Annotated in this window: 118 protein-coding genes and 4 tRNA genes (2 of these 122 only partly in view); 24 read left to right on the forward strand and 98 right to left on the reverse strand. The window is 70.2% G+C overall.

What is annotated here, in order from left to right; all coding sequences use genetic code 11:
- Window positions 1–976, forward strand: partial view of a sensor histidine kinase gene (locus ABTY04_RS16030; protein ID WP_352213991.1) — the 3' portion only. The gene continues 494 nt to the left of window position 1, outside the view; 976 of the gene's 1,470 nt are visible here — the last part of the coding sequence; its start codon lies beyond the left edge, outside the window; it ends in the stop codon at window positions 974–976.
- Window positions 977–1,097: 121 nt separating this feature from the next.
- On the forward strand, window positions 1,098–2,504 hold the full coding sequence (locus ABTY04_RS16035; protein ID WP_352213992.1) for an FtsW/RodA/SpoVE family cell cycle protein: 1,407 nt from the start codon (window positions 1,098–1,100) through the stop codon (window positions 2,502–2,504).
- A 416-nt stretch (window positions 2,505–2,920) separates the two neighbouring features.
- On the opposite strand, the gene ABTY04_RS16040 is transcribed toward ABTY04_RS16035, so the two are convergent.
- Both ABTY04_RS16040 and ABTY04_RS16045 read right to left on the reverse strand, forming a co-directional pair.
- Window positions 2,921–3,787, reverse strand: coding sequence for a polysaccharide deacetylase family protein (locus ABTY04_RS16040; protein WP_352213993.1), 867 nt, complete (start codon window positions 3,785–3,787; stop codon window positions 2,921–2,923).
- A gap of 14 nt (window positions 3,788–3,801) precedes the next feature.
- Entirely contained in the window at window positions 3,802–4,758 is a 957-nt protein-coding gene (locus ABTY04_RS16045; RefSeq protein ID WP_502996650.1) for a polysaccharide deacetylase family protein, read from the reverse strand.
- Window positions 4,759–4,858: 100 nt separating this feature from the next.
- Here ABTY04_RS16045 and ABTY04_RS16050 point away from each other — a divergent pair, with 100 nt between their 5' ends.
- Window positions 4,859–6,037, forward strand: coding sequence for a class I SAM-dependent methyltransferase (locus ABTY04_RS16050; protein WP_352213995.1), 1,179 nt, complete (start codon window positions 4,859–4,861; stop codon window positions 6,035–6,037).
- On the opposite strand, the gene ABTY04_RS16055 is transcribed toward ABTY04_RS16050, so the two are convergent.
- The 5 genes from ABTY04_RS16055 to tsaB all read right to left on the reverse strand — a co-directional run bounded on the left by ABTY04_RS16055 (window position 6,024) and on the right by tsaB (window position 9,286).
- Entirely contained in the window at window positions 6,024–6,653 is a 630-nt protein-coding gene (locus tag ABTY04_RS16055; protein ID WP_352213996.1) for a hypothetical protein, read from the reverse strand. The genes ABTY04_RS16050 and ABTY04_RS16055 overlap by 14 nt on opposite strands.
- A gap of 66 nt (window positions 6,654–6,719) precedes the next feature.
- The gene (locus ABTY04_RS16060; protein WP_352213997.1) at window positions 6,720–6,992 is read right to left on the reverse strand and encodes a hypothetical protein; all 273 of its coding nucleotides are present in this window, start codon (window positions 6,990–6,992) and stop codon (window positions 6,720–6,722) included.
- Window positions 6,989–8,104, reverse strand: coding sequence for a tRNA (adenosine(37)-N6)-threonylcarbamoyltransferase complex transferase subunit TsaD (gene tsaD, locus ABTY04_RS16065; RefSeq protein ID WP_352213998.1), 1,116 nt, complete (start codon window positions 8,102–8,104; stop codon window positions 6,989–6,991). The genes ABTY04_RS16060 and tsaD overlap by 4 nt, the downstream gene beginning before the upstream one ends.
- Window positions 8,097–8,591: a ribosomal protein S18-alanine N-acetyltransferase gene (gene rimI / locus ABTY04_RS16070; RefSeq protein WP_352214068.1), complete on the reverse strand. Its 495-nt coding sequence runs from the start codon at window positions 8,589–8,591 to the stop codon at window positions 8,097–8,099. Before rimI ends, tsaD begins: the two co-directional genes overlap by 8 nt.
- 17 nt (window positions 8,592–8,608) lie before the next feature.
- The gene (gene tsaB / locus ABTY04_RS16075) at window positions 8,609–9,286 is read right to left on the reverse strand and encodes a tRNA (adenosine(37)-N6)-threonylcarbamoyltransferase complex dimerization subunit type 1 TsaB (protein WP_352213999.1); all 678 of its coding nucleotides are present in this window, start codon (window positions 9,284–9,286) and stop codon (window positions 8,609–8,611) included.
- 159 nt (window positions 9,287–9,445) lie between these two features.
- Here tsaB and ABTY04_RS16080 point away from each other — a divergent pair, with 159 nt between their 5' ends.
- Window positions 9,446–10,003, forward strand: coding sequence for a hypothetical protein (locus tag ABTY04_RS16080; protein ID WP_352214000.1), 558 nt, complete (start codon window positions 9,446–9,448; stop codon window positions 10,001–10,003).
- Window positions 10,004–10,094: 91 nt separating this feature from the next.
- Here the strand turns inward: ABTY04_RS16080 and ABTY04_RS16085 are convergent, their stop codons facing one another.
- From ABTY04_RS16085 to ABTY04_RS16120, 8 genes are all read right to left on the reverse strand, one after another.
- A complete protein-coding gene (locus ABTY04_RS16085; RefSeq protein ID WP_352214001.1) occupies window positions 10,095–10,286 on the reverse strand; it encodes a hypothetical protein in 192 nt (63 codons plus the stop codon).
- Between the two features lie 203 nt (window positions 10,287–10,489).
- Window positions 10,490–11,071 carry a tRNA (adenosine(37)-N6)-threonylcarbamoyltransferase complex ATPase subunit type 1 TsaE gene (gene tsaE / locus ABTY04_RS16090; RefSeq protein WP_352214002.1) on the reverse strand — a complete coding sequence of 194 codons (582 nt, stop codon included), beginning with the start codon at window positions 11,069–11,071 and terminating at the stop codon, window positions 10,490–10,492.
- Window positions 11,007–12,206, reverse strand: a complete 1,200-nt coding sequence (locus ABTY04_RS16095) for an alpha/beta hydrolase (protein WP_352214003.1) — start codon at window positions 12,204–12,206, stop codon at window positions 11,007–11,009. The genes tsaE and ABTY04_RS16095 overlap by 65 nt, the downstream gene beginning before the upstream one ends.
- Before the next feature lie 18 nt (window positions 12,207–12,224).
- The gene (alr, locus tag ABTY04_RS16100) at window positions 12,225–13,361 is read right to left on the reverse strand and encodes an alanine racemase (RefSeq protein WP_352214004.1); all 1,137 of its coding nucleotides are present in this window, start codon (window positions 13,359–13,361) and stop codon (window positions 12,225–12,227) included.
- 130 nt (window positions 13,362–13,491) lie between these two features.
- Window positions 13,492–14,835, reverse strand: coding sequence for an NAD(P)H-hydrate dehydratase (locus ABTY04_RS16105; RefSeq protein WP_352214069.1), 1,344 nt, complete (start codon window positions 14,833–14,835; stop codon window positions 13,492–13,494).
- 156 nt (window positions 14,836–14,991) lie between these two features.
- Window positions 14,992–15,360 carry a holo-ACP synthase gene (locus ABTY04_RS16110; protein ID WP_352214005.1) on the reverse strand — a complete coding sequence of 123 codons (369 nt, stop codon included), beginning with the start codon at window positions 15,358–15,360 and terminating at the stop codon, window positions 14,992–14,994.
- Window positions 15,361–15,378: 18 nt separating this feature from the next.
- Window positions 15,379–17,226 carry a glutamine--fructose-6-phosphate transaminase (isomerizing) gene (gene glmS / locus ABTY04_RS16115; protein ID WP_352214006.1) on the reverse strand — a complete coding sequence of 616 codons (1,848 nt, stop codon included), beginning with the start codon at window positions 17,224–17,226 and terminating at the stop codon, window positions 15,379–15,381.
- A gap of 122 nt (window positions 17,227–17,348) precedes the next feature.
- Entirely contained in the window at window positions 17,349–18,116 is a 768-nt protein-coding gene (locus ABTY04_RS16120) for a hypothetical protein (protein WP_352214007.1), read from the reverse strand.
- Window positions 18,117–18,420: 304 nt separating this feature from the next.
- Here ABTY04_RS16120 and coaA point away from each other — a divergent pair, with 304 nt between their 5' ends.
- Window positions 18,421–19,413, forward strand: a complete 993-nt coding sequence (gene coaA / locus ABTY04_RS16125; protein ID WP_352214070.1) for a type I pantothenate kinase — start codon at window positions 18,421–18,423, stop codon at window positions 19,411–19,413.
- A gap of 16 nt (window positions 19,414–19,429) precedes the next feature.
- On the forward strand, window positions 19,430–19,639 hold the full coding sequence (locus tag ABTY04_RS16130) for a hypothetical protein (protein WP_352214008.1): 210 nt from the start codon (window positions 19,430–19,432) through the stop codon (window positions 19,637–19,639).
- A 33-nt stretch (window positions 19,640–19,672) separates the two neighbouring features.
- Here ABTY04_RS16130 and glmM read toward each other — a convergent pair whose 3' ends face one another.
- The 43 genes from glmM to rfbB form a co-directional block, all read right to left on the reverse strand.
- Window positions 19,673–21,031 (reverse strand): phosphoglucosamine mutase, encoded by a 1,359-nt coding sequence (gene glmM, locus ABTY04_RS16135; RefSeq protein WP_352214009.1) that lies wholly within the window; start codon window positions 21,029–21,031, stop codon window positions 19,673–19,675.
- A 133-nt stretch (window positions 21,032–21,164) separates the two neighbouring features.
- Entirely contained in the window at window positions 21,165–21,680 is a 516-nt protein-coding gene (gene rpsI, locus ABTY04_RS16140) for a 30S ribosomal protein S9 (RefSeq protein ID WP_030154718.1), read from the reverse strand.
- Between the two features lie 42 nt (window positions 21,681–21,722).
- The gene (gene rplM, locus ABTY04_RS16145; RefSeq protein WP_136213237.1) at window positions 21,723–22,166 is read right to left on the reverse strand and encodes a 50S ribosomal protein L13; all 444 of its coding nucleotides are present in this window, start codon (window positions 22,164–22,166) and stop codon (window positions 21,723–21,725) included.
- A 233-nt stretch (window positions 22,167–22,399) separates the two neighbouring features.
- Entirely contained in the window at window positions 22,400–23,656 is a 1,257-nt protein-coding gene (locus ABTY04_RS16150; RefSeq protein WP_352214010.1) for a glycosyltransferase family 87 protein, read from the reverse strand.
- Window positions 23,657–23,724: 68 nt separating this feature from the next.
- Window positions 23,725–25,344: an ABC-F family ATP-binding cassette domain-containing protein gene (locus tag ABTY04_RS16155; protein ID WP_502996651.1), complete on the reverse strand. Its 1,620-nt coding sequence runs from the start codon at window positions 25,342–25,344 to the stop codon at window positions 23,725–23,727.
- Window positions 25,345–25,410: 66 nt separating this feature from the next.
- Window positions 25,411–26,262: a tRNA pseudouridine(38-40) synthase TruA gene (gene truA, locus ABTY04_RS16160; RefSeq protein ID WP_352214012.1), complete on the reverse strand. Its 852-nt coding sequence runs from the start codon at window positions 26,260–26,262 to the stop codon at window positions 25,411–25,413.
- A gap of 112 nt (window positions 26,263–26,374) precedes the next feature.
- Complete coding sequence (rplQ, locus tag ABTY04_RS16165) at window positions 26,375–26,842, reverse strand: 50S ribosomal protein L17 (RefSeq protein WP_030298228.1); 468 nt, start codon at window positions 26,840–26,842, stop codon at window positions 26,375–26,377.
- Window positions 26,843–26,926: 84 nt separating this feature from the next.
- The gene (locus ABTY04_RS16170) at window positions 26,927–27,949 is read right to left on the reverse strand and encodes a DNA-directed RNA polymerase subunit alpha (RefSeq protein ID WP_007265920.1); all 1,023 of its coding nucleotides are present in this window, start codon (window positions 27,947–27,949) and stop codon (window positions 26,927–26,929) included.
- A 137-nt stretch (window positions 27,950–28,086) separates the two neighbouring features.
- Window positions 28,087–28,491: a 30S ribosomal protein S11 gene (gene rpsK, locus ABTY04_RS16175; protein ID WP_003956432.1), complete on the reverse strand. Its 405-nt coding sequence runs from the start codon at window positions 28,489–28,491 to the stop codon at window positions 28,087–28,089.
- Between the two features lie 54 nt (window positions 28,492–28,545).
- Window positions 28,546–28,926, reverse strand: a complete 381-nt coding sequence (gene rpsM, locus ABTY04_RS16180; protein WP_007265919.1) for a 30S ribosomal protein S13 — start codon at window positions 28,924–28,926, stop codon at window positions 28,546–28,548.
- A gap of 199 nt (window positions 28,927–29,125) precedes the next feature.
- Window positions 29,126–29,239, reverse strand: a complete 114-nt coding sequence (gene rpmJ, locus ABTY04_RS16185; RefSeq protein WP_003956441.1) for a 50S ribosomal protein L36 — start codon at window positions 29,237–29,239, stop codon at window positions 29,126–29,128.
- 73 nt (window positions 29,240–29,312) lie between these two features.
- Window positions 29,313–29,534 (reverse strand): translation initiation factor IF-1, encoded by a 222-nt coding sequence (infA, locus tag ABTY04_RS16190; RefSeq protein WP_003956442.1) that lies wholly within the window; start codon window positions 29,532–29,534, stop codon window positions 29,313–29,315.
- 140 nt (window positions 29,535–29,674) lie between these two features.
- Window positions 29,675–30,526 (reverse strand): type I methionyl aminopeptidase, encoded by an 852-nt coding sequence (gene map, locus ABTY04_RS16195; RefSeq protein ID WP_352214013.1) that lies wholly within the window; start codon window positions 30,524–30,526, stop codon window positions 29,675–29,677.
- 165 nt (window positions 30,527–30,691) lie between these two features.
- Entirely contained in the window at window positions 30,692–31,339 is a 648-nt protein-coding gene (locus tag ABTY04_RS16200) for an adenylate kinase (protein WP_030298220.1), read from the reverse strand.
- The gene (gene secY, locus ABTY04_RS16205) at window positions 31,339–32,652 is read right to left on the reverse strand and encodes a preprotein translocase subunit SecY (protein WP_030298219.1); all 1,314 of its coding nucleotides are present in this window, start codon (window positions 32,650–32,652) and stop codon (window positions 31,339–31,341) included. Before secY ends, ABTY04_RS16200 begins: the two co-directional genes overlap by 1 nt.
- Before the next feature lie 186 nt (window positions 32,653–32,838).
- Complete coding sequence (rplO, locus tag ABTY04_RS16210) at window positions 32,839–33,294, reverse strand: 50S ribosomal protein L15 (protein WP_030154704.1); 456 nt, start codon at window positions 33,292–33,294, stop codon at window positions 32,839–32,841.
- A 2-nt stretch (window positions 33,295–33,296) separates the two neighbouring features.
- On the reverse strand, window positions 33,297–33,479 hold the full coding sequence (gene rpmD / locus ABTY04_RS16215) for a 50S ribosomal protein L30 (RefSeq protein WP_005313525.1): 183 nt from the start codon (window positions 33,477–33,479) through the stop codon (window positions 33,297–33,299).
- Complete coding sequence (rpsE, locus tag ABTY04_RS16220) at window positions 33,479–34,081, reverse strand: 30S ribosomal protein S5 (RefSeq protein WP_030008472.1); 603 nt, start codon at window positions 34,079–34,081, stop codon at window positions 33,479–33,481. Before rpsE ends, rpmD begins: the two co-directional genes overlap by 1 nt.
- Window positions 34,082–34,126: 45 nt before the next feature.
- Window positions 34,127–34,510: a 50S ribosomal protein L18 gene (gene rplR, locus ABTY04_RS16225; protein WP_030008471.1), complete on the reverse strand. Its 384-nt coding sequence runs from the start codon at window positions 34,508–34,510 to the stop codon at window positions 34,127–34,129.
- A 2-nt stretch (window positions 34,511–34,512) separates the two neighbouring features.
- Window positions 34,513–35,052, reverse strand: a complete 540-nt coding sequence (rplF, locus tag ABTY04_RS16230; RefSeq protein WP_030154703.1) for a 50S ribosomal protein L6 — start codon at window positions 35,050–35,052, stop codon at window positions 34,513–34,515.
- Between the two features lie 20 nt (window positions 35,053–35,072).
- Window positions 35,073–35,471: a 30S ribosomal protein S8 gene (gene rpsH, locus ABTY04_RS16235; RefSeq protein WP_007265911.1), complete on the reverse strand. Its 399-nt coding sequence runs from the start codon at window positions 35,469–35,471 to the stop codon at window positions 35,073–35,075.
- 223 nt (window positions 35,472–35,694) lie between these two features.
- On the reverse strand, window positions 35,695–35,880 hold the full coding sequence (locus ABTY04_RS16240) for a type Z 30S ribosomal protein S14 (RefSeq protein WP_003956452.1): 186 nt from the start codon (window positions 35,878–35,880) through the stop codon (window positions 35,695–35,697).
- A 5-nt stretch (window positions 35,881–35,885) separates the two neighbouring features.
- Window positions 35,886–36,437, reverse strand: a complete 552-nt coding sequence (gene rplE, locus ABTY04_RS16245; protein WP_030298216.1) for a 50S ribosomal protein L5 — start codon at window positions 36,435–36,437, stop codon at window positions 35,886–35,888.
- Window positions 36,437–36,760 carry a 50S ribosomal protein L24 gene (rplX, locus tag ABTY04_RS16250; protein WP_054222530.1) on the reverse strand — a complete coding sequence of 108 codons (324 nt, stop codon included), beginning with the start codon at window positions 36,758–36,760 and terminating at the stop codon, window positions 36,437–36,439. The genes rplE and rplX overlap by 1 nt, the downstream gene beginning before the upstream one ends.
- A gap of 2 nt (window positions 36,761–36,762) precedes the next feature.
- On the reverse strand, window positions 36,763–37,131 hold the full coding sequence (rplN, locus tag ABTY04_RS16255; protein WP_003956455.1) for a 50S ribosomal protein L14: 369 nt from the start codon (window positions 37,129–37,131) through the stop codon (window positions 36,763–36,765).
- Between the two features lie 104 nt (window positions 37,132–37,235).
- A complete protein-coding gene (gene rpsQ, locus ABTY04_RS16260; RefSeq protein WP_352214014.1) occupies window positions 37,236–37,517 on the reverse strand; it encodes a 30S ribosomal protein S17 in 282 nt (93 codons plus the stop codon).
- On the reverse strand, window positions 37,517–37,741 hold the full coding sequence (gene rpmC / locus ABTY04_RS16265; RefSeq protein WP_008739703.1) for a 50S ribosomal protein L29: 225 nt from the start codon (window positions 37,739–37,741) through the stop codon (window positions 37,517–37,519). Before rpmC ends, rpsQ begins: the two co-directional genes overlap by 1 nt.
- Window positions 37,741–38,160 (reverse strand): 50S ribosomal protein L16, encoded by a 420-nt coding sequence (gene rplP, locus ABTY04_RS16270; protein ID WP_030026326.1) that lies wholly within the window; start codon window positions 38,158–38,160, stop codon window positions 37,741–37,743. The genes rpmC and rplP overlap by 1 nt, the downstream gene beginning before the upstream one ends.
- Window positions 38,161–38,165: 5 nt before the next feature.
- A complete protein-coding gene (gene rpsC / locus ABTY04_RS16275) occupies window positions 38,166–39,005 on the reverse strand; it encodes a 30S ribosomal protein S3 (RefSeq protein WP_007265905.1) in 840 nt (279 codons plus the stop codon).
- Window positions 39,005–39,352 (reverse strand): 50S ribosomal protein L22, encoded by a 348-nt coding sequence (gene rplV, locus ABTY04_RS16280; RefSeq protein ID WP_007265904.1) that lies wholly within the window; start codon window positions 39,350–39,352, stop codon window positions 39,005–39,007. The genes rpsC and rplV overlap by 1 nt, the downstream gene beginning before the upstream one ends.
- Before the next feature lie 43 nt (window positions 39,353–39,395).
- Window positions 39,396–39,677 carry a 30S ribosomal protein S19 gene (gene rpsS / locus ABTY04_RS16285; protein ID WP_043230274.1) on the reverse strand — a complete coding sequence of 94 codons (282 nt, stop codon included), beginning with the start codon at window positions 39,675–39,677 and terminating at the stop codon, window positions 39,396–39,398.
- Between the two features lie 12 nt (window positions 39,678–39,689).
- Window positions 39,690–40,526 (reverse strand): 50S ribosomal protein L2, encoded by an 837-nt coding sequence (rplB, locus tag ABTY04_RS16290; RefSeq protein ID WP_030154695.1) that lies wholly within the window; start codon window positions 40,524–40,526, stop codon window positions 39,690–39,692.
- A gap of 40 nt (window positions 40,527–40,566) precedes the next feature.
- Complete coding sequence (rplW, locus tag ABTY04_RS16295) at window positions 40,567–40,890, reverse strand: 50S ribosomal protein L23 (RefSeq protein ID WP_030298212.1); 324 nt, start codon at window positions 40,888–40,890, stop codon at window positions 40,567–40,569.
- On the reverse strand, window positions 40,890–41,540 hold the full coding sequence (gene rplD / locus ABTY04_RS16300; protein ID WP_030026322.1) for a 50S ribosomal protein L4: 651 nt from the start codon (window positions 41,538–41,540) through the stop codon (window positions 40,890–40,892). Before rplD ends, rplW begins: the two co-directional genes overlap by 1 nt.
- Before the next feature lie 5 nt (window positions 41,541–41,545).
- Entirely contained in the window at window positions 41,546–42,190 is a 645-nt protein-coding gene (gene rplC, locus ABTY04_RS16305) for a 50S ribosomal protein L3 (protein ID WP_007265899.1), read from the reverse strand.
- Window positions 42,191–42,204: 14 nt separating this feature from the next.
- On the reverse strand, window positions 42,205–42,513 hold the full coding sequence (gene rpsJ / locus ABTY04_RS16310; RefSeq protein WP_003948644.1) for a 30S ribosomal protein S10: 309 nt from the start codon (window positions 42,511–42,513) through the stop codon (window positions 42,205–42,207).
- A 506-nt stretch (window positions 42,514–43,019) separates the two neighbouring features.
- Window positions 43,020–44,903, reverse strand: coding sequence for a hypothetical protein (locus ABTY04_RS16315; RefSeq protein ID WP_352214015.1), 1,884 nt, complete (start codon window positions 44,901–44,903; stop codon window positions 43,020–43,022).
- Window positions 44,904–44,972: 69 nt separating this feature from the next.
- Window positions 44,973–45,875, reverse strand: coding sequence for a glycosyltransferase family 2 protein (locus ABTY04_RS16320; protein ID WP_352214016.1), 903 nt, complete (start codon window positions 45,873–45,875; stop codon window positions 44,973–44,975).
- Between the two features lie 9 nt (window positions 45,876–45,884).
- The gene (locus ABTY04_RS16325; protein WP_352214017.1) at window positions 45,885–46,319 is read right to left on the reverse strand and encodes a DUF2304 domain-containing protein; all 435 of its coding nucleotides are present in this window, start codon (window positions 46,317–46,319) and stop codon (window positions 45,885–45,887) included.
- Window positions 46,319–47,005, reverse strand: a complete 687-nt coding sequence (locus tag ABTY04_RS16330) for a glycosyltransferase family 2 protein (protein ID WP_352214018.1) — start codon at window positions 47,003–47,005, stop codon at window positions 46,319–46,321. The genes ABTY04_RS16325 and ABTY04_RS16330 overlap by 1 nt, the downstream gene beginning before the upstream one ends.
- 68 nt (window positions 47,006–47,073) lie before the next feature.
- Window positions 47,074–48,405 (reverse strand): polysaccharide biosynthesis protein, encoded by a 1,332-nt coding sequence (locus ABTY04_RS16335; RefSeq protein ID WP_352214019.1) that lies wholly within the window; start codon window positions 48,403–48,405, stop codon window positions 47,074–47,076.
- A complete protein-coding gene (gene rfbD / locus ABTY04_RS16340) occupies window positions 48,402–49,325 on the reverse strand; it encodes a dTDP-4-dehydrorhamnose reductase (protein WP_352214020.1) in 924 nt (307 codons plus the stop codon). The genes ABTY04_RS16335 and rfbD overlap by 4 nt, the downstream gene beginning before the upstream one ends.
- Window positions 49,322–50,299, reverse strand: a complete 978-nt coding sequence (rfbB, locus tag ABTY04_RS16345; RefSeq protein WP_352214021.1) for a dTDP-glucose 4,6-dehydratase — start codon at window positions 50,297–50,299, stop codon at window positions 49,322–49,324. The genes rfbD and rfbB overlap by 4 nt, the downstream gene beginning before the upstream one ends.
- An 82-nt stretch (window positions 50,300–50,381) precedes the next feature.
- Between rfbB and rfbA the strand changes: the two genes are divergently transcribed.
- Together rfbA and rfbC are read left to right on the forward strand one after the other, a co-directional pair.
- The gene (gene rfbA / locus ABTY04_RS16350; protein WP_352214022.1) at window positions 50,382–51,257 is read left to right on the forward strand and encodes a glucose-1-phosphate thymidylyltransferase RfbA; all 876 of its coding nucleotides are present in this window, start codon (window positions 50,382–50,384) and stop codon (window positions 51,255–51,257) included.
- Entirely contained in the window at window positions 51,254–51,856 is a 603-nt protein-coding gene (gene rfbC / locus ABTY04_RS16355; RefSeq protein ID WP_352214023.1) for a dTDP-4-dehydrorhamnose 3,5-epimerase, read from the forward strand. Before rfbA ends, rfbC begins: the two co-directional genes overlap by 4 nt.
- A gap of 192 nt (window positions 51,857–52,048) precedes the next feature.
- Here the strand turns inward: rfbC and tuf are convergent, their stop codons facing one another.
- From tuf to rpsL, 4 genes are all read right to left on the reverse strand, one after another.
- Window positions 52,049–53,242 carry an elongation factor Tu gene (gene tuf, locus ABTY04_RS16360; protein WP_352214024.1) on the reverse strand — a complete coding sequence of 398 codons (1,194 nt, stop codon included), beginning with the start codon at window positions 53,240–53,242 and terminating at the stop codon, window positions 52,049–52,051.
- A gap of 149 nt (window positions 53,243–53,391) precedes the next feature.
- A complete protein-coding gene (fusA, locus tag ABTY04_RS16365) occupies window positions 53,392–55,524 on the reverse strand; it encodes an elongation factor G (protein ID WP_352214025.1) in 2,133 nt (710 codons plus the stop codon).
- A gap of 39 nt (window positions 55,525–55,563) precedes the next feature.
- Window positions 55,564–56,034, reverse strand: a complete 471-nt coding sequence (gene rpsG / locus ABTY04_RS16370; RefSeq protein WP_007265894.1) for a 30S ribosomal protein S7 — start codon at window positions 56,032–56,034, stop codon at window positions 55,564–55,566.
- 2 nt (window positions 56,035–56,036) lie between these two features.
- Window positions 56,037–56,408, reverse strand: a complete 372-nt coding sequence (gene rpsL, locus ABTY04_RS16375; RefSeq protein ID WP_007265893.1) for a 30S ribosomal protein S12 — start codon at window positions 56,406–56,408, stop codon at window positions 56,037–56,039.
- A gap of 414 nt (window positions 56,409–56,822) precedes the next feature.
- Between rpsL and ABTY04_RS16380 the strand changes: the two genes are divergently transcribed.
- The 7 genes from ABTY04_RS16380 to ABTY04_RS16410 all read left to right on the forward strand — a co-directional run bounded on the left by ABTY04_RS16380 (window position 56,823) and on the right by ABTY04_RS16410 (window position 66,399).
- Entirely contained in the window at window positions 56,823–59,291 is a 2,469-nt protein-coding gene (locus tag ABTY04_RS16380; RefSeq protein ID WP_352214026.1) for a YfhO family protein, read from the forward strand.
- Between the two features lie 115 nt (window positions 59,292–59,406).
- Window positions 59,407–60,144, forward strand: a complete 738-nt coding sequence (locus ABTY04_RS16385; RefSeq protein WP_352214027.1) for a Crp/Fnr family transcriptional regulator — start codon at window positions 59,407–59,409, stop codon at window positions 60,142–60,144.
- 126 nt (window positions 60,145–60,270) lie between these two features.
- Window positions 60,271–61,068 carry a hypothetical protein gene (locus ABTY04_RS16390; RefSeq protein WP_352214028.1) on the forward strand — a complete coding sequence of 266 codons (798 nt, stop codon included), beginning with the start codon at window positions 60,271–60,273 and terminating at the stop codon, window positions 61,066–61,068.
- Entirely contained in the window at window positions 61,065–63,221 is a 2,157-nt protein-coding gene (locus ABTY04_RS16395; RefSeq protein WP_352214029.1) for a hypothetical protein, read from the forward strand. Before ABTY04_RS16390 ends, ABTY04_RS16395 begins: the two co-directional genes overlap by 4 nt.
- A 51-nt stretch (window positions 63,222–63,272) precedes the next feature.
- Complete coding sequence (locus ABTY04_RS16400) at window positions 63,273–64,652, forward strand: hypothetical protein (protein WP_352214030.1); 1,380 nt, start codon at window positions 63,273–63,275, stop codon at window positions 64,650–64,652.
- Window positions 64,649–65,155 carry a Pycsar system effector family protein gene (locus tag ABTY04_RS16405; protein WP_352214031.1) on the forward strand — a complete coding sequence of 169 codons (507 nt, stop codon included), beginning with the start codon at window positions 64,649–64,651 and terminating at the stop codon, window positions 65,153–65,155. Before ABTY04_RS16400 ends, ABTY04_RS16405 begins: the two co-directional genes overlap by 4 nt.
- Window positions 65,156–65,178: 23 nt before the next feature.
- Window positions 65,179–66,399 carry a M48 family metalloprotease gene (locus tag ABTY04_RS16410; protein ID WP_352214032.1) on the forward strand — a complete coding sequence of 407 codons (1,221 nt, stop codon included), beginning with the start codon at window positions 65,179–65,181 and terminating at the stop codon, window positions 66,397–66,399.
- A 63-nt stretch (window positions 66,400–66,462) separates the two neighbouring features.
- Here ABTY04_RS16410 and ABTY04_RS16415 read toward each other — a convergent pair whose 3' ends face one another.
- From ABTY04_RS16415 to ABTY04_RS16460, 10 genes are all read right to left on the reverse strand, one after another.
- Window positions 66,463–70,362 carry a DNA-directed RNA polymerase subunit beta' gene (locus tag ABTY04_RS16415; RefSeq protein WP_352214033.1) on the reverse strand — a complete coding sequence of 1,300 codons (3,900 nt, stop codon included), beginning with the start codon at window positions 70,360–70,362 and terminating at the stop codon, window positions 66,463–66,465.
- Window positions 70,363–70,459: 97 nt separating this feature from the next.
- Window positions 70,460–73,942 (reverse strand): DNA-directed RNA polymerase subunit beta, encoded by a 3,483-nt coding sequence (gene rpoB / locus ABTY04_RS16420; RefSeq protein ID WP_352214034.1) that lies wholly within the window; start codon window positions 73,940–73,942, stop codon window positions 70,460–70,462.
- Window positions 73,943–74,540: 598 nt separating this feature from the next.
- Window positions 74,541–74,924 (reverse strand): 50S ribosomal protein L7/L12, encoded by a 384-nt coding sequence (gene rplL / locus ABTY04_RS16425; protein WP_031152699.1) that lies wholly within the window; start codon window positions 74,922–74,924, stop codon window positions 74,541–74,543.
- A 110-nt stretch (window positions 74,925–75,034) separates the two neighbouring features.
- Window positions 75,035–75,565, reverse strand: coding sequence for a 50S ribosomal protein L10 (gene rplJ / locus ABTY04_RS16430; RefSeq protein WP_030008449.1), 531 nt, complete (start codon window positions 75,563–75,565; stop codon window positions 75,035–75,037).
- A gap of 350 nt (window positions 75,566–75,915) precedes the next feature.
- Window positions 75,916–76,785 carry an SCO4651 family lipoprotein gene (locus tag ABTY04_RS16435; RefSeq protein ID WP_352214035.1) on the reverse strand — a complete coding sequence of 290 codons (870 nt, stop codon included), beginning with the start codon at window positions 76,783–76,785 and terminating at the stop codon, window positions 75,916–75,918.
- Window positions 76,786–76,984: 199 nt separating this feature from the next.
- Complete coding sequence (rplA, locus tag ABTY04_RS16440) at window positions 76,985–77,713, reverse strand: 50S ribosomal protein L1 (protein WP_030154662.1); 729 nt, start codon at window positions 77,711–77,713, stop codon at window positions 76,985–76,987.
- Between the two features lie 88 nt (window positions 77,714–77,801).
- The gene (gene rplK / locus ABTY04_RS16445; RefSeq protein ID WP_327284902.1) at window positions 77,802–78,236 is read right to left on the reverse strand and encodes a 50S ribosomal protein L11; all 435 of its coding nucleotides are present in this window, start codon (window positions 78,234–78,236) and stop codon (window positions 77,802–77,804) included.
- A gap of 164 nt (window positions 78,237–78,400) precedes the next feature.
- Complete coding sequence (gene nusG, locus ABTY04_RS16450; protein WP_352214036.1) at window positions 78,401–79,330, reverse strand: transcription termination/antitermination protein NusG; 930 nt, start codon at window positions 79,328–79,330, stop codon at window positions 78,401–78,403.
- An 84-nt stretch (window positions 79,331–79,414) separates the two neighbouring features.
- Window positions 79,415–79,696, reverse strand: a complete 282-nt coding sequence (secE, locus tag ABTY04_RS16455) for a preprotein translocase subunit SecE (protein WP_030154653.1) — start codon at window positions 79,694–79,696, stop codon at window positions 79,415–79,417.
- 105 nt (window positions 79,697–79,801) lie between these two features.
- A tRNA-Trp gene (locus ABTY04_RS16460) sits at window positions 79,802–79,874 on the reverse strand.
- Between the two features lie 195 nt (window positions 79,875–80,069).
- On the opposite strand from ABTY04_RS16460, the gene ABTY04_RS16465 reads away from it, so the two are divergent.
- Together ABTY04_RS16465 and ABTY04_RS16470 are read left to right on the forward strand one after the other, a co-directional pair.
- Window positions 80,070–81,296, forward strand: coding sequence for a pyridoxal phosphate-dependent aminotransferase (locus ABTY04_RS16465; protein ID WP_352214037.1), 1,227 nt, complete (start codon window positions 80,070–80,072; stop codon window positions 81,294–81,296).
- 179 nt (window positions 81,297–81,475) lie between these two features.
- On the forward strand, window positions 81,476–82,495 hold the full coding sequence (locus tag ABTY04_RS16470; protein WP_352214038.1) for an adenosine deaminase: 1,020 nt from the start codon (window positions 81,476–81,478) through the stop codon (window positions 82,493–82,495).
- 15 nt (window positions 82,496–82,510) lie between these two features.
- Here the strand turns inward: ABTY04_RS16470 and ABTY04_RS16475 are convergent, their stop codons facing one another.
- The 10 genes from ABTY04_RS16475 to ABTY04_RS16520 form a co-directional block, all read right to left on the reverse strand.
- Window positions 82,511–82,927, reverse strand: a complete 417-nt coding sequence (locus tag ABTY04_RS16475) for a hypothetical protein (RefSeq protein WP_352214039.1) — start codon at window positions 82,925–82,927, stop codon at window positions 82,511–82,513.
- Window positions 82,928–82,942: 15 nt separating this feature from the next.
- A complete protein-coding gene (locus ABTY04_RS16480) occupies window positions 82,943–84,076 on the reverse strand; it encodes a UDP-N-acetylmuramate dehydrogenase (RefSeq protein WP_352214040.1) in 1,134 nt (377 codons plus the stop codon).
- Entirely contained in the window at window positions 84,073–84,471 is a 399-nt protein-coding gene (locus ABTY04_RS16485; protein WP_352214041.1) for a DUF3291 domain-containing protein, read from the reverse strand. The genes ABTY04_RS16480 and ABTY04_RS16485 overlap by 4 nt, the downstream gene beginning before the upstream one ends.
- A 93-nt stretch (window positions 84,472–84,564) precedes the next feature.
- Window positions 84,565–86,019 carry a DHA2 family efflux MFS transporter permease subunit gene (locus ABTY04_RS16490; protein ID WP_352214042.1) on the reverse strand — a complete coding sequence of 485 codons (1,455 nt, stop codon included), beginning with the start codon at window positions 86,017–86,019 and terminating at the stop codon, window positions 84,565–84,567.
- Window positions 86,020–86,183: 164 nt separating this feature from the next.
- Window positions 86,184–86,762: a TetR/AcrR family transcriptional regulator gene (locus ABTY04_RS16495; protein ID WP_352214043.1), complete on the reverse strand. Its 579-nt coding sequence runs from the start codon at window positions 86,760–86,762 to the stop codon at window positions 86,184–86,186.
- 663 nt (window positions 86,763–87,425) lie between these two features.
- Window positions 87,426–87,854 carry a MaoC family dehydratase gene (locus tag ABTY04_RS16500; protein WP_352214044.1) on the reverse strand — a complete coding sequence of 143 codons (429 nt, stop codon included), beginning with the start codon at window positions 87,852–87,854 and terminating at the stop codon, window positions 87,426–87,428.
- 1 nt (window position 87,855) lies between these two features.
- Window positions 87,856–88,308, reverse strand: a complete 453-nt coding sequence (locus ABTY04_RS16505) for a MaoC family dehydratase N-terminal domain-containing protein (RefSeq protein ID WP_266626489.1) — start codon at window positions 88,306–88,308, stop codon at window positions 87,856–87,858.
- A 121-nt stretch (window positions 88,309–88,429) separates the two neighbouring features.
- Complete coding sequence (rpmG, locus tag ABTY04_RS16510; RefSeq protein ID WP_003956487.1) at window positions 88,430–88,594, reverse strand: 50S ribosomal protein L33; 165 nt, start codon at window positions 88,592–88,594, stop codon at window positions 88,430–88,432.
- 88 nt (window positions 88,595–88,682) lie between these two features.
- Window positions 88,683–88,755 (reverse strand) — tRNA-Met (locus ABTY04_RS16515).
- A gap of 48 nt (window positions 88,756–88,803) precedes the next feature.
- A tRNA-Thr gene (locus tag ABTY04_RS16520) sits at window positions 88,804–88,876 on the reverse strand.
- A gap of 480 nt (window positions 88,877–89,356) precedes the next feature.
- Here ABTY04_RS16520 and ABTY04_RS16525 point away from each other — a divergent pair.
- Together ABTY04_RS16525 and ABTY04_RS16530 are read left to right on the forward strand one after the other, a co-directional pair.
- Window positions 89,357–90,667 (forward strand): amidohydrolase family protein, encoded by a 1,311-nt coding sequence (locus ABTY04_RS16525; RefSeq protein WP_352214045.1) that lies wholly within the window; start codon window positions 89,357–89,359, stop codon window positions 90,665–90,667.
- A gap of 54 nt (window positions 90,668–90,721) precedes the next feature.
- Window positions 90,722–91,378 carry an SDR family oxidoreductase gene (locus tag ABTY04_RS16530; protein WP_352214046.1) on the forward strand — a complete coding sequence of 219 codons (657 nt, stop codon included), beginning with the start codon at window positions 90,722–90,724 and terminating at the stop codon, window positions 91,376–91,378.
- A 7-nt stretch (window positions 91,379–91,385) separates the two neighbouring features.
- On the opposite strand, the gene ABTY04_RS16535 is transcribed toward ABTY04_RS16530, so the two are convergent.
- Both ABTY04_RS16535 and ABTY04_RS16540 read right to left on the reverse strand, forming a co-directional pair.
- A complete protein-coding gene (locus tag ABTY04_RS16535; protein ID WP_352214047.1) occupies window positions 91,386–91,823 on the reverse strand; it encodes a DUF3574 domain-containing protein in 438 nt (145 codons plus the stop codon).
- 274 nt (window positions 91,824–92,097) lie between these two features.
- A tRNA-Tyr gene (locus ABTY04_RS16540) sits at window positions 92,098–92,179 on the reverse strand.
- Window positions 92,180–92,378: 199 nt separating this feature from the next.
- Between ABTY04_RS16540 and ABTY04_RS16545 the strand changes: the two genes are divergently transcribed.
- From ABTY04_RS16545 to ABTY04_RS16555, 3 genes are all read left to right on the forward strand, one after another.
- Window positions 92,379–92,867, forward strand: a complete 489-nt coding sequence (locus ABTY04_RS16545; protein ID WP_150209206.1) for a YajQ family cyclic di-GMP-binding protein — start codon at window positions 92,379–92,381, stop codon at window positions 92,865–92,867.
- A 202-nt stretch (window positions 92,868–93,069) separates the two neighbouring features.
- A complete protein-coding gene (locus tag ABTY04_RS16550; RefSeq protein WP_352214048.1) occupies window positions 93,070–94,497 on the forward strand; it encodes a SulP family inorganic anion transporter in 1,428 nt (475 codons plus the stop codon).
- A gap of 18 nt (window positions 94,498–94,515) precedes the next feature.
- The gene (locus ABTY04_RS16555) at window positions 94,516–95,775 is read left to right on the forward strand and encodes an APC family permease (RefSeq protein ID WP_352214049.1); all 1,260 of its coding nucleotides are present in this window, start codon (window positions 94,516–94,518) and stop codon (window positions 95,773–95,775) included.
- On the opposite strand, the gene ABTY04_RS16560 is transcribed toward ABTY04_RS16555, so the two are convergent.
- The 14 genes from ABTY04_RS16560 to ABTY04_RS16625 all read right to left on the reverse strand — a co-directional run bounded on the left by ABTY04_RS16560 (window position 95,747) and on the right by ABTY04_RS16625 (window position 108,377).
- Window positions 95,747–95,893 carry a hypothetical protein gene (locus ABTY04_RS16560; RefSeq protein ID WP_352214050.1) on the reverse strand — a complete coding sequence of 49 codons (147 nt, stop codon included), beginning with the start codon at window positions 95,891–95,893 and terminating at the stop codon, window positions 95,747–95,749. The genes ABTY04_RS16555 and ABTY04_RS16560 overlap by 29 nt on opposite strands.
- Window positions 95,894–95,958: 65 nt before the next feature.
- Window positions 95,959–96,894 carry a glycosyltransferase family 2 protein gene (locus ABTY04_RS16565; protein WP_502996653.1) on the reverse strand — a complete coding sequence of 312 codons (936 nt, stop codon included), beginning with the start codon at window positions 96,892–96,894 and terminating at the stop codon, window positions 95,959–95,961.
- Window positions 96,895–96,979: 85 nt separating this feature from the next.
- Window positions 96,980–97,372 (reverse strand): YccF domain-containing protein, encoded by a 393-nt coding sequence (locus ABTY04_RS16570; protein WP_352214052.1) that lies wholly within the window; start codon window positions 97,370–97,372, stop codon window positions 96,980–96,982.
- Complete coding sequence (gene htpX / locus ABTY04_RS16575) at window positions 97,369–98,232, reverse strand: zinc metalloprotease HtpX (protein WP_352214053.1); 864 nt, start codon at window positions 98,230–98,232, stop codon at window positions 97,369–97,371. The genes ABTY04_RS16570 and htpX overlap by 4 nt, the downstream gene beginning before the upstream one ends.
- A gap of 251 nt (window positions 98,233–98,483) precedes the next feature.
- Window positions 98,484–100,055, reverse strand: coding sequence for an NADH-quinone oxidoreductase subunit N (locus tag ABTY04_RS16580; protein WP_352214054.1), 1,572 nt, complete (start codon window positions 100,053–100,055; stop codon window positions 98,484–98,486).
- Complete coding sequence (locus ABTY04_RS16585; RefSeq protein ID WP_352214071.1) at window positions 100,052–101,611, reverse strand: complex I subunit 4 family protein; 1,560 nt, start codon at window positions 101,609–101,611, stop codon at window positions 100,052–100,054. Before ABTY04_RS16585 ends, ABTY04_RS16580 begins: the two co-directional genes overlap by 4 nt.
- Before the next feature lie 38 nt (window positions 101,612–101,649).
- Window positions 101,650–103,650, reverse strand: a complete 2,001-nt coding sequence (locus ABTY04_RS16590) for an NADH-quinone oxidoreductase subunit 5 family protein (RefSeq protein ID WP_352214055.1) — start codon at window positions 103,648–103,650, stop codon at window positions 101,650–101,652.
- Window positions 103,647–103,994 (reverse strand): NADH-quinone oxidoreductase subunit NuoK, encoded by a 348-nt coding sequence (gene nuoK, locus ABTY04_RS16595; protein WP_352214056.1) that lies wholly within the window; start codon window positions 103,992–103,994, stop codon window positions 103,647–103,649. The genes ABTY04_RS16590 and nuoK overlap by 4 nt, the downstream gene beginning before the upstream one ends.
- Entirely contained in the window at window positions 103,994–104,590 is a 597-nt protein-coding gene (locus ABTY04_RS16600) for an NADH-quinone oxidoreductase subunit J family protein (RefSeq protein ID WP_352214057.1), read from the reverse strand. The genes nuoK and ABTY04_RS16600 overlap by 1 nt, the downstream gene beginning before the upstream one ends.
- Window positions 104,587–105,213 carry a NuoI/complex I 23 kDa subunit family protein gene (locus ABTY04_RS16605; RefSeq protein WP_352214058.1) on the reverse strand — a complete coding sequence of 209 codons (627 nt, stop codon included), beginning with the start codon at window positions 105,211–105,213 and terminating at the stop codon, window positions 104,587–104,589. The genes ABTY04_RS16600 and ABTY04_RS16605 overlap by 4 nt, the downstream gene beginning before the upstream one ends.
- Complete coding sequence (locus ABTY04_RS16610) at window positions 105,213–106,172, reverse strand: complex I subunit 1/NuoH family protein (protein ID WP_352214059.1); 960 nt, start codon at window positions 106,170–106,172, stop codon at window positions 105,213–105,215. Before ABTY04_RS16610 ends, ABTY04_RS16605 begins: the two co-directional genes overlap by 1 nt.
- A complete protein-coding gene (locus tag ABTY04_RS16615; protein WP_352214060.1) occupies window positions 106,169–107,374 on the reverse strand; it encodes an NADH-quinone oxidoreductase subunit C in 1,206 nt (401 codons plus the stop codon). Before ABTY04_RS16615 ends, ABTY04_RS16610 begins: the two co-directional genes overlap by 4 nt.
- The gene (locus ABTY04_RS16620; protein ID WP_352214061.1) at window positions 107,371–107,979 is read right to left on the reverse strand and encodes an NADH-quinone oxidoreductase subunit B; all 609 of its coding nucleotides are present in this window, start codon (window positions 107,977–107,979) and stop codon (window positions 107,371–107,373) included. Before ABTY04_RS16620 ends, ABTY04_RS16615 begins: the two co-directional genes overlap by 4 nt.
- Window positions 107,970–108,377 carry an NADH-quinone oxidoreductase subunit A gene (locus ABTY04_RS16625; RefSeq protein WP_030163040.1) on the reverse strand — a complete coding sequence of 136 codons (408 nt, stop codon included), beginning with the start codon at window positions 108,375–108,377 and terminating at the stop codon, window positions 107,970–107,972. Before ABTY04_RS16625 ends, ABTY04_RS16620 begins: the two co-directional genes overlap by 10 nt.
- Before the next feature lie 147 nt (window positions 108,378–108,524).
- Here ABTY04_RS16625 and ABTY04_RS16630 point away from each other — a divergent pair, with 147 nt between their 5' ends.
- Both ABTY04_RS16630 and ABTY04_RS16635 read left to right on the forward strand, forming a co-directional pair.
- Window positions 108,525–109,736, forward strand: a complete 1,212-nt coding sequence (locus ABTY04_RS16630) for a sensor histidine kinase (protein ID WP_352214062.1) — start codon at window positions 108,525–108,527, stop codon at window positions 109,734–109,736.
- A gap of 415 nt (window positions 109,737–110,151) precedes the next feature.
- Window positions 110,152–111,106: the 5' portion of a sensor histidine kinase gene (locus ABTY04_RS16635; protein WP_352214063.1), read on the forward strand. Its footprint extends 338 nt past the window's final position; only the first 955 of its 1,293 coding nucleotides appear in the window; it begins with the start codon at window positions 110,152–110,154; the stop codon falls past the right edge of the window.

Raw genomic sequence — 111,106 nt, forward strand, 5'->3', positions numbered from 1 at the left:
CGGCCTGCTGGCCGGCGCACCCCCGCTGATCGGCTTCGCGGCGGCGCTGGCCTGGTGGGTGACGGGGCACGCACTGCGTCCGGTGACCGCGATCCGGACCGAACTGGCGGCGGTCACCGCCAGCGAGCTGAACCGGCGCGTTCCGGATCCGGGCGGGGCGGACGAGATCGCCCAGCTGGCCCGGACCGTCAACGACACCCTCGACCGGCTGGAGCGGTCCGACGCCCGGCAGCGGCAGTTCACCGCGGACGCCTCGCACGAGCTGCGCAATCCGCTGGCAGCGGTCCGGTCCCGGCTGGAGGTGGCCCTGGACCGCCCCGACCGGGAGTCGGTCGCGGCCGCACTGGCCGATACCGAGCGGCTCCAGCGCATCGCGGCGGACCTGCTGCTGCTGGCCCGCCTCGACGGCGGCCCGGCCCCGCGGGCCGAGCCGGTGGACCTGGCGCTGCTGGCCGCCGAGGACCTTGCCCGGCGCCCGGCGCCCCGGGTCGCGCTCCGGCTGGACGCGCCGGCGCCCGTACCGGCGGCCGGGGACCCGGCGCGGCTGGAGCGGGCACTGGCCAACCTGGTGGACAACGCGCTGCGGCACGCCCGGACGGAGGTCGTCGTACGGGCGGCCACCGAGCCGTCCGCGGAGCGCGACGGCTGGGCGGTGCTGGAGGTCGGGGACGACGGTCCGGGCATCCCGGAGGCCGACCGGGACCGGGTCTTCGAGCGGTTCGTCCGGCTGGACCCGGACCGCGGCCGCGCCAGCGGCGGTACGGGCCTCGGCCTGTCCATCGCCCGCGAGATCGCCCGCGCGCACGGCGGCGACGCCCGTGCCCTGCCGTCGGCCGCGGGCGGCGCCCGCCTGGTCCTGCGCCTGCCCGCCGGGGACCGCGCGGGGACCCGGCCCCGAGTCGACCCCGAGCGGGGCGTGGAGCCTTCACGACACCGCCCGTGGAGCGGTTCGGAAGGAACCACGGGGAGGACATAAACGTCATAGACGATATGAAGCTAAAGCGCCTCATTGCCGAGCAGATCGGACCAGAGCCCTCCGCATCCGCGGCCGCTCCGAGCCCGAGCAGCGGCTCCGCCATCGACGGTGTCGGCATCCCGTGCGTGGACTGAGGCCGCTCACGGCGGCGGGCGCGCGCCGCCGCACCGAGGCGCTGCTCCTTCTTTTCGTCGTCGCCCTCACCGTCTTCGGGCACGCGAACGCCGGCCTGGCGATGAACGGCGCGCTGCCCGCCAACCTCAGCGGCTTCACGATCAGCATGACGCTGCTGGCGCTGGTGGGGCACCTGGGCGTGCGCCGGTTCGCGGCGTACGCGGATCCGCTGATCCTTCCGCTCGCCATGCTGCTGACGGGGCTCGGGCTGGTACTGATCCACCGGCTCGACCAGAGCTACATCGAGCGGTACGGGGGCGATCCGAACGCCCCCGACCAGCTGATGTGGACGGTGGTCGGGGTCGCCGCCTGCCTGCTGGCGCTGGCACTGCTGCCCGACCACCGCATGCTGCAGCGGTTCATCTACATCACGATGGCCGTGTCGCTGGTGCTGCTGATAGCGCCGGTGTTCTTCGGCGCGGACAGGTACGGCGCGAAGCGCTGGATCATCCTGTTCGGCTTCTCGATCCAGCCCGGCGAGTTCGTGAAGATCATGATCTCGGTCTTCTTCGCGGGCTACCTGGTCATCCACCGGGACTCGCTGTCCCTGACCGGCCGCAGGTTCCTGGGCATGCGCCTGCCCCCGATGCGCCAGCTCGGGCCCATCATCACGGTGTGGATCGTGTCGCTGCTGGTGCTGGTCTTCGAACGCGACCTGGGTACGTCGCTGATCTTCTTCGGCGTGTTCGTGGTGATGCTGTACGTGGCCACCGAGCGCACGAGCTGGATCGTGACCGGCCTGCTCATGGCGGGGGTCGGCGCCTTCGTGGTGGGCTCGACGGAACCGCACGTCAAGGGGCGCGTGGCCGCCTGGCTGGAGCCTCTGTCGTACTACTGGAAGGACCGGCCGCCGGGGGTCGTCTCGGACCAGTCCGCGCAGGCGCTGTTCAGCTTCGGCACGGGCGGCATGTCGGGCACTGGCCTCGGGATGGGCCACCCGGAGCTGATCGCGTTCGCGGGCCGCAGTGACTTCATCCTGACCACGGTGGGCGAGGAGCTCGGGCTGGCCGGGGTCATGGCGGTACTGATCCTGTACGCGCTGCTGGTCCAGCGGGGGCTTCGGATGGCCCTGGGCGCCCGCGACCCGTTCGGGAAGCTGCTGGCGGTGGGCCTGTCGGCGGCGCTGGCGCTCCAGGTCTTCGTGGTGGCGGGCGGGGTGACGGGCCTGATCCCGCTGACCGGCAAGGCGCTGCCGTTCCTGGCGAAGGGCGGCTCGTCCCTCCTGGCCAACTGGATCATGATCGCCCTGCTGCTGCGCATCAGCGACAGCGCGGAACGCCAACGCGAGGCGGACGCCCGCGGCCCGGCGGAAACGACGATCACGCCGTTGGTGGGGTCCGGGGCCCGGGGGTGAGGGTCGTCGAGCGGCCTGCAGCCGCCCGACAGGCGCACGCGGTGTGGCCGTAGGCGGCCCATGTCCAGCCCCGGACGGCCGCCGGACGCCAAGCAAGAGAAGCGCGTAGCGATCTGACGCGTCCACGGCCCGCCCGGCACCCGATGGGCATCTCGCCGCTGCCTGGTGCAGGTTGACTGGCCCGGACTCGGAATGGGGCGGATATGGGCCCTTGAGGGGCCCGCGGCCCCGTCACTGACCCGGCTCGGTGGGCCCGAGGAGCCGGGGTGCGGATAACCGGGACTGCTGGGCGGCATCTCTGATCGGCAACGGCCTGGACATGCCCCCCCCGGACACTCCACCGACACCGCCCCTCCGACTCGCACCCCTAGCGCCCCCGGGATCCTGCGGCCCCCCGGGATCCTGCGGCCCGCCCGTCAGAGGTAGTCCTCCAGGCGGCCTATGCGGTAGCCCTGCTCCTGGATGCGCTGGAGCATGCGGGTCGTCATCTGGATCTCCGTCGCGCCCTTGAGCTCCGACGGGCCGCGGAAGTGGGCCAGGATGATGTCGCCCGGTTTGAGGGCGGAGCCCTCGGCGTACTGGAAGTTGTTGATCTGCATCGACACGCGCCACAGGACCACCTGCGAGATGCCGCATTCGGCGGCGGCCTTGAGGGTGTCGTCGTTGTAGTTGCCGTACGGCGGGCGGAAGCGGGTCGGCTTGGTGCCGAAGCGCTTCTCCAGGTGTTCCTGCTGGCCGCATATCTCCTTCTTCTGCGCCGCGAAGGGCAGGGTCCGGAGGTTCGGGTGCGTCAGGGTGTGGTTGTTGATCGTGCTGTTGGAGCCGTTGTCGCGGAGCTTCTCGAAGTGGCCGTAATCCGACGAGGCTATGTTGTCCGTCAGGAACATGCTGATCGGCAGCTTGAGGTCGGCCGCCATCTTCAGGAACTCGGGATCCTTCTCCGCGCCGTCGTCGAAGGTCAGGAAGACGACCTTGTCGGTGGGCGGGACGGGTATTCGGTCCACCACCTGGACCTTCCCCGGGGTCGCCGGCGGGAGGGCGGGCTTCTGGGCCGGCTTCGGGGCGAACTGGAGGGGGGCCGACAGACCCCACTTCTTGTACGCCTCGTCGCCCGCGGCCGCCGAGGCGGCCGGCTGCGACGAGGGCGGCTGCGACGCGGACGACGACGGAGTCGGATGCTGCTCCGCCGTCTTGCGCCCCAGTCGCTCGATCGGGTCCACGCTGTTCCCGCATCCCGTCAGGGACAGCGCGAGCGCGCCGGCCGCCAGCGTTCCGGCTGTCAACCGGCGCGTGTGCCTCACAAGTAGTCCTCCAGGCGAGCCACGGCATACCCCTTGTCCGTGACGGTCTTCATGACATGACGGATCATGTCAGGCATGGTGCCCTTCCAGTCCTCCCGGCCTCGGAAATGAGTCAGGATGATGTCCCCGGGGTGGAGGTCGCGGTCCCATTCCCGCCAGTCCATGCGGTTCGGGAAGGCCTCCTCGTTCCAGAGCGGGACGGCCTTGATGCCGCAGGACTTCGCCGCGCGCAGCGTGTCCTCGTTGTAGTTGCCGTACGGCGGGCGGAAGAGCGCCGGCCGCTTGCCGAACTGCTTCTGGATCATGTCCTGCTGGCCGCAGATCTCCTCGTGCTGCTGCTCGTACGAGAGCGCCGGGAGGTACCGGTGGTTGAGCGTGTGGTTGTTCAGGGTGACGCCGGCGGCCTGCATCTGCTTGAAGTACGGGTAGTTGTCGCGGATGAGGTAGTCGCTGAGGAACGCCGTGTACGGGATCTTCAGCTCCTGCATCATCTTCAGGAACTCGGGGTCCTTCTCCGCGCCGTCGTCGATCGTCAGGAAGACGACCTTGTCCTCCGTGGGGACGGTGGTGAAGACCGGCGGGAGGTCCTCGCCGCCCTCGACCTCGAAGCCTTCGCGGGTACTGATCTCCGGCTTCGTCTTCGGGGCCGCCGGTGCGACCAGCGGCGGCCTGGCCAGCCCCCACTTCTTGGCCACGGCGATCCGGGCCTGCTGGGCGGCCTTCAGCTGCTCGGCCGAGCCGGCCGCGCCCGCCGCACCCGCCGCCTCGGTGCCCTGGCCCGCCTTGGCGCCCTTGGTCTTGGCGGGCGCGCCGGAGTCCGCGGAGGAGCCGCATGCCGTTCCGAGGGCGGTGACCAGCAGTGCGGCCAGTGCCACCCCGACCCGCCCGCGCGGACCCGCCGCGGACCGGTGACCATGGAGCGTCTTATGTTCCTTTTGTCTTACTAGCTGCATAGCAGCGCATCCTGGCACCCGCCCCACACACCGGCCCGCCGACACCGCCGACGGAAGACGACCTTCCACCGGGTGGCCCACACTGACCGACAATGAACCGGTGACCCCCGAAGACTTCGCCGCGCTCCTCACCCCCGAGGGCCGCGCCCTCCTCGACTCGCTCCGCGCGTACGACCCGTCCCAGGAACTCGCCGTCGCCACCCGGCTGCGCCGCGAGCACCCCGCCGAACTGGTCTCCGCCGCGCTCGGGCAGGCGCGGCTGCGGCAGCGCGCGGTGGCGAAGTTCGGGGCCGAGGACGCGTTCCGGATGTACTTCACGCCCGGCGGCGGTGAGATGGCCACCCGTGCGTCGGTGGCCGCGTACCGCGCCGAGCGGCTCGCGGAACTCGGCGTGCGCAGCGTCGCCGACCTGTGCTGCGGCATCGGCGGGGACGCCCTCGCCCTGGCCCGGCTCGGCATCCGCGTGCTGGCGGTGGACCGGGACCCGCTGACCGTCGCCGTCGCCCGCGCCAACGCCGAGGCGCTGGGGCTGGCGGACCTCGTCGAGGTCCGCGAGGCGGACGTGACCGACGTGGACACCTCCGGGTACGACGCCGTCTTCCTCGACCCCGCCCGGCGCGGCGGCCGCGGGAGGATCTTCGACCCCGAGAGCTACTCGCCGCCGCTGTCGTGGGCCGTCGAGGCCGCCCGTACGGCCGAGTACGCCGCCATCAAGATCGCCCCCGGGATCCCGCACGAGGCCGTGCCCGAGGAGGCGGAGGCCGAGTGGATCTCGGACCAGGGGGACGTGAAGGAGGCCGTGCTGTGGTTCGGGACCGCGCCCGGTACCGTACGCGCCACCCTGCTGCCCGGCCCGCGCACCCTGCACACCGCCGATCCGCTGCCCGATCCCGCGGCCGGGCCGGTCGGCCGCTACCTCTACGAGCCCGACGGCGCCGTGATCCGCGCCCACCTCGTGGCCGAGGTCGCCGAGCAGCTGGACGGCCGGCTCATCGACCCGACCATCGCGTACGTCACCGCCGACGAGCTGCGCGCGACGCCGTACGCCACCGCGTACGAGATCACCGACGTGCTGCCCTTCGGCCTCAAGAAGCTGAAGGCGCTGCTGCGCGAGCGCGAGGTGGGCATCCTGACCGTGAAGAAGCGCGGTTCGGCCATCGAGCCCGAGGAGCTGCGCAAGAAGGTCAAACCGCAGGGGCCGCACTCCGCGACCGTCTTCCTGACCCGGGTCGCGGGCGCCCCGTCGATGCTGATCGGCTCGCCGGTCAGCGCACCGTAGGCCCGCCGCGGAAGACGCGCACGGCCCACCGGTAGTGCGCGCCGGCCTTGCCGAGGCCCAGCAGGCCCGTGATCCACAGGATCATGCCGAGGCCCATGAAGTAGGTGACCTCGCCGTACGTCGTGGCGCCCGGGCGGGCGGACGCCGCGGACCCGAAGGTCACGTACAGCCCGAACGCGCCCAGCGCGAAGGAGGCCAGCAGCCAGGTCAGACTCAGCCCCGGGGCGCGGACACCGGCGTCAGCGGCCGGATCCCGGTCCGACTCGGCCCAGGCGCACATCAGTTGGCGTACCCGCCGGTCGCGCTTGGCGCCCCGGGCGAACCAGAATCCGGCCGGGATCAGCACGCCCGCGCCGAGCAGGGCGAAGATGAGGCCGAAGACGTACGCGAGCGGCTCGCCCGGCGTCTCGAAGGACATCAGGGCCATGCCGACGAAGGACCAGCCGAGCGCGAAGACCGCGGCGACCGCCCAGAGCAGCAGCAGCCGCCCCGGGCCCAGGCTGCGCCGGCCCAGCTCCTTCAGGAACCGTGCACGGTCGGCCCGTACGGCGCTTTCGTCCAGCCAGGCGCGCATGTGGGCGGGAGGCGGCGGAGGCGGCAGGTCGCGGCGAGGCATGCACATGACCATATCGGCACCGCGCCACAGACCCGGTCCGGGGACGCTCGAAAGCGCCCCGGAGTGTCAACTGCCGCTGGTTTCAACCGACTCGAACCGCCAGCGGTGCACCGGCCGGGTGATCAGATCGGCGGCCGGCTCCGGCAGTTCGGGCAGTTCGGCCGCCACGCCTTCGGCCGCCTCCCACCAGGTGACGACCAGTACCCGGTCCTGCGGGGCCCGCAGCAGCTCGCGACGCACCGGCTCGCGCGCGAGCACCTGCGAGCGGGCCCACTCCAGCAGCTCGTTGCCCCGGCCGGCGGCGGCCCGGGCCTCCCACATCAGCGCGACGGTGCTCATGAGTAGAGGTTGTCCTTGCTCAACTCGTGCACGTGGTCGTGGTCCTGGGTGTGCGCGTGCCCGTGCGCGGCGCCCGGCACGTGCGGGTCCGTCACCGGCAGCGAGGAGTCCGCCGACAGGTCCCAGTCCGAGGCCGGCCGGTTCCGCTTGACCATCTCGGCACCCAGCGCCGCGACCATCGCGCCGTTGTCCGTGCACAGCTTCGGCCGCGGCACGCGCAGGATGATCCCCGCGTCGTCGCAGCGCTCCTGCGCGAGCGAGCGCAACCGGGAATTGGCCGCCACGCCGCCGCCGATCATCAGGTGGCCCACGCCCTCGTCCTTGCACGCGCGGATCGCCTTGCGCGTCAGCACGTCCACCACGGCCTCCTGGAAGGACGCCGCCACATCGCGCACCGGCACCTCCTCGCCCGCGTTCCGCTTCGCCTCGATCCAGCGGGCGACCGCCGTCTTGAGCCCGGAGAACGAGAAGTCGTACGCCGCGTCGCGCGGCCCCGTCAGCCCGCGCGGGAAGTTGATCGCCTTCGGGTCGCCCTCCCGTGCGAGCCGGTCGATGACCGGGCCGCCGGGGAAGCCCAGCTGCAGCACGCGCGCGATCTTGTCGAAGGCCTCGCCCGCCGCGTCGTCGATGGTCGCGCCCAGCGGCCGTACGTCGGAGGTGATGTCCGGGGCGAGCAGCAGCGAGGAGTGCCCGCCGGACACCAGCAGCGCCATGGTCGGCTCCGGCAGCGGCCCGTGTTCCAGCTGGTCCACGCAGATGTGCGAGGCCAGGTGGTTCACCCCGTACAGCGGCTTGCCGAGCGCGTACGCGTACGCCTTGGCCGCCGAGACGCCCACCAGCAGGGCTCCGGCGAGGCCGGGACCGGCCGTGACGGCGATGCCGTCGAGGTCGCGGGCGCTGACCCCGGCTTCCTTGAGGGCGCGGTCGATGGTCGGGACCATCGCCTCCAGGTGCGCCCGGGAGGCGACCTCGGGTACGACGCCGCCGAAGCGCGCGTGCTCGTCGACGCTGGAGGCGATCGCGTCCGCCAGCAGCGTGGTGCCGCGGACCACGCCGACGCCGGTCTCGTCGCAGGAGGTCTCGATACCGAGGACGAGCGGTTCGTCAGCCATGGGTCTCACCTTGTACGGGTCCGTCTACGGTTACGGAGCTAGCGGGATCGGAATGACGCATCACGAGCGCATCGACGTTGCCGGGCTGGTAGTAGCCCCGCCGGAAGCCGATCGGCTCGAAGCCGAAGCGCTCGTAGAGCTTCTGGGCCCGGGCGTTGTCCACCCGCACCTCCAGCAGCACCTCGGCGCACTCGAATGCGGTGGCCGCGCGCAGCAGGTCGGTGAGGAGCCGGGCGCCGAGCCCGGTCCCCCACTGGTCGCGCGCGGCCGCGATGGTCTGTACGTCGGCCAGGCCACCGGCGGCGGCCAGCCCGGCGTAGCCGGCGAGACGGCCGGTCCGAGGGTCCTCGGCGACCACGTAGCGGCGCGTGGCGTGCGGGCCGCGGGCGTGGGCGAGCTCGGACCAGAACATGCCCGCGGACCAGGCGTCCTCGGGGAACAGCTCGTGCTCCAGTTCCAGCACGGGCTCGATGTCCCACCAGCGCATCTCGCGCAGTACTGCTGTCACTGCGGGGTGACCACCTTGTAGTTCTTCGGGACCTGCGCGTCGGGCCGGCGCAGGTACAGCGGCGCCGGGGGCAGGCCCTCGGCGTTCTCGAAGGGCGCACCGGCCGCGAGCCGTTCCGCGGCCAGGGACGCGAGGGCGGCGGCGCTCTGGTGCTCGGGGGCCCGCGCGTCCGTGAAGACGTCCGGGTACAGGAACGCGCCCTGGCCCACTGCGGGCAGGCCGGCGACCTGCTCGGCGATGTCGGCCGGGCGGTCCACGGCGGGCTCGCCGACGCGGGTGCGCGGGTCCTCGTACCGGGCCCAGTAGACCTCCTTGCGCCGTGCGTCGGTGGCGACGGTGAAGGGGCCCTCGATCCCGGCGGCGCCCGCGGCGTACGCGAGGCCGTCGAGGGTGCACAGGCCGTGCACGGGGATGCCGAGCACGGTGGCGAAGGTGGAGGCGGTGACGAGGCCGACGCGCAGCCCGGTGTAGGGGCCGGGGCCGACACCGACGACGATGCCGGTGAGGGCGTCGAGCTTCAGCCCGGCCTCGGCGAGGACCTTGTCGACGGAGGGCAGCAGGAGCTCCCCGTGGCGGCGGGCGTCGACCTGGTTCGACTCGGCGAGGACGGACTCGCCGTCGTGCAGGGCGACGGTGACGGCGGGCGTGGCGGTATCTACAGCGAGCAAGAGCACGCGAACAGCCTACGACTCCGGGGGGCCGGGCCCTCGCGGCCGGTCGCAGGGCACCCCGGCTGCTACCTTCGACCCAGGTATCGGCCGAGGTCCGGGCCCGGGCATGCCGTGCCCGGCCGGCGCCCCGGCACAGGGGAAGCACGGGAGAGGTGGAGCAAGGTGGCACGCAGCAGCTCGGGAATCGTGGCCGGGCTCACCGTAGCGGCAATCGCCGCCGTCGGCTTCCTCGGCTACCAGGCCTCCGCGACCGCGCCCGCGCACCCCGCGAAGGCGGCCCCGCAGGCCGCGACGCCCGCCCCCGTCCCGTCCGCCCACGCGGCCGACCCGGCGAAGCCGGTGGCCGTGCCGGCCGAATCCGGCACGGGCTCGCGCGTCGTGTACTCGGTGGGCCTGAAGCGGGTGTGGCTGGTCGGCGAGAGCGGGCAGGCGCTGAAGTCGTTCCCGGTCAAGCCCAGCACGGCGCACCCGAAGCCGGGCACGTACCTGGTCAACTCGCGCGCCGGCACGGCCACCGGCTCGGACGGGGTGCCGATCGAGCACATCGTGCGGTTCGCCACGGCGGACGGTGTCGTGGTCGGGTTCAGCTCCCGGGTGGACGGCCAGATGCCGGAGCCCGACCCGAACAAAAAAACCGGCGGCATCCGCATGACGCGGCTCGACGGCGATGCGATGTGGGCCTTCGCAACGACCAACTCGAAGGTCGTCGTCGTCCCCTGACCGGAGCCCGCCGCGGTTCACCCGAACGGGCTACCCGGTATACGGGCCGACGGGACCGGCGGACCCGCACAGCACTGCGCGGACGGACTTCTCAGGCCGCCTCGGACTCCGGGGCGGCCTGCTCGCGTACGTCCGTCGCGGCCGCCTCGCAGGTCCCGGGCGCGTCCGGGGCGTCCTGCCGTACGGGCGGTGTCGAGACGGCGGTGGCGGCCGCGCCCGCTGCGAGCAGCGCCCCCACGGACACGACGGGGCGCGGGTGTCGCTGCACTCCTGCTGCGGACATGGGTGCCTCCTGGCCCGGGGCCGGCCCGTACTTAGGTACGCCTAACCGGCCCTCCGTACCATGTCACCATGCCCGGCTCCGTCGGCGCAATATCTTGCCGACGAGTTGTCGGTACGTTTTCCCGGGGCTCCCCCGGGCTCTCCGGTTCCTCCGGTCCCCTGTTCCGCCGGTTCCCGGTTCCCCTGGTCCCCTGTTCCGCCGGCCTACCGCGCCGGGGCCACCGCGGACAGGGCCGCCAGTGCGTCCGGCCCGGACCAGCGCGCACCGATCCCGCGCACCGAGACCTCCCGTACGTCGTCCAGGACCTCCTCGTGGCCGACCGCCCGCGCGATCACCACGTGCAGCCGGTCGTCGGAGAGCTCCTCGACCTTGCCGTCGCCCCACTCCACGACGACCACGGACTCGGGCAGCGAGACGTCGAGGTCCAGGTCCTCCATCTCGTCCAGCCCGCCGCCGAGCCGGTACGCGTCCACGTGCACCAGCGCCGGGCCGCCGCTCAGCGAGGGGTGCACCCGGGCGATCACGAAGGTCGGCGAGGTGACGGCACCCCGTACGCCCAGTCCCTCGCCCAGGCCCCGGGTCAGCGTGGTCTTGCCCGCGCCGAGCTCCCCGGTCAGCAGGACGAGGTCGCCGGGGCGGAGCAGGCCGGCGAGGGTGCGGCCCAGCTCCTGCATGGCCTCGGGCGAGTCGACGGTGATGCGGGCCTCGGCGTCGGGGACCTCAGGTCCCTGCTGCGGTGCCTGACTGCGCGGTGCCCGCGGCGCTTCCAGCGGTACTTCTTCCATGCCCGCCAACGTTAGTCGCTGCGGGGACCGCGCCCGTGCGCGCCAGCAGGTCGGTCAGCATCCCGGTCACCTGGTCGGGGTACTCCAGCATCGAAAGGTGCCCGGCGGACTCCAGGACCACGAGCTCGGCGGCGGGCAGTGCGTCCTTGATGGCCTGGCTGTGCGCGGCGGGGGTGACCATGTCGCGGTCGCCGGCGATCACGGTGACGGGGATGTCGGCGAAGCGCTGGAGGGCGGCGCTCTTGTCGTGGATCTGGAAGGCCGGGTAGAACTCGGCGACCACGTCGATCGGGGTGGCCTCGATGAGCCGTTCGGCGAAGCGTGCGACCCCGGGGTCCACCTCGCGGGGCGCGCCGAACGAGTACATCTTGATCATGCCGGCGAAGAGGTCGGCCGTGGCCCGGCGGCCCTTCTCCACCAGCTCCGCCTGCGAGCCGAGCACCTTGAGCACGGGCGGCAGGATGCGGCGTACGGCCCCCATGCCGACCGAGGGCAGCCCGTACGTCACCTGGTCGAGGTGCCCGCTGGACGTGTTGACCAGGGCGACGGCGATCACCCGGTCGCGGATGAGCTCGGGGAACTGCTCGGCGAGCGCCATGACGGTCATTCCGCCCATCGAGTGGCCGACCAGGACCAGCGGGCCCTCGGGCGCGGCGGCGTCGATGACGGTCTTCAGGTCGCGGCCGAGCTGATCGATGGTCACGCGCTCGCCGTCGGCCTGGGCGAACCCGCGTGCGCTGCGGCCGTGGCTGCGCTGGTCCCAGTACACGGAGCGGACCAGTCCGCGCAGGGCGGCGCGCTGGAAGTGCCAGGAGTCCTGGGCGAGGCAGTAGCCGTGGCAGAAGACGACGGTCGCGGCGGCCTGGCCCTTGCGGCGCAGCCGGGGCCGCTTCTTCGGGCCCTCGGGCAGCTCGTCGACCTCGTGGTAGAGCTCGGTGCCGTCCTCGGCGTAGCAGGAACCCGCGGTCCCGCGCAGGGATCCGTAGTCCCCGGCGGCGTCGAGCGCGAGGCGGGCCTTTCGGCGCATGCCGCGGCCGACCGTGATCCGTTCGACCGCGACCCCGGCCGCCGCGCCTGCGGCTATCACGCCGATCGCGGCGCCGGCCCAGCCGGCTTTGCGCCAGTTCTCGCTCACGCCGTCCTCACTCCGCCCTCAGCCGTTGCGATAGACCCGGGGAACGCGCACCCCGACACGGGTGACGATCTCATAGGCGATCGTGTGTGCCGCTTGAGCCCAGTCCTCGGCGGTGGGCTCGCCGTGCTCGCCGGGGCCGAAGAGGACGGCCTCGTCCCCGGCCCGCACCAGGTCGCTGCCCAGGTCGACGACGAACTGGTCCATGGCGACGCGGCCGGCGACGCGGCGGACCTTGCCGCCGACGGAGACCGGCCCGCGGTCGGAGGCGTGCCGGGGGATGCCGTCGGCGTACCCGGCGGGGATGAGGGCGAGGTTCGTCTCGCCTTCGGTGACGTAGTGGTGTCCGTAGCTCACCCCGTGGCCGCCGGGTACGGTCTTGACCAGCGCCACGGAGGCCTTGAGGGTCATGGCGGGCCGCAGGCCCAGCTCCTCGGCGGTGCCGAGCTCGGGGGCCGGGGACACGCCGTAGACGGCGATGCCGCAGCGCACGAGGTCGAAGTGGCTCTCGGGCAGGGTCAGGGTCGCGGGCGAGTTGGCGATGTGCCGGACCTCCGGCTCGACCCCCTCCTTCTCGGCGTACGCCAGCATGTCGCGGAAGGCCGCCAGCTGGAGCGGGACGGAGGGGTGGCCGGGCTCGTCGGCACACGCGAAGTGGGACCAGACACCGGTGATCCGGACGGTGCCCTCGGCCTGGGCGGCGACGGCCGCGCCGACGAGCTCGGCCCAGTCGGCGGGCTGGCAGCCGGCCCGGCCGAGGCCGGTGTCGGCCTTGAGCTGGATCCTGGCCGGGCGCTCGGCGGCGTGCGCGGCCTTGCGCACCTCGTCGAGGGCCCACACCGCGCTGACGGAGATGTCCAGGTCGGCCTCGACGGCCGCCTGCCAGGGCCCGTCGGGGGTCCACAGCCAGCACATGATCGGCCCGCCGATCCCGGCGGCGCGCAGGGCGAGCGCCTCCTCGGGGGTGGCGGTGCCGAGCCAGGTGGCACCGGCGTCCTGGGCCGCGCGGGCGCAGCGGACCGCGCCGTGGCCATAGGCGTCCGCCTTGACGACGGCCATCAACTCGGACCGGGGTGCCCGCGCGCGCAGTGCGCGGACGTTCGCCCGTACGGCGTCAAGATCGATCTCGGCGTACACGCGCATCGGTGTCTCGTTCATCGCCCCCAGTCTCTCAGAGCCCGGCCCTGGCCCGCGCGACCGCCGTTCCCAGCCCGTATAGCGGTATTTTTCACCCCCGTTGGGAGCACTCCGGGAGCGCGGGGTCCGGCGGCCCCGCCTCGGCGGGGCGTCAGGAGCGGCCGGTTTCGCGCCAGACCGCCGGGAGGGACTCCGCGATCTCCTGGGCGAGGACCGGGGCTCCGGAGGCGGCCCGGCGCCCCGCCAGACCGTGCAGGTAGGCCGCGACCGAAGCGGCGTCCGGCGCCGACAGGCCGCAGGCCAGCAGGGAGCCCGCCAGGCCCGACAGGACGTCGCCGCTGCCGGCCGTCGCCAGCCACGCGGTTCCCGTCGGGTTGACCCGGACCGGGCCGCCGCCGCGGGACACCAGCGTCGTCGAGCCCTTCAGCAGGGCCGTCGCCCCGTACCGCGCCGCCAGCGACCGTACGGACGACAGGCGGGCCGACTCCACCGCCTCCCGGGACACCCCGAGCAGCGCCGCCGCCTCCCCCGCGTGCGGGGTCAGCAGGGTCTCGGCCGGCCGGGCCCGCAGCACCGCCGGGTCCAGTCCGCGCAGCCCGTCCGCGTCCACCAGTACCGGCACCGGGTCCGCCAGGGCCTGCGCGACCTCGGCCGCCCGGCCCTCCCCCAGGCCCGGCCCGACCACCCATGCCTGCACCCGGCCGCGCCCGATCAGCGTCTCGGGGAAGCGCGCCAGCACCGCGTCCACCGCCGGCCCGACGTAGCGCACGGCGCCCGCGCCGCCCCGCAGCGCGCCCGCGACGGCGAGCACCGCCGCGCCCGGGTACTGCGCCGACCCGGCGACGATGCCGACCACGCCCCGCCGGTACTTGTCGCTCGACGCCGTCGGCGCCGGCAGCAGGTCCGCCACATCGGCGTGCTGCAACGCCTGCGCATCCGGCTCCGGCAGTGACAGGCCGATGTCCACCAACCGGACCGCACCCGTCCGAGAGGCCCCCGGGTCGATCAGCAGCCCCGGTTTGTACGCCCCGAAGGTCACCGTGACATCAGCCCGGACCGCCGCCCCGGCGACCTCGCCGGTGTCCGCGTCGACCCCGCTCGGCAGGTCCACCGCGACGACGACCGCACCGGCCGGGATCCGCTCCACCAACGCGGCCGCGGCCGGCCGCAGCCCGCCTTGGCCACCGATGCCGACGAGCCCGTCCAGTACGAGGTCCGCCCGGCCGGGAACGTCCTGCGCCACCCGGCCCCCGGCGGCCAGCAGCGCCCGCAGCCCGCCCGCGTGCAGCCGCTGCGGATCCATCGGGACGGCCGTCACGCCGGCGCCGCGCCGGGCCAGCCGGGCGCCCGCGTACAGCGCGTCGCCGCCGTTGTCCCCGGGTCCGACCAGCAGCACCACCCGCGCCCCGTACACCCGGGGTACAAGCTGAACGCAAACAGCGGCCAATCCGGCCGCCGCGCGCTGCATCAAACTGCCTTCAGGCAGCCGCGCCATCAGCTCTCGCTCGGCGCTCCGTACTGTCTCCACGCTGTAAGCAGTACGCGTGACTCCTCCTCCTCGCGAACGAGGTGGTTTCTCATTCGGCTCTAGGGAGCCTCATGACGGCCAAGCCCTGACCGCTGCCGAGGCAGGTGCGCAGCGTACCATACGCTACCCCTCGGCGATCACGACCGCAGAGGCGATACCGGCGTCGTGGCTCAGCGAGACGTGCCAGGACTTCACGCCCAGCGCCACCGCCCTGGCCTCGACCGTCCCCGACACCCGCACCCGCGGCTGCCCGGTCTCCTCGACGTACACCTCGGCGTCGGTCCACAGCATTCCGCCGGGCGCGCCGAGCGCCTTGGCGAGGGCTTCCTTGGCCGCGAACCGGGCGGCGAGCGAGGCGGTCCCGCGCCGCTCGCCGCTCGGCAGCGTCAACTCGGATGCGACGAACAGCCGGTCCGCCAGTTGCGGCGTGCGCGCCAGCGCCTCGCCGAACCGCTCGATCTCGGCAACATCGATCCCCACACCGATAATCACAACGTCAACCCGCTTCGCTCACTCCACCGTTACCGACTTCGCGAGATTACGCGGCTGGTCCACCTCGTTCCCCCGGGCCGTCGCCAGCTCGCACGCGAAGACCTGCAACGGCACCGTCGCCACCAGCGGCTGAAGGAGCGTCGGCGTCGCCGGAATCCGGATCAGGTGGTCGGCGTACGGGACGACCGCCTGGTCGCCCTCCTCAGCGATCACGATGGTCCGCGCCCCGCGCGCCCGGATCTCCTGGATGTTCGACACGATCTTGTCGTGCAGCACGGAGCGCCCGCGCGGCGACGGCACGACCACCACCACCGGCAGGTCCTCCTCGATCAGCGCGATCGGCCCGTGCTTGAGCTCGCCCGCCGCGAAGCCCTCGGCGTGCATGTACGCCAGCTCCTTGAGCTTGAGCGCGCCTTCCAGGGCCACCGGGTACCCGACGTGGCGCCCGAGGAACAGCACCGTGTCCTTGTCGGCGAGGGACCGCGCCAGCTTCCGTACCGGCTCCATGGTCTCCAGTACGGTCTCCACGGCCGCGGCGATGTCGGAGAGCTCGCGGATCACCGCCTCGATCTCGTCGCCCCACTTCGTGCCCCGTACCTGCCCGAGGTACAGCGCGACCAGGTAGCAGGCCACCAGCTGCGTCAGGAACGCCTTGGTCGAGGCGACGGCCACCTCGGGGCCGGCGTGCGTGTACAGCACGGCATCCGATTCGCGCGGGATCGTCGAGCCGTTCGTGTTGCAGATGGCCAGCACCCTGGCGCCCTGCTCGCGCGCGTGCCGCAGCGCCATCAGCGTGTCCATGGTCTCGCCGCTCTGCGAGATCGCGACCACCAGCGTCCGCTGGTCCAGGATCGGGTCCCGGTAGCGGAACTCGCTCGCCAGCTCCGTCTCGCACGGGATGCGGGTCCAGTGCTCGATGGCCAGCTTCGCGATCATGCCCGCGTGGTAGGCCGTCCCGCACGCCACGATCACGACCTTGTCGACCTCCCGGAGCACCGAGACGGGGATGCGCACCTCGTCCAGGCTGAGCGAGCCGCTCGCGTCGATCCTGCCCAGGAGGGTGTCGGCGACGGCCTTCGGCTGCTCGGCGATCTCCTTGAGCATGAAGTAGTCGTATCCCGCCTTCTCGGCCGCCGAGGCGTCCCAGTCCACGTGGTACGCCCGTACGGACGCGGGCGCACCGTCGAAGTCGGTCACCGTGACCCCGTCGTGGCGGAGCTCGACGACCTGGTCCTGTCCGAGCTCGATCGCGGACCGGGTGTGGGCGATGAACGCGGCCACGTCCGACGCGAGGAAGTTCTCGCCTTCCCCGACGCCCACCACCAGAGGGGAGTTGCGGCGCGCCCCGACCACCACGTCCGGCGTATCGGCGTGCACCGCGACCAGCGTGAACGCGCCTTCCAGCCGCCGGCACACCTGCCGCATGGCCTCCGCGAGGTCCCCGCCGGCCTCGAACCGCTCCGCCAGCAGGTGGGCGACGACCTCGGTGTCCGTTTCGGACTCCAGCCGGTGCCCGCGCCCGGCCAGTTCGGCGCGCAGCGCGGCGAAGTTCTCGATGATGCCGTTGTGTACGACGGCCACCCGGCCCGCGTTGTCGAGGTGCGGGTGGGCGTTGGCGTCGGTCGGCCCGCCGTGGGTCGCCCAGCGGGTGTGCCCGAGCCCCGTGGAACCGGCCGGCAGTGGATGCGCGACCAGTTCCTTCTCCAGGTTGACCAGTTTTCCGGCCTTCTTGGTGGCGGCGAGCCCTCCGTCGGCGAGCACGGCGACCCCTGCCGAGTCGTAGCCGCGGTACTCCAGCCGCTTGAGTCCGGCGATGACCACATCGAGCGCCGACTGCGCTCCCACGTAACCCACAATTCCGCACATACGGCGCAGCGTACGCGGAAGTCGGCCGCCTGCCCCGTACCTGAACAAGACGAAAACCCCGCCCCGGCGAATGCGCCGGAGCGGGGTTGACGGATGTTTCGAACAGCCCTGCGGGCCGGGGTTCAGCCGAGCTTCCCGGCCTGGGCGTCCACGACCGGCTTGGGCTGCCCGGCCGTGCCGGACAGGCTCAGGCCGTAGAAGGTCGCCAGGGTGTTGCCCTTGCGCACGGTGACGAGCTGGGAGGTGGTCTTCCGGCCTCCCCCCTCGGCCTCCACCACGTACGCAAGGGCCGAATCGCCCGCGGTGACGGCGGCGCCGGCGCCGACCCTGGAGATCTTGATCTTGTCCCCGCCGTTGTCCACGGTGTAGCCGCCGGCGCACGCTGCGCCGGACGTCTTCAGAGCGCCGAAGGCCTCCTCCGCACCCTTGCCCTCGTAGGAGGCCAGGGTGAGGTAGGTGATGGTGCCGGAGAGCGCCTCCAGGCCCGCCTTCACCTTGTCCTCGGGAGCGGCGTCGGCGGACGCGCCCTTCGGCTTGGCGGTGACCTTGGTGCGCGCCACACCGGCGGGCGTACCGAGCGCGGCGCCGGACTGCACCTTGACCAGCGGCAGGCAGTCGGCCTTGTCGGAGGTGGCGGCGACGATCTCGTCCGCGCCCCACGCCTTGAAGACGTGATCCGGCAGGTCTGCCTGGGTGACGATCTCCTTGGCCAGCTCCGCGTCCGTCTTCCCCTTCGCGGCCGGGGCCGCGGACGATGCGGCGGCGGACGGCTTGGCATCGGCCTTGGTGTCGGCCTTGCTGTCGGCGTCCGAACCGCACGCGGTGGCCAGCAGGGCCAGCGACACCGCCGAAGCGGTCAGCACGGTACGGCGGACAAGGGTGCTGCGCACGAAAGATCTCCCCCAGAAAACAGAACAACAGCGGCGAACGTCAGGACGGCCCGTACTGCGCCCGATCCGGAGGAGGGCGTGCACACGAGCCGCGATGATCGGCAAATCTACGGGGCGATCCGATCAAGGCCGGTCCCTTCCCGCCGCATGCCGCCGACTGTGACCGGGGCGAGACCGGACGCCCCGGATGCGGGCCCGTCCGCCAAGTGACCGACCCCACCACCCACAACCGCCCCGGAGCCACGACAATGGCCCTGTGATCACTTCGCCGCCACGAAGCAGCACGCCCGGCCCGGACAGCGCGATGGAGCGCCCCGAGCGACCCGAGCGACCTCACCGCCGGGCCGAGGTCTCCCCGTACGTCGACCTCACCCGCGCCGAGTGGAGCGCCCTGCGCGAGCGGACCCCGCTCCCCCTCACCGCAGACGAGGTCGAGCGGCTGCGCGGACTCGGCGACGTCATCGACCTCGACGAGGTCCGGGACGTCTACCTCCCGCTCTCGCGTCTCCTCAACCTCTACGTCGGTGCCACCAGCAACCTCCGCGGCACCCTCAACACGTTCCTCGGCGACGCCGGGAACGGCCACGGCGCCCAGCAGGGCACCCCGTTCGTCATAGGGGTCGCCGGGTCCGTCGCCGTCGGCAAGTCGACCGTGGCCCGTCTGCTCCAGGCCCTGCTCGCCCGCTGGCCCGAGCACCCCCGCGTCGAGCTGGTCACCACCGACGGCTTCCTCTACCCCATGAAGGAGCTCCAGCGGCGCGGGCTGACCTCCCGCAAGGGCTTCCCGGAGTCCTACGACCGCCGTGCGCTCACCCGTTTCGTCGCGGACATCAAGGCGGGGAAGGACGAGGTCACGGCCCCGGTCTACTCGCACCTGATCTACGACATCGTCCCGGGCGAGCAGCTCGTCGTAAGGCGCCCGGACATCCTCATCGTCGAGGGGCTCAACGTCCTCCAGCCGGCCCTGCCCGGCAAGGACGGCCGCACGCGCGTCGGCCTCGCGGACTACTTCGACTTCAGCGTGTACGTGGACGCCCGCCCCGAGGACATCGAGCGCTGGTACCTCAACCGCTTCCGGAAGCTGCGCGAGACCGCCTTCCAGAATCCTTTCTCCTACTTCCGCAGGTACACCCAGGTCTCCGAGGAGGAGGCCCTGGAGTACGCGCAGACCATGTGGCGGACGATCAACAAGCCGAACCTGCTGGAGAACGTGGCGCCCACCCGCGGCCGGGCCACCCTCGTCGTGCGGAAAGGCCCGGACCACAAGGTCCAGAAGCTGAGCCTGCGCAAACTGTGAGGGCTGCTGCGCGGGCATGCAGCACGTGCGGATCACCACCCCGCACGGCCGCGTCGCCTTCTTCTACGGCGGCTTGCCGCAGATGTGGGGCTCCGCGGTCCAGCCGGCGCTGAACCTGATCGGCATCGTGCGCGCCGGCTGCCCGACCCTCGTGGCCTGGAAACTGCTGTGGCGCACCCGGCACGACCGGATGACCCGGCGGCCGGATGCGCCACGCAGTGAGTGAGGGGCGGGCCCTGGACCCGGGCCCGCGAGCCTCTTAGCCGAGCGCCGACTTCACGGCGTCCGCGAGACGGCCGGCGACCGCGCGGGCCTGCTCGATGTCGGCGGCCTCGACCATCACTCGTACGAGCGGCTCGGTGCCCGACGGACGGAGCAGCACCCGGCCGGTGGTGCCCAGCTCGCGCTCGGCGTCGGCGACGGCCGCGGCCAGCTCGGCGGAGGTGGCGACCCGGGACTTGTCCACGTCGGGGACGTTGACCAGCACCTGCGGCAGCCTCTGCATGACGCCCACGAGGTCGGCCAGCGACCGGCCGGTGGCCGCGACGCGCGCCGCGAGCATCAGGCCGGTCAGCGTGCCGTCGCCCGTCGTGGCGTGGTCGAGGATGATCACGTGGCCGGACTGCTCGCCGCCGAGCGCATAGCCGTGCGCCTTCATCGACTCCAGCACGTACCGGTCGCCGACGCCGGTCTGCACGACCTGGATGCCCTCGCCCTCCATGGCCAGCTTGAAGCCGAGGTTGGACATCACGGTGCCGACGACGGTGTTGCCGCGCAGCCGGCCGGCCTCGCGCATGGCCAGGGCCAGCACCGCGAGGATCTGGTCGCCGTCGATCTCCGCGCCGGATGCGTCGACCGCGAGGCAGCGGTCCGCGTCGCCGTCGTGCGCGATGCCGAGGTCGGCGCCGTGCTCGACCACGGCCTGCTTCAGGAGCTCCAGGTGGGTGGAGCCGCAGCCGTCGTTGATGTTGAGGCCGTCCGGCTCGGCGCCGATGGTGACGATCTCGGCACCCGCCCGGGTGAACGCCTCCGGCGAAACGCGGGCGGCCGCGCCGTGCGCCTCGTCCAGGACGATCTTGAGCCCGTCCAGGCGGTTGGGGAGGACTCCGATGAGGTGGGCGACGTACTTGTCGAAGCCCTCGTCGTAGTCGGAGACGCGGCCGACGCCCGCACCGGTGGGCCGGTCCCAGGGGGCGCCGGTGCGGTGCTCGTCGTAGACGGCCTCGATGCGGTCTTCGAGCTCGTCGGCGAGCTTGTGGCCGCCGCGGGCGAAGAACTTGATGCCGTTGTCGGGCATCGCGTTGTGGCTGGCCGAGAGCATCACGCCGAGGTCGGCACCCAGCGCACCGGTGAGATACGCCACCGCCGGGGTGGGCAGCACACCGACGCGCAGGACGTCCACGCCCGCGCTCGCGAGGCCCGCGACGACGGCGGCCTCAAGGAATTCGCCGGAGGCGCGGGGGTCGCGGCCGACGACCGCGGTCGCCCGGTGGCCCGCAAAGGTGCCCGCCTCGGCGAGTACGTGGGCAGCTGCCACGGAGAGACCGAGCGCGAGCTCAGCCGTCAGATCCGCGTTGGCGACGCCGCGTACACCGTCCGTCCCGAAGAGTTGTCCCACTGTTGTCCTCCCGAGTTCACACTTCGTTTGTGACCGCTTGTGACATGTATTTGCCGCTTGTGGCGGTAAACGAACCGCCCCGACAGCACGGAGAGTGCTGCCGGGGCGGTTGTTGCTGAACAGCAGGCGCAGATTAACGCTTGCTGTACTGCGGAGCCTTACGGGCCTTCTTGAGACCGGCCTTCTTGCGCTCGACCGCACGGTCGTCGCGGGAAAGGAAGCCGGCCTTCTTCAGCGCCGGGCGGTTGTTGTCGACGTCCGCCTCGTTCAGGGCGCGGGCCACACCGAGGCGCAGGGCGCCGGCCTGGCCGGAGACGCCGCCACCCGCGATGCGGGCGATGATGTCGTAGCGACCGTCGAGCTCAAGCAGCTTGAACGGCTCGTTGACTTCCTGCTGGTGCACCTTGTTGGGGAAGTAGTCCTCAAGGGTGCGACCGTTGATCTTCCACTTGCCGGTGCCCGGAACGATCCGGACGCGGGCGATGGCGTTCTTGCGACGGCCCAGGCCGGCGGCCGGCTGGGGGTCGCCGAAGCGACCGGCAAGGGACTCGGAGGTGTAGTCGCCCTCGACGACAACCTCAGACTCGGTGGTGTACTCCTCGACGCCCTCGAACTCTTCGACGGGGGTCTCGGCGGTGGTCTCGGCCACGATGCTCCTCAGAATTTTCTACGTCTTAGGGGGTGGCCGGAACTACTGCGCGACCTGGGTGATCTCGAACGGCACCGGCTGCTGGGCAGCGTGCGGGTGCTGGTCGCCCGAGTAGACCTTCAGCTTCGAGAGCATCTGACGGCCCAGGGTGTTCTTGGGGAGCATGCCCTTGACGGCCTTCTCGACGGCCTTCTCCGGGTTGTTCGCCAGGAGGTCGTCGTAGCGCACGGAACGCAGACCACCCGGGAAGCCGGAGTGGCGGTACGCCATCTTCTGGGACGCCTTGTTGCCGGACAGGTGCACCTTGTCGGCGTTGACGATGATGACGAAGTCGCCCATGTCCATGTGAGGCGCATAGGTCGGCTTGTGCTTGCCCCGCAGGAGGGCAGCGGCCTGGGTCGCCAGACGGCCGAGGACAACGTCCTGGGCGTCGATGACGAGCCACTGGCGCGAGATGTCGCCGGGCTTGGGGCTGAACGTACGCACGCGTATGCCTTCGCTTCTTCAGTGGTGGCATCCCCTGGGGCACGAGCCCCGCGGGAAAGGTCCTGACAGGGTCACCACGGACGATCACGACAGCCCTCGTTCACATCGGGGACGCAACCCGTGTGAACCGCTGGTCATCGGTCCGGTGGACCGGCGTAAGGCCCTTTCACGTGAGAATGAGAAAGCCAATACGCATAACAAACCAGCAGGATACCCAAGCAGACCCGTACGGGTCAAAACGCGGTCCGCGATGCCGATTCTGCTGGCGTCGCGGCGCACTCCGGTTCGGTCCTGGGTGGGGACCCCGCAGTTGTTACGGGCTCCAGGGTAACCCGACCGGAGCGCAGCGCACGACGCGCCAGCAGGATCGCGAGCCCGCACAGGGTGGCGCAGTCCTTGAAGGCGCGCCGCTTGCGGGCCAGCTCCGAGGGCCACGGGATCAGGGCCACCTGGGGCGCCAGGGCCAGCCAGAACCAGGGCGAGCGGGGTATCGAACCCGGCCGCACCGCCGAGGCCAGCAGCAGCGGCAGCACCACCAGCAGGTAGTGGTCGAACGACGGCCGCGAGACCAGGAATGCGGCGAGCATCACCATGCAGGCCGTCTCCACGAGCCGCAGCTCTCCCCCGTCCGTCTCCTCCCCCGTGCGCCGCCACCGCGTCCAGGCGGCCCACAGCCCCGCCCCGGCCCCCGCGAAGGCCACCAGCACCGCCACCGGCTCCGGCACCCCCAGCCGGGGCAGCACCGCGATCGGCGAGGCGTCCCAGGGCAACGCGTACGCGTCCTGCCCCTGGAGCAGGAACGGCAGGGTCTTGGTGACGAACAACGACGGGTTCGGCATCAGCAGCGCCCCCGCCAGCGAGAGCCCCAGCGGCACCAGCACGGCCGCCGCCAGACCCCGCCACCGCCGCGCCATCACGAACAGCAGCCCGACCGGCACCAGCATCGGCTTGCAGGCGATCGCCAGCCCGACCACCAGTCCGGCCGCCCCCCAGCGCCGCCGGTGCGCGAGCAGCAGCGCCACCGGCAGCGCGGCCGCCGAGATCGCCGTCCAGTTGCCGATCAGCACGAGGTTGACGTACGGCTTGTAGGCCAGGGCCAGCACCGGGAACCCGACGACCGCGAAACGCGAGCGCAGCGGCACCGAGAACATCCGCAGCGCGGCCAGCCACCCGGTGCCCAGCAGCCCGGACATCGCGACCGGCAGGCTCCAGCGCAGCACCGTCGTCGGCAGCAGCGCCTCGGGAACGGCCATCAGGACCGCGCTGGGCAGGTACAGGAAGCGCTTGTCCTCGTACGGCGACCCGCCGTCCAGCAGCGTCTGCGCCGCCTTGACCACGAAGGCGTTGTCGGAGCCCCAGTTCTCCCGCAGGCTCGTGGAGACGCAGACCCCCAGGAGCACCGCGAGGGAGACGAACTGCCAGGGCCGGGACGCGGGCCGCAGCAGCCGGTCGAGCAGCCGGTCGCAGGAGCCGTGGTTCTCCCGCTTCATGAGCCAGATGCCAGGCCGCAGGCCCACAACGCCTCCCCCTCACTCCGGCCGAGGGGGAGGGTCTCCCCCTAGCGCTTCCGCTCGACCCTACGTTCGTCCCATACGGGTTCTTGAGTCTCTCGTACAACACCGTCCGAACCGAAGACCAGGAAGCGGTCAAATGTGCGCGCGAACCAGCGGTCGTGCGTAACGCACAGCACGGTCCCCTCGTACGACTCCAGGCCGTCCTGGAGCGCCTCCGCGGACTCCAGGTCCAGGTTGTCCGTCGGCTCGTCCAGCAGCAGTGCCGTCGTGCCCGCCAGCTCCAGCAGCAGGATCTGGAAACGCGCCTGCTGGCCGCCCGACAGCTTCTCGAACGGCTGGTCCCCCTGGCGCTCCAGCTCGTACCGGCGCAGGACGCCCATGGCGGCGCCGAGCGGCTTCGCGGCCTCCGTCCACAGGATGTCGACGAGGGTGCGGCCGAACAGCTCGGGGTGGGCGTGCGTCTGCGCGAAGTGGCCGGCAACCACCCGCGCGCCCAGCTTCCAGTCGCCCGTGTGCTTGACGTCCTCGCCCGCCAGCAGCCGCAGGAAGTGCGACTTCCCGGAGCCGTTCGAGCCGAGCACCGCGACCCGCTCGCCGTAGAAGACCTCCAGCGAGAACGGCTTCATCAGGCCCGTGAGCTCCAGGTTCTCCACGGTCAGCGCGCGCACGCCGGTCCGGCCGCCCTTGAGCCGCATCTTGATGTCCTGCTCCCGCGGCGGCTCCGGCGGAGGCCCGGCCTCCTCGAACTTCTGGAAGCGGGTCTGCATCGCCTTGTAGCGCGAGGCCATGTCGGGGCTGCTCGCCGCCTGGTTGCGCAGCCGCAGGACCAGCGCCTTCAGGCGGGCGTGCTCCTCGTCCCAGCGCCGCTTGAGCTCCTCGAAGCGCGCGAAGCGCTCCTTGCGGGCCTCGTGGTACGTGTCGAAGCCCGCGCCGTGCACCCACACGTCCGTACCGGTGGGGCTCGGCTCCAGGCTGATGATCTTCTCGGCGGCCCGGGACAGCAGCTCCCGGTCGTGCGACACGAAGAGCACCGTCTTGCGGGTGGCCTTGAGCTGCTCCTCCAGCCAGCGCTTGCCCGGGACGTCCAGGTAGTTGTCGGGCTCGTCGAGCAGCAGCACCTCGTCCGGCCCGCGCAGCAGCGCCTCCAGGACGAGGCGTTTCTGCTCACCGCCCGACAGCGTGCGCACCTCGCGGAACTGCGCTGCGTCGTACGGAATGGCCAGTGCGGCCATGGTGCAGACGTCCCACAGGGTTTCCGCCTCGTAGCCCTGGACGTCGGCCCAGTCGCTGAGCGCCTGCGCGTACGCCATCTGGGCGGCCTCGTCGTCCACCGTCATGATCAGGTGCTCGGCGTGGTCGACGGCCTTCGCGGCCGCCCGGAGCCGCGGCTGGGCCACCGAGACCAGCAGGTCCCGTACGGTCGTCTCGTCCCGCACCGAGCCCACGAACTGCGACATCACGCCGAGTCCGCCGCTGACGGTGGTCCCGCCGCCGTGCGGCTGGAGGTCACCGGAGATCAGCTTCAGCAGGGTCGACTTGCCGGCCCCGTTCGCCCCGACGAGGGCGACGACCGACCCCTCCCCCACGCGGAAGGAGACGTCGGGGAGCAGTACCCGCCCGTCGGGAAGGTAGTACTCCAGGTGGCTGGCTTCGAGATGTCCCATGCCGGGCATTGTCCAGGCCCGGCGCCGATCCGCCCAAACGGATTAGGCCGGTACGGGCGGAGCCGGTCAGCAGCAGCCGGCGCCCGGGAGGGTGCGCATGTTCCGCGCCTCCTTGCTGCGGGCGGCCAGCAGCTCGTCCGCCGGGTAGCCGACCTCCTCCAGGGTGAGTCCGTGCGGCTTCACGACGTGCACCGAGGAGTCCCGTACGGCCGCCCGCAGGACCTTGCCGGGCCAGTCGGTCGGCCGGTGCCCGTCCCCGACGTGCAGCAGGGCTCCGACCAGCGAGCGGACCATGTTGTGGCAGAAGGCGTCGGCGCGGACGGTCGCGGTGATGATCCCGTCCTCGGCGCGCTCCCAGCTGAGCTGCTGGAGGGTGCGGATGGTCGTGGCGCCCTCGCGCTTCCTGCAGTACGCGGCGAAGTCGTGCTCGCCCAGCAGCGGGGCGGCGGCCTCGTTCATGGCGTCCACGTCCAGCGGCCACTGGTGCCACAGCACGTGCCCGCGGCGCAGCGGGTCGACGCCGCCCTGGTGGTCGCCGACCCGGTAGGCGTAGCGGCGCCAGATGGCGGAGAACCGGGCGTTGAAGCCCTCCGGGGCCTCGGCGGCCCTCCACACCCGCACGTCGTGCGGGAGCCGGCCCGCGAGGCGGCGCAGCAGCTTGTCGTGGTGCTCGGCCCACACCTCCTCGGCCAGGTCGAACTGGGCGACCTGGCCGCGTGCGTGCACGCCCGCGTCGGTCCGCCCGGCCACGGTCAGCTCGACCGGGTCCGGCAGCCGCATCACGGTCTGCAGGGCCGACTCCAGCTCACCCTGCACCGTCCGCAGCACGCGCTGCTTCGCCCAGCCGGAGAAGTCCTTGCCGTCGTAGCTCAGGTCCAGCCGCACCCGGACGTGCCCGGGCTCCACCTCGTCACTCACGTGAGCGATCCTCTCAGAAACGCGAGAAGGTCAGAAAATGCAGAACGGGCCCGCCCCGGGAAGGGGCGGACCCGTTCAAAGCCGATCAAGCAAGCTCGATCCCGGAGCGGGATCAGGCCTCCTTGGTCTCCTCGGCGGCGGGAGCCTCGGCCACGGCCTCGGCGTCCTTCGCGGCGCGCTTGGTGGCGGCCTCGGCCTCACCGGTGGCCTGCTGGGCGACCGTGAGGGCCTCGACCAGCTCGATCACGGCCATCGGGGCGTTGTCGCCACGACGGTTGCCGATCTTGGTGATGCGCGTGTAACCACCGGGGCGGTTCTCGTAGCGCGGGGCGATCTCGGTGAACAGCGTGTGCACGATGCTCTTGTCCGTGATCGTCTGCAGCACCAGGCGACGGTTGTGGATGTCGCCCTTCTTGGCCTTGGTGACCAGACGCTCGGCGTAGGGACGCAGGCGGCGGGCCTTGGCCTCGGTGGTGGTGATGCGGCCGTGCTCGAAGAGCGCCTTCGCGAGGTTCGCGAGAAGGTGCTTCTCGTGTGCGGCGGAGCCGCCCAGACGGGCACCCTTTGCGGGACGCGGCATGGTGTTACTCCTTCATATCTGCACCGGCCGTGTCAGGTACCGGTGTCAGTTCCCCCGGGGCGGCCGCCCCGGGAAAGTCTTTTCTTAGTACTGCTCGGTCTCGACGAAACCGGCGTCCGCGTCGTCGTCGGCGCCGAAGGCGTCGGCGGCGGCGGTCGGGTCGAATCCGGGCGGGCTGTCCTTGAGGGCCAGGCCCATGCCGGCCAGCTTCGCCTTGACCTCGTCGATCGACTTCGCACCGAAGTTGCGGATGTCGAGCAGGTCGGCCTCGGAACGGGCGACGAGCTCACCCACGGAGTGGATGCCCTCGCGCTTGAGGCAGTTGTACGACCGAACGGTGAGCTCCAGCTCCTCGATCGGCAGCGCCAGGTCGGCGGCCAGGGCGGCGTCCGTCGGGGACGGGCCCATGTCGATGCCCTCGGCGTCGATGTTGAGCTCGCGGGCCAGACCGAACAGCTCGACCAGGGTCTTGCCGGCGGACGCCATGGCGTCGCGCGGGCGCATGGCCTGCTTGGTCTCGACGTCGACGATCAGCTTGTCGAAGTCGGTGCGCTGCTCGACTCGGGTCGCCTCGACCTTGTAGGTGACCTTGAGGACCGGGCTGTAGATGGAGTCGACCGGGATGCGGCCGATCTCCTGGCCCAGCTGCTTGTTCTGGACGGCGGAGACGTAGCCGCGACCGCGCTCGACGGTCAGCTCCATCTCCAGCTTGCCCTTGCCGTTGAGCGTGGCGAGGACCAGGTCCGGGTTGTGCACCTCGACACCGGCCGGGGGCGCGATGTCGGCAGCGGTGACCAGGCCGGGGCCCTGCTTGCGCAGGTACATCACGACCGGCTCGTCGTGCTCCGAGGAGACGACCAGCTGCTTGATGTTGAGGATGATGTCGGTGACGTCTTCCTTGACACCGGGCACGGTGGTGAACTCGTGCAGGACTCCGTCCACGCGGATGCTGGTGACAGCGGCACCCGGGATCGAGGACAGGAGCGTGCGGCGCAGCGAGTTGCCGAGGGTGTAGCCGAAGCCCGGCTCCAGCGGCTCGATCACGAACCGCGAGCGGTACTCGTCGACGACCTCTTCGGTCAGCGAAGGACGCTGAGCGATAAGCATGTCTGTGTTCCTTCAGTCGTGGACGCCCACTATTTGACGCCCGACATGTACTGCTGGGTACTGCAAGGGTACGGGCGGCACGGCCCCCGAAGGGGTCGTACCGCCCGGACACTCAAAGACGCACAGGCGTCGCTGCGTCAGACGCGGCGGCGCTTCGGCGGGCGGCAGCCGTTGTGCGGGGTGGGGGTGACGTCCTGGATCGAGCCGACCTCAAGGCCGGTGGCCTGGAGGGAGCGGATCGCGGTCTCGCGGCCGGAGCCCGGACCCTTGACGAAGACGTCAACCTTGCGCATGCCGTGCTCCTGCGCGCGGCGGGCGGCCGACTCGGCGGCCATCTGCGCGGCGAAGGGGGTGGACTTGCGCGAGCCCTTGAAGCCGACGTGGCCGGCGGAGGCCCAGGAGATCACGTTGCCGGACGGGTCCGTGATCGAAACGATGGTGTTGTTGAACGTGCTCTTGATGTGGGCGTGCCCGTGAGCGACGTTCTTCTTTTCCTTGCGGCGCACCTTCTTGGCAGCGCCCTGACGACCCTTGGGGGGCATCTAAATCTCCTACGGGAGGTGGTCGGTCCTACAGCGCAAGACCGCTGAACAGGACTACTTCTTGCCCGGCTTCTTCTTACCGGCGATCGCGCGACGCGGGCCCTTGCGGGTACGCGCGTTCGTGCTGGTGCGCTGACCGTGCACCGGCAGGCCACGACGGTGGCGGATGCCCTGGTAGCACTGGATCTCGATCTTGCGGCGGATGTCGCCCTGGATCTCGCGGCGGAGGTCACCCTCGGTACGGAGGTTGGCGTCCACGTACTCGCGGATCTTGACGAGGTCCTCTTCGGCCAGGTCACGAACGCGGGTGTTCGGGTTCACGCCGGTGGAGGCGAGGATCTCCTTGGACCGGGTGCGCCCGATACCGAAGACGTAGGTGAGTGCGATCTCCACACGCTTTTCGCGCGGGATGTCAACACCGGAAACGCGTGCCATTCAATGGCTCCTGTGTGTTCGGGGGTCTTCCACAGAACCGACCCCGACCGCCGACCACACCTGATGGGTGGTGGTACGTCCGGGTCCCCGGCCCCCGCCGGAGGTACCGCCGGCCCCGTACAGGGCTGGGCGGGTTCTGCGTATGTACGTTTTCTTACGTCGCGCGAAGAACTGCGTAGTGCAGGTCGGTCGGCGTGCGTCAGCCCTGGCGCTGCTTGTGGCGCAGGTTGTCGCAGATGACCATGACCCGACCGTGACGGCGGATCACCTTGCACTTGTCGCAGATCTTCTTGACGCTCGGCTTGACCTTCATGTTGGTGAGGTTCTCCGGGTCAGTGCCACCACCCGCACCGGGACGGATGCCCAGGCAGGAGTGAGGACAAGATCTACTTGTATCGGTAGACGATCCGGCCACGCGTGAGGTCGTACGGAGACAGCTCCACAACGACCCGGTCATCCGGGAGGATGCGGATGTAGTGCATACGCATCTTGCCGCTGATGTGCGCGAGGACCTTGTGACCGTTCTGCAGTTCCACCTTGAACATCGCGTTCGGGAGGGACTCGATCACGGTGCCCTCGATCTCGATGGCACCTTGCTTCTTGGCCACGCTTCGCCCTTCGAATCGGCTACCTTGGTCAGCTCCCTGCTTCGCATGCGGACATGCGGGTGCAAAGGAGCCGACGAGTCAGTCTACGTCAGGGCACCCAGAAAGACGAATCCGGAAAGTTTGCCCCACACACTAGATCATTAACCGAGCGGATCCGGCGCGGTGGTCACGCCGTACTCCGCCAGCTTCGCCTTGCCGCAGTCCGGGCTGGTCAGGACGATGGGACCGGCCTCGGTGAGGGCGATCGAGTGCTCCCAGTGCGAGGACCAGGTGCCGTCCGTGGTGATGACCGTCCAGTCGTCCGCGAGTACCTCCGTCTGGGGGGTACCGAGGGAGACCATCGGCTCGATCGCCAGGCACACGCCCGGGACCAGCTTGATCCCCTTGCCCCGCTTGCGCGAGACGTAGTTCAGCAGGTGCGGGTCCATGTGCATCTCGGACCCGATGCCGTGACCGCCGTAGTCCTCGATGATCCCGAACCGGCCGAGGCTGTGGTCGCCGGTGGCCGGCCGCGGCTGGCGCTTGATGTAGCCCTCGATCGCCTTGGAGATGTCCACGAGGCGGTTGCCGAGCTTCATGGCGGCGATGCCGGCCCACATGGACTCCTCGGTCACCCGGGAGAGCTCGACGAGCTCCGGAGCGTGACCGGAGCCCACGAAGGCCGTGTACGCGGCGTCGCCGTGCCAGCCGTCGACGATCGCGCCGGCGTCGATCGAGATGATGTCGCCGTCCTTGAGGACCGTCTTGTCATCCGGGATGCCGTGGACGACGACCTCGTTCACCGAGGTGCAGATCGTCGCGGGGAAGCCCCCGTAGCCCAGGAAGTTCGACTTGGCCCCGGCATCCGCGATGACCTTGCGGGCCACCATGTCCAGATCCCGCGTCGTGGCGCCCGGCACGGCCGCCTCACGGGTCGCCGCGTGGATCGCGGCGACGACCAGCCCTGCCTCGCGCATCTTCGCGATCTGCTCGGGGGTCTTGATCTGGACCATGGGAAGTGCCTGCCCTTCTGTGCGGCTAGACCGCCGCCGCTCTCGCGGAGGTGGTTGCTCTCCGCTGTGGTTCCTCAATTATTGGCTGAGGTCGTCACCATCCGCGTCATGCAGACGGCCGCGGGGTCCTGGGGACACCGCGGCCGTACTGCACAACAGGGGGTACTACTTCTTGAGGGCGTCCATCGCGCGCTGCGTGACGTCCGCGACCTCACCGAGGGCCGGGATGGTCACCAGCAGGCCCTGGGCCTTGTAGTAGTCGATGATCGGCTCGGTCTGCGTGTGGTAGACCTCCAGCCGGTTGCGGACCGTGGCCTCGGAGTCGTCGTCACGCTGGTACAGCTCGCCGCCGCAGGCGTCGCAGACGCCCTCGGTCTTCGGCGCGGCGTACACGACGTGGAAGACGTGCGCGGAGTCGTTGCGGCAGATCCGGCGGCCGGCGATGCGCTTGACCACCTCGTCCTCCTCGACCTCCAGGTCGAGGACGGCGTCGAGCTTCATGCTCGCCGTCTGCAGCATCTCGTCCAGCGCCTCGGCCTGCGAGACGTTGCGCGGGAAGCCGTCCAGCAGGAAGCCGTTCACGGCGTCCGGCTGCTCCATCCGGTCCTTGGCCATGCCGATGGTGATCTCGTCGGGGACGAGGTCACCGGCGTCCATGAACGCCTTCGCGCGCTGGCCCAGCTCGGTGTTCTGGCTGATGTTGGCGCGGAAGAGGTCGCCCGTGGAGATGTGCGGGATCGACAGGTTCTTCGCAAGGAACGCGGCCTGCGTTCCCTTGCCCGCACCGGGCGGTCCGACGAGGACGATTCGCATCAGCGGAGGAACCCTTCGTAGTTGCGCTGCTGGAGCTGGCTCTCGATCTGCTTCACGGTTTCCAGACCCACACCCACGATGATGAGGATGCTCGTCCCGCCGAACGGGAAGTTCTGGTTCGCTCCGAAGCCGGCCAACGCCATCGTCGGCACAAGAGCGATGAGACCCAGGTACAGCGACCCCGGCCAGGTGATCCGGTTGAGCACATAGCTCAGGTACTCGGCGGTGGGTCGACCCGCACGGATACCCGGGATGAACCCACCATACTTCTTCATGTTGTCTGCAACTTCCTCGGGGTTGAAAGAAATCGCCACGTAGAAGAACGCGAAGAAGACGATCAGGAGGAAGTAGGCGGCGATGTAGTACGGGTGGTCACCCTTGACGAAGTGCTTCTGGATCCAGGTGGCCCAGCCCGCGGTCGAACCGCTGAACTGGACGATCAGCGCCGGGATGTACAGCAGCGACGAGGCGAAGATGACCGGGATCACACCCGCCTGGTTCACCTTGAGCGGGATGTACGTCGAGGTGCCCCCGTACGCACGGCGACCGATCATGCGCTTCGCGTACTGGACCGGGATCCGCCGCTGTGCCTGCTCGACGAAGACGACCAGGGCGACCATGGCCAGGCCGACGAGGATGACCACGCCGAACTCGACCCAGCCGTCGGCGATCTTGCCCTGGAGCTTGATCTGCCACAGCGCGCCGATGAAGCCGGCGGCGATCGAGATGAACATCAGGATCGACATGCCGTTGCCGATGCCGCGGTCGGTCACGAGCTCGCCGAGCCACATGACGACACAGGTACCCGCGGTCATGGTGACGACCATGACGATGGTGGTGAAGATCGACCGGTTCGGAACGATCTGGCTGGCGACCTGGCAGCCCTGGAACAGGGCACCAGTGCGGGCGGTGGCGACGAGGCCGGTGCCCTGCAGGATCGCGAGTGCGACCGTCAGATAGCGCGTGTACTGGGTGATCTTCGCGGTGCCGGACTGGCCCTCTTTTTTGAGGTTCTCCAGCTTCGGGATGACCACGGTCAGCAGCTGCAGGATGATGCTCGCCGTGATGTACGGCATGATGCCGAGCGCGAAGATCGTGATCTGCAGCAGCGCACCGCCGCTGAACATGTTGACGAGACCGAAGAGGCTGTTGCTGCTCCCGGCCTGGTCGACACAGATCTGAACGTTCTTGTAGCTCACGCCGGGCACCGGGATGTGGGACCCGAGCCGGAACAGCACGATGATGCCGAGTGTGAAGAGCAGCTTCTTGCGCAGGTCGGGCGTCTTGAACGCCCGGGCGAACGCGGTGAGCACGGTGCCTCCTGCGACCCCCGCGCTACTGCGTCAGAGGTGACGGTCTGAGGGAAGGTGAATACGTACAAGCAAAGGTGCAGGCCACCTTACCGGCGACTGCGCCCCCCGTGGAACGACCAACCGGGGATGCCCCATATGTGAGGCATCCCCGGTCAGGTTTCTAGCTATTTGTCACAAGAGTTCGTCTTAGACGAGCTCGGTGACGGTGCCGCCGGCAGCGGCAATCTTCTCCTTGGCGGAGGCGGAAACGGCGTCAACCGAAACCGTCAGCGCCACGGAGATCTCGCCCTGGCCCAGGACCTTGACGAGGCTGTTCTTGCGCACCGCGCCCTTGGCGACCAGGTCGGCCACCGTGACCTCTCCACCCTCGGGGTAGAGAGCGCCGAGCTTGTCCAGGTTGACAACCTGGAACTCGGTGCGGAACGGGTTCTTGAAGCCCTTGAGCTTCGGCAGGCGCATGTGGAGGGGCATCTGCCCACCCTCGAAGCGCTGCGGGATCTGGTAACGGGCCTTCTGGCCCTTCGTACCACGACCGGCCGTCTTACCCTTCGACGCCTCACCGCGACCGACACGGGTCTTCGCGGTCTTGGCGCCGGGGGCGGGACGGAGGTTGTGGGCCTTCAGCGGGCTGTTCTCAGCCATGATTAGTCAACCTCCTCAACCGTCACGAGGTGGCGGACGGTGTGAACCATTCCGCGGAACTCGGGGCGGTCCTCCTTGACGACCACGTCGTTCAGGCGCTTGAGCCCGAGCGAACGCAGCGTGTCGCGGTGGTTCTGCTTGCTGCCGATGTACGACTTCGTCTGCGTGATCTTGAGGCGAGCCATTACGCACCCGCCCCAGCACGCGCACGAAGCAGAGCCGCGGGGGCGACGTCCTCAAGGGGCAGACCGCGGCGAGCCGCGATCTCCTCGGGACGCTGCAGGCCCTTGAGGGCCTCCACGGTCGCGTGCACGATGTTGATCGCGTTGTCGGAGCCGAGCGACTTCGACAGGATGTCGTGAACGCCGGCGCACTCCAGAACGGCGCGCACCGGGCCACCGGCGATAACACCGGTACCGGGGGAAGCAGGCTTCAGCAGGACAACGCCGGCCGCCTTCTCGCCCTGGATCGGGTGCGGGATGGTGCCCTGGATACGGGGAACCTTGAAGAAGTTCTTCTTGGCTTCCTCGACACCCTTGGCGATGGCCGCGGGAACTTCCTTGGCCTTGCCGTAACCGACACCTACGGTGCCGTCACCGTCGCCCACCACGACCAGCGCGGTGAAGCTGAAGCGGCGACCACCCTTGACAACCTTGGCGACGCGGTTGATCGCGACAACGCGCTCAACGTAAGCGGTCTTCTCGGCGGCAGGGCCACCGTCGCGACCCTTCCGGTCCCGCCGCTCGCCGCCACCGGCACCGCTTCCGCGGCGCTGGGGTCCAGCCATTGGATTACCTCTCTCTGTTACGTCCGTGAGTCCCGGAACCGGGGCTTAGAACTTCAGCCCGGCTTCGCGGGCGGCGTCAGCCAGAGCGGCAATGCGCCCGGCGTATCGGTTGCCACCGCGGTCGAACACGACGGTCTCGACACCCGCAGCCTTGGCACGCTCGGCGACGAGCGCGCCGACAGCCTGGGCCTGCGAGCTCTTGTCGCCTTCGCCACCGCGGATCGAAGCGTCCAGGGTCGACGCGGACGCCAGGGTGTGACCCTGGAGGTCGTCGATGACCTGAGCAACGATGTTGCGGTTGGAACGCGTCACGACGAGGCGCGGACGCTCCGCCGTACCCGAGACGTTCTTGCGGATGCGGATGTGGCGGCGAGCCTTGGCAGCGCGCTTGTACGCGTCGCCCTTGGCGATCTTCACACCGTATGCCATGGCTACTTACCAGCCTTTCCGACCTTGCGGCGGATGACCTCGCCGGCGTACTTGACACCCTTGGCCTTGTACGGGTCGGGCTTCCGCAGCTTGCGGATGTTGGCGGCGACCTCGCCGACCTTCTGCTTGTCGATGCCCTCGACCGAGAACTTGGTGGGCGACTCGACCTTGAAGGAGATGCCCTCGGGCGCCTCGATCAGGATCGGGTGGCTGTAACCAAGCTGGAACTCCAGAGCGGAGCCCTTCGCGGCGACGCGGTAACCGACACCGCTGATCTCGAGAGCCTTGACGTATCCCGTGGTCACGCCGGTGATCATGTTCGCCACCAGCGTGCGGGACAGGCCGTGCAGGGCCTTGTTCTGACGCTCGTCGTTGGGGCGGGTGACGTTCAGAACGCCGTCCTCACCCTTGACGATCTCGATCGGCGCGGCAACGGTGTGCGAGAGGAGACCCTTGGGGCCCTTCACCGCGACCGTGCGGCCATCGATGGTGACGTCCACACCGGCGGGAACCTGGATGGGGAGCTTGCCGATTCGCGACATTGCTTTTCCTCCGTTCCCGACTACCAGACGTAGGCGAGGACTTCCCCACCTACGCCCTTCTTGCCTGCCTGCTGGCCGGTGAGGAGACCGTGGGACGTGGAGATGATCGCCACGCCCAGGCCGCCGAGCACCTTCGGCAGGTTGGTGGACTTCGCGTACACGCGCAGACCGGGCTTCGAGATCCGCTTGATGCCCGCGATGGAGCGCTCACGGTTCGGCCCGAACTTCAGCTCGAGGACGAGGTTCTTGCCGACCTCGGCGTCCTCGACCTTCCAGCCGGTGATGAAACCCTCCTGCTTGAGGATCTCTGCGATGTGCGACTTGATCTTGCTGTGCGGCATCACGACGGTGTCGTGGTACGCCGAGTTAGCGTTACGCAGACGCGTGAGCATGTCTGCGATCGGGTCAGTCATGGTCATGAAGTGGCCTTCGGCCTCTCTCGCCGGGGTTTCCTGTATGCGCCATCCCTCTCCCCACTCAGTGGCGGGACGGGTGCGGTGCGGGGACCTACGGCGTAGTAAGTCGTTATGGACGGCGGACGCCCAACCCCACAAGCCTACGGCATGCGGAGCAGGGCACCCACCGACCAGATGCTTACCGAGAGTCTCTGGAGCTTCCCAAGTCCTTGCGGACGGGAGGGAATTACCAGGAGCTCTTGGTCACGCCCGGCAGCTCGCCACGGTGAGCCATCTCACGAAGGCAGACGCGGCACAGGCCGAACTTGCGGTACACGGAGTGGGGACGACCGCAGCGCTGGCAGCGGGTGTACGCACGCACACCGAACTTGGGCTTGCGGGCAGCCTTCGCGATGAGAGCCTTCTTCGCCATCTCGCTTACGCCTCCTTGAAGGGGAAGCCGAGGTGACGAAGGAGGGCACGGCCCTCGTCGTCGTTGGTCGCCGTGGTGACCACGGTGATGTCCATACCCCGGGTACGGTCGATCTTGTCCTGGTCGATCTCGTGGAACATGACCTGCTCCGTGAGACCGAAGGTGTAGTTGCCACGGCCGTCGAACTGCTTCGGCGACAGACCACGGAAGTCACGGATACGCGGCAGCGCGAGCGACAGCGTACGGTCCAGGAACTCCCACATGCGGTCACCACGGAGGGTGACGTGGCAGCCGATCGGCTGACCCTCACGCAGCTTGAACTGCGCGATGGACTTGCGGGCCTTCGTGACGGCCGGCTTCTGACCGGTGATCGTCGTCAGGTCGCGGATGGCGCCGTCGATCAGCTTGGAGTCGCGGGCGGCGTCGCCCACACCCATGTTGACCACGATCTTCACGAGACCGGGGATCTGCATGACGTTCTCGTACGAGAACTCCTCACGCAGCTTGCCCGCGATGTCCTCGCGGTACTTCGTCTTGAGACGCGGAGTGGTAGCCATCAGATGTCCTCACCCGTCCGCTTGGCAACGCGGATCTTGTTGCCCTCGTCGTCGAAGCGGAAGCCGACGCGGGTAACGACCTTCTGGCCGTCCTTCTCCACAACCAGCTGAACGTTGCTGACGTGGATCGGGGCCTCGGTGATCACAATGCCACCGGCCTGCGAACCACCAGCGGTCTGACCGGCCTTGGTGTGCTTCTTGACCCGGTTGACACCCTCGACGAGGACGCGGTTCTCAGCGGGGATGGCCTGAATGACCTTGCCCTGCTTGCCCTTGTCCTTACCGGTGATGACCTGGACCAGGTCGCCCTTCTTGATCTTCATGCTTACAGCACCTCCGGCGCGAGCGAGATGATCTTCATGAACTTCTTCTCGCGCAGCTCACGGCCCACGGGGCCGAAGATACGGGTGCCGCGAGGGTCGCCGTCGTTCTTGAGAATGACAGCGGCGTTCTCGTCGAAGCGGATGTACGAGCCGTCCTGGCGGCGGCGCTCCTTGACGGTGCGAACGATGACCGCCTTGACGACGTCACCCTTCTTCACGTTGCCACCGGGGATCGCATCCTTGACGGTGGCGACGATGACGTCACCGATGCCCGCGTAGCGGCGACCGGAACCACCGAGAACACGGATGCAAAGGATCTCCTTGGCACCAGTGTTGTCGGCGACACGCAGTCGCGACTCCTGCTGGATCACGTCTATCTCCTGATTGTCTGCCGGTTCCCGGCGGGGGTCCGCTGATGATCAGCGAGCCCCCACCGAGCCTGGCGGAACGAACCTGAGGGAAACCCCTCAGGTAATTACTTGGCCTTCTCGAGGATCTCGACGATGCGCCAGCGCTTGCTCGCCGACAGCGGACGCGTCTCCATGATGAGGACGCGGTCGCCGACGCCGGCAGCGTTCTGCTCGTCGTGAGCCTTGAGCTTGTTCGTACGGCGGATGACCTTGCCGTACAGCGCGTGCTTCACGCGGTCCTCGACAGCGACGACGACGGTCTTGTCCATCTTGTCGCTGACGACGAGACCCTCACGGGTCTTGCGGAAACCGCGCTCGGTCGTCTCAGTCACGTTCTTCTCGCTCATCAGGCGCTCTCCACCGTCTCGATACCGAGCTCACGCTCGTGCATCAGGGTGTAGATGCGAGCGATGTCCTTACGGACGGACTTGAGCCGGCCGTTGTTCTCCAGCTGACCCGTGGCCGCCTGGAAGCGGAGCTTGAACAGCTCCTCCTTGGCCTCGCGCAGCTTGCCAACGAGCTCCTCGTTGCCGAGCTCACGCAGCTCGGACGCCTTGGTTCCCGTCGCCATCACGACTCACCTGCCTCGCGCCGAACAATCCGGCACTTCATCGGAAGCTTGTGAGCAGCGCGGGTGAGCGCCTCACGAGCAATCTTCTCGTTCGGGTAGGACAGCTCGAACATGACCCGGCCCGGGTGCACGTTCGCGATCCACCACTCGGGAGAACCCTTACCGGAACCCATGCGGGTCTCGGCCGGCTTCTTCGTCAGCGGACGGTCCGGGTAGATGTTGATCCAGACCTTGCCGCCACGCTTGATGTGACGGGTCATCGCGATACGAGCCGCCTCGATCTGGCGGTTCGTCACGTAGGCGGGGGTGAGCGCCTGGATGCCGTACTCGCCGAACGAGACCTCAGTACCGCCCTTGGCCATACCGCGGCGCTTCGGGTGGTGCTGCTTGCGGTGCTTGACCCTACGAGGGATCAGCATGTCGGTCAGGCCTCCGTTCCGGTGCTCTCAGCCGGAGCGGCGGCGGGGGCGTCGGCCTTGGGGGCCTCGGCACCAGCAGCCTGCTGCGGCTTGCGGCCACCACGGCCGCCGCGCTCGCCACCACGGCCACCACGGCCGGCGGGACGGTCGCCAGCGCCGGCACCACGGGCCGGGCGGTTACCCGCACGGGCCGCAGCGTTCTCGGCGCGAACCTCGGCGATGTTCTTGACGTCGCCCTTGTAGATCCAGACCTTCACACCGATACGGCCGAAGGTGGTCTTGGCCTCGAAGAAGCCGTAGTCCACGTTCGCGCGCAGCGTGTGCAGCGGCACACGACCCTCGCGGTAGAACTCGGAGCGGGACATCTCGGCGCCGCCGAGACGGCCGCCACACTGGATCTTGATGCCCTTGGCGCCGGCCTTCATGGTGCCCTGCATGCTCTTGCGCATGGCACGACGGAAGGAGACGCGGGAGGAGAGCTGCTCGGCAACGGCCTGAGCAACCAGCTGAGCGTCGAGCTCGGGGTTCTTGACCTCGAGGATGTTCAGCTGGACCTGCTTGCCCGTGAGCTTCTCGAGGTCACCGCGGATGCGGTCGGCCTCGGCGCCACGGCGGCCGATGACGATGCCCGGACGAGCGGTGTGGATGTCCACACGCACGCGGTCACGGGTGCGCTCGATCTCAACCTTCGAGATGCCGGCGCGCTCCATGCCGGACGTCATCATCCGACGGATGGCGACGTCTTCCTTGACGTAGTCCTTGTACAGCTTGTCGGCGTACCAACGCGACTTGAAGTCGGTGGTGATGCCGAGCCGGAACCCGTGCGGGTTTACCTTCTGGCCCATTACCGGGAACCTTCCTTGCTGCTGACGACCACGGTGATGTGGCTGGTCCGCTTGCGGATCCGGTAGGCACGGCCCTGGGCACGCGGACGGAACCGCTTCAGGGTCGGGCCCTCGTCCACGTACGCCTCGCTGATGACCAGCGTGGAGGCGTCCGGGTGGTTGTAGTTGTGTGCGGCGTTGGCAATGGCGCTGTCCAGCACCTTGCCGACCGGCACGCTCGCGGCCTGCGGGGCGAAACGCAGGACCGCCTGAGCCTCCGTGGCATCCATGCCACGGATGAGGTCCACCACGCGGCGGGCCTTCATGGGCGTGACGCGGATGTACCGCGCCTGGGCCCTGGCTTCCATGGTTGTCCCTTCGGTGTTAGTCATAGTCGTAACCACCCCGCGTTTAGCGGCGCTTCGACTTCCGGTCGTCCTTGACGTGGCCGCGGAAGGTGCGAGTCGGCGAGAACTCGCCGAGCTTGTGGCCGACCATCGACTCGGTGACGAACACCGGGACGTGGGTCTTGCCGTTGTGCACCGCGATGGTGTGACCCAGCATCGCCGGGATGATCATCGAGCGACGGGACCAGGTCTTGATGACGTTCTTGGTACCAGCTTCGTTCTGAGCGTCCACCTTCTTGATGAGGTGTCCGTCGACGAAGGGTCCCTTCTTGAGACTGCGCGGCATCTAAACCCGCTCCTAGCGCTTCTTGTTCGTCTTGCGGCGGCGGACGATGTACTTGCTCGAAGCCTTCTTCGGCGAGCGAGTACGACCCTCCTTCTGACCCCACGGGGAGACCGGGTGACGACCACCGGAGGTCTTACCCTCACCACCACCGTGCGGGTGGTCAACCGGGTTCATCGCGACACCGCGGACGGACGGGCGAACGCCCTTCCAGCGCATGCGGCCGGCCTTGCCCCAGTTGATGTTCGACTGCTCGGCGTTGCCGACCTCGCCGACCGTCGCGCGGCAGCGCGCGTCGACCAGGCGGATCTCACCGGACGGCATACGAAGGTGGGCCATGGTGCCCTCCTTCGCCAGCAGCTGCACGGAGGCACCCGCGGAACGGGCGAACTTGGCGCCACCACCGGGACGGAGCTCGATCGCGTGGATCGTGGTACCGACCGGGATGTTGCGGAGGGCCAGGTTGTTGCCGGGCTTGATGTCGGCCGTGGGGCCGTTCTCAATCCGGTCGCCCTGGTTCAGACCGCGGGGAGCGATGATGTAGCGCTTCTCGCCGTCCGCGTAGTGCAGGAGCGCGATGCGCGCGGTGCGGTTGGGGTCGTACTCGATGTGCGCGACCTTGGCCGGCACGCCGTCCTTGTCGTGACGACGGAAGTCGATCACACGGTAGGCGCGCTTGTGTCCACCACCCTGGTGGCGAACGGTGATCCGACCGGTGTTGTTACGGCCGCCCTTGCTGTGCAGCGGGCGAACCAGCGACTTCTCCGGCGTGGACCGCGTGATCTCGACAAAGTCGGCGACGCTGGAGCCACGACGGCCCGGGGTCGTCGGCTTGTACTTGCGGATACCCATTTCTCAGTCCTCGTCCGATTCCGGACGACTCAGGACTCCGTTAGGAGGCCTGGCCGCCGAAGATGTCGATACGGTCGCCCTCAGCGAGGGTCACGATGGCGCGCTTGGTGTCAGCACGCTTGCCGAAACCGGTCTTGGTGCGCTTGCGCTTACCCTGACGGTTGATCGTGTTGACCCCGGTGACCTTGACCGAGAAGACCGCCTCGACGGCCTGCTTGATCTGGGTCTTGTTGGCGCCGGGCGCGACGATGAACGTGTACTTGTTCTCGTCCAGCAGCGCGTAGCTCTTCTCCGAGACAACCGGCTTGATCAGCAGGTCGCGCGGGTCAGTGAAGGTCTTGCTGGTAACGGTCGCCTCAGACATCAGGCGTCGCTCCCTTCGGTCTCGTCGGCCTTGGGGCCAGACACGAAGGACTCAAGCGCGGCCTGGGTGAAGACCACGTCGTCAGAGACGATCACGTCGTACGTGTTCAGCTGGCCCGGCTCCAGGATGTGAACCTGGGGCAGGTTGCGGGCGGACAGCCACGCGGCCTCGTCGGCACGCTCGACGACCAGGAGCAGGTTCTTGCGCTCCGAGATCTTGCCGAACAGCGTCTTGGCGGCCTTCGTGGAGGCAGCACCCTCGACCACGCCGGTGACGACGTGGATGCGGGAGTGACGCGCACGGTCCGAGAGGGCACCGCGGAGGGCGGCAACCTTCATCTTCTTGGGGGTCCGCTGCGAGTAGTCACGCGGCTGCGGGCCGTGGACGACGCCACCGCCGGCGAACTGCGGAGCGCGGGTCGAACCCTGACGGGCGCGGCCGGTGCCCTTCTGGCGGTAAGGCTTCTTGCCACCACCACGGACTTCGCCACGGGTCTTCGTCTTGTGCGTGCCCTGACGGGCAGCAGCCAGCTGAGCGACGACGACCTGGTGGATCAGCGGAACGCTGGTCTTCGCGTCGAAGATCTCCGCGGGGAGCTCGACGGTACCGGCCTTGTCGCCTGCCGGCGAAAGGATGTCAATGGTGCTCATTAACCTCAAGCCCCCTTGGCCGCGGTACGGACCAGGACGAGGCCGCCGTTCGGACCGGGGACTGCGCCCTTGATGAGGAGCAGACCCTTCTCCGCGTCAACCGCGTGGATGGTCAGGTTCTGGGTGGTGACGCGCTCGTTGCCCATACGACCAGCCATGCGCATGCCCTTGAAGACACGCCCAGGGGTGGCGCAGCCACCGATCGAACCGGGGGAGCGGTGCTTGCGCTGCACACCGTGACCGGCGCCGAGGCCCCGGAAGTTGTGCCGCTTCATGACACCGGCGAAGCCCTTGCCCTTGCTGTTGCCCGTGACGTCAACCTTGACGCCGGACTCGAACACCTCAGCAGTGATCTCCTGGCCGAGCGTGTACTCGCTGGCGTCGGAGGTGCGGAGCTCCACCAGGTGGCGGCGGGGGGTCACGTCGGCCTTGGCGAAGTGGCCCTTGAGGGGCTTGTTCACCTTGCGCGGGTCGATCTCGCCGAAGGCGATCTGGACCGACTCGTAGCCGTCGATGTCGTTCGTACGGACCTGGGTAACGACGCAGGGCCCGGCCTTGACGACGGTCACCGGGACGACACGGTTGTTCTCGTCCCAGACCTGGGTCATGCCGAGCTTCTCGCCCAGGACGCCCTTGATCTGCTTTGCCATCTTCTCGACGCCTCTCAGAGCTTGATCTCGATGTCAACGCCGGCCGGAAGGTCCAGGCGCATCAGCGAGTCAACGGTCTTGGGCGTCGGGTCGAGGATGTCGATCAGGCGCTTGTGCGTGCGCATCTCGAAGTGCTCGCGCGAGTCCTTGTACTTGTGCGGCGACTTGATGACGCAGTACACGTTCTTCTCAGTGGGCAGCGGCACCGGGCCTGCGACCGACGCACCAGTGCGGGTCACCGTCTCGACGATCTTCTTCGCCGAGGAGTCGATGACCTCGTGGTCGTAGGCCTTGAGCCGGATGCGGATCTTCTGTCCCGCCATGGCTACTCCGTAGTCCTGTCTGTTGTGGAAACGCTCTGGCTCCCGGTCGGCTGTGGATCTCTCCACCGCCTCTCTCCGACCCACGCGGTCGGGCGTGTCGCACTCCCTCTACAGAAAATTCCCATACGGAAATTCCCTCGTCCAAGGGGGTGCGGTCCCAGGACCGCGGTTCGGGGGAGAAACACCCACCGAGCGCCTGGCAGGCACCGTGCTGACGCTTCCCAGAAGATTCCCGTACGTCCGCCCCATTGCTGCCCCGAGAGGCAGATAAAGGCGACGAGTACTGTGGGACTCGCTTCCGGTCCTCCCGGCGGGAGGCGCGCAGCATCGGCACTCAGCCGAGCAACTTGAGTAGTCTGCCATACAAGACACGTACTGCGCCAATCGGGCCGAAGAGAATACCCCCCTACGGTGATCGGTCAAACCGCGCCACGCGACAGGACCGCCCAGGCCTCCCTTGGGATCCGCCCGGACCCGCCCCGCCCGGCCCCGCCGCAGCGCTGCCGCTACTTCTTCGGCGCGTTCCCCGCGAGGCGGGCTTCCCGCTCCTTCTGGGCATCCCGCTCGATGTCCGCCCTGGAGCGGACCTTCTTGGGCGCCTTCATCCCGCAGACGCTGGGCCAGTCGTCGGCCACGATGCCGGCGCACCAGATGAAGTCCTCGATCGGGTTGGGCTTCCAGTCGTCCTTCTCGATGTCCTGGCAGTCCTTGACGGGCGAGAAGCGGGGGCAGCTGCCGTCCCGCTTCTTGATGACGTGTGCGCGGTACGCGTCGATGCCCATCGAGTCGACGTCGGACGAGGGCATGTAGCGGTTGACCGACCAGGACGCGCCCATCGTCGCGAACAGGGCGACCATGCACATCATGCCGGCGGCGAGCTGGCGGACCACCCGGCGCGGGACGACGCGGGCGGGCGCCGCCCCGGTGTCGGCCCCGGACGGGCGCAGCGTGCGCTCGATCCACCCGGAGCCCCGGTCCACGGCCACCATCAGGCCGACCACGGCCAGGATCATCAGGCAGTACATGATGATCCACGTGGTGCGCGGGAAGAGCTGGACGGCCTTGTCGTGGGCCATGCGCGAGGCGAACCAGAAGCGGGCGACCCATGCGCCGGCCAGGACCGCCGCCGCGGTGCGGACCATGACGTTGCGCAGGCCGAGGCCCAGGCCGAGGCCCACCCCGGCCAGCAGCAGCAGGGCGAAGCCGCTCTGGCCGGCCAGCTCGCCGGCCACCGGCCAGGTCTGGTAGGTCAGGGTCCCGGACCGGTCCGAGACCCAGCCGAGGACGTACCCGGGGTCCGCGTAGACGGCGAGGAAGGCGTAGCGGTCGGGGTTCTCCGCGCCCAGCCGGACCATCTGGTACAGCAGCGGGGCGCTGACGACGCAGGTCGACGCCAGCGTGACCGCGGTGTACAGGCCTGCCTTCCTGGCCGTGGCGGCGCCCGCGCGCCACGGGAAGAAGAACAGCGCGAGCATGACCGCGCCGGGTGCGGCCCAGATGTACCAGCCGGAGTACCAGAGGAACAGCCCGCCGAAGATCACGCCGAGGAAGGTGCCGCGCAGCAGCAGCTCCCGCGTGGTGCGGCGGTGGGCCCGGCGCATCTCGCGCAGCCAGCAGCCGAGCAGCGGGAGCAGCACGATCATGACGACGTGGCTGTACGGGCGGATCGGGTCGATGAAGACAACCGCGGCCGGGGCCGCGATCAGCAGCGCCCAGAAGGGCCTCAGCAGCAGCCGCCAGGAGAGGTAGGCCATCGGGCCGGCCACGGCGGTGAAGAAGATCTGGAGGTCGTGCAGGGCGAAGCCGGTCTCGCCGCGGCCGTTGTAGCGGATCTTGGCCCAGAGAGCCATCAGGGCCGGGAAGGCGGGCGGGTAGATGCCCGACATCCCCTCGTGGTGCAGGAACGAGTTGGCCATGTCGATCAGGGTGCCCGGGTCGCCGTCCTGGCCGCCGAGCGCGTGGGGCGTGCCGCGCAGGGCGACGACCACACCGCCGGCGATCACGCCGGTGGCCAGGCCGGCGAGGGCGGCGCAGACCAGGCGCTTGACCAGCTGGTGGCGCCGGCCCGTGCCGCGGTAGGCGGTGTACAGCAGCACCGCGAGCAGCGGCAGGCCGATGACCGCGGCGTACAGCTGGAGCTTGGCGAGGCCGCTGACCTGGCCGAGGCGGACGAGCGGGTTCACGCTGATGTGCCGGCTGAGCAGTACGTAGCCGAGGGCCGCCGTGAGGCTGACGACGGCCTCGGCGAGGGCGAGCACCCGGCGCCGGGACGTCCACGGGCGGCGGGCCGCCGAGCCGGACGGGACTGTTCCGGCGTCCTGGGTCCCGGTACCGGTCCGGCGGTCCGCCGTGCCGGATGCTCCGACGACCTCGGGGGCCAGGTGTGTCATCTCAGTCCAATTCCGTCGCGGGTGTCACCGCGGGATGGGGCCCGGCGGCCGCTGTCTCTGGTGCTCGGGTCAGTCGGCGCGCTGACCGGCGGTGAAGGCGTGCTTCGCGAGCGTGCGGGCGCCTTCGCGGTGTCCGCGGAGCAGGGCGCCCGGGAGCATGGTGAGGGCGTGGAGCCGGGAGGCGCTGTGGAACCGGGCCGCGCGCGCCGCCTTGGGCCAGCCCCGGGCGTCCATCCGGGTGGCCACCGCGGAGAAGTACCGCTCGGCCTCGGTGAAGCGGGTGCCGGAGAACGCCTGGACCGACGACTCGCTGACCGCGTGGCGCCGGTACTGGAACACCGTGGCGGACTCGTCGATCAGCATCTGCTCGCCGCGTTCGAGGAGGTCGACGACCAGGGCCAGGTCCTGGATCACCGAGTACTCGTCGCGGAAGTTGACCCCGCGCAGGGCCTCGCCGCGCCAGCAGATCGACGGGAAGTACAGCCAGTTCCCGCGGAGCACGCTGGTGGCCAGCTCCTCGCCGCCCATCAGGCGCCGGCCGTTGACCTGCGGGGCGTACAGCCGCCGCTTGGTCTGGTCGGCCAGCCCGTACGCGACCTGCCCGGTGCCGTCGATGACCTCGACGCCGGGCTGGACCATGCCGATGCCCGGGTTGGCTTCCACGAGCGCCCGGACGGTCTCCAGGTAGTGCGGGTGCAGCAGGTCGTCGCAGCCCATGATGACGACGTGGTCGGCTTCGGAGAGCTGGACGCACTTCTGGAAGTTCTTGGTGATGCCGAGGTTCTGCTCGTTGCGGGTGTAGTGCACCCGCTCGTCGCCGAGGGCCTCGAACCAGCCCGGGACGTCCGGCTCCTTGCCGTCGTCGATGACGACGAGGCGGAAGTCCGGGTCCGTCTGGGCCAGGACGCTGCGGACGGCGTCCTGCATCAGCTGCACGTCCCCGTAGTAGGGGAGCATGAAGTCGAAGGTCACCACGGGACGTCAGGCCTTCACGGATTCGGAGTCGGCGGGCGAGTCGGCGGCCGGCGCCGGCTTCGGGTCGGCGACGGCAGCGGGGGCCTGGCCCAGGCGCGCGTCGTTGTGCCGGGCGCCCTCGCTCAGGGCCACCGTCCGGGCCAGGTCGGTGATCTTCTTCTCCAGCGAGCGGAAGCGCAGGAAGGTGTTGAGGGTGAGGAAGCCCATGGCCAGCACCATCACGTACAGCACGAGGTCGGTGCCACGGCCGACGCCGAGCTGGTGCGCCACCCACGTGACGTCCGTGGGGCGGAGCACGGCGTACACGTTGACGACGACGAACACCGAGAACGCGATGCGCTTCCAGGCGCGGTTCTTCGCCTGGCCCCACGTACGTATGAACATCAGTGCCATCGACACCGAGCCCGCGATGAGCAGCAGCTGGATCCAGAAGTACTTCATCAGCGGCTTCGCTCCCGCATCGTGATGTCAAAGATGATGTTGACGCCGTTGATCAGGGACTGGCCCTTGGCGCGCGAGTACTCGGTGTAGAGGATGTCCACGGGGACCTCGGTGACGCGCAGGCCGGACACGGCCAGGAAACCGACGATCTCGGACGCGTGCGCCATGCCGTTCATGGTGATGTCCAGCTGCTCGGCCGCCTTGCGGCTGAGCACGCGCAGGCCGTTGTGCGCATCGGTGAGCTTCAGCTTGCGCGCGGTCGGGCTGACCGTCGCGGCGGTGCGGAGCACGACGCGCTTGATCCACGGCACCTGGCCGTTCTGCTCGATGAAGCGGGAGCCGAGGACGACGTCGGCCTCGTCGTCGCGCAGCACCCGGACCATCTTCTCGACGTCGTGCGTCTGGTGCTGGCCGTCCGCGTCGAAGGTCGCGAAGTAGCGGGCACCGGGCTGGGCAAGGGCGTACTTGAGGCCCGTCTGCAGGGCGGCGCCCTGGCCGAGGTTGACCGGGTGGCGCACCAGGTGGGCGCCGGTCGTCGCGATGTGCTCGGCCGAGCTGTCGGTGCTGCCGTCGTCGACGACGACTATGTTCGGGAAGGTCGCACGCGCTCCCTCGACCACATCGGCGATCACCTGGCCCTCGTTATAGGCCGGAATGACCAGCCAGACATCGTCGTATTGGGACACGGTAGCTCCAGCGGAATGTGGCACGTGCGCGTGCTCGGTGATCGGTGGTACGTCGGAAGCCGGCATGGTCACTCCCCAACCGCTCCGGCGCCCAGTGGGCTTGCGGCGACCTTGTGCCCGGGTCCTGCGGTCGCGCCCGGAGCCGCTCCGGGGAACCTCAGCCTCAGCACGGCCAGCATACCGAGCACGGTGGCAAGGGATCCGAGAGCGTAGGCCAGGATGACGCGCATGGCCACATCGCCCGGAGCGAAGGTGACGGCGAGCAGGACGACGGTGCCGGTGGCCCAGCAGAGCAGTTGCAGGTTGTGCCGCTTGAATACCATCAGCGCCTGTCCCAGCACCATCGCGAACATGTACGCCACGGTGCCCGCGGACAGAAGGAAGAAGTCGAGGCGGCCCAGCACCGGTTCGGCGTGGAAGAGAACGTCGATCAGCCACGGGCCGAGGACGGTCGCGGGCAGCCCGCCGAGCAGGCCGAGCAGTCCGACGACCACGGCGATCCGGCGCAGCATCGCGGAGAACGCCGGCCGGTCGCCGGCCGTGTAGGCGGCGGTGAGCCCGCCCAGCAGCGAGGCCTGGAGCGAGCCGAAGACGAACAGCGGCACCCGGGCCAGGACCAGCGCGTTCAGCAGCGCCGCGATCAGCGCGCTGTCGGTGGGGGCGAGCAGCTTGGTGCTCATCACCGCAGCGTTGACGACGACCTGGGACAGCAGGGTCGAGCAGATCAGCAGGCCGAGGCCGCCGGTCAGCTCCCGCCAGGCGATCTCCTCGCCGGGTTCGACGGCGCGCAGCAGGGCCGGCAGGGTCAGCAGCGTCGCGGCGACCGGCGCCACGGCCAGGACCAGGCTGAAGGCGAGTGCGGAGTGCAGCCCGGCCACCGCGCAGCCGAAGGCGAGGGCGATGCGCAGCCCGCCGTCGACGGCGAGTTGGGTGCCGTACGCGCCGAACCGGCCGAGGCCGGCGAGGACGCCGCGGGTCAGGTAGCAGACGGCCATGCCGGTGAAGGCGCCGCCGAGGGCCGCCACCAGGCCTCGGTCCCCGCGGAACAGCAGGTCCGCGATCGGGGTCGCGCCGACGGCGAGGACGAGCAGGGTCGCGCCGAGGATCCCCGATGTCAGCAGCGTGGCCCGGCGCAGCACGGGAGCCGCGCCCTGGCCGAGCACCACGCGGGCGGCGACGATCCGGGTGAGCTCCTGCTCGATGGGGAAGAAGATCCCGAGGCCGAGCGCCATGACGACCGTCCACAGCACCGACACGTTCGCCATGGCGTCCGTGGACAGGCTGTGGCCGGCCACGCCGAGGTGGACGTACGAGGCCGCACCGAGCACGACAGTGCCGCCGGCCACCGCGACGGTGCCCGGCGGCAGCGCCGCGGTGAGCCTGTTCAGCAGGGAGGTCATCCCGTACTGCCGTTCCTGGCCGCATCGGCCAGCGCGGTGAACGTGGGGGTGGCCAGGGCCTCGGCGAGCTGCTCGCGCCAGTCGGGGAGCGGGGCCAGGCCCGCCGCTTCGTCCCAGCGGTCGTGCCCGAGCACGCTGAACGCGGGGCGGGTGGCGGGGCGGACGAACGCGGCGGAGGTGGTCGGCCGGATCCGCTCGGGGTCCAGCCCGCTCAGCCGGTACGTCTCGCGGGCCAGCCCCATCCAGGTGGTCCGGCCGCTCGCGGTGCCGTGGTAGATCCCGCCCATGGCCCAGCCCTTCAGCGCGGCGAGGCCCAGCTCGACCAGTCGGCGGGCCAGCGCGTAGGACCAGGTGGGCTGGCCGTGCTGGTCGTCGACGACGTCGAGGGTGTCGCGCTGGGCGGCCAGCTTGAGCATGGTGGCGACGAAGTTCGGGCCGTGCTCGCCGTACAGCCAGGCGGTCCGGACGATGTAGCCGTCCTGCGGCAGCAGTTCGGCGACGGCCTGCTCGCCGAGCAGCTTGGAGCGTCCGTACGCGTTGAGGGGGCCGGTCTCGGCGTCCTCGCGGTACGGCTCCGTGGCGTCGCCGGGCAGCACGTAGTCGGTGGAGACGTGCAGCAGGCGCACGTGGGCGGCGGCGCAGGCCTCGGCGAGGACGCGTACGCCGGTGCCGTTGACGGCGGTTGCGGCGTCCTCGGCGGTCTCGGCGCCGTCCACGTCGGTCCAGGCGGCGCAGTTGACGACCACGGTGACGTCCTCGACCGCCGCGCGGACGGCGGCCGGGTCGGTGATGTCGAGGTCGGTCCGGCGCAGGCCCACGGCCTCGATCCCGGAGGCCTTCAGGACGGCCAGGACGTCCTGGCCGAGCATCCCGGAGGCGCCGGTGACGAGCCAGCGCCCGGCTCGCGGGTTGATCCTCACTTCTGCAGGGCCGCCTTCACCTTGAGCGGCTCCCACCAGGCGCGGTTCTCGCGGTACCAGTCGATGGTGGCCTTGATGCCGTCCTCGAAGGTGACCTGCGGGGCGTAGCCGAGCTCAGCGCCGATCTTGCTGATGTCGATGGAGTAGCGCAGGTCGTGGCCCTTGCGGTCCTCGACCTGCTCGACCATGTCCCAGCCGAGGCCCGCGGCCTCCAGCAGGACGCCGGTGAGCTCCTTGTTGGTGAGCTCGGTGCCGCCGCCGATGTTGTAGACCTCGCCGGCCCGGCCCTTCCGCATTGCCAGGTCGATGCCGCGGCAGTGGTCGGAGACGTGCAGCCAGTCGCGCACGTTGCCGCCGTTGCCGTACAGCGGGACCTTCTTGCCGTCCATCAGGTTCGAGACGAACAGCGGGATGACCTTCTCCGGGAACTGGTAGTGCCCGTAGTTGTTGGAGCAGCGCGTGACCACGACGTCCATGCCGTGGGTCCGGGCGTAGGCCAGGGCCAGCAGGTCGGACGAGGCCTTGGAGGCGGAGTACGGGGAGTTCGGGACCAGCGGCCACTCCTCGGTCCAGGATCCCTCGCTGATCGAGCCGTACACCTCGTCGGTGGAGATGTGGACGAAGCGGCCGACGCCGTGCTTGCGGGCGGCGTCCAGCAGCACCTGCGTGCCCACGACGTTGGTCATCACGAACGGGCCGGCACCGGCGATGGAGCGGTCCACGTGGGACTCGGCGGCGAAGTGCACCACGACGTCGTGCCCGGGCATCACCTGGTCGACGGCCGCGGCGTCGCAGATGTCCCCCTTGACGAACTTGTAACCGGGGTGGTCCGCCACGGGGGCGAGATTGGCTTCGACACCGGAGTAAGTCAGCTTGTCGAAGACCGTGATCTGGGCCGATGCGTCTGCACCGAGCTGCTGGCGGACGAATTCCGAACCGATGAAGCCGGCACCGCCGGTCACGAGGATGCGCATAATACGAAGAGTCTAGCCGCTCGTACACCGCCGTCCCGGCCCGGACCGCAGCCCCTCCCGCGCTCTCGCATAGGGTTGGGCCATGCGTGGAATTCTCTTGGCCGGTGGCACCGGATCCCGACTCTGGCCGCTGACCCGGGCAGTCTCGAAGCAGCTGCTCCCCGTCTTCGACAAGCCGATGATCTACTACCCGCTATCCACCCTGGTCATGGCCGGAATCAGCGAGATTCTCGTCATCACCACGCCGGAGGACCGTGCGCAGTTCGAGCGGCTGCTCGGCGACGGCTCCCAGTTCGGCATCCGCCTGGAGTACGCGGTCCAGGAACGCCCCGAGGGCATCGCCCAGGCGTTCGTGCTCGGCGCCGACTTCATCGGCGACGAGTCCGTCGCCCTGATCCTCGGCGACAACATCTTCCACGGCAGCGGCCTCGGCACCCGCCTCGCGGAGCACACGGGCGCCAAGGGCGGCCGGGTCTTCGCCTACCCGGTGGCGGACCCGACGGCGTACGGCGTGGTCGAGTTCGACGAGAACGGCCAGGCCATCTCCATCGAGGAGAAGCCGGCCCAGCCCAAGTCCCGCTACGCCGTGCCCGGTCTGTACTTCTACGACAACCGCGTCGTCGAGATCGCCCGCGACCTGAAGCCCAGCGCGCGCGGCGAACTGGAGATCACCGCGGTCAACGACGCGTACCTCCAGGCCGGTGAGCTGAATGTCACCATCCTCGACCGCGGCACCGCCTGGCTGGACACCGGGACCTTCGTCTCCATGGTCCAGGCCTCGGAGTTCGTCCGCGTGATAGAGGAGCGCCAGGGCTTCAAGATCGGCTGCATCGAGGAGGCGGCCTGGCGGGCAGGCCTGATCGACTCCGCGCAGCTGCGCGAACTGGCTCAGCCGCTGCTCAAGAGCGGTTACGGCGACTACCTGATCAGCCTGCTCGACGAGGAGTCCTCCCGGTGAAGTTCCGTCAGCTCTCCATCGAGGGCGCCTACGAGATCACCCCGCAGCTGCACGGCGACCCGCGCGGCCTGTTCACCGAGTGGTACCGCTTCGACAAGCTGTCCGAGGTCGTCGGGCACCCGCTGAACCTGGCGCAGGCGAACCTCTCGGTGTCCTCGCGCGGCGTGGTCCGCGGCATCCACTTCGCGGACGTACCGCGCGGCCAGGCCAAGTACGTGACCTGCGTGCGCGGCGCCGTGCTCGACGTCATCGTGGACCTGCGCGTCGGCTCCCCGACCTTCGGCCGCTGGGAGGGCGTCCGGCTGGACGACGTGGACCGCCGCGCGGTCTACATCCCGGAGGGCCTGGGCCACGGGTTCTGCGCGCTGAGCGACGACGCCACGCTTTCGTACCTCTGCTCGGAGACGTACAACCCGACCGGCGAGCACTCGGTTCACCCGCTCGACCCGGATCTGGGCATCGACTGGCCGGCGGACGTCCCGCTGCTGTCCGCCCGCGACGAGGCCGCGCCGTCGCTGGCCGAGGCCGTCGCATCGGGCCTGCTGCCCGACTACGCCGTCTGCAAGGAGTTCACCGAGTCCCTGCGCGTGACCGGCTGACGGCCGCCCCCGCAACACGGCGAAGAGGGCCGCACCCCGCGATCGGGGGTGCGGCCCTCTTCCGTGTGCGCGTACGGGATCCCGGATCCCGCAACGACGAAGGGCCCCTCCCCCGCCGCCGAGGCGGAAGGGAAGGGGCCCTTCTGTCAAACATGGTGCCCGCTCGCGCGAGCTACCAGGTCAGAACACGAATTACTTCGTGATCTTGGTGACCTGGCCGGCGCCGACCGTACGACCACCCTCACGGATGGCGAACTTCAGGCCCTCCTCCATGGCGACCGGCTGGATCAGCGCGACCGACATCTCGGTGTTGTCGCCCGGCATGACCATCTCCGTGCCGGCCGGCAGGGTGACGACACCCGTGACGTCCGTGGTACGGAAGTAGAACTGCGGGCGGTAGTTGTTGAAGAACGGGGTGTGACGGCCACCCTCGTCCTTCGACAGGATGTAGGCCTGGGCCTCGAACTCGGTGTGCGGGGTGACCGAACCGGGCTTGATGATGACCTGGCCGCGCTCGACGTCCTCGCGCTTGATGCCACGGAGGAGCAGACCGACGTTCTCACCGGCCTGGCCCTCGTCGAGCAGCTTGCGGAACATCTCGATACCGGTGACCGTGGTGGTGGTCTTCTCTTCCTTGATACCGATGATGTCGACGGTCTCGTTGACCTTCAGGACACCACGCTCGATACGGCCGGTGACGACCGTACCGCGACCGGTGATCGTGAAGACGTCCTCGACGGGCATGAGGAACGGCTTCTCGGTGTCACGCGGCGGGGTCGGGATGGCCTCGTCGACGGCGTCCATCAGGCCGAGGAGCTTGTCGCCCCACTCCTTGTCGCCCTCGAGCGCCTTCAGCGCGGAGACGCGGACGACCGGCAGGTCGTCGCCCGGGAACTCGTACTCGGAGAGCAGCTCACGGACCTCGAGCTCGACGAGCTCCAGGATCTCCTCGTCGTCCACCATGTCGGCCTTGTTCAGGGCGACAACGATGTACGGAACGCCGACCTGGCGGGCCAGGAGCACGTGCTCCTTGGTCTGCGGCATCGGGCCGTCGGTGGCGGCGACCACGAGGATCGCGCCGTCCATCTGCGCGGCACCGGTGATCATGTTCTTGATGTAGTCAGCGTGACCCGGGCAGTCGACGTGGGCGTAGTGACGCGCCTCGGTCTGGTACTCGACGTGCGCGATGGAGATGGTGATACCGCGCTGGCGCTCCTCAGGGGCCTTGTCGATCTGATCGAAGGCCGAAGCCGCGTTCAGGTCCGGGTACTTGTCGTGCAGCACCTTGGTAATGGCGGCCGTGAGGGTCGTCTTACCGTGGTCAATGTGACCGATGGTGCCGATGTTGACGTGCGGCTTAGTCCGCTCGAACTTCGCCTTCGCCACGGGGTCCTCCTGAGAGTGGTTCTGTACGCCTTAACTCATCGGCGCCAGGTGATCTTTGCTGGATAGCCGGTTCCCCCGGGGCAACGGGAGTGTGACTCCTGTTGCCCCAGAGGCTCCGGTGGCAAGCCTAAAACGTGAACTCGGAAGAGTTACTCGCCCTTGGCCTTCGCGATGATCTCCTCGGCGACGTTCCGGGGAACCTCGGCGTAGGAGTCGAACTGCATCGAGTAGCTGGCGCGACCCGAGGTCTTGCTGCGGAGGTCGCCGACGTAGCCGAACATCTCCGAGAGGGGCACAAGGCCCTTGACGACGCGAGCGCCGTGACGCTCCTCCATGGCCTGGATCTGGCCACGGCGGGAGTTGATGTCGCCGATGACGTCACCCATGTAGTCCTCGGGCGTGGTGACCTCGACGGCCATCATCGGCTCAAGGAGCACGGGAGAAGCCTTGCGCGCGGCCTCCTTGAAGGCCTGCGAACCGGCGATCTTGAACGCGAGCTCGGAGGAGTCGACCTCGTGGTAGCCACCGTCGAGAAGCGTGACGCGGACGCCCGTCATCTCGTAGCCGGCCAGGATGCCGAACTGCATGGCCTCCTGCGCACCGGCGTCGACCGAAGGGATGTACTCCTTCGGCACGCGGCCACCGGTGACCTTGTTCACGAACTCGTACGCCGGACCATCGGCGTCCGTGATCGGCTCGATCGCGATCTGCACCTTGGCGAACTGACCGGTACCACCGGTCTGCTTCTTGTGGGTGTAGTCGTGACGCTCGACGGCCTTGCGGATCGTCTCGCGGTACGCGACCTGCGGCTTGCCGACGTTGGCCTCGACCTTGAACTCGCGCTTCATACGGTCGACCAGCACCTCGAGGTGCAGCTCGCCCATACCGCCGAGGATGGTCTGGCCCGTCTCCTCGTCCGAGTGAACGTGGAAGGAGGGGTCCTCCTCCGCGAGACGCTGGATGGCGACACCCAGCTTCTCCTGGTCACCCTTGGACTTGGGCTCGATGGCGACCTGGATGACCGGAGCCGGGAAGTCCATCGACTCCAGGATCACCTGGTTCTTGTCGTCGCACAGCGTCTCACCGGTGGTGGTCTGCTTCAGGCCCATGACGGCGACGATGTCGCCGGCGCCCACCGAGTCGATCTCTTCACGCTTGTTGGCGTGCATGCGGTAGATCTTGCCGATGCGCTCCTTCTTGCCCTTGACGGAGTTCAGCACCGCAGTGCCGGCCTCCAGGCGGCCCGAGTAAACCCGGACGAAGGTGAGCTTACCGAGGTGCGGGTCGCTCATGATCTTGAACGCCAGCGCCGCGAGGGGCTCGTCGTCGGACGGCTTGCGCTTCACGACAACCTCGGCGTCGCGGACGTCGTGGCCCTCGATGGCCTCGATGTCCAGCGGCGACGGCAGGTAGCGGACGACGGCGTCGAGCAGGGGCTGGACACCCTTGTTCTTGAACGCCGTGCCACAGAACACCGCGGTGATCGTGGGCTCGCCCTTGCCCTTGCCGGAGCCGAGGATGATGCGACGGACGGCGGCGTGCAGCTGCTCCACGGACGGCTCGTCGCCGTTCAGGAAGAGCTCCATGATCTCGTCGTCGTTCTCGGCGACGGTCTCGACCAGCTTGCCGCGCCACTCTTCAGCAGCCTCGGTGTGCGTGGCCGGGATGTCGACGATGTCGTACATCTCGCCCTTGGTCGCCTCGGCGGACCAGACGAACGCCTTCATCGTGACGAGGTCGACGACACCCTGGAAGTCGGCCTCGGCACCGATGGGGAGCTGCATGACGATCGGAACCGCACCGAGGCGGTCCTTGATCATGTCGACGCAGCGGTGGAACTCGGCGCCGGTGCGGTCCAGCTTGTTGACGAAGCAGATGCGCGGCACGCCGTAACGGTCGGCCTGACGCCAGACCGTCTCGGACTGCGGCTCCACACCGGCGACACCGTCGAAGACGGTGACGGCGCCGTCGAGGACGCGGAGCGAACGCTCCACCTCGACGGTGAAGTCGACGTGACCCGGGGTGTCGATGATGTTGATGGTGTGATCAACATCTTCGAGCGGCCAGTGGCAGGTGGTCGCGGCAGACGTGATGGTGATACCACGCTCCTGCTCCTGCTCCATCCAGTCCATCGTGGCAGCGCCGTCGTGGACCTCACCGATCTTGTACGACACACCGGTGTAGAACAGGATGCGCTCGGTGGTGGTCGTCTTGCCCGCGTCGATGTGGGCCATGATCCCGATGTTGCGGACCTTGGCCAGGTCAAGCGAAGTGGTAGCCATAAGGCTTCGGTCTTCTCTCGGTCTCGATGTGGGGTGGGACTACCAGCGGTAGTGCGCGAAGGCCTTGTTGGACTCGGCCATCTTGTGCGTGTCCTCGCGCTTCTTGACGGCAGCGCCAAGACCGTTGGAGGCGTCGAGCAGCTCGTTCATGAGGCGCTCGGTCATGGTCTTCTCGCGGCGGGCGCGGGAGTAACCCACGAGCCAGCGGAGGGCCAGGGTCGACTGGCGACCCGGCTTGACCTCGACGGGGACCTGGTAGGTCGCGCCACCGACACGGCGGGACTTGACCTCAAGCGACGGCTTGACGTTCTCCAGCGCGCGCTTCAGCGTGATGACCGGGTCGTTGCCGGTCTTCTCGCGGAGGCCTTCCATGGCGCCGTAGACGATGCGCTCGGCGGTGGAGCGCTTGCCGTTCAGGAGGATCTTGTTGATGAGCGAGGTCACCAGAGGAGATGCGTAGACCGGGTCGATGATGACCGGGCGCTTCGGGGCGGGGCCCTTACGAGGCATTCTTACTTCTCCTTCTTGGCGCCGTAGCGGCTGCGGGCCTGCTTGCGGTTCTTGACAGCCTGGGTGTCAAGCGCACCGCGGATGATCTTGTAACGAACACCCGGCAGGTCCTTCACACGGCCACCACGCACGAGCACGATCGAGTGCTCCTGCAGGTTGTGTCCCTCACCCGGAATGTAAGCGGTGACCTCGATGCCGGAGGTCAGACGCACACGCGCGACCTTACGGAGCGCCGAGTTCGGCTTCTTCGGGGTGGTCGTGAACACACGCGTGCAGACGCCACGGCGCTGGGGCGAAGCCTCAAGCGCGGGCGTCTTCGTCTTCTCGACCTTGTCCTGCCGGCCCTTACGGACCAGCTGCTGGATCGTAGGCACTACTTCTCCGGTTTCTGTGTGCCGTGTAGTGAAGCTAACCTGGAACTTTGCCGACCCACGCGGTCGGGTGTGTCGGATCCGGCGGAGCTCCGCGCAAGCACGGAAACGCATGGATCGCGGTGGCCGATCCGGCTCTCGTGCGGTTGATGGACACGCACGGGAGCCCAGGCACACCCCAGGCACAAGGTCTGAGCGTACCGACCGCATCCCATCCGGTCAAAACAAAAGCCCGGTCGCGAGGCCCGGGACATCCCTGCCGGTCATGTGCCGCTTGGGCAAGGCCCGGGTGTGGCCGCGCCGACTCGCGGATGTGGTAAGGGCGTGCTAGGCGGCACCGGACGGGACGGCCGCCACCGCGAACTAAACTGCCTCAGCGATTCACCCCAAACGGCACCACCACCAGGGAGCGGGACATTGCGGACGGTCACCTCGGAGCCGACGACGGCGGCGGCCGATCCGGTCCCCGCATCGCCTCGCCGCCGGCACCCGCGGCTCGCCCGCCTGTACGGGCCCCTGCTGGCGTTCCTCGTCACCTCGGCCGCGTTCTGCTCGGCCTGGGTCGCCCGCGGCACCTTCCCCTTCGGCAACACCGGCCGGGCCATCAACGACCAGGCCAACCAGTACGTGCCCTTCCACCGGGCGCTGTGGGACCTGGTCCACGGTCAGGCCGCCGGCGACGTGCTCTTCACCTGGCGCGGCGGCTTCGGCCAGCAGTTCCTGTCCGACTACTACACGTACCTCGGCAACCCGTTCTCCTGGCTGGCCGTCCTGGTCCCGCGCGCCCACGTCGACCTCGCCGTCTTCGCGGTCACCCCGGTCACGATGGGCACCGCCGCCGCTGTCATGACGGTCTACCTCGGCAAGCTGCACCCCGGCCCCTGGTGGCAGCGCGGGGTCCTCGGCGCCTGCTACGGGCTGTGCGGCTGGGCGCTCAGCGACGCCTCGTACATCCCCATGTGGCTGTGGGGCCTGGTCGCGCTCCCCCTCCTCGGCATCGCCGTCGAGTGGTGCCTGGAGGAACGCCGCTGGCCGGGGGTGGCGCTGTTCGTCGCGCTCGCCTGGTTCGGCAACTTCTACACCGCGATGATGGCCACGATGGCCGCCTGCGTCCTGCTCGCCGTCCGCCTGGCCACCCGCGACACGAGCGGCGCACAGCGGCTGCGCGCCCTGTGGCGGGCCTCGACCGCCGCCGCGACGGGCATCCTGCTCGTCCTGCCGCTCCTGCTGCCGTCGTTCCTCTCCAGCGGCTCCGCACAGCCCACCCAGGCCGGCGCCTTCGCGCCGGTGCGGATCGAGATCTTCCTGGCCGGTATGCTCCCGGCCACCCATCTGTGGGGCGGCCGGCCGCGGCTGTACGTGGCCTCGCTGGGCCTGATCCTCGCCGGATCGTTCCTGTTCAACGCGGCCATCGCGAGGAAGACCCGTCTGGTGTGGGCCGCGGCGGCCCTGCTCGTCGTCGCCTCGTTCCAGTTCCCGCCCACCCAGTACGTGTGGCACGGGCTCGCGGTGCCGAACGGCAACCCGTACCGCGAGACCTTCGTCTTCAGCGGCATGGTGGTGATCCTGGCCTGGCTGGCCCTGGCCCACCGCCCGCGCCCGCTCCACCTGGCGCTGACGGCCGCCCTGCTGGTGGCAGCCACCTTCGTGCTCCGCCACACCAACGACTTCGGCGGCTGGACCTGGCCGGCGGTGCTCGTCGGCGGGGGCGTCTCCCTGCTAGCCCTGACCCTCCTGTCCCTGGGCCGGAGGCACCGCGTCCTGATCCCCCTGGCCGCCGTCCTCATGATCGGCGTGGTCTTCGCGGAATCCACGGTGGCGGCCGCCAATGCGGACGCCCGGCGGGCCCGTGAGCGCTGGGCCAAGCCCGTCGCCACCTCGAACCGGTCGGTCAACGAGCACTTCGACGCCGTCCGGGCCGCTGACGGCTGGCCCGCGTACCGGACCGACTCCGGCGCACCGCAGACCTCGTACAACGACGCCCTCGCCCTGCGGGGCGAGGGCCCGCAGTACTACAGCAGCTACCTCCCGGAGGCCACGTACAAGGCCCTGGAGCCCCTCGGCTACGGCTTCAAGAACGACGGCCGGACCTTCTTCGGCGCCGACAACCCGGTGCTCGACGCGATCTTCTCGATCGGCGCCCGGGTCCGCCCCGGCCCGGCGAAGGACAGCTGGACGTCCACCCGCTTCCCCGCCCCTCCCCTGGTCACGGTCCGCAGCGCCGGCCACACCTCCCCGAACCCGGCCGGCAGCGTCTACGCCCGCCAGGAGAACGTCCTCGGCGCCACCGTCTACCAGGTCCCGCAGACCACCCGGGGCGGCAGCGCCGCGGAGCAGACGTACACCGCCCGGTGCACCCCGGGCTCCGAGGCGTACTGGTTCTCCCCCGAGCTCTACGGCACCCTCGCCTTCGGCGGCTCGTCCCGCCCGCTGGAGGACCGGATGACCGGAGTCGTGAAGCTCGGCCCGGTACCGGCGGACGGCACGGTGTCGGTCGAGGTGCGCACGGGCACGAAGGACACCACGGCCGGGGACCACCCGATCGGCTGCCTGGACCGCCCCGCCCTGGACGCGGCGGTCGCCGGGCTGCGGGCCACGGGCGCCACGAAGGTCTCGGCGGGCGGCCACACCATCGAGGCCACCCTCCCGAAGGGCGCCACGGGCACGGCGGTCTTCGCGATGACCGACATCCCGGGCTGGCAGTGCACGGCCCCGATCCGCGACTTCCACGGCCTGGTCTCCCTCCCCCTCTCCCCGGGCACGGAGAAGGTCTCCTGCACCTTCACCCCGAGGGGCCTCACCCCGGGCCTGGCCGGAGCGGCCGTCGGGCTGCTCGCCCTGGCCTCGGTCACGGTCACGGGGGTGCGCCGCCGCCGGTCCTCCTGACCCGACGCCCTCCCGTCGGGCCCGGCGCGAGTCCGGCACGTCGAGATCTCGGATTCCGGAACCACGCCCTCCTCGTTGTCAGTACATTGACCGGCCTGATGACCTGGGGGAGCACATGGCTTGGGCACACCTCCCTGGCGACGGAGGACTGGACGACCGGGTCCCCTTCCTCGCCCGGCTGGAGCACGAGGACGGCACGGCGTTACGTTCGCTCGGCCGCGAGCTGACGTTCGCGCCCCGGGCTCCCCTGATCCACCAGCACGAACCCTCCTCCCACGTCCTGCTGGTCCTGCACGGCTGGACCAAGGTCACCGCCTCCGCCGCCAACGGCTACCAGGCCCTGCTCGCCCTCCGCGGCCCCGGCGACATCGTCGGCGAGTCCGCCGCCCTGACCGGACGCCCCCGCTCCGCCACCGTGACCGCGCTCGAAGCGGTCCACACCGTGGCCGTCGAGCACGGGCTCTTCCGCGAGTTCCTCGCCCGCTCGCCGCGGGCCGCCCTCACCCTGCTCGGCCTCGCCGCCGACCGGACCCGCGCCGCCGACCAGCGACGACTGGAGTTCGCCTCCATGGACGTGCGCGAGCGGCTCGCCGTGCTCCTGCTCGACCTGGCCCGCACCCACGGCAGACGCACCGACGAGGGCGTGGAACTCACGGTGCCGCTGACCAAGGAAGAGCTGGCCGGGGCCGTGGGGGCCTCCCGCGAGATGGTCCAGCGCAAGCTCAAGGAACTCCGCGACCGCGGCGTCGTCAGCACCGGTCGGCGCGCGCTGGTGATCGTACGGCCGGACGCGCTGCTGCGGATCGCCGGCCGCGAGGCGCCCCGTGAGCCTCGGCCGGGAAGCGCCCTCTGAGTGCACTCCGTCACAGAGCGAGTGCGTCATCGGTCCTCACACCCCGGCCACCGCCGGCCCCACGCTGTTCCCGCATCCCCGTGCAGCCCTCGCAGCCCGCACGACGCGCCCCCGTGAAAGGCGACCATGACCGAACCGGTGAACCGCACCCTGCTCCTGCTCGACATCGAACGGTTCAGCGAGCGCGACGACATCCAACAGGGCTACTTACGCCGCATGCTCTACGGAGTCGTCGATGCCCTGCTGCGCAAGGCCGACATCGACCAGACCCGGCACCTGCGGGCGGACCGCGGCGACGGCGTCCTGGTGATGATCGATGCCAACGCGCCGGTCCCGGGTCTGCTGCGGGCCCTGCTCCACGACGTCGGGCACGAACTGCGCGCGGTCAACCGGCTCGCGTCCAGCTCGGCCCAGATCCGGCTGCGTGCCGTCCTCGCCACCGGCTTCGTCGCCGTGGACGAGTTCGACGGCTGGGTCGGCACCGATCTCAACACCGCCTGCCGCCTGCTCGACGGCGACCTGCTGCGTGCGGCCCTGCGCGAGCGCGCCGACGATTTCGCCCTGTGCATCGCCGACCAGGTCCATGCGGGAATCGTCCGCCACGGTCACCCGGGCATCCCGGCCGAGCAGTTCCGCCCGGTCGACGTCCCCAGCAAGAACGGCCGGCTGCAGGCCTGGCTGTACGGACCACTGCCGCAGGGGGTCCCGGCGCCGGAGCCCGAGGGGGACTCCGGCGCCGGGAGGGGATCCGCGCCCGCCGCGCATGAACCCCCAAGGCCACCGGCACCGCAGCCACGGGACGGTGTCACCGTCCGGGGAGACGTGACGGGCGGGGTCATCGGCCTGAACCAGGGCTCCATCGGCTCCATCGGAGACGTCTCGAACATCACCGTTGGCCGGCCAGGCGCCGGTGACCTGCGGTGAGCTCCGACGAGGAAACCCCGGCCCCCGCACCGCCACCGGCCCCTGCGCCCGCGCCCGCCGAGCCGGACGCCGCGTCCCCGCCGGAGCCCGAGACCTCGGCCGGGGACGAGCCCGGCCAGAACGCCTGGCTGCTGCGCCAGGACCTGGCCAACCACAGCCCCCGCGCCATCCGGATGGCCGGCGGCGCCCACGGCGGGATCCTCGGCGTCAACCAGGGCACCGTCGGCTCCATCCACGTCAGCAACTACCACGTGGGCTCCGGCACCGGAGCCCAGGCCGCCGGCGAGATCCCCGCGGAGACCCTGCGGCTCCTCGCCGACGGGTTCGTGACCGAGGGCACCCCCTTCGAGGCGCTGCTGGACAAGCTCCGCGAGGACCACGTCCTGGTGATCACCGGGCTCCCCTCGACCGGCCGCCGCACCGCCGCCCTCACCCTGCTGCACCGTCTGGGCGCCTCCCCCGTGCACGCGCTGGACCGCGCCACCTCGCCCAGGGATCTCGCCGCCCGGATCGGCGACCCCGGCGCATCCCCGGCCGCGGCCCCCGGGGTCCGCGGCCACGTGGTGTGCGATCTGATCACCCGCCGGGACCGGCCGCTGCGCGAGGCGGACGTCCTGGCACTTCGCGCCCGGCTCGGCCCGGACGGCTACCTGGTCGTCACCGCCGGGCCCGGCACGCACCTGGACGACGTACCCACGCACCAGTGGACCCCGCCCGCCGCCCGCGACGTGCTCACCGAGCGGCTGCGGCGGCTCGCCGGCGACGGCGCGGCGCGGCGGCTGTCCGCCCTGCCCGCCGTCGCAGAGTTCCTCGGCCGCTCCCACCAGCTGCGCGAGGTGGTCGGCTTCGCCGCCCTCCTGGTCCGGCACCACATCGGGCAGGCCGGCGCCGAGGAGGTCGAGCACTACTCCGTCAACGCCGTGGAACGGCAGGTCCAAGAGTGGTTCGAGGAGGACGAAGCCACCCTGCACCTGCGCGAGAAGGCGTTCCTGATCGCGCTGGCGGCCTTCGACGACGGCCCGTACACGCTGACCGCCGAACTGAGCGACCTGCTCTACGCGTTCCTGCTGCGCACCGATCAGCCGGACCGACCGCCCGCCGTCCCCGTCTTCGGCACCCGCATGGACAAACGGCTGCAACTGGCCCGCGCCCGCGTCTACGAGGAGGTGGAAGAGCACTCCGAATGGGGCCCGGTCACCCAGGTGGTGGCGGCTTTCCAGGACGAGCGCGCCTGGTCGGTGCTGCTGCGCGTGGTGTGGACCGAGCACCCGTCGGCCCGGCCGGCCCTCATCGCGTGGCTCCAGGTGCTCGCCGCCGACGGACGGCCGCTGGTCCGTACCCGCGCCGCCTCCACCGTGGCCGTCCTCGCGTACACCGACCTGCCGTCCGCGATGGCCCTGGTCATCGAGCCGTGGGCGGCATCGGAGAACTACCGGCACCGGCTGGTCGCCGTCAGCGCCCTGTGGTTCGCCCACGGGATCGGCGTACCCAACATCCCGCGGATCGTCGACGACTGGTGCCGGGCGCACGGCGACGCGCGCCGCAGCTGGGTCGCCATCCGCGCCCAAGGACTGATCGGTCCCGAGCGCCCGGTGGAATCCATCGCCGCGCTGCGCGGCGCGGCCCGCGCCCAGGACCGGCCGGACAAGCCGCCCAACGTGCTGCTCCTCGCCGAGATCGCCGAGTCCTTCGGGCTCCTGCTGCTCTCCGACGCCGGTGACCTGGTCCTGGCCGAGCTGCTGCGGACCGGCGAGGACGACCCGGACACGCACGCACTCGCCGTCGGGGGGTTCCTGGGAGCGTGCGAGCGGACCGAGGGGGAGGCGGAGTACGGACGTCCGCTGGTCCTCGACTGGTTCGCCCGGGCCGCCGGCGAGCGCTCGGCGGCCGCCGGGGGCATCGCCGAGCTGTGGCGCGGCGCGCTCGGCGAGCGCACCACCACCGAGCACGCACAGCGGGTGCTGCGCGGCTGGGTGCTGAACGCGGACCGGGACACGACGGCCGAGTGGGCGCTCGCCGCGCTCCTGCCGCTGCTGTCCGGCGCGCCGGACGAGTCCCGGCGGCTGGACTACCTGCTGCGCACCCTGCACGCCGACGACGGCACCCCGCCGGCGGTCGCGGCCCGCCTGCGGAGCGTGCTCCCGCCGCGCTGAACGATCACCGACGCCCCACCGAAGACCCGTTCCACCAAGGAGATCCGTACCATGTTCGACTTCCGTCGCCCGCCCGAGTGGGACCAGCAGGCGAGCCGCCACAGTGAGCTGGTCGACCCGGTGATCACCGTCCGGCAGCTCGGCATGTTCGAGGCGGTCCGCCGGACGGCGATCCGCGTCGACTGCGCCGCCGTCTTCGTGACCCCCATGGGCACGCTGGACGTGTACCTCCCGCCGAACCGTCCGGGCTCCATGCGGTACTACACCGCCGTGTACGAGGTGGACATGGGCGTCCATCCGGCCCGCGCCGAGATCCGGTTGCCCAGCGACAACGACGCGCTGGAGTTCGGGGTCGAGGTCGAGCTCCTGTGGCAGGTCAAGGACCCGGCCCGGTTCGTCGGCAGCGGCTGCCGGGACGTCCCGAAGATGCTGCTCGGCGAGCTGGAGCAGGCGGCCCGGCCGGTGGCCCGGGGCTTTGCGATCGAGCAGAGCGGGGCGGCGGAGAGGCAGCTGATCGAGGCGGTACGGGCCCTGGGAGCGTTCGGCCAGGAGGAGGGCCTGCACGTGTCGTGGACCGTACGGCTGCGTCGCGACCAGGCCAACATCGACCACCAGAACCGGCTCCAGGCCATCAGCCACCAGGCGGCCGAGGCGATCCTCACCGCGAAGGTCGGCGGCGAGGTGGACGCCCAGGTGGACGCGCGCGGGCGGCAGCAGGACGCACTGATGGCCGCCCGCGCGCTGGAGCACGGTCGCCTGCAGCAGGAGCTGGAGGTCCAGCGGCAACACTGGGAGCAGGAGCAGGAGCTGCTGCGCGGCCGGTACGAGATCGAACGGCAGCAGTTCGAGTCCCAGAAGATCGCGTTCTACCAGCACCACCTGGAGCAGGGCGGGGTGCAGCAGTGGGCGCTGCACCTGGCTCGGCACCCGGAGGACTCCGCGCTGGTGATGAACAGCATGCGCGAGGACCAGCTTCGGCTGATCCAGGCGCAGATGGGTCTCGTGGGTCAGCTGCTGGGCGCGGACGGCGCGGAGGACTTCGAGCTGGAGGGACCCAAGCGGCTCGCCCTCCAAGCGGTCAACGACATCCTCACCCAGCGCCTTCCGGGGGTCCCGGCGGTCCAGGATCCACGGCAGCTGTACATGAACCCGCCGCCCGGGGAGCCCGCGGACCCGGCGGACCAGCCCGGGGCCGCCGCACCCACCGACGCCGCGCCGCAAGTGCCCGCGGTCCCGCCGATGCCGCCGGGTCCGCCTCTTCCGCCGATGCCCACGGCCCCACCGCAGGCGCAGGTGCAGGTTCCCCCGTACGCCGGTCCTCCGTCCGTCTTCCCCGCCTGGCAGCCGCCACCGGGGTACGGACAGGCTCCCGTACGGCCTGTGGACGGCGAGGACGAGGACGAGGAGCCGGCCGACGGGGAGCCTCGATGACCACGGCCGAGCCCACTGGTACCGATGCCGCCACCCGCCTGCTCGCCGACCTCCGCGGCGAGCAGGCCCGCGCCGACAGCAAGGCGTCCGTACTGGTCGGGGCGCTCGGGATGACCACCGGGGTGATCGGGGCACTGCTCGCCGGGAAGGGCTGGCGGCCGGGCGCCCTCTCGGCCGCCGGCGCCGTGGTCTGGTGGGCCGGGATCGTCGCGCTCGCGTTGGCGCTGCCCGCCCTGCTGCTGGCCGTGGTCCCCCGGTACGGCTCCGCCGACTGGCAGCCCGGTACCCCGCTCACGTACTTCGGCGACATCAGGTCCGCGGTCCGCCAGGGCCGGCTGGCGGAGGCGCTCGCCGCCACCGACCGGGATCCCGCCGCCTCCCTCATGGCCGCCCTGGCCGCGAACAGCCGCATCGCCGCCCGCAAGCACCAGTGGATCCGGGCCGGCCTGCTGGCCTTCGTCGTCGGTGTGGCTCTCCAGCCCCTCGGCCTGCTCATCGGCTGACGTCCCCGCCCGGAAGGTTGACCATGCACCAGCCACCCGAACCCGCGTACCCGCCGCAGCCAGCGGCCTACCCCCCGGCCCCGCAGCCACCGGCCTACCCGCCGGCCCCCCAGTACCCGACGACCACGGCAACACCGGTCTACCCGCCGGCCCCGCAGTACCCGACGACCACGGCAACACCGAACTACCCGACGGCCCCACCGCAGCAGTCACCGGTCTACCCCGCGGCCCCACCCCGGCCGCCTTCTACGCCCCCCGCCCCGACCGGCCCGCCCCCGGACGACCTCGCCTACGCGCACGCCCCCGGCACCCGCGTGTTCTACAAGGCCAAGCAGCGCACCGCCGACGCCACCGCCTACGGCCAGCTCGCCCTCCTCGTCCCCAATTTCCTGGTGAGCCTGCTGCTCGTGCTGATCGCCGCCGCCATCATGGAGGGCCTGACCGGGATACCCGCGTGGCTGCCCGCCCTGGCCTGGATCGCCTCGGGCGCGCTCGTCTTCCACCGGCCCAGTGAAGACCTCCTCGCCCGCCGCCTGCTGCGCCTGCAGCGCCCGCTGCCCCAGGAGCTCGCCGGGCTCACCCCCGTCTGGCGGGAGGTGACCGCCCGCGCCGGGATCGACGGCAGTCGCTACGAGCTGTGGATCGAGAACAGTGACCACGTCAACGCGTACGCGGCCGCCGGCCACATCGTCGGGGTCACCCGTTTCGCCCTCGAAAACCTGCCCCGGTCCCAGCTGGCCGCCGTCCTGGCCCACGAGCTCGGCCACCACACCGGCGGCCACGCCTGGTCCGGGCTGCTCGGCTGGTGGTACGGGCTGCCGAGCCGGATCACCTGGCGCGCCCTCTCCGGGGCCACGGTGTTCCTGATCCGCTCGGCCAGCCTCTTCTCCGTCCTCGCCGCCGGCGCGCTGGTCATCGTCGTCGGCGCGGTCACCCTGGCGACGATCACCGCGACGTACGGCCTTCCGCTGCTGCTCCTGGCCATGCCGTACTTCCTGGCCGCGGTCGGCCGGCGCTCCGAGCTCCGCGCCGACGCGCACGCCGCCGGCCTCGGGTTCGCGCAGGAGCTCTCACAGATGCTGCACGACACGATGGCCGCCGAGGAGCGGGAGAAGCAGAGGGTCCTCGCCGAAACCGGCAGGGCGTCCAGTGAGCCCGGCGCCCTGGCCCGGATGCTCTCCACGCACCCCGACCCCCGGACCCGGCTGCACCACCTGCAGCCGTACCTCCGGCCGACCGGATAGCAGAACGCCGCAGGGCGGCCACCCTCTCGGGTGACCGCCCTGCGGTTACTGCTTGCGCTCGACTCAGCCGTTGTACGGGCCGTAGTCGTAGTCCTCCAGCGGGACAGCCTGGCCGGAGCCGGTGCCGAAGGGCGAGTAGTCGATGTCGTCGTAGCCGACGGCCGAGTACATCGCGGCCTTCGCCTCCTCGGTGGGCTCGACCCGGATGTTGCGGTAGCGGGCGAGGCCCGTACCGGCCGGGATGAGCTTACCGATGATGACGTTCTCCTTGAGGCCGATGAGGCTGTCGGACTTGGCGTTGATCGCCGCATCCGTCAGGACTCGGGTCGTCTCCTGGAAGGAGGCGGCCGACAGCCAGGATTCCGTCGCCAGCGAGGCCTTGGTGATACCCATCAGCTGCGGACGGCCGGAGGCGGGGTGACCGCCCTCGGTGACCACACGACGGTTCTCGGTCTCGAACTTCGAGCGCTCGACGAGCTCGCCCGGCAGGAGCTCCGCGTCGCCGGACTCGATGATCGTCACGCGGCGCAGCATCTGCCGGATGATGATCTCGATGTGCTTGTCGTGGATCGACACGCCCTGCGAGTTGTAGACCTTCTGGACTTCGCCGACCAGGTGGACCTGGACGGCACGCTGGCCGAGGATGCGCAGCACGTCGTGCGGGTTGGTGGCACCCGCGGTGAGCTTCTGGCCCACCTCGACGTGGTCGCCCTCGTGCACGATGACCTTGGCGCGCTTCGAGATCGGGAAGGCCGTCTCGTCGCTGCCGTCGTCGGGCGTGATGACGATCTTCTTCGTCTTCTCGGTCTCCTCGATCCGCACGCGGCCGGCGGCCTCGGAGATCGGGGCGACACCCTTCGGGGTACGGGCCTCGAAGAGCTCGACGACACGCGGCAGACCCTGCGTGATGTCGTCACCGGCCACACCACCGGTGTGGAAGGTACGCATCGTCAGCTGGGTACCGGGCTCACCGATGGACTGGGCGGCGATGATGCCGACCGCCTCACCGATGTCGACCAGCTTGCCGGTGGCGAGCGAGCGTCCGTAGCAGAAGGCACAGGTGCCGACCGCGGACTCACAGGTCAGGACCGAGCGGGTCTTGACCTCCTCGACGCCGTTGGCGACCAGGGCGTCGATCAGGACGTCACCGAGGTCGACGTTGGCCGGCGCGATGACCTTGCCGTCGATGACGACGTCCTCGGCCAGCATGCGGGCGTAGACGGACGTCTCGACGTCGTCGGCCTTGCGCAGCACGCCGTCCTCGCCGCGGACGGCGATCTTCAGCTTCAGGCCGCGCTCGGTGCCGCAGTCCTCCTCGCGGATGATCACGTCCTGCGAGACGTCCACCAGACGACGGGTCAGGTAACCCGAGTCGGCGGTACGCAGGGCGGTGTCCGCCAGACCCTTACGGGCACCGTGCGTGGAGATGAAGTACTCCAGAACGGTGAGGCCCTCACGGAAGGACGCCTTGATCGGACGCGGGATGGTCTCGTTCTTCGCGTTCGACACCAGACCACGCATACCGGCGATCTGTCGCATCTGCATCATGTTTCCTCGGGCACCCGAGTCAACCATCATGAAGATGGGGTTCGTCTTGGGGAAGTTCGCGTTCATCGCCTCGGCAACCTCGTTGGTCGCCTTGGTCCAGATCGCGATGAGCTCCTGCGTGCGCTCGTCCTTGGTGATCAGACCGCGCTCGTACTGCTTCTGGACCTTCTCGTCCATCGCCTCGTAGCCCGCGACGATGCCCTTCTTGGCCTCGGGCACGACGACGTCGGAGATGGCCACGGTGACGCCCGAACGGGTCGCCCAGTGGAAGCCGGCCGCCTTCAGGTTGTCGAGCGTCGCCGCCACGATGACCTTGGGGTAGCGCTCCGCCAGGTCGTTGACGATCTCGGAGAGCTGCTTCTTGCCCACCGAGTAGTCGACGAACGGGTAGTCCTCGGGCAGCAGCTCGTTGAAGAGCGCACGGCCCAGCGAGGTCTTCAGGCGGAAGCTGTCGCCCGGCTGGAACTCCTGCTCGCCCTCTTCGGCGACCGGCGGCACCCAGCCGCGCGGCGGGATGGTGCCCACCGGGAAGCGGATGTCGACGGACGACTGCAGCGCGAGCTCACCGGCGTCGAACGCCATGATCGCCTCGGCCGTGGAGCCGAACGCGCGGCCCTCGCCCTTGGTGTCACGGAGCTCACCGTCGGTGGTCAGGAAGAACAGACCGAGGACCATGTCCTGGGTCGGCATCGTGACCGGACGGCCGTCGGCCGGCTTGAGGATGTTGTTCGAGGACAGCATCAGGATGCGGGCCTCGGCCTGCGCCTCCGCGGAGAGCGGCAGGTGCACGGCCATCTGGTCACCGTCGAAGTCCGCGTTGAACGCGGTGCAGACGAGCGGGTGGATCTGGATGGCCTTGCCTTCGACCAGCTGGGGCTCGAAGGCCTGGATGCCGAGACGGTGCAGCGTGGGCGCACGGTTCAGCAGCACCGGGTGCTCGGCGATGACCTCTTCGAGCACGTCGTAGACGACCGTACGGCCGCGCTCGACCATGCGCTTCGCCGACTTGATGTTCTGCGCGTGGTTCAGGTCGACCAGGCGCTTCATCACGAACGGCTTGAAGAGCTCCAGCGCCATGGCCTTGGGCAGACCGCACTGGTGCAGCTTCAGCTGCGGACCGACGACGATCACGGAACGCGCGGAGTAGTCCACGCGCTTGCCGAGGAGGTTCTGGCGGAATCGACCCTGCTTGCCCTTGAGCATGTCGCTGAGGGACTTCAGCGGGCGGTTGCCGGGGCCCGTCACCGGGCGACCACGACGACCGTTGTCGAAGAGGGCGTCCACGGCCTCCTGAAGCATGCGCTTCTCGTTGTTCACGATGATCTCGGGGGCACCGAGGTCGAGGAGACGCTTCAGACGGTTGTTGCGGTTGATCACGCGGCGGTACAGGTCGTTCAGGTCGGAGGTCGCGAAGCGGCCACCGTCCAGCTGCACCATCGGACGCAGGTCCGGCGGGATGACCGGGACGCAGTCCAGAACCATGCCCTTGGGGCTGTTGCTGGTCTGCAGGAACGCGGAGACGACCTTGAGGCGCTTGAGCGCACGGGTCTTCTTCTGGCCCTTGCCGGTACGGATGATCTCGCGGAGGCGCTCGGCCTCCTCCTCCAGGTCGAAGGACTCCAGGCGCTTCTGCAGCGCCGCGGCACCCATCGAACCGTCGAAGTACGTACCGAAGCGGTCGCGCAGCTCGCGGTAGAGCAGCTCGTCGCCCTCCAGGTCCTGGACCTTGAGGTTCTTGAAGCGGTTCCACACCTCGTCGAGGCGGTCGATCTCGCGCTGGGCGCGGTCGCGGAGCTGCTTCATCTCGCGCTCGGCGCCTTCGCGCACCTTGCGGCGCACGTCGGCCTTGGCGCCCTCGGCCTCAAGCTCGGCCAGGTCGCTCTCAAGCTTCTTGGCACGGCCTTCGAGGTCCGCGTCACGGCGGTTCTCGATCTGCTGGCGCTCGACGGAGACGTGGGCCTCCAGCGACGGCAGGTCGCGCTGACGGCGCTCGTCGTCGACGAACGTGATCATGTACGCGGCGAAGTAGATGACCTTTTCGAGGTCCTTCGGCGCGAGGTCCAGCAGGTAGCCCAGGCGCGACGGGACGCCCTTGAAGTACCAGATGTGGGTGACGGGAGCGGCAAGCTCGATGTGGCCCATCCGCTCACGACGCACCTTGGCGCGCGTGACCTCGACGCCACAGCGCTCACAGATGATGCCCTTGAAGCGGACACGCTTGTACTTGCCGCAGTAGCACTCCCAGTCCCGGGTAGGACCGAAGATCTTCTCGCAGAAGAGTCCGTCCTTCTCGGGCTTGAGGGTGCGGTAGTTGATGGTCTCCGGCTTCTTGACCTCGCCGTGCGACCAGGTTCGGATGTCGTCCGCGGTGGCAAGGCCGATCCGCAGCTCGTCGAAGAAGTTGACGTCGAGCACTGTGCGTCAATCCCTCTTTCGGGGTCGAGTCTCAATCATGGTCTGAACGGTCCCGGGGATGACGGGGGGCTCTTGAGCGAGCCCCCCGTCAGGCCCGTCAGACCTCTTCGACGCTGCTCGGCTCGCGCCGGGACAGGTCGATACCGAGCTCCTCCGCCGCGCGGAAGACGTCCTCGTCGGTGTCGCGCATCTCGATGGACATGCCGTCCGAGGACAGCACCTCCACGTTGAGGCAGAGCGACTGCATTTCCTTGATGAGCACCTTGAAGGACTCGGGAATGCCCGGCTCGGGGATGTTCTCGCCCTTGACGATGGCCTCGTAGACCTTCACGCGGCCGGTGACGTCGTCGGACTTGATGGTCAGCAGCTCCTGGAGGGCGTAAGCGGCGCCATAAGCCTCAAGCGCCCACACCTCCATCTCACCGAAGCGCTGGCCACCGAACTGCGCCTTACCACCCAGCGGCTGCTGCGTGATCATCGAGTACGGACCGGTCGACCGAGCGTGGAGCTTGTCGTCGACCAGGTGGTGGAGCTTCAGGATGTACATGTACCCGACAGAGATCGGGTCCGGGAACGGCTCGCCGGAGCGGCCGTCGAACAGGCGCGCCTTGCCGGACGGGAGGACCAGGCGGTCACCGTCGCGGTTCGGGATGGTGTGCTCGAACAGGCCGGCGAGCTCGTCCTCGCGGGCGCCGTCGAACACGGGGGTGGCGACGTTGGTACCGGGCTCGACGCGGTCGGCGCCGATCGCCTTCAGGCGCTCGGCCCACTCCTCCGCGAGGCCGGAGACGTCCCAGCCGCGGCTGGCGAGCCAGCCGAGGTGGATCTCCAGGACCTGTCCCGGGTTCATTCGGGACGGGACACCCAGCGGGTTCAGGATGATGTCGACCGGGGTGCCGTCCTCGAGGAAGGGCATGTCCTCGATCGGAAGGATCTTGGAGATGACACCCTTGTTGCCGTGACGGCCGGCGAGCTTGTCACCGTCGGTGATCTTGCGCTTCTGGGCGACGTAGACGCGGACCAGCTGGTTCACGCCCGGAGGAAGCTCGTCGCCCTCCTCGCGGTCGAAGACGCGGACACCGATGACCTTGCCGATCTCACCGTGAGGCACCTTCAGCGAGGTGTCACGCACCTCGCGGGCCTTCTCACCGAAGATCGCGCGGAGCAGGCGCTCCTCCGGGGTCAGCTCGGTCTCACCCTTGGGCGTGACCTTGCCGACCAGGATGTCGCCGGCGACGACGTCCGCACCGATGCGGATGATGCCGCGCTCGTCGAGGTCGGCGAGGACCTCTTCGGAGACGTTCGGGATGTCCCGGGTGATCTCCTCGGGGCCCAGCTTGGTGTCACGGGCGTCGACCTCGTGCTCCTCGATGTGGATCGAGGAGAGGACGTCGTCCTGCACGAGGCGCTGCGACAGGATGATCGCGTCCTCGTAGTTGTGGCCTTCCCACGGCATGAACGCGACGAGCAGGTTCTTGCCGAGGGCCATCTCGCCCTCTTCGGTGGCCGGGCCGTCGGCGAGGACCTGGGCCTCGACGATCCGGTCGCCCTCGTTGACGATGACCTTCTGGTTGACCGAGGTGCCCTGGTTCGAGCGGGAGAACTTGGCGACGCGGTACGTGGTGTACGTGCCGTCGTCGTTGGCGACGGTGATGTAGTCGGCCGAGACCTCCTGGACGACACCGTCCTTCTCCGCCTTGATCGAGTCGCCGGCGTCGACCGCACAGCGGTACTCCATGCCGGTGCCGACGAGCGGGGCCTCCGCCTTGATGAGCGGAACGGCCTGGCGCATCATGTTCGCGCCCATGAGGGCACGGTTGGCGTCGTCGTGCTCAAGGAAGGGGATCATCGCGGTCGCGACGGACACCATCTGGCGCGGGGAGACGTCCATGTAGTCGACGTCGCCGCCGGCGATGTAGTCGATCTCGCCACCACGACGGCGGACGAGGACGCGGTTCTCGGTGAAGCGCATCTCGTCGTTCAGCGCGGCGTTCGCCTGGGCGATGACGAAGCGGTCTTCCTCGTCGGCGGTCAGGTAGTCGACCTCGTCGGTGACGACACCGTCGACGACCTTGCGGTACGGGGTCTCGACGAAACCGAACGCGTTGACGCGGCCGTAGGAGGCGAGCGAGCCGATCAGACCGATGTTCGGGCCTTCAGGGGTCTCGATCGGGCACATGCGGCCGTAGTGCGACGGGTGGACGTCACGGACCTCGAAGCCGGCCCGCTCACGGGACAGACCACCGGGACCCAGCGCCGAGAGACGACGCTTGTGCGTCAGACCCGACAGCGGGTTGTTCTGGTCCATGAACTGCGACAGCTGGCTGGTGCCGAAGAACTCCTTGATGGAGGCGACGACCGGCCGGATGTTGATCAGGGTCTGCGGCGTGATCGCCTCGACGTCCTGGGTGGTCATGCGCTCGCGCACGACGCGCTCCATACGAGCCAGACCCGTGCGGACCTGGTTCTGGATGAGCTCGCCGACGTTGCGCAGACGACGGTTGCCGAAGTGGTCGATGTCGTCGGTCTCGACGACGATCGAACGGCCCGACTCACCGATGGTCTCGGTCTCGCCCGCGTGGAGCTTCACGAGGTACTTGATCGTCGCGATGATGTCGTCGGTGGTGAGCACACCGGCGTCGAGCGGCTCGTCGGCGCCGAGCTTCTTGTTCACCTTGTAGCGGCCGACCTTGGCGAGGTCGTAGCGCTTCGGGTTGAAGTAGAGGTTCTCCAGCAGCGTCTGAGCGGCCTCGCGGGTCGGCGGCTCGCCCGGGCGCAGCTTGCGGTAGATGTCGAGCAGTGCGTCGTCCTGGCCCTGGGTGTGGTCCTTCTCCAGGGTGGCGCGCATGGACTCGTACTCGCCGAACTCCTCAAGGATCTGCTCGGTGGTCCAGCCGAGAGCCTTCAGGAGGACGGTGACGGACTGCTTGCGCTTGCGGTCGATGCGGACGCCGACCATGTCGCGCTTGTCGACCTCCATCTCCAGCCAGGCACCCCGGGACGGGATGATCTTGGCGGAGAAGATGTCCTTGTCGGACGTCTTGTCGATGGAGGAGTCGAAGTAGACACCGGGGGAACGGACGAGCTGCGACACCACGACACGCTCGGTGCCGTTGATGACGAAGGTGCCCTTGTTGGTCATGAGCGGGAAGTCGCCCATGAAGACCGTCTGAGACTTGATCTCACCGGTCTCGTTGTTCGTGAACTCGGCCGTGACGAAGAGCGGCGCCGCGTACGTGAAGTCGCGCTCCTTGCACTCGTCGACGGAGTTCTTCGCCGGCTCAAACCGGTGGTCGCGGAACGTCAGCGACATCGAACCGGAGAAGTCCTCGATCGGCGAGATCTCCTCGAAGATCTCTTCCAGACCGGACTTGGTGGGGACGTCCTGTCCACTCTCGAGCGCCGACTCGACGCGAGACTTCCAGGCTGCATTGCCGAGCAGCCAGTCAAAGCTCTCGGTCTGCAGCGCCAGGAGGTTCGGAACCTCGAGGGGCTCCTTGATCTTTGCAAAGGAGATGCGCAGCGGGGCGGTGCTGGCACCGGTGTTCGTATTGGTCGAGGCGTTGCGCGAGGCGGCCAAGAGGGGGTCCTTCCGAGGGCTCGGACTCACTACGCGCGTACCGGTCCCAGCTGACACAGAAGACGGCCCGCCTGATTTGGCCCAAAAGGCCTGGTCAGGGCGTATCAATCAAGTGTGCTCAAGCGTGGGCATGCCCCTGGCGACGGGCAGGGGGCAGCTAACAGGCAGCGCAAAGGGTCAGTGTAGCCACTTGGCTCACTGATGTCCAGACCAGGTTTCCGGAAACCGGCAACAGGCCTTCCCCATGTCGTTTAAACCAACCCTGCAACCCTGCGTCCAACACGCGGCTCTCGTACGCAGAGCGCGTATCAGTACTGCCCTCTTCGCAGTCGATCCATGCCTCGGATCTCGGATCCGTGCCTCCGGATCCCGGACCGGGCCGACCGATCCCACAACGGGTCTGAGAATTGCGCGCTGCGTGCCGTTCGTCAAGGCCCCCTGCTCCGTGCGGATCAGCTCCGGACCCGGCTGCGGGGCAACGATGATCACCCTACTCCCCAACGGGACCAGGGCAAATCAGGCACTGCGGGTACGCCAAAGGGCGACCACCCTTACGGGTGATCGCCCTTGGCTGGGGCCTCAGGAGGCCCCAGAGGTGTTACTTGACCTCGACGGCCGCACCGGCGCCCTTGAGGGCCTCGGCGGCCTTCTCGGCGGCGTCCTTGGCAACCTTCTCCAGGACCGGCTTCGGCGCACCGTCGACGAGGTCCTTGGCCTCCTTCAGACCCAGGGAGGTCAGCTCGCGCACGACCTTGATGACCTGGATCTTCTTGTCGCCCGCACCGGTGAGGATGACGTCGAACTCGTCCTTCTCCTCCTCGGCCTCGACAACGGCACCCGGGCCGGCGGGGCCGGCAACGGCGACGGCCGCGGCGGCGGTGACGTCGAACTTCTCCTCGAAGGCCTTCACGAACTCGGAGAGCTCGATGAGGGTCATCTCCTCGAACTGGGCGAGGAGGTCGTCCTGAGAGAGCTTCGCCATGATGGGCGATCCTTCCACTAATTCGGCAGGTGCCGGATGTATATAGAGGCGGGCGTAACGGCCCGCTACGACCCACGCACTAGGCGGCGTGGATCAATGCGCGAGCCGAATTACTCGGCACCGCCCTGCTCGGCGAGCTTGACGCGAAGCGCTTCCGCGGTGCGGACGAACTTCGACGGCAGCGCCTGGAAGAGCGAGGCAGCCTGAGACTGCTTGCCCTTGAACGCGCCGGCCAGCTTGCTGAGCAGAACCTCGCGGGACTCGAGGTCCGCAAGCTTCTTGATCTCATCGGCGGTGAGCGCCTTGCCATCAAGGACACCCGCCTTGATGATGAGATTCGGGTTGTCCTTGGCGAAGTCACGCAGGCTCTTCGCCGACTCCACCGGGTCACCGGTGATGAAGGCGACCGCGGTCGGACCAGCGAAGTGCTCGTCCAGCGCGGTGATCCCGGCCTGGTTGGCCGCAATCTTGGTCAGCGTGTTCTTCACCACGGCGTACTGGGCGTTCTCACCAAGGGAGCGACGCAGCGTCTTGAGCTGCGCGACGGTGAGACCCCGGTACTCGGTCAGCACGGCGGCGTTCGAGCTCTGGAACGCGTCCTTGAGCTCGGCTACCGATGCAGCCTTGTTGGGCGTCGGCATGGTGCGTTCGCCTCCTTCCGGGTGATGAGGACCGCTCAGAAGGGGCTGACATACAAAACGCCCCGGCGCAGGCGCCAGGGCGTAGCTCGACCGGAACGTGTTCCGGGAACTCTCCACAGTCACCTGCGCGGGTCGTCCGCAGTCAGCGGATCCTTCGGCCGCCGCACCCTCACGGGCACAGCAACGACCAGCGGTCTTTGGCTTCCGGGGAAGACTACGTGAAGGGGTCGAGCCGAGGCAAATCGGCCCGGGGGCATCAGGAGCCGGGTCCTCCACATCCATGACGAAACCGGGCCCTCCGCTCCCGGAAGGGGGCGGAGGGCCCGGCCTCGGGCGTGCACGGGGCGCGGTCAGGCGCCGCCCGCGCCGCCCGCGCCCTTCATCATCTCGGCCAGGTCCACGACCTGGTCGGCCGGCGGCGCGGTGACCTCGACCGGCTTGTTGACGTCCTTGAACTTGATGGTGACGTCCATCGGGCCAGAGGTGCCCTGACCCTGGGTGCGGACCTGCTTGGCCTGGTCGGCCTCGTCGATCCAGATGTCCATGGTCAGGTTCTTGATGCCCTGCTCTTCGAGCGCCTTGACGTTCTTCTCCTGGCGCTCCTTGGCCTCGGGGGTCGAGGCGGCGCTGCGGGTCTTCAGCTCGTCGAGCGTGACGGTGCCGGACAGGTGCGTCGTCTTCTGCCCGTCGATGGTCTCCTCGCCGACCTTCTTGAGGTCCTTCGAGGCGCTCAGGCTGTCGGCCGTGTCGGCCGGGTTCTGGCCCTGCTGGGCGGAGCCGAGCGAGTCCAGCTCCTTGGCCTGCTCCGGGGCCAGGGTCTTGAGGTCGAACTTCAGCCACTTGCCGTCGGCGCCCATGTACATGGCGCCGTCGATCAGGCGGATCTCCACCTTCTCGCCCGGCTTCTCGGGCGAGTCCATCGTCATCGACATGGCCACCGTGGGCTTGATCCGCATGGCGGCCTCGCCGGTGATGTTCTGCCCCGCGGCCTTGCCGGACATGGTGTAGCGGAGGGAGGTGATCTCCTCGGACTTCTTCTTCGTCTTCTCCAGGTACGCGGCCGGGGCGGCCTCCGCCGGCTTCTGCGCGGCCTGGGACGGGGCCGCGGACCCCCCGTTGTCCTTCTTCGCGTCCTTTCCGCCCTCGCACGCGGTGGCTCCGCCTGCGAGCAGGAGGGCGGCCAGGACGGCGCCGACGGTCTTCTTGCGGTATGCGTTCATTCGTTCCCCACCCCTGGGTGTGCAAGGCAGCGACGCTCCAGGCGGTCTCACCTGTGATGCTGCCAGCAGTCACTGTACGTCTCACCACTGACAGTAATCGCACAGGGATCGCACAGGAAACGGAAAACGGGCCCGCCGCCCCCGGGAAGGGGGCGACGGGCCCGTTCAGCAGATCAGTGAGCCGTCAGGCTCGACCCGATCAGACCGCGGCCGGGTCTTCCTCGACGAGGAGGTTCCGGGTGCGGTTCGAGTCCAGCTGGATGCCGGGGCCCATCGTGGTGCTCAGGGCGGCCTTCTTGACGTAGCGGCCCTTGGCGGCGGACGGCTTCAGACGAAGGATCTCGTCCAGGGCCGCGCCGTAGTTCTCGACCAGCTGCTCATCGGTGAAGGAGACCTTGCCGATGATGAAGTGCAGGTTCGAGTGCTTGTCGACACGGAACTCGATCTTGCCACCCTTGATCTCGGTGACAGCCTTGGCCACGTCCATGGTGACGGTGCCGGTCTTCGGGTTCGGCATCAGGCCACGGGGACCGAGCACGCGGCCGAGGCGGCCGACCTTGCCCATGAGGTCCGGAGTGGCGACAACCGCGTCGAACTCGTTCAGGCGGTTGCCCTTGGCGATCTCGTTGATCAGCTCGTCGTCGCCGACGATGTCGGCGCCGGCGGCTTCCGCGGCCGCAGCACGGTCACCGGTCGCGAAGACCAGGACCCGGGCGGTCTTACCGGTGCCGTGCGGGAGGTTCACGGTGCCGCGGACCATCTGGTCGGCCTTGCGCGGGTCGACACCCAGGCGGAAGGCGACCTCGACGGTGGCGTCGAACTTGGTCGTGGAGGTCTCCTTGGCGAGACGGACGGCCTCGAGCGGGGCGTACAGCTTCTCCCGGTCGACCTTGGCGTCCGCAGCGCGGAGAGTCTTGCTGCGCTTCACTTCTGCTCCTGTTTTTCGGCTTCAGGCATGGAGTCGTGGTGCGGACCAGCGCTTGGCCCTACCACTGGTGGTGCTGGGGGTGGCTGGATCAGCCTTCGACCGTGACGCCCATCGAGCGCGCGGTGCCGGCGATGATCTTCATCGCGGCGTCGACGTCGTTGGCGTTGAGGTCGGGCATCTTCAGCTCGGCGATCTCGCGGACCTGGGCGCCGGTGAGCTTGGCGACCTTGGTCTTGTGGGGCTCGCCGGAGCCCTTCTCGATGCCCGCGGCCTTCAGGATGAGGCGCGCGGCCGGCGGAGTCTTGGTGATGAAGGTGAAGGTACGGTCCTCGTAGACCGTGATCTCCACCGGCACGACCATGCCACGCTGCGACTCGGTCGCGGCGTTGTAGGCCTTGCAGAACTCCATGATGTTGACGCCGTGCTGACCGAGCGCGGGGCCGACCGGCGGAGCCGGGTTGGCCGCACCGGCCTTGATCTGGAGCTTGATAAGCCCCGTGATCTTCTTCTTCTTGGGAGGCATTGCTCTCTCCGGGTCCTAGTGAGAGTTTTCAGCCGCCAATCCGGTCACCGGATGGAGGCATACCGCACCACGATAACGGGTATCGGGGCGGGGCTAAAAACCGAGCAGGTCAGACCGCCCTTTGCGGGGCGGTCTGACCTGTCCGGAAGCGTTGTCTCAGAAGATCAGTTCTTCTGGATCTGGTCGAAGCTGAGCTCGACCGGGGTCTCGCGGCCGAAGATTTCGACGAGGCCCTTGACCTTCTTCGAGTCGGGGTTGATCTCGTTGATGGTCGCCTGCAGCGTCGCGAACGGGCCGTCGGTGACGGTGACCGAGTCGCCCACCTCGAAGTCCAGGACCTCGATGGTGCGCTTGACGGCGGGCGCGGGCAGGCCGGCCTCTTCCGCAGCGGCCTTGGCGGCCTTCTCCTGCGCCTCCGGGGCGAGCATCTTGACGATCTCGTCCAGCGTCAGCGGGTACGGGTCGTACGCGTTGCCGACGAAGCCGGTGACGCCCGGCGTGTTCCGGACGACGCCCCAGGACTCGTTCGTCAGATCCATGCGGACGAGAACGTAACCGGGCAGCTTGTTCTGCCGGACGTTCTTGCGCTCGCCGTTCTTGATCTGGACGATCTCTTCCTCGGGCACCTCGGCCTGGTAGATGAACTCCTCTACGTTCAGCGAGACGGCACGCTGCTCCAGGTTGGCCTTCACGCGCTTCTCGTAGCCCGCGTAGGTGTGGATCACGTACCACTCGCCGGGCAGGAGGCGCAGCTCGTCGCGCAGGGCCTGGATGGGGTCCACGGGCTCGGCGGGCTCGGCGTCGGCGGCCTCCTCGGCCTCCTCCGCGTCCTCGCCGGTCGCGGCCTCGTCCTCGACGGCCTCTTCGCCCTCGACGTCGTCGGCCTCGTCGGCCTCGTCGGCCTCTTCGTCGTCTGCGGCCTCGTCAGCCTCGTCCTCGACGTGCAGCGCGGCCTCCTCGGCGGCGGCACCCGCCTCGGCGTCGGCGAGCTCGGCCTCGTCGGGGTCCACAGCGTCTGCCGCCTCGACGATGTCGAGCGCGTCCTCGACGGACTCGACGGAGTCGGGGCTCGCGTTCAGGTTCGGGTCAGACACGGTGGCTGCTTCTTCCTGGATACAAAAGGTGGTCGAACATGCGAAAACGGGCGGCACCCATCAAGGCGCCGCCCTCCGCGGGGATCAGCCGAAGACGAACTTGATGGCTTCCTGGAACCCATAGTCAATCACGGTCACCAGACCGATCATGATGACGACGAAGACAATCACCACAGTGGTGTACGTCGTGAGCTGGTTGCGCGTCGGCCAGACGACCTTGCGGAGTTCCGCGATGATCTGGCGGTAGAACAGCGCGAGGCGGCCCAGAGGACCCTTCTTCCCGCGCTTGCCGCCCTTGCGGGCCTTCTTCTCGCGAGTGTCGTCCTCGGCGTCAGGCATGTCGATGGAGCCCAGGGCGTCCGTCACGTCTCTCACCTGAATCCGGGTCGTGGCCGTAGCCGCGCCCGGTTGCGCCGCACGGCGTTGCATCGAAGTACGTACCTGCGCACACGTCCGAGAAGGAGTGTGGAGCAGGGCCGGAGGGACTCGAACCCCCAACCGCTGGTTTTGGAGACCAGTGCTCTACCAATTGAGCTACGACCCTTTGTTGCGTCCCCCAACCTACCGCATCCGGACGGGTGCACGGAGTGCTCGCGCTCCGGAGTGATCGGCGGGGTCCAACGACAGGTGAGTGTACGTGGTCCGGGCCCTGACGTCGAACAGAGCGCATTTCCGGGTGCTCCGTCCGATGGCTGAAACGGTGTGCGGCGCCTCTGGGGCGTCTGGGACGATTGGCCCCATGACCTCTGCAACGCCTTCCTCCGAGCGCCGGGTGTCTGCCCGTATCGGCGCCATTTCCGAGTCCGCCACCCTCGCCGTGGACGCCAAGGCCAAGGCCCTCAAGGCCGCCGGGCGCCCGGTCATCGGCTTCGGCGCGGGCGAGCCCGACTTCCCGACCCCGGACTACATCGTCGAGGCCGCGGTCGAGGCCTGCCGCAACCCGAAGTACCACCGCTACACGCCGGCCGGGGGCCTGCCCGAGCTGAAGGCCGCGATCGCCGCGAAGACGCTGCGCGACTCGGGCTACGAGGTCGAGGCGTCGCAGGTCCTGGTGACCAACGGCGGCAAGCAGGCGATCTACGAGGCGTTCGCCGCCGTCCTGGACCCGGGTGACGAGGTCATCGTCCCGGCTCCGTACTGGACCACCTACCCCGAGTCGATCCGCCTCGCCGGCGGTGTCCCGGTCGAGGTCGTCGCCGACGAGACCACCGGCTACCGCGTGTCCGTCGAGCAGCTCGAAGCCGCCCGCACCGAGCGCACCAAGGTCGTTCTGTTCGTCTCCCCGTCGAACCCGACCGGTTCGGTCTACAGCGAGGCCGACGCGCGCGCGATCGGCGAGTGGGCCGCGGAGCACGGCCTGTGGGTCCTCACGGACGAGATCTACGAGCACCTCGTGTACGGCGACGCGAAGTTCACCTCGCTGCCCGTGCTGGTCCCGGCCCTGCGCGACAAGTGCATCGTCGTCAACGGCGTCGCCAAGACGTACGCGATGACCGGCTGGCGCGTGGGCTGGGTCATCGCCCCGCAGGACGTCATCAAGGCGGCGACCAACCTCCAGTCGCACGCCACGTCCAACGTCTCCAACGTGGCCCAGGTCGCCGCGCTGGCCGCCGTCTCGGGCAACCTGGACGCGGTCGCGGAGATGCGCAAGGCCTTCGACCGCCGCCGCCAGACGATGGTCAAGATGCTGAACGAGATCGACGGCGTCTTCTGCCCGACCCCCGAGGGCGCGTTCTACGCGTACCCGTCGGTCAAGGAGCTCCTCGGCAAGGAGATCCGCGGCAAGCGCCCGCAGACCTCCGTCGAGCTGGCCGCGCTGATCCTGGACGAGGCCGAGGTCGCGGTCGTCCCGGGCGAGGCCTTCGGCACCCCCGGCTACCTGCGTCTGTCGTACGCCCTGGGCGACACGGACCTGGTCGAGGGCGTTTCCCGCATCCAGAAGCTGCTGGCCGAGGCCAAGGCCTAGAACGGTCCGCGGACCTGATCCGGAGCGGCGGTGCCCCATCGGGGGTGCCGCCGCTCCGGCGTGTCCGCCCCGGTTCCTCCCCGGTTTCCCGCCCCGCCGGCACCGCTCTCGCGTTCGAGCAAGACCCCGATCGGTAAAACCCCCTCCCGCCGAGCGCAGCGGTACGGCAGGATCACCGGATGGAGCACGTACGCGATCTGACGCTTCTGCCGAAAGCCCACCTCCACCTGCACTTCACCGGGTCGATGCGGCCGTCGACCCTCCTGGAGCTCGCCGACAAGTACGGTGTGCGCCTCCCGGACGCGCTGACCGCCGGGGAGCCGCCCAAGCTCCGTGCCACCGACGAGCGCGGCTGGTTCCGCTTCCAGCGGCTGTACGACGCCGCCCGCTCCTGCCTGCGCGAGCCCGAGGACATCCGGCGCCTCGTCCGCGAGGCAGCCGAGGAGGACGTGCGGGACGGCAGCGGCTGGCTGGAGATCCAGGTGGATCCCACTTCCTACGCCCCCCTGCTCGGCGGCATGATCCCGGCCGTCGAGATCATCCTGGACGCCGTCGACGCGGCTTCCCGGGAGACCGGGCTCGGCATGCGGGTCCTCATCGCCGCCAACCGGATGAAGCACCCCCTCGACGCCCGTACCCTCGCCCGCCTCGCCGTCCGCTACGCCGACCGCGGCATCGTCGGCTTCGGGCTCTCGAACGACGAGCGGCGCGGCATGGCCCGCGACTTCGACCGGGCCTTCGCCATCGCACGCGAGGGCGGTCTGCTCGCGGCCCCGCACGGCGGCGAGCTCACCGGCCCCTCCTCCGTCCGGGACTGCCTGGACGATCTGCACGCCTCTCGCATCGGCCACGGCGTACGGGCCGCCGAGGATCCCCGGCTGCTGAAGCGGCTCGCGGACCGGCAGATCACCTGTGAGGTCTGCCCCGCCTCCAACGTCGCCCTCGGGGTCTACGAGCGGCCCGAGGACGTCCCGCTGCGCACTCTTTTCGAGGCCGGGGTGCCGATGGCGCTGGGCGCGGACGACCCGCTGCTGTTCGGGTCGCGGCTGGCGGCGCAGTACGAGATCGCCCGCCGCCACCACGCGTTCACGGACGCGGAGCTCGCCGAGCTGGCCCGGCAGTCGGTGCGCGGTTCGGCGGCGCCCCGTGACGTACAGGACAAGCTGCTGGCCGGGATCGACCACTGGCTGGCGGCGTAGCCGGTCGACCGGCGGTCAGCGGGTGAGCCGCAGGTCGCCCTCCCAGCAGTCGGCCCGTACCCGGTCGCCGTCGGGGAAGCCGATCTCCAGCTGCGTGCGCCCGGTCTCCGGCACCGCGAACTCGGCCACGCTCGCGACCGTGTCCCCGAGGTGCCGCAGGAACGGGTGGTCGCCCAGGTCCTCGCCGACCTCGATCCGGCCCCACTCCCCCATGTCGTACGGCTCGTGCGGCGGCGCGGATTCGACGATGAGGCACCAGTCGGACCCGGTGGTGATCCTGGTGGACTCGCCCTCGCTGTCGATCAGCCAGACGTCGAGCGGCGCCTCGGAGCGTTCGCCCTCGTAGACGTGCCAGGACGCAACGATCCTGCTGATCGTGCGCCCCACCAGGCGGGTGGGGTCCGTACCGGCCCCGTGCAGTGGACAGAGCATGGCGGCCGGGACTCCTCAGATGCTGACGCCGACCGTCACCGGCTCGTTGACCAGGGTGACGCCGAAGGCCGCGTGGACGCCCGCGACGACCTCGCGGGCCAGGGAGAGGAGGTCCTCCGTGGTGGCCTCGCCGCGGTTGGTCAGGGCGAGGGTGTGCTTGGTGGAGATGCGGGCGGGCCCGGTGCCGTAGCCCTTGGTGAAGCCGGCCTTGTCGATCAGCCAGGCAGCGCTGGTCTTCGTACGGCCGTCGCCGGCGGGGTACGCGGGCGGGGTGGTGTCGGGGCCGAGGCGGTCCTGGACGCGGGTGAGGAAGGCGGCGTACGACTCGTCGGTCAGGATCGGGTTGTGGAAGAAGGAGCCTGCGGACCAGGTGTCGTGGTCGGCGGGGTCGAGGACCATCCCCTTGCCCGCGCGCAGGCGCAGCACGGTCTCGCGGGCGGTGGCGGCGGGGACCCGGTCGCCGGCCCCGACGCCGAGGGCGCGGGCGGTCTCGGGGTACTTGATCGGCGCGGAGAGCCCGCCGGCGTCCTCCAGGGCGAAACGGACGCGGAGCACGACGTACCGGTCGGGCTCGTGCTTGAAGAGGCTGTTGCGGTACGAGAACGCGCACTCGGCGGCGGTCAGCGTAACCGTCTCGTGCCGGGTGCGGTCGTAGGCGACGACCTCGGTGATCGTGTCGCAGACCTCTTGGCCGTACGCCCCGACGTTCTGGATCGGGGTGGCACCGGCGGAGCCGGGGATCCCGGCGAGGCACTCGATGCCCGCCAGGCCCGCCTCGACGGTACGCGCGACGGCGTCGCTCCAGTTCTCGCCGGCGGCGAGCTCCAGGGTGGTGCCGTCGAGGTGGAAGCCCGTGGTCGCGATGCGCAGGGCGGTGCCCTCGAAGCCGCGGTCGCCGATGACCAGGTTGCTGCCGCCGCCGATGACGAGGAGTGGAGTGCCGCTCTCGTCCGCGGCACGGACGGCGTCGACCACCTCGGCGTCGGTGGTCGCGGTGACCAGACGGGTGGCGGGGCCACCGAGGCGGAAGGTGGTCAGGGGGGCGAGGGGGGCGTGGTGGAGTTCCTGCACGTGGACAAGAGTACGGTCCGTACCCCTCGCATCCCTGCGGGGCCACGGACCGTACGTCTCGGGCGTCGCGGACGTCACGCGCGGGCCTTCTCCGCGGCGAGCCTCCGTTCGGCCTCGTCCCAGCGGACGGGAAGCGCTGTGGCCGGGACGGTCCAGAAGGTGAACTGCGACTCCTTCATGTACGCGGCAGCGGCGCGGGAGCCGGAGCGGTGCGGCTCGCTGCGGGCGAAGCGGTAGAGGGCGTCGCGGTCCTCCCAGGCGGAGAGGGTCAGGAAGGTGCGGCTGAAGACCCGGGCCCGCAGGGCGACGCCGTGGGCGCCGGGGGCGCGGCGGATCTGGCGGATGATGCCGGGCGACCTGAGGAAGAACTTCAGGGCCCCGGCCAGGGTGGCGGTCTCGAAGCGGGAGGCCATGACGTAGACCTCGGCGCCGGGGGCGGGCGGGGTGGGCGTGGACCAGGGGATGTCGGGCACGGCGTGGCTCCTTCGGCGTGTCGGGGCGGGCTGGCTGGCCGGCTGGCCGGCCGGCTGGCCGGCTGCGGCTTCGCCGGGCGGCGGGTCCGGGGGTCAGTACGCGGCGGCGGTGACCTCGGCCGCAGAGGCGTCGGCGGGGGCGTCGGCGACGCGGACAGAGCTGCTGCTCCGGCCCGGGACCATCAGGGCGAGGACCGCGGCGACGAGGACCGCGGCAGCGCCGATCCACAGGGCGGGGACGGTGCCGTCCGTGAAGGCCTGGGGGGACTCGTAGCCGCCCTGGGCGGAGAAGACCGAGGCCAGGACCGCGATGCCGAGGGCGCCGCCGACCTCGCGCAGGGCGTTGTTGGCGCCGGAGGCCTTGCCCTGGTCGGCGGGGCCGACCGTGGACATCAGCACGTTGGCGGCGGGGGCGAAGTAGAGGGCCATGCCGATTCCGCTGAGGATGAGCGCGGGCAGCTGGGCGGCGTACGAGACGTCCGCGTCCAGGATCACCGCGAACCAGCCGAGGCCGACGGCCTGGAACGCCAGACCGGTGGCGACGACCGGACGGCCTCCGATCCGGTCGGAGAGGATGCCGGCGATGGGAGCGACGATCATCGGCATGCCGGTCCAGGGGAGCATGCGCAGGCCCGCCTCGGTGGGCGAGTACCCGGCGACGCCCTGGAAGAACTGGCTGAGCAGGAAGATCGATCCGAACATGCCGAGGAACATCAGCAGGCTGGCGATGTTGATGCCGACGAAGCCTCGGTTGCGGAAGAGCCGCATGGGCAGCATGGGGTTCGCACTGACGGCGCCGTGGCGGACGAAGGCCAGGACGAGCAGGCCGCCGACGATCAGGGAGCCGAGGACTGTCTGGCTGGTCCATCCGTCCGAGTTGGCGTTGACGAGGCCGTAGACGATGCCGAAGAGACCGCCGCTGATCAGGAGGGTGCCGGGAACGTCGAGACGGGCGCCGGGGGCGGTGGACTCGGCGAGGCGCAGGCGGGAGAGCGGGATCAGGGCGAGACCGGTCGGAACGTTCAGCCAGAAGATCCACTGCCAGGAGATGTGCTCGGTGAGGCTGCCGCCGATCAGGGGACCGCTGGCGACGGCCAGGCCGGTGACGGCTCCGTAGATCCCGAGCGCCATGCCGCGGCGGGCGGCCGGGACGGCGGCCATGAGCAGGGTGAGGGTGAGCGGCATCATGATCGCGGCGCCGATGCCCTGAACGGCGCGGGCGGCGATGAGCGTGTCGATCCCGGGCGAGAGGGCGGCCACGGCGGAGGCCCCGGTGAAGACGGCGAGACCACCGATGAAGAACCGCCGACGGCCGAAGCGGTCACCGAGGGCGGCGCCGAGCATGAGGAGGACGGCGAAGGTGAGCGTGTAGGCGTTCACCGTCCACTCCAGGTCCTCCAGCTTGCCGCCGAGGTCCTCGCGGATGGCGGGCAGAGCCGTGGTGACGACGAGGTTGTCGAGGGCGGCCATGAAGCTGGCGGCCCCGGTGAGGACGAGGGCCCAGACGGCGGGCCCGCGGAACTTGCTGTCGGTGTCTTGGCTGTTCACGATTCCCCCTGAATCATTAGTTATTGCTTACTAACTTTCGCGCCCATGCCCATGCCCATGCACATGCGATGACGCGGTGCGGTGCGGTATGGACATCGCAGGGCCGAGGCGCAGGGCCGCGGAGGGCGGAGGGCGGAGGGCCCGCCGCCCCGGACCCGGGCACATCACGGCCCGGCGTGCGCCGCGCCCTCTCCGGGCCGGATCGTGGGGTAGCACCCGTCCCACACCCGGTGGCCGGCCGGGAAGCCGATGGCCGAGAGGGTGTTGATGAGCATGCCGTAGGCCATGAACATGGTCGTCTGGTCGACATCCGCCCCCAGGGCGAGGTGCACGGTGTCCCAGAGTTCCATCCACTTGGCCCGGACGAGCTCCCCGAAGCCGGCCTCCCCGGCGGCCTCGGCCGCGGCGACGGTCACGCTGGCCTGGAGCTGCATCTGGAGCAGCTCGGGCCGGTCGGCGATGAGATCGGCATAGGCATCGCCCATGGCCTTGAGCACCTCCCCCGCGGGCTGCCCCTTGGAGGCCTCCACGAACGCGAGCCGGATGTCGTCCATGCAGCGCGCGGTGGCTGCGAGGAAGATGGCCTGCTTGTTGGGGAAGAGCCGGAACAGGTACGGCTGGGACACGCCCACCCGCTTGGCGATCGCCTCGGTGGAGGTCCCGTAGTACCCGTCCCGGGCGAACTCGTGCATCGCCGCCCGGACGACGCTCTCCCGCCGCTCTTCTGCGCTCATCCTTGCCATGAGTCAAAGTTAGTGGCCAATCACTAACTCCGCAACCCCGTAAGCCGCCCTGCGAAGTCGGCCGGGCCGGGCTATCCGGCCCGGCGGGCGCGGGCGGTTCGGGCCCGGCGGGCGTGGGCGGCCTGCGCCTCGTCCGCGGTCGGCCGTCCGATCGTCGCCGAACGAGGTCAAGGACCCCATCTTGCGCGTGGGCGGCCTGTGTCCGGCCCCAGACGGGCTGCAGACGCCGAGGCGGGAGCAGTGCGTGGCGACCTGATGCGCCCGCCACCCTGCCGTGCAGGCAGACGCCCGGCCGGTGCTTCGGACGGTCGGGGACCGGGGGGCGGGTCCCTGACGGGGCCGCTGCGAAGGAACGGCCCGTCCCGTTCCTTCGGGGGATTCCCGGCAGCCCTTGTCTTTCCGGGCGGGACGGTCGGTCAAGGGGGGGCCGAAGGCCGTCGCGAGGCAAAGCGACGCGACGCGATGACGCAGGAGGAGCGCCCTTGACGGGCCGGCACGGGCCGGAAGGACGATGGGCCGACGGGAAACCCCGGGGCTGCTCAGATGCCGCCCCACCGGCTCCCACCGGCCCCGCCCGCCCCGCTGCCGCCCTGCGTGCCGCCGCCCCGCCCCGCCGACGCCGCCCACGCCCGGCGGCGGGCCCGCCGGCCCGAACCGGACGCCTCAGCCCAGGGCCACGACCGCGCGGGACATGCCCAGGACCTTCTGGCCCGCGCTCATCGCCGTCAGGTCCACCCGCACGCGGTTGTCCTCCAGCTTCGCCGCGACCTTGGCCGTCACCTCGATCACCGCGCCCTCGGCGTCGTTCGGGACCACCACCGGCTTCGTGAACCGCACGCCGTACTCCACGACCGCACCCGGGTCGCCGACCCAGTCGGTGACCACGCGGATCGCCTCGGCCATCGTGAACATGCCGTGCGCGATCACGTCCGGCAGCCCGACCTCCTTGGCGAACTTCTCGTTCCAGTGGATCGGGTTGAAGTCGCCCGAGGCACCCGCGTACCGCACCAGCGTGGCGCGCGCCACCGGGAAGGACCCCGCCGGCAGCTCGGTGCCGACCTCGACGTCGGCGTACTTGATCTGCGCAGTCATCTCAGGCCTCCTCGGGGGCGCGGGAGACGAGCTTCGTCCACGCCGTCACCACGTGCTCGCCGGTCTCGTCGTGGACCTCGCCGCGGATGTCGATGATGTCGTTGCCCGCCATCGACTTCACGGCCTCGATCGTGGAGGTCACCGAGAGCCGGTCACCCGCACGTACGGGGCGCGAGTACGCGAACTTCTGGTCGCCGTGCACGACGCGGCTGTAGTCCAGACCCAGCTGCGGGTCTTCCACGACCTGGCCCGCGGCCGCGAATGTGATCGCGAACACGAAAGTCGGCGGAGCGATCACATCCAGGTGGCCGAACGCCTTGGCGGCTTCGGGGTCGGTGTAGACGGGATTCGCGTCCCCCACCGCAACCGCGAATTCGCGGATCTTCTCCCGGCCGACTTCGTACGGATCGGTGGGCGGGTAGCTCCGCCCGACGAAGGACTGGTCGAGCGCCATGGCTCCCTACCTCCTGTTGAAAATGACGGTCACGGAAACGATCACGGAAACGACACGAGGCCGCCCCCCGATGAAGGGGACGACCTCATGGCGGTGCCTGTATTCCGAGACTTCGCTGGGGTCAGCGGGTCTCGCGGTGCGCGGTGTGCGAGTTGCAGCGCGGGCAGTGCTTCTTCATCTCAAGACGGTCCGGGTTGTTACGCCGGTTCTTCTTGGTGATGTAGTTCCGCTCCTTGCACTCCACGCAGGCCAGCGTGATCTTCGGGCGGACGTCGGTGGCAGCCACGTGAGTGCTCCTTGACGGACTATGGGACGGATGAACGCATAAAAGAGTAGCCGATCGGGAGACCGACCCCGCAATCGGCTACTGTGGGTAGCGGCGACCGGACTTGAACCGGTGACACAGCGATTATGAGCCGCTTGCTCTACCGACTGAGCTACGCCGCTTTGATGCGATCAGCTCCCCACCCGAGGGTGGGGAACCTCTCTCACCAGAGCCCCAATGCGGAATCGAACCGCAGACCTTCTCCTTACCATGGAGACGCTCTACCGACTGAGCTATTGGGGCGAGCGATGAAGACATTACACGGTTGCCAGCCCATCGCCCAAATCCTTTGCGGGGACTGGGCTCCGAGGGGGTCCGTGCAGCTTTCTTGATCGGTCCCCGGGCGGCCCCGAGGCCCCTTTGGGGGCAGATTGTGGCCGGGCTCACAAAGCAGCCGCCGCGCACGGCGTGCCCGTCCGCGGCCGGCCACACCAGCCGCCCCGTACCCGGCAGCCCGTACCGAACAGCCCGTACCAGCGGCCCGTACCGAACAGCCCGTACCCAGCGGCCCACCCATGGGACGGCCCGTACGGCGTGAAGCGCGCGGTCAGCAGGGGCGCGTGCGCGGGCGCCGCGGCGCGTGGGCACCACACCGGTACGACTATTGCGCTCCTCCGTGAAGCGGAGAGCCCTGCACCCTAGGCTCTGAGCACGCTGCGTGATCTTGGGCCGCGGGCCGCGGCCACACGGCCCAGGAACCGCCCGAGCCACCGCAGGAGCGCGATGTCCGACAGCCAGCCGCAGCAGCCGTCCCCCTTCCCGCCGGGCGGCCGTGGTGAGGACGGCGGCCACGGGCCGCAGCGCCCGACCGGCAACGCGAACGCGCCCTCCGCCGAGTCCGCCACGCTCCTGCTCGCCGGGGCCCGCCTCACGGACGGCCGTACGGTCGACGTCCGGCTCGGCGGCGGCCGGATCCAGGCCGTGGGCACCACGGGCAGCCTGCCCTCCCCCGCGCTCTCCCGGGTGGACCTGAGCGGCTACCTGCTGCTCCCCGCCCCCGCCGAACCGCACGCCCACGGGGACACCGCCCTGACCGCCGACGGCGAGGGGCCCGTCTCGTACACCACCGACGAGGTGCAGCGCCGGGCCACCGAGGCCGCCCTGCTCCAGCTGGGGCACGGCGCCACGGCGGTGCGCTCCCACGTCCGGATCGGCGACGTGCACGGCCTCGGCCCCATGGAAGCCATGCTCCAGGCCCGCCGCTCGCTGCGCGGGCTCACCGACCTGACCACCGTCGCCGTACCCCGCCTCCTCACCGGCATGGCCGGCGCCGATGGGCTCGCCATGCTGCGGGACTCCGTGAAGATGGGCGCCTCCGTCATCGGCGGCTGCCCGGACCTGGACCCCGACCCGACGGGCTTCCTCGAAGCGGTCCTGGAGCTCGCCGCCGAGCACGGCTGCCCTGTGGACCTGCACACGGACGGTGACGATCCCGGCCGCCTGGCCCGGCTGGCGGCGATGGCCGGAGGACTGCGCCCGGGGGTGACGATCGGCCCCTGCGGCGGGCTGTCACGGCTCCCGCTGGACGTGGCGAACCGGGCCGCCGACCAGCTGGCCGCGGCCGGCGTACGGGTGACCTGCCTGCCGCAGGGGGACTGCTCGGCCCTGGAACGGCGCGGCCTGCGCACCGCGCCCGTACGGCTGCTGCGCGCCGCCGGGGTCCGGGTCGCGGCCGGGAGCGGGGCGCTGCGGGACGCCGGGAACCCGGTCGGCCGCGGCGACCCGCTGGAGGCCGCGTACCTGCTGGCCTCCCAGGGCGGGCTGCGGGCGGCGGAGGCCTACGCGTCGGTCAGCGGCGCCGCCCGGGAGGCCATGGGCCTGCCGGAGGTCCGGGTGGAGGCCGGGTTCCCGGCGGAGCTGCTCGCCGTACGGGGGGAACGGATCGCGGCCGTGCTGTCCCTGGCGTACAGCCGGATCGTGATCCACCGCGGCCGGGTGGTGGCCCGGACGAGTGCCGTGCGGGAGTACTGCGACTCGGCGGTCGCGGTGGTCCTGGACCTGCCCCGGCAGGGCCGTACGGAGCCCGGGCCCTGATCATTCGCCGGGCGTTCGCGGGCGGAGGCGCCCGGCTCGTCGTACGGTCGGGGCATGCGCATCGTCATCGCGGGTGGACACGGTCAGATCGCGCTGCGGCTGGAGCAACTGCTCGCCGCGCGCGGGTACGAGGTCGCGGGCATCATCCGCGACCCGGCGCAGGGCGACGACCTGCGGGAAGCGGGCGCCGAACCGGTGCTCTGCGACCTGGAGTCGGCTTCGGTCGAGCATGTGGCGGGCATCCTGCAGGGCGCGGACGCGGCGGTGTTCGCGGCCGGCGCCGGCCCGGGCAGCGGTGTGGGGCGCAAGGACACCGTGGACCGGGGCGCGGCGGTGCTGTTCGCGGATGCGGCCGAACGGGCGCGTGTACGGCGCTTCCTGATGGTCTCTTCGATGGGCGCCGACGCCTACCACGAAGGCGATGACGTCTTCGACGTCTATCTGCGGGCGAAGGGCGAGGCGGACGACCACGTACGGACGCGGCTGGGCCTGGAGTGGACGGTCCTGCGGCCCGGCGCGCTGACCGACGACGCCGGGACGGGGCAGGTGCGGCTGGAGGCGCGGACGGGCCGCGGGTCGGTGTCGCGCGACGACGTGGCGGCCGTGCTGGCGGAGCTGATCGAGACCCCGGCGACGGCCGGCCTGACCCTGGAGCTGGTCGAGGGGCCGACCCCGGTCTCGGTGGCCGTCAAGGGCGTCGCGGGTAACTGAGGAGCCCTCAGAGCTCGGCGGACACCTTGTCGTCGGAGCGTCCGACGGAGTCCTGCTGGTACTGGTCCTCGTAGGCCTGCCGGATCCGCTCGATGCGCGCGTTGCGCTCCTCGGCCTCCTTCTCCGGGTAGAGCAGCACCACCTCGTACGAGGTCTCGCGGATGACCTTCCCGCCGCGCTGCCACTGGCCGCGCCCGTCCAGGAGGGTGAGCCCCTCGGGGAAGACGGGGGTGATCTCGCGGTCGAGGAAGCCCATGAACTCCTGCTCCGCGACCGGGGGCCGGCCGCCGGGGCGCTCGGTGCCGAAGTAGAGCGTGGTTTCCTGGTAGGGCTCGCCCACGTGGCTGTGCAGCGCCGCCCCGACAAGGGCCGGGATCCCGGCCCCGAGGAGGGCGAGGAGCACGCCGCCGCCCACCTTCCCGCGCGTGTCAGAAATGAAGTTCACGTCCGGAGAACGAACAGGCGACCAGGACGATGCGGCCGGTGACCGGCTCCGACGTCGAACGGGCCGCGTCCGATGGTGTCGGCCCTGACCCCGCACGGCGGCCGGGACCGGCAGGTGCGGGCGGGTTCACTCGAACGGACCTGCCGGACGATGTCGGCCCGCCTGCCGAGCACGGCCGCGGGGCCCCGGAGGCGGAGGCGCCGCGTTCGGATCGCCGAGCATGCGAGAAAACCCCCGCCACTACGTTTCCGCAGTAACGGGGGTCTCACTCGCGTGGCGGCGCCAGGGTTCGAACCTGGGTAGGCTGAGCCGGCAGATTTACAGTCTGCTCCCTTTGGCCACTCGGGCACACCGCCAAGAGTCGTTGCCGTTTTTCCGCCTTGCGGCGGCGCTCCGTGGCAACGACGTAAACAATACCTGATGTGCGGGGGTGCTTCGCCACCGGATTGATCAGCGCTGCGGGTGGGCGCGGTGGCTAGGCTTTGCGGAGCGGGCCGGGGATGTCCGGCCGCGCCCTCCGGGGCAATGACAGCCGACTTCAAGGAGCCACAGCACATGGCCGACTCCAGTTTCGACATCGTCTCGAAGGTCGAGCGGCAGGAGGTCGACAACGCCCTCAACCAGGCCGCCAAGGAACTCTCGCAGCGCTACGACTTCAAGGGCACCGGCGCCACCATCGCCTGGTCCGGCGAGAAGATCCTCATGGAGGCGAACTCCGAGGAGCGCGTCAAGGCCGTCCTCGACGTGTTCGAGACCAAGCTGGTCAAGCGCGGGATCTCGCTGAAGGCGCTCGACGCCGGCGAGCCGCAGCTCTCCGGCAAGGAGTACAAGATCTTCGCCTCGATCGAGGAGGGCATCTCCCAGGAGAACGCCAAGAAGGTCGCGAAGATCATCCGGGACGAGGGCCCCAAGGGCGTCAAGGCCCAGGTGCAGGGCGACGAGCTGCGCGTCAGCTCCAAGAGCCGTGACGACCTGCAGGCCGTCCAGGCGCTCCTCAAGGGCAAGGACCTGGACTTCGCGATCCAGTTCGTGAACTACCGCTGATCGCGGCCTCCCACCTGCCGTCCGGCGGCCCGGCGGTCCTTCCAGGACCGCCGGGCCGCGGCTGTTTCCGGGGGCGTGCACGGCATGTGACCGGCGTGCACGGCGCATGCGCCTCAGAGGCCCCCAATGAGCACTGGGGCAGCGGTGCACGCGCCCATCACCCTGGTGGCATCCATCACCGCGTGACAGGGGAGGTTCTCGGATGCCTGGGGTCGACACTTTCCGCGAGGACTTCGGGGCGTCCGTCGTCGTCGCGCTCGTCGCACTGCCCCTCTGCGTGGGGGTGGCCGTCGCCTCCGGGGTGCCGGCCGAGCTGGGGATCGTCACCGGGGTGGTGGGCGGGCTGGTCACCGGGTGGTTCCGGGGGAGTTCGCTCCAGGTGAGCGGGCCGGCCGCCGGGCTCACCGTGCTCGTCTACGAGGCGGTGCAGACGCACGGGGCCCATGCGCTCGGGGTCCTGGTGCTGGCTGCCGGGGTGCTCCAGCTGTGCATGGGGGTGCTGCGGCTCGGGCGGTGGTTCCGGGCGATCTCCGTTGCCGTCGTGCACGGGATGCTGGCCGGGATCGCGCTCGTGCTGATCGCGGGGCAGCTGTACGTCCTGGGCGGCGTACCGGCCCCCGGCGGAACCCTGGAGAAGCTGGCCTCGCTGCCGCAGCTCGCCGGCGAGGCCGACTGGGCCGCCGTGGCACTCGGGGCGGGGACCGTCGCCGTCCTCGTGGCCTGGCGCCGGATGCCGTCGCGGCTGCGGCTCGTGCCGGGTGCGCTCGTCGGGGTCGCGGCCGCCACCGGCGTGTCCGTGTTGCTGCGGCTGCCCGTCGAGAAAGTGACCGTGACCGGCGTCCTCGGAGTCGTGGCCCCGCCCGGCTGGGGGGACTTCAGGCTGCTGGCCTCCGCCGGGGCCCTCGGAACCGTGATCGCCCTGGCGCTGATCGCCTCCGCCGAGACCCTGTTCAGCGCGGCCGCCGTCGACCGGATGCACGACGGGGCGCGGACCCACTACGACCGTGAACTCATCGCCCAGGGCGTCGGCAACACCGTCTGCGGACTGCTCGGGGCGCTGCCGATGACCGCCGTGATCGTGCGCAGCGCCGCCAACGTGGAGGCCGGGGCCCGTACCCGGGCGTCCCGGGTCCTGCACGGCGGCTGGCTGCTGCTTTTCGCCGTCGCGCTCCCCCAGCTGCTCCGCGTGGTGCCGATCGCCGCGCTGGCCGGGGTGCTGCTGCACGCCGGATGGAAGCTGCTGCCGGCCCGGGCCGTCGCCGGCCTGTGGCAGACGCACCGCGGCGAGGCGGTGGTGCTGGTCGCGACGGGGGCCGCGGTCGTGGCCACCAACCTCTTCGAGGGCGTCCTGGCCGGACTGGGGCTGGCCGTGGCCAAGGCGGCCTGGGAGACCTCCCAGGTGCACATCGAGGAGGTGTGGGAGGGCGGAGAGCTCCGCGTCCAGGTCATGGGGAGCGCCAGCTTCCTGCGGCTGCCGAAGCTGCTCGACGAGCTGGACGCGCTGCCGGCCGGACAGCCCGTACGCCTCGATCTGAGCGGGCTGCGCCACCTCGACCACGCCTGCCTGACCGCCCTCAACGGGTGGGAGCAGAATCGGGCGCCGCTGACCGGCCGGGAGGGCGTCATCTAGCCCGGTTACTCTCCGCCCGTGAACAATGAGCTGAAGCGCACGCTGGGAGTCTTCGACGCCGTGGTCGTCGGGCTGGGCGCGATGGTCGGAGCAGGGATCTTCGCCGCGCTCGCCCCGGCGGCGGGCGCGGCGGGTCCGGCGGGCGGCGCGCTGCTCGCGGCGCTCGCGGTGGCGGCTTTGATCGCCTACTGCAACGCGCACTCCTCGGCGCGGCTGGCCGCCCTGTATCCGGCCTCCGGCGGGACCTACGTGTACGGGCGGGAACGGCTCGGGCCGTTCTGGGGGTATCTGGCCGGCTGGGGCTTCGTCATCGGCAAGACGGCCTTGTGTGCGGCAATGGCGCTCACCGTGGGGGCGTACGTGTGGCCCGGGCGGCAGCATGCCGTGGCCGTCGCGGCGGTGGTGGCGCTGACCGCCGCGAGCTACGGCGGCTTGCAGAAGTCCGCCCGGATCGCCCGTGTGATCGTGGCGGCGGTACTGGCGGTGCTGGCCGGGGTCGTGGTGGTCTGCCTGACGTCCGGCGAGGCCGACGCGGGACGGCTCGACGGTCTGGCCGAAGGCGGCGCCGGCGGCCTGCTCCAGGCGGCCGGGCTGTTGTTCTTCGCCTTCGCGGGATACGCCCGGATCACCACGCTGGGCGAGGAGGTGCGTGATCCGGAGCGCACGATCCCGCGGGCGGTACCGCTCGCCCTGGGGATCGCCCTGCTCGTGTACGCCGCGGTGGCGGTGGCGGCGCTGTCGGTGCTGGGCGCCGAGGCCCTCGCGGCTTCGACGGCCCCGCTGGCCGACGCGGTACGGGCGGCGGGCCGGCCCGGACTGGCCCCCGTGGTCCGGGCCGGTGCGGCCCTGGCGGCGCTGGGCTCGCTGCTCGCACTGGTGCTCGGGGTGTCGCGGACCACCCTGGCGATGGCCCGGGACGGCCATCTCCCCCGCGCGCTGGCCGCCGTACATCCGCGGCACCAGGTGCCGCACCGTGCGGAGCTCGCCGTGGGCGCGGTGGTCGCGGTGCTCGCGGCGACCACCGATCTGCGGGGCGCGATCGGGTTCTCCTCGTTCGGGGTGCTGGCCTACTACGCGATCGCGAACGCTTCCGCGTGGACTGTCGATTCAGGTGTCAAGGGCCGGGCCGTGGCAGCGGTCGGGCTGTCCGGCTGTGTCGTGCTGGCCTGCGCACTGCCCCCGGCGTCGGCGGTCGTGGGGGCCGCGGTGCTGGCAGCGGGCGCGCTGGCCTACGGCGTACGGAGGCGGTTCACTCGCGGGGCTCGAAGCAGGGTATGAGTGCGGCCCGGGCCGGCTCCTCGGCGTCCGGCGGCGCCGGCAGGGGCTTTCCGCGCCCGGCCGCACCGCTGTGGGCGCGGGTGGCGACTTGCTCCAGCAACTGCTCGGTCCCGTTCATGCATTCATGGTGACCCACGCCACTGACAATCGCCCTGACCTGCACCGTCGGGCCCTGGGCCGCCGTCAGTCCCGGTGCGCCCCCGGCCCCTTGCCGATGTCGTCGCGCGCCGAGTCGTACCCGATGAAGTACGTGGGGCGGCGCTGTACAGCGGTGTAGATCCTGCCGATGTACTCGCCGAGCAGTCCGACACAGATCAGCTGCACGCCGCCGAGGAAGAGCATGGCGACAAACAGCGAGGTCCAGCCGGGCACGGTCTTGCCGACCAGGAAGACCACCAGCGTCACGGCGATCATGACGAAACAGGTGACGAAGCTGATGACTCCGAGCCAGGTCGCCAGCCGCAGCGGGGCGGCCGAGAAGTTGGTGATGCCGTCGACGGCGAGGCGGATCATCTTGCTCAGCGGGTACTTGGTCTCGCCCGCCACCCGCTCGCCCCGCCGGTACGTGACCTGCCCGCTCGGGAAGCCCAGCCACGGCACCAGCAGCCGGTAGACCTGGTGCTGGTCGGGCAGGGCCTTGAGGGCCTCCACGGCCTCGCGGCTGAGCAGGCGGAAGTCCCCGGCCTGGGCAGGGACCTGCTTGCCGACCATGCGGCGCATCAGCCAGTAGTAGGCGGCGGCGGTGCGCCGCTTGAAGCCGGTGTCGGTGCTGCGGTCGGAGCGGACGCCGTAGACGATGTCGAGGTTCTCGGACCGGGCCAGGTCCAGCATCTCCGGAATCTTCTCCGGCGGATCCTGGAGGTCGGCATCGATGCTGGCCACGTACGCCCCGACCGAGCTGTGCAGGCCGGCGCGCAGGGCGGCCTGGTGCCCGGAGTTTCCGCGCAGCCGGACGATGCGGAGCTCGGGCCAGTCCGTGCGGAACTTCTCCAGGAGTTCGGCGGTCCGGTCGGTGCTGCCGTCGTCGACCGCGAGGACCTCGTACGCGGCCCCGGTGCCGTCGAGCACCGGCCGCAGGCTGCTCACCAGGGCGGGGAGGGCCTCTTCCTCGTTGTACATCGGCACGATGACCGACAAGGCCGTGGCCGTGCTCGCAGCCGACACTGGTTCTTCCTGCCCGTGGGTTCCTTCGCCGCCCTGCCGTCTAACGGGACGCGAACGGCGCGTCGGTCGGGACGATCTCACGGCCCAGCGGGAGCAGGGACAGCGGGACCATCTTGAAGTTGGCGATGCCGAACGGGATGCCGATGATCGTCACGCACAGGGCGACGCCGGTGACGATGTGGCCGATCGCCAGCCACCAGCCCGCCAGGACAAGCCACAGGACGTTGCCGATGCAGGATGCCGCGCCGGCGTCACGGCGCTCGACCGTGGTGTAGCCGAAGGGCCAGAGCGCGTACACGGCGATACGGAAGGCCGCGATGCCGAACGGGATTCCGATGATGGTGATGCACAGGAGCACGCCCGCGAGGCAGTAGCCCAGGAACAGCCAGATGCCGCTGAGGACGAGCCAAATGATGTTGAGGATGGTCTTCACTGACTACGGCCTGCCATCTGTTCGAGCCGGGCGATGCGCTCGGCCATCGGAGGGTGCGTGGAGAACATCTTAGAAAGGCCCACGCCTGGACGGAACGGATTGGCGATCATCATGTGGCTCGCGGTCTCCAGCCTGGGCTCGGGGGGCAGCGGGAGCTGCTTGACGCCGGCGTCGAGCTTGCGCAGGGCGCCGGCCAGGGCGAGCGGGTCGCCGGTGAGCTGGGCGCCGGACGCGTCGGCCTCGTACTCGCGCGAGCGGCTGATGGCCAGCTGGATCACGGATGCGGCGAGCGGGCCGAGGATCATGATCAACAGAAAGCCGATGATGCCGGGCCCCTCGTCGTCGTTGGACCGGCCGACCGGGATCAGCCAGGCGAAGTTCACCAGGAACATGATGACGGAGGCGAGGGCTCCGGCGACGGACGAGATCAGGATGTCGCGGTTGTAGACGTGGCTCAGTTCGTGGCCGATGACCCCGCGCAGCTCGCGCTCGTCGAGGATGCGCAGGATGCCCTCGGTGCAGCAGACGGCAGCGTTGCGCGGGTTGCGGCCCGTGGCGAAGGCGTTCGGCGCGTCGGTCGGCGAGATGTAGAGCCGGGGCATGGGCTGGCGCGCGGAGGTGGAGAGCTCGCGCACCATGCGGTAGAGCTGGGGCGCCTCGAACTCGCTGACGGGGCGGGCGCGCATCGCGCGTAGAGCCAGCTTGTCGCTGTTCCAGTACGCGTACGCGTTCGTCCCGAGGGCGACGAGGACGGCGATGATCAGGCCGCCCCGCCCGAAGAAGCTTCCGATGAGGATGATGAGTGCGGAAAGCCCGCCGAGGAGTACGGCGGTCTTCAGCCCGTTGTGCCGGCGGTGCACGGTACGCCCTCCAAATGGTGCGGCAGGGGAGCCCCGTCGTGGTTCTGAGGGTCTACGGTCCAGTGGACCCTCCCTTCCCGGTCAACGCGAGGTGAACGCGTCTGGTTCCCGGGGCGTGCCGCGTGCGCCCCCGGGTGTCCGGGGCGGCGCGGCTGCGGCGGGCGATACGCCGTCCGGGTCACGGCGTACGCGGATGCCGGCGGACCGGCCGGCGTACGGGGCCGGCGGGCCACCGGTCTGCGGGTCCGCGTCTACTGCGGGAACAGGCTGCCCGAGGCGAAGCGCAGGACGAGCTGCGGGGCGCCCGAGAGCACCACGGCGGTGACGGCCGTGACCACGATCGCGGCGGTGACCGGCCACGGGGCCTTCGTACGGGCCTCTCCGACGGGCTCCTCCGGGGCGCGGAAGAGCAGGGCCGTCCAGCGCAGGTAGTAGTACAGGGCGATGACGACGTTGACCGCCATGACCGCGGCCAGCCAGCCCAGGCCCGCGTCGACCGCGGACTGGAAGACGGTGACCTTGGCGAAGAGGCCGATGAGACCCGGCGGCAGGCCGGCCAGGCAGAGCAGGAAGAAGGCCAGCGCGAGGGCGGCCGCCGGGCGCTCCGTGTACAGGCCGCGGTAGTCGCTGATCCGGTGCAGCGGCTTCGTACGGGCGACGAGGGCGGCCACGGCGAAGGCGCCGAGGTTCACGACGGCGTACATGAGGGCGTACGCGACGGTCGAGCCGATCTGGTCGCGATCGGAGTAGGCGGCGGCCGCGATCGGGACGAGCAGGTAGCCGGCCTGGCCGACCGAGGACCAGGCGAGCAGCCGGACGGCGCTGCCCGGCCGGTCCGCTCGCTGGCGCAGGGCGGCGGTGTTGCCGAGCGTCATGGTGAGCGCGGCGAGGACGGCGAGGGCCGGGCCCCAGATGTCGGAGTACGCCGGGAAGGCGATCACCGTGACGAGGATGAGGCCGGTGAAGCCGACGGCCTTGCCGATCACGGAGAGGTAGCCCGCGATGGGCAGCGGCGCGCCGACGTAGGTGTCCGGGACCCAGAAGTGGAAGGGGACGGCCGCGGTCTTGAAGGCGAAGCCGACGAGGGTGAGCGCGACGCCGGCCATGGCAAGGGTGTCGAGCCGGCCGGGGACGTCTTCGAGGCGGTCGGCGACCTGGGTGAGGTGCAGGGAGCCGGTGGCGGCGTAGACGAAGCTGACGCCCATCAGCGACACGGCGGTGGCGGTGACGGAGGACAGGAAGAACTTGAGGGCGGCCTCGGAGGAGAGCCGGTCGCCGCGGCGCATGCCGACGAGGGCGAAGGCGGGCAGCGAGGCGACTTCGAGGGCGACGATCAGGGTGGCGAGGTCGCGGGAGGCGGGCAGCAGGGCGGCGCCCGCCGCGGAGGAAAGGAGCAGGAACCAGTACTCGCCGGCCGGCATGCGCGCGTCGCGGACGGCGGTGACCGACAGCAGGGCGGTGACCAGGGCGCCGACCAGTACCAGGAACTGGATGACGAGCGTGAAGTGGTCTGCGGTGTAGCTGCACGCACCGGGGTCGATGGTGAGGCAGAAGGTCGCGCGGTCGCCGGCGCGCAGCGGCAGCAGGGTGGCGGTCGCGGCGGCGAGGCCGGCCACGGACAGCCAGCCGAGCAGCGGCTTGTACCGCGGCGGTACGAAGAGGTCGGCGACCAGGACGACCAGGGCGACGGCGGCGGGGAGGACCACGGGGGCGATCGCGAGCCAGTCGACGCTCTGGACGAGGCTCGCGGTCTCGGCGCCCGGGGCCGCGGCGGCGGTGGCCTTGACCGCGGACAGGGCGGGCAGGGCGGACAGGGCCGTCATGCGTTGCCTCCTGCGAGGAGCTTCTGGACGGCCGGGTCGGTGAGGCCGAGGAGGACAGCGGGCCACAGGCCGGCGAGGACGGTGAGGGCTGCGAGCGGGGTCCAGGCGGCGAACTCGTAGCGCTGGATGTCCGCGAGTTCGAGCGTGGGCTCGGGCTGGGCCTTGGGGTCGCCCATGCAGACGCGCCGTACGACGATCAGCAGGTAGGCGGCGGTGAGCAGGGTGCCGAACGCGCCGAAGGCCATGTAGGTGAGGAACGCGGGCCGGGACAGGCCCGCCGCCGGGTCGAACGCACCGAACAGGGCCAGCATCTCGCCCCAGAATCCGGCGAGGCCGGGCAGGCCGAGGGAGGCGACGGCGGCGAAGGCGAGGAGGGCTCCGAGGCGGGGGGCGCGGCCGTAGAGGGCGGCCCCGGTGGCTCCGGCGAGGGTGTCGAGATCGGCGGTGTTGTAACGGTCTTTGAGCGAACCGACAAGAAAGAAGAGAAGGCCGGTGATCAGACCGTGCGCGATGTTGGCGAACAGCGCGCCGTTGACGCCGGTGGGAGTCATCGAGGCGATGCCGAGGAGGACGAAGCCCATGTGGCCGACGGAGGAGTACGCGATGAGGCGCTTGAGGTCGCCCTTGTTGCCCTTGCGGGCGAGCGAGAGACAGGCGAGGGACCCGTAGACGATGCCGATGGCGGCGAAGGCGCCCAGGTAGGGGGCGAAGGTCGCCATGCCGTCGGGGGTGACGGGGAGCAGGATGCGGACGAACCCGTACGTGCCCATCTTGAGGAGGACGCCGGCCAGCAGGACGGAGCCGACGGTGGGCGCGGCCGTGTGGGCGTCGGGCAGCCAGCTGTGCAGCGGCCACATCGGAGTCTTCACGGCGAGGCCGAGACCGATGGCGAGCACGGCCAGGAGCTGGGTGGTGTGGGTCAGTCCGCGGCCGTTGTCGGAGGCGAGCGCCACCATGTCGAAGGTGCCGCTGTTCAGTCCGATCAGCAGCAGTCCGAGCAGCATGACCACGGAGCCGAGGAGGGTGTAGAGGATGAACTTCCAGGCGGCAGCCTGCCGCTGAGCACCGCCCCAGCGGGCGATGAGGAAGTACATCGGGATGAGGACCATCTCGAAGGCGAGGAAGAACAGCAGCAGGTCGAGGACGGCGAAGGTCGCGAGGGTGCCGGACTCCAGGACGAGGAGCAGCGCGACGAAGGCCTTCGGGGAAGGGCCGTCGGGGAACTTGAAGTAGCTGTAGAGCGCGCAGAGGAAGAACAGCAGCGCGGTCATCAGGAGAAGGGGGAGCGAGATGCCGTCGATGCCGAGGTGGATCCGGACGTTCAGCGCCGGGATCCAGCTGATGTCCGTGGTCGCCTGGAAGCGGGCCGGGGTGTCGCGGTCGAAGCCCAGGGCGAGGGCGATCGCCGCGGCGAGGATCACGCCGGTCACGGTCACGCCGTGGCGCAGCACGGCCTGTCCGGGGCTCTTGCCCTTGAGTCCGGGCGGGGGCGGCAGGAGGGCCGCGGCGGCGCCGAGGAGCGGTGCGGCCACGACGAACGCCAGAAGGAACTGCATCACGGACGGGCTGATATCAATCACGGCTGACTCACGGCTCACGATCCGGCGTTGACGTTGGCGAGGACGGCGGTGGCGATCGCCAGGACCACGGCGCCGGCGAGCAGGGCGCTCAGGTAGCTCTGCACGTTGCCGGTCTGGGCCCGGCGTACGAGGCTGCCGAGCAGCCGGGGGCCGGCGCCCGCGCCGCGGACGTACGTGTCCACGACCTCGCGGTCGAGGAAGCGGACGAGGCTCGCGGCCGCGCGGACCGGGCGGACGAACAGCCGGTCGTAGACGGCGTCGAGGTGGAATCCGTCGGCCGCGTGGCGGTGCAGCGGGCCGAGCAGTGCCCGACCGGGGTCGGGGGCTGCGCCGGCGGGGACGGCGGGGTGGTCGTGGGTGACCTCGGCGACCTCGGGGGTCTCGGCCGCGGATTCCGCGGCGGCGGCGGACGCGGACACGCCGGTGCCGTATCCGACCGCGGCGGCCTTGGCCGTGGCCTGCTGCCACAGGGCGTAGGTCAGCACTGCGCCCACGGCGGCGGCTCCCGTGCCGAGGACCGAGGTGGTCAGCGTCGGGGTGAGTGCCTTGCCGTCGAACCAGTCGGCGATCGGGCCGGCGGCGAGGCCGAAGCCGATCGTCGGGATCGACAGCAGCCAGAGCACGCCGGTCATGGCGACGGGCTCCTTGCCGTGGTCGGGGGCGGTGGCACCCCGGCCGCGGAAGGCCATCAGCCACAGCCGGGTGGCGTAGGCGGCGGTGAGCAGGGCGGTCAGCACTCCGGCGACGAGCACGACCCAGCCGGCGGCGCTGGGAGCGAGCTCCGAGTGCCCGCCGGCGGCATGTTCGGCGGCGGCGAGGACGGCTTCCTTGGAGAAGAAGCCGGCGAAGGGCGGGATCGCGGCGAGCGCGAGCAGCGCGATCGTCATGGTCCAGAAGGCGTCGGGGATGCGCTTGGCCAGGCCGTCCATCCGGGACATGGCGGCCAGGGAGTTCGTCCCGGCGGCGTGGATGATCACGCCCGCACCGAGGAACAGGAGTGCCTTGAAGAAGCCGTGGGACAGGAGGTGGAAGACGGCGGCGCCGCGGTCGGCGACGGCCAGGGCCCCGATCATGTAGCCGAGCTGGCCGATCGTGGAGTAGGCGAGGACGCGCTTGATGTCGTCCTGGGCCAGGGCGGCGAGGCCGGAACCGAGCATCGTGACGGCCGCCATGACGGCCATGACCACCAGTGCGGCCCGGGAGGCCGTGAAGACCGGGAGGAGGCGGGCGATGAAGTAGACACCGGCGGCGACCATCGTCGCGGCGTGGATCAGCGCGGAGACGGGGGTGGGGCCCGCCATGGCGTCCGGGAGCCATGTGTGCAGCGGGAACTGTGCGGACTTGCCCGCGACTCCGGCGAGCAGCAGCAGTGCGATCAGCGTGGGGTGGTCGAGCCCGCCCGCGGCGACGGTGCCCAGGATCTTGGTGATCTGGAAGGAGTCGGCGTCGGTGGCGAGCGCGAACAGGCCGATCAGGAAGGGGACGTCGCCGAGCTTGGTGACGAGGAAGGCCTTGAGGGAGGCGGAGCGGGCCGCCTCGGTCTCCCAGTAGTGGCCGACCAGGAAGTACGAGCAGATGCCCATGATCTCCCAGCCGACCAGCAGCACCATCAGGTCGCCGGAGTAGACGACGAGCAGCATGGCGGAGGTGAACAGTGAGACCAGAGCGGCATACGACGGGTAGCGCGGGTCCTCGCGGAGGTACGCCGTGGAGTAGAGCTGTACGCAGGTGGCGACGACGCCGACCAGGACGGCGACCAGGACGGCGAAGCCGTCCAGGTAGAGCGAGAGGTCGATCGGCACCGAGCCGGTCGGGGTCAGCTCGGTCGCGGTGGTGATCGGTTTGCCGCCGCCCTGGCGGATGGCGACGAGTACGGCCAGTACGGCCGCGGCCAGCGCCGGCAGCACCGCGAGGGGCCTGACGAAGCCGGGGGCGCTGCGGCCGAGCAGCAGTCCCGCCACCGCGCCCAGGAAGGGCAGGAGCGGGACGAGGACCGCGAGGGTCGTGGTGCTCACGCGGTGACCTCGCTCTGGTTGTTCGGGGCGGGCTCGTGGCCCTCGGCGGTGTCGCGCAGCCGGTCGACGTCCGAGGTGCCGCGGTTGCGGTACACCATCAGCACGATCGCGAGGCCGATGCCGATCTCGGCGGCAGCGATGGCGATGGTGAAGAGGGTGAGGGCCTGGCCGGCGTGCAGGGTGTCGCGCAGCCAGACGTCGAAGGTCACCAGGTTGAGGTTGACGGCGTTGAGCATCAGCTCGACGGACATCAGGACCAGGATGGCGTTGCGGCGGGCGAGCACTCCGTACAGGCCCGTGCAGAAGAGGAGCGCCGCGAGCACGGCGGGGTAGGCGAGGTGCATCAGCGCTGCTGCTCCTTCTGGTCGTCGGGCGCACCGTCGGCGGCGTCCCTGCGGGAGAGCACGATGGCACCGATCAGGGCCGCGAGGAGGAGGACGGAGAGCGCTTCGAAGGGCAGCACCCAGTGCTGGAAGAGGATCTCGCCGGAGACCTTGGTGGAGCCCTGGACGGGGCCGTCGAGGTCGATCCAGGTGGTGCGGAACGCATCGACGACGACCCAGACGAGCGCGACGGCCGCGACGAGGGCGACGCCCAGGGCGACCCAGCGGTTGTTCGAGTCGGCGTCCGGGGAGCGGCCGATGGGGGCCTTCGTGAGCATCAGCCCGAAGAGGAGGAGGACGACCACGGAACCGAGGTAGATCAGGACCTGGACCCAGGCGATGAATTCGGCGGTCAGCAGCAGGTACTCGACGGCGATGCCGCCGAGCGCGACGACCAGCCAGAGGGCGGCGTGCACGAGCTGCTTGGTGGTGACCGTGATCGCGGCCGCGCCGAGGGTGGCGAGGCCGACGAGGAGGAAGGCGATCTCGACGCCGGTAGGGGAGAGGAACCCGTTGCCCGTCGCCGTGGCGGCCAGGGCGGTGGCTGCGGGGGTCACGCGTCTCCCTCCGGGGTGGTCGGGGCATCGGTCTCGGGCGCGGCGGGCTCGTCGGGCCCGGCGGCCCCGGCGGTCCCGGCGGTCCCGGCGGCTGCCGCAGCGGCGGCGGCCTCGGCCTTCTCCACGGCCTTGCGGGCGGCGGCGATCTCCTTGGGCTCCTCGGCGGCCGGGTCCAGGGCGGGCGGGGCCGGGACGGTCCACATCCACTCGCGCAGCTTGTCGCGCTCGTGGGTGAGTTCGAGGATGTCCGTCTCCGCGTACTCGAACTCCGGCGACCAGAAGAGGGCGTCGAAGGGGCACACCTCGATGCAGATGCCGCAGTACATGCAGAGGGAGAAGTCGATGGCGAAGCGGTCGAGGACGTTGCGGCTGCGCTCGCGGCCGCCGGGGGTGGCGGCCGGGACCGTCTCCTTGTGGGAGTCGATGTAGATGCACCAGTCGGGGCACTCGCGGGCGCACAGCATGCAGACCGTGCAGTTCTCCTCGAACAGGCCGATGACCCCGCGGGTGCGGGGCGGGAGCTCGGGCTGCACGTCGGGGTACTGGGTGGTGTGTGCGCGCTTCGTCATCGTGCGCAGGGTGACGGCGAGGCCCTTGGCGAGGCCGGATCCGGGGATGGGCATTACTGGATCGCCACCTTCACGATGCCGGTGAGCGCGATCTGGGCGAGCGCGAGCGGGATGAGTGTGGTCCAGGCGAGCTTCTGGAGCTGGTCCTCGCGCAGCCGGGGGTAGCTGACGCGGAGCCAGATCACGACGAAGGCGAGGACGGCGGTCTTGAGGAGGGTCCAGACCCAGCCGTCGGCGACGGGCCCGTGCCAGCCGCCGAGGAAGAGGACGGCGGTGAGGGCACTGAGTACGACGATGCCGGCGTACTCGGCGAGCAGGAACAGCGCGAAGCGCAGGCCCGTGTACTCGGTGTACGCGCCGAAGATGATCTCGGAGTCGGCTACGGGCATGTCGAAGGGGGGCCGCTGGAGTTCGGCGAGGCCGGCGGTGAAGAAGACGAGCGCGCCGGTGATCTGCCAGGGCAGCCACCACCACTGGAAGGCGCCGACGATGCCGGGGAGGGACACGGTCCCGGCGGCCATGGCGACGGAGGCGGCGGCGAGCAGCATCGGCAGCTCGTACGCGAGGAGCTGCGCGGCGGTGCGCAGGCCGCCGAGCAGGGAGAACTTGTTGGCGGAGGCCCAGCCGGCCATCAGGCTGCCGAGGACGCCGACGCCCATGACGGCGAGCACGAAGAACAGCCCGGCGTCGATGACCTGGCCGACGGCGCCCTCGCCCGGGCCGATGGGGATGGCGACGAGGACGAGGAGGTACGGGAGCAGGGCGACGGCGGGGGCGAGCTGGAAGATGCGGCGGTCGGCGTTGGCCGGGACGATGTCTTCCTTCTGCGCGAACTTCACGCCGTCGGCGACGAGCTGGGCCCAGCCGTGGAAGCCGCCGGCGTACATGGGGCCGAGGCGGCCCTGCATGTGTGCCATCACCTTGTGCTCGGTCTGCCCGACGACGAGCGGGAGCACGAGGAAGACGGCGAAGACGGCGATGAGTCGCAGGGCGACGTCGAGGACGTCGTTCACGCGTCGCCTCCCTTGTCAGGTTCGGATTCAGGGGTGGCGCCGGGTCCGGCCTCCGCCTCACGCCCGGCCGCGGGCTCCGGGGTGGTGGCGGGCCCGGCCGCGGACTCGGCGCCGGGGGCGGGCTCGGCACCGGGGGCGGGCGTGGGCTTCGGCTCGGCCTTCGGACCGCGGTCGGCCGCGGGTGCGGGGCCGGGCTTGGGTTCCGGTTCGGGTTCGGGTTCGGTGTCCCGGTCCGCGAAGGCGGGCTGGGGGTTGTGCCAGGGGGCGTCCGCGCTGCGGGGAGCGGGGCGCCGGCCCGGCGCCACCGTGCGCCCGGGGGCCGTCTCCTGGCTCGCCGAACCGTCCGCCGCCGTGCGCGTACGGCGCGCCGGGCGCGGGGCCTGCGGCTCCGCCTCCGCCGGAGCGACGGCTTCGCTGCCGGCCTCCGTCGGCGAGGAAGCCGCCTGGCTCGCCGAACCCTCCGCCGCCGTGCGCGTACGGCGCGCCGGGCGCGGGGTGTCGCCTTCCGGTGCTGCCGGTGCCGTCTGGGTGGCCGAGCCCTCCGTCACCGAGCGGGTGCGGCGGACCGGGGCGCCCTCGCGGGGGGTGCGGGCGGCGCGGGCCGGCCGGGCGGGGGCCGGCGGGAGCTGGCCCTTGAGCGGGCCCCAGTCGTTGGGGTCCGGGACGCCCGGCGGGAGCATCTGGCGGCGCTTCGGAGCGTCGGGGTCGTGTGCCTCGCCCGGCTCCTTGGCTCCCGGCCAGGCCTTCGCGACGCGCGCGGCCAGGACGAAGTCCTTGCGCAGCGGGTGCCCCTCGAAGTTCTCCGGGAGGAGGAGCGGAACGAGGTGCGGGTGGTCGGTGAAGACGACGCCGAACATCTCGAACGTCTCCCGCTCGTGCCATTCCGCGCCCGCGTAGATCGCGACCGCGGACGGGAGGGAGGGCGCCGCGTGCGAGACCGTCGTCCGCAGGAGCAGGCGGCGTACGCGGCGGTTTTCCAGGGACACGACGTGGGCGCAGATCCGGAAGCCCGTGCCCGGCTCGTCCACCGCGCTCAGCCAGTCGAAGTACGTGCAGCCCAGCTTGTCCCGGGCGGTCTCCAGCGCCGGGATCCAGCTTCCGACCGGCACGTCGACCGTCAGGACGTCGTACGCGTACTCGGCCACCGCCTCCGCGCCGAAGACCGTCGCGGCGGCGTCGGGGAGGGAGTCGTAGAGGTTCATGCGCCCGCTCCCGGCGCCGGCGGGGGCGTGACCAGGCCGCTGGTGAGCTGCGAGACCGACGGTCCCTGCCCGCCGGTGTAGCGGTCCGCGAGCGACTCTCGGGCGATCTTCTCCTGAAGCTTGAGGATGCCCTGGAGCAGCGCCTCCGGACGCGGCGGGCAGCCAGGGACGTAGACGTCCACCGGAATGATCTGGTCGACGCCCTTCGTCACCGAATAGGAGTCCCAGTAGGGCCCGCCGCAGTTGGAGCAGGCACCGAAGGAGATGACGTACTTCGGCTCCGGCATCTGCTCGTACAGCCGCTTCACGGCCGGGGCCATCTTGTCCGTCACCGTGCCCGAGACGATCATCAGGTCCGCCTGGCGCGGGCCGGGCGCGAACGGAATGACGCCGAGCCGGATGAAGTCGTGCCGGGCCATCGACGCGGCGATGAACTCGATCGCGCAGCAGGCGAGGCCGAAGTTGAAGACCCACAGGCTGTAGCGGCGGCCCCAGTTCAGGACCACCTTCATGGGCTCGGGGGCGAGCCGGGAGAGGACTCCCAGCCGCTTGGGCTCCGGGAGCAGCTGGCCCTCGACGGTGGTCACGGCCGGTGTCACGTCCATTCGAGGACGCCCTTCTTGTACGCATAGAGCAGGCCGACGGCCAGGAAGCCCAGGAAGATGAACATCTCCACGAGCGTCGTGGCGCCGTAGCCGGCGGCGGCGAACACCGTCGCCCACGGGAAGAGGAAGATCGAGTCGACGGCGAAGATGACGTAGAGGAACGCGTAGACGTAGTAGCGGACCTGCGTGTGCGCCCAGCCCTCGCCGACGGGGTCCACGCCGCACTCGTACGTCAGCAGCTTCTCAGGGGTCGGGACCACCGGTCTCAGCAGGCGGCCCGCACCGAACGCGACGGCCACGAAGAGCACACCGAGGACGGCCAGCAGGCCGACGACCGAATAACTTCGGAAATAGTCCGCCGCGAGCACGGTTACGGTCGATACCGTTGGGTCGGGCACGTCCGTTCCTCGCTCCTTGGCCACTGTCGACGATCTGGTACGGACGGGAGTCTAGGGCCTGGTCCACACAGGGTGGGGTTATCCCCCGTTTACTGCGGCCCGGCTGCCCCATGGCGCCTGCGGAGCGGAATTGGCAGGCTGGGCCGCATGACCGCGCCCGTTCAAGTCTCCCACCATGCCCCGGACAACGACCGGCCTCCTCCCATACGCCCGGCCCTGGGGGCCGTGGCGTGGAAAGAGACCGTCCATCTGGTGAGCAATCTTCCGCTCGCGCTCGTCGGGTTCGTCTACACCGTGACCATGGTGGCGACCGCCGGCGGCCTGTCCGTGACCGCGATAGGTCTTCCCCTCCTCGCAGCCGGCCTGATCCTGTCCCGCCAGTTGGGACGGCTGGAGCGGGCGAGGGCGCGCGTGCTGCTCGGCGTACGGGTGGACGAGCCGACTCCGCTGCCCGGGCCTCGGCGGGCCGGCGGGTTCTTCCCCTGGCTGTGGGCGGGCGTGAAGGACCCGGTGGCCTGGCGGACCGTGCTGTACGGGCTGGTGCGGCTGCCGTGGGGGGTGCTGACCTTCACGGCGGCGCTGGTCGGGCTGCTGGTGCTGTGGCCGGTCCTGCCGTACGTGGCGCGCTGGCTGACGAACGTGGACCGGCTGATGGTACGGGGGCTGCTCTCGCCCTCGGACGAGCTGGAGCGGCGGATCGCGGAGCTGGAGTCCGACCGGGGCGTGGTGGTGGACACGGCGGCGGCCGACCTGCGGCGCATCGAGCGGGATCTGCACGACGGGGCGCAGGCGCGGCTCGTGGCGCTGGCCATGGGGCTGGGCCTGGCGAAGGAGAAGCTGCTGGAGGACCCGGACGCCGCGGCGGCCATGGTGGACGAGGCGCACGGGGAAGTGAAGCTGGCGCTCCAGGAGCTGCGGGACCTGGCGCGGGGGATCCACCCGGCGGTGCTGACGGACCGCGGACTGGACGCGGCGCTGTCGTCGGTGGCGTCGCGGTGCGTGGTGCCGGTGAAGGTGGCGGTGGATCTGCCGGAGCGGCCTGCGGCCGCCATCGAGGGGATCGCGTACTTCACGGTGTCGGAGCTGCTGCAGAACATCAGCAAGCATGCGGGGGCGCGGCACGCGAGTGTGGAGGTGTGGCGGACGGGGCCGGACGGTGGATCCGGCGCCGGGCCGGGGGCGCGGCTCTTGATCCGGGTGTCGGATGACGGGCGGGGCGGGGCCGCCGTGGGGCGTGGGTCGGGACTGGCGGGGCTGGCGGAGCGGCTGCGCGCCGTGGATGGGGTGTTCGTCGTCGACTCCCCCGAGGGGGCGGGCACGGTGGTGACGGCGGAGCTCCCGTGGCGGGAGCGCGGCTGAAGCCGGGGCCTTCGGCCTGCTGATCGGGACCCCTGTCCGGGGCGTGGACGGGGGTCCCTTCGCCTGTCCCCTGCGGGGCCGGGGCCCGCGGAACCGAAATCCTGCCGAGCCGGGACTCTGCGGAACCGGGACTCTGCAGGGCCGGGTCCCTGCCGAGCCGCCGAAGCCCTGCCGAGCCGGGACCCTGCGGAACCGGGGCCGCGCGGAGCCGAGGCCCTGCGGGGCCGGGTGTACGCCGCGAGGCAGGGGCCGGCGCCGCACGGGCGGGGCGAACCGGAGGGTTCCGGTCCGGGGTCAGGGAGCTGTGGTGGGGTTATCCCCCCTGCCGAGAGGCCGACCCGCCCGATGGTTCCGGGCTCGGCCGGGCGGGAGGGTTGGGGTGGGTCATGGGAATGCGGAAGGGCGGGTCGGGATCATGGACATCGGTCGCGTGTGGCGGGCTCCGGTCGACGGGCGGACGTGGCGGGAGCTGGGGTATCTGCTGCTCGGTCTGCCCCTGAGCGTGCTGTACTTCTCGCTCGCGATCACCGGCGTCACCCTCGGCGCCGGGATGCTCGTCACCTTCCTCGGGATCCCCGTGCTCGCCGGGGTGCTCGCCATGTGCCGCGGCTTCGGCAGGGTCGAGCGGGCCCGGGTGCGCGGCCTGCTCGGGGTCGACATCGCCGAGCCCGCGCCCGTCCGGGCGAAGAAGCGGGGTCCGCTCGCCGCCATGGGAGCGCTGCTCAAGAGCGGCAGCGCGTGGCGGCACGCCCTGTACTCGGTGGTCCACCTCCCGTGGGCCGTCTTCGCCTTCACCGTGGCACTGGTGTTCTGGGCGTACGGATGGGCCTTCCTGCTGTACCCGGTCTGGTACTGGGTCTTCCCCGCCTACACCGACATGCCGGGGCTCCAGCTGTTCCAGAACGACGACTACACCTTCTACCTCGACTCCCCCGTCGAGATCGCCCTGGCCTGCCTGGCCGGGCTCGGATTCACCCTGGCCACGCCCTGGGTGGTGCGGGCGCTCACCACCGTCGACCGCGTCCTCGTCGCCGGGCTGCTCGGGCCGTCGAGCCTCGACCACCGTGTCACCGAGCTGGAGTCCGACCGCGGGGTCGTGGTCGACACGGCCGCCGCCGACCTGCGCCGCATCGAGCGGGATCTGCACGACGGGGCACAGGCCCGCCTGGTGGCGCTGGCCATGGACCTGGGGCTGGCGAAGGAGAAGCTCGCCGAGGACCCCCGCGCCGCGGCCCGGATGGTGGACGAGGCGCACGGAGAGGTGAAGATCGCGCTCCAGGAGCTGCGCGACCTGGCCCGCGGGATCCACCCGGCCGTGCTGACGGACCGCGGTCTGGACGCGGCGCTGTCCTCGGTGGCCTCCCGGTGCG

Origin of the sequence: Streptomyces sp. NPDC097981 (assembly GCF_040302565.1) — a bacterium.
In the GTDB taxonomy this organism is placed as follows: Bacteria; Actinomycetota; Actinomycetes; order Streptomycetales; family Streptomycetaceae; genus Streptomyces.

Bases quoted from the DNA above. Each gene is read 5' to 3' on its own strand.
- ABTY04_RS16155 (WP_502996651.1), bottom strand. From the start codon at position 25,344: ATGGGACATCTCGAAGCCAGCCACCTGGAGTACTACCTTCCCGACGGG.
- ABTY04_RS16505 (WP_266626489.1), bottom strand. From the start codon at position 88,308: ATGGCGCTCGACCAGTCCTTCGTCGGGCGGAGCTACCCGCCCACCGAT.
- ABTY04_RS16400 (WP_352214030.1), top strand. From the start codon at position 63,273: ATGTTCGACTTCCGTCGCCCGCCCGAGTGGGACCAGCAGGCGAGCCGC.
- rpsE (WP_030008472.1), bottom strand. From the start codon at position 34,081: ATGGCTGGACCCCAGCGCCGCGGAAGCGGTGCCGGTGGCGGCGAGCGG.
- ABTY04_RS16620 (WP_352214061.1), bottom strand. From the start codon at position 107,979: ATGGACGTGACACCGGCCGTGACCACCGTCGAGGGCCAGCTGCTCCCG.
- rpmC (WP_008739703.1), bottom strand. From the start codon at position 37,741: ATGGCGACGGGAACCAAGGCGTCCGAGCTGCGTGAGCTCGGCAACGAG.
- ABTY04_RS16565 (WP_502996653.1), bottom strand. From the start codon at position 96,894: ATGTACAACGAGGAAGAGGCCCTCCCCGCCCTGGTGAGCAGCCTGCGG.
- rpsS (WP_043230274.1), bottom strand. From the start codon at position 39,677: ATGCCGCGCAGTCTCAAGAAGGGACCCTTCGTCGACGGACACCTCATC.
- rpsJ (WP_003948644.1), bottom strand. From the start codon at position 42,513: ATGGCGGGACAGAAGATCCGCATCCGGCTCAAGGCCTACGACCACGAG.
- rplE (WP_030298216.1), bottom strand. From the start codon at position 36,437: ATGGCTACCACTCCGCGTCTCAAGACGAAGTACCGCGAGGACATCGCG.
- ABTY04_RS16150 (WP_352214010.1), bottom strand. From the start codon at position 23,656: ATGAAGCGGGAGAACCACGGCTCCTGCGACCGGCTGCTCGACCGGCTG.
- ABTY04_RS16130 (WP_352214008.1), top strand. From the start codon at position 19,430: ATGCAGCACGTGCGGATCACCACCCCGCACGGCCGCGTCGCCTTCTTC.
- rplR (WP_030008471.1), bottom strand. From the start codon at position 34,510: ATGGCATACGGTGTGAAGATCGCCAAGGGCGACGCGTACAAGCGCGCT.
- rplW (WP_030298212.1), bottom strand. From the start codon at position 40,890: ATGTCTGAGGCGACCGTTACCAGCAAGACCTTCACTGACCCGCGCGAC.
- rpsH (WP_007265911.1), bottom strand. From the start codon at position 35,471: ATGACCATGACTGACCCGATCGCAGACATGCTCACGCGTCTGCGTAAC.
- tsaE (WP_352214002.1), bottom strand. From the start codon at position 11,071: ATGGAAGAAGTACCGCTGGAAGCGCCGCGGGCACCGCGCAGTCAGGCA.
- ABTY04_RS16045 (WP_502996650.1), bottom strand. From the start codon at position 4,758: ATGCAGCTAGTAAGACAAAAGGAACATAAGACGCTCCATGGTCACCGG.
- rplB (WP_030154695.1), bottom strand. From the start codon at position 40,526: ATGGGTATCCGCAAGTACAAGCCGACGACCCCGGGCCGTCGTGGCTCC.
- ABTY04_RS16335 (WP_352214019.1), bottom strand. From the start codon at position 48,405: ATGACCTCCCTGCTGAACAGGCTCACCGCGGCGCTGCCGCCGGGCACC.
- rpsQ (WP_352214014.1), bottom strand. From the start codon at position 37,517: ATGAGCGAGAAGAACGTGACTGAGACGACCGAGCGCGGTTTCCGCAAG.
- ABTY04_RS16475 (WP_352214039.1), bottom strand. From the start codon at position 82,927: ATGCTCTGTCCACTGCACGGGGCCGGTACGGACCCCACCCGCCTGGTG.
- rpmD (WP_005313525.1), bottom strand. From the start codon at position 33,479: ATGGCTCGCCTCAAGATCACGCAGACGAAGTCGTACATCGGCAGCAAG.
- ABTY04_RS16060 (WP_352213997.1), bottom strand. From the start codon at position 6,992: ATGAGCACCGTCGCGCTGATGTGGGAGGCCCGGGCCGCCGCCGGCCGG.
- ABTY04_RS16315 (WP_352214015.1), bottom strand. From the start codon at position 44,903: ATGACACACCTGGCCCCCGAGGTCGTCGGAGCATCCGGCACGGCGGAC.
- ABTY04_RS16435 (WP_352214035.1), bottom strand. From the start codon at position 76,785: ATGAACGCATACCGCAAGAAGACCGTCGGCGCCGTCCTGGCCGCCCTC.
- ABTY04_RS16325 (WP_352214017.1), bottom strand. From the start codon at position 46,319: ATGAAGTACTTCTGGATCCAGCTGCTGCTCATCGCGGGCTCGGTGTCG.
- rimI (WP_352214068.1), bottom strand. From the start codon at position 8,591: ATGCGCTGGTGGGACATCGAGCCCGTGCTGGAACTGGAGCACGAGCTG.
- nuoK (WP_352214056.1), bottom strand. From the start codon at position 103,994: ATGCACCTCGCCTACCCCGCCGTGCTCGCGGCGCTCCTCTTCTGCACG.
- ABTY04_RS16470 (WP_352214038.1), top strand. From the start codon at position 81,476: ATGGAGCACGTACGCGATCTGACGCTTCTGCCGAAAGCCCACCTCCAC.
- ABTY04_RS16105 (WP_352214069.1), bottom strand. From the start codon at position 14,835: ATGGCGCGGCTGCCTGAAGGCAGTTTGATGCAGCGCGCGGCGGCCGGA.
- rplJ (WP_030008449.1), bottom strand. From the start codon at position 75,565: ATGCCGACGCCCAACAAGGCTGCATCGGTAGCCGAGCTCAAGGACGCG.
- rplX (WP_054222530.1), bottom strand. From the start codon at position 36,760: ATGAAGATCAAGAAGGGCGACCTGGTCCAGGTCATCACCGGTAAGGAC.
- ABTY04_RS16085 (WP_352214001.1), bottom strand. From the start codon at position 10,286: ATGTCCGCAGCAGGAGTGCAGCGACACCCGCGCCCCGTCGTGTCCGTG.
- rplD (WP_030026322.1), bottom strand. From the start codon at position 41,540: ATGAGCACCATTGACATCCTTTCGCCGGCAGGCGACAAGGCCGGTACC.
- ABTY04_RS16495 (WP_352214043.1), bottom strand. From the start codon at position 86,762: ATGGCAAGGATGAGCGCAGAAGAGCGGCGGGAGAGCGTCGTCCGGGCG.
- ABTY04_RS16615 (WP_352214060.1), bottom strand. From the start codon at position 107,374: ATGAACCTCTACGACTCCCTCCCCGACGCCGCCGCGACGGTCTTCGGC.
- rplK (WP_327284902.1), bottom strand. From the start codon at position 78,236: ATGCCTCCCAAGAAGAAGAAGATCACGGGGCTTATCAAGCTCCAGATC.
- ABTY04_RS16200 (WP_030298220.1), bottom strand. From the start codon at position 31,339: ATGCGAATCGTCCTCGTCGGACCGCCCGGTGCGGGCAAGGGAACGCAG.
- rplV (WP_007265904.1), bottom strand. From the start codon at position 39,352: ATGGAAGCCAGGGCCCAGGCGCGGTACATCCGCGTCACGCCCATGAAG.
- ABTY04_RS16525 (WP_352214045.1), top strand. From the start codon at position 89,357: ATGTCCGACAGCCAGCCGCAGCAGCCGTCCCCCTTCCCGCCGGGCGGC.
- ABTY04_RS16465 (WP_352214037.1), top strand. From the start codon at position 80,070: ATGACCTCTGCAACGCCTTCCTCCGAGCGCCGGGTGTCTGCCCGTATC.
- ABTY04_RS16550 (WP_352214048.1), top strand. From the start codon at position 93,070: ATGCCTGGGGTCGACACTTTCCGCGAGGACTTCGGGGCGTCCGTCGTC.
- glmS (WP_352214006.1), bottom strand. From the start codon at position 17,226: ATGTGCGGAATTGTGGGTTACGTGGGAGCGCAGTCGGCGCTCGATGTG.
- ABTY04_RS16500 (WP_352214044.1), bottom strand. From the start codon at position 87,854: ATGACTGCGCAGATCAAGTACGCCGACGTCGAGGTCGGCACCGAGCTG.
- alr (WP_352214004.1), bottom strand. From the start codon at position 13,361: ATGAACGAGACACCGATGCGCGTGTACGCCGAGATCGATCTTGACGCC.
- rfbB (WP_352214021.1), bottom strand. From the start codon at position 50,299: ATGCGCATCCTCGTGACCGGCGGTGCCGGCTTCATCGGTTCGGAATTC.
- rpsK (WP_003956432.1), bottom strand. From the start codon at position 28,491: ATGCCCCCCAAGGGTCGTCAGGGCGCTGCCAAGAAGGTGCGCCGCAAG.
- rpsC (WP_007265905.1), bottom strand. From the start codon at position 39,005: ATGGGCCAGAAGGTAAACCCGCACGGGTTCCGGCTCGGCATCACCACC.
- ABTY04_RS16170 (WP_007265920.1), bottom strand. From the start codon at position 27,949: ATGCTTATCGCTCAGCGTCCTTCGCTGACCGAAGAGGTCGTCGACGAG.
- map (WP_352214013.1), bottom strand. From the start codon at position 30,526: ATGGTCCAGATCAAGACCCCCGAGCAGATCGCGAAGATGCGCGAGGCA.
- ABTY04_RS16560 (WP_352214050.1), bottom strand. From the start codon at position 95,893: ATGAACGGGACCGAGCAGTTGCTGGAGCAAGTCGCCACCCGCGCCCAC.
- rplQ (WP_030298228.1), bottom strand. From the start codon at position 26,842: ATGCCGCGTCCCGCAAAGGGTGCCCGTCTGGGCGGCTCCGCCGCACAC.
- rfbA (WP_352214022.1), top strand. From the start codon at position 50,382: ATGCGTGGAATTCTCTTGGCCGGTGGCACCGGATCCCGACTCTGGCCG.
- ABTY04_RS16605 (WP_352214058.1), bottom strand. From the start codon at position 105,213: ATGCCCATCCCCGGATCCGGCCTCGCCAAGGGCCTCGCCGTCACCCTG.
- rplL (WP_031152699.1), bottom strand. From the start codon at position 74,924: ATGGCGAAGCTCTCTCAGGACGACCTCCTCGCCCAGTTCGAGGAGATG.
- ABTY04_RS16055 (WP_352213996.1), bottom strand. From the start codon at position 6,653: ATGCCTCGCCGCGACCTGCCGCCTCCGCCGCCTCCCGCCCACATGCGC.
- ABTY04_RS16390 (WP_352214028.1), top strand. From the start codon at position 60,271: ATGACCGAACCGGTGAACCGCACCCTGCTCCTGCTCGACATCGAACGG.
- fusA (WP_352214025.1), bottom strand. From the start codon at position 55,524: ATGGCTACCACTTCGCTTGACCTGGCCAAGGTCCGCAACATCGGGATC.
- tsaD (WP_352213998.1), bottom strand. From the start codon at position 8,104: ATGGCTGACGAACCGCTCGTCCTCGGTATCGAGACCTCCTGCGACGAG.
- rplO (WP_030154704.1), bottom strand. From the start codon at position 33,294: ATGGCTGAGAACAGCCCGCTGAAGGCCCACAACCTCCGTCCCGCCCCC.
- ABTY04_RS16545 (WP_150209206.1), top strand. From the start codon at position 92,379: ATGGCCGACTCCAGTTTCGACATCGTCTCGAAGGTCGAGCGGCAGGAG.
- ABTY04_RS16405 (WP_352214031.1), top strand. From the start codon at position 64,649: ATGACCACGGCCGAGCCCACTGGTACCGATGCCGCCACCCGCCTGCTC.
- coaA (WP_352214070.1), top strand. From the start codon at position 18,421: ATGGAGCGCCCCGAGCGACCCGAGCGACCTCACCGCCGGGCCGAGGTC.
- rpmJ (WP_003956441.1), bottom strand. From the start codon at position 29,239: ATGAAGGTCAAGCCGAGCGTCAAGAAGATCTGCGACAAGTGCAAGGTG.
- ABTY04_RS16385 (WP_352214027.1), top strand. From the start codon at position 59,407: ATGGCTTGGGCACACCTCCCTGGCGACGGAGGACTGGACGACCGGGTC.
- ABTY04_RS16240 (WP_003956452.1), bottom strand. From the start codon at position 35,880: ATGGCGAAGAAGGCTCTCATCGCGAAGGCTGCCCGCAAGCCCAAGTTC.
- rpsG (WP_007265894.1), bottom strand. From the start codon at position 56,034: ATGCCTCGTAAGGGCCCCGCCCCGAAGCGCCCGGTCATCATCGACCCG.
- rplC (WP_007265899.1), bottom strand. From the start codon at position 42,190: ATGGCAAAGCAGATCAAGGGCGTCCTGGGCGAGAAGCTCGGCATGACC.
- rpsM (WP_007265919.1), bottom strand. From the start codon at position 28,926: ATGGCACGCGTTTCCGGTGTTGACATCCCGCGCGAAAAGCGTGTGGAG.
- ABTY04_RS16530 (WP_352214046.1), top strand. From the start codon at position 90,722: ATGCGCATCGTCATCGCGGGTGGACACGGTCAGATCGCGCTGCGGCTG.
- ABTY04_RS16630 (WP_352214062.1), top strand. From the start codon at position 108,525: ATGACCGCGCCCGTTCAAGTCTCCCACCATGCCCCGGACAACGACCGG.
- ABTY04_RS16580 (WP_352214054.1), bottom strand. From the start codon at position 100,055: ATGACGGCCCTGTCCGCCCTGCCCGCCCTGTCCGCGGTCAAGGCCACC.
- rplF (WP_030154703.1), bottom strand. From the start codon at position 35,052: ATGTCGCGAATCGGCAAGCTCCCCATCCAGGTTCCCGCCGGTGTGGAC.
- ABTY04_RS16585 (WP_352214071.1), bottom strand. From the start codon at position 101,611: ATGCAGTTCCTTCTGGCGTTCGTCGTGGCCGCACCGCTCCTCGGCGCC.
- rplP (WP_030026326.1), bottom strand. From the start codon at position 38,160: ATGCTGATCCCTCGTAGGGTCAAGCACCGCAAGCAGCACCACCCGAAG.
- ABTY04_RS16410 (WP_352214032.1), top strand. From the start codon at position 65,179: ATGCACCAGCCACCCGAACCCGCGTACCCGCCGCAGCCAGCGGCCTAC.